At 66.3% G+C, this 112072-nt stretch carries 110 protein-coding genes and 3 tRNA genes (1 of these 113 cut by a window edge); 48 read left to right on the forward strand and 65 right to left on the reverse strand.

The annotated features are described in order from the left end of the window. A partial coding sequence (locus tag EGY25_RS00005) for a TonB-dependent receptor plug domain-containing protein (RefSeq protein ID WP_135193019.1) occupies positions 1 to 2457 on the reverse strand: 2457 nt, incomplete at its 3' end. 254 nt (positions 2458 to 2711) lie between these two features. Between EGY25_RS00005 and EGY25_RS00010 the strand changes: the two genes are divergently transcribed. Beyond that, positions 2712 to 3251 carry a hypothetical protein gene (locus EGY25_RS00010; RefSeq protein WP_135193020.1) on the forward strand — a complete coding sequence of 180 codons (540 nt, stop codon included), beginning with the start codon at positions 2712 to 2714 and terminating at the stop codon, positions 3249 to 3251. Positions 3252 to 3257: 6 nt separating this feature from the next. Here EGY25_RS00010 and EGY25_RS16375 read toward each other — a convergent pair whose 3' ends face one another. After that, positions 3258 to 3404 (reverse strand): hypothetical protein, encoded by a 147-nt coding sequence (locus tag EGY25_RS16375; protein ID WP_167762427.1) that lies wholly within the window; start codon positions 3402 to 3404, stop codon positions 3258 to 3260. Positions 3405 to 3470: 66 nt separating this feature from the next. Between EGY25_RS16375 and EGY25_RS00015 the strand changes: the two genes are divergently transcribed. Continuing rightward, complete coding sequence (locus EGY25_RS00015; protein WP_135193021.1) at positions 3471 to 4373, forward strand: MBL fold metallo-hydrolase; 903 nt, start codon at positions 3471 to 3473, stop codon at positions 4371 to 4373. Here the strand turns inward: EGY25_RS00015 and EGY25_RS00020 are convergent. Then, entirely contained in the window at positions 4370 to 5041 is a 672-nt protein-coding gene (locus EGY25_RS00020; protein WP_135193022.1) for a DUF1499 domain-containing protein, read from the reverse strand. The genes EGY25_RS00015 and EGY25_RS00020 overlap by 4 nt on opposite strands. A gap of 17 nt (positions 5042 to 5058) precedes the next feature. Continuing rightward, positions 5059 to 6687, reverse strand: coding sequence for a long-chain-fatty-acid--CoA ligase (locus EGY25_RS00025; protein WP_135193023.1), 1629 nt, complete (start codon positions 6685 to 6687; stop codon positions 5059 to 5061). Positions 6688 to 6845: 158 nt separating this feature from the next. Here EGY25_RS00025 and udk point away from each other — a divergent pair, with 158 nt between their 5' ends. Then, the gene (gene udk, locus EGY25_RS00030) at positions 6846 to 7493 is read left to right on the forward strand and encodes a uridine kinase (protein WP_135193024.1); all 648 of its coding nucleotides are present in this window, start codon (positions 6846 to 6848) and stop codon (positions 7491 to 7493) included. Here the strand turns inward: udk and EGY25_RS00035 are convergent. From EGY25_RS00035 to thiS, 3 genes are all read right to left on the reverse strand, one after another. After that, positions 7490 to 7750 (reverse strand): hypothetical protein, encoded by a 261-nt coding sequence (locus EGY25_RS00035; protein ID WP_135193025.1) that lies wholly within the window; start codon positions 7748 to 7750, stop codon positions 7490 to 7492. The genes udk and EGY25_RS00035 overlap by 4 nt on opposite strands. A gap of 669 nt (positions 7751 to 8419) precedes the next feature. Beyond that, the gene (locus EGY25_RS00040; protein ID WP_135193026.1) at positions 8420 to 9202 is read right to left on the reverse strand and encodes a thiazole synthase; all 783 of its coding nucleotides are present in this window, start codon (positions 9200 to 9202) and stop codon (positions 8420 to 8422) included. 61 nt (positions 9203 to 9263) lie between these two features. Then, positions 9264 to 9464, reverse strand: a complete 201-nt coding sequence (gene thiS, locus EGY25_RS16690; RefSeq protein ID WP_135193027.1) for a sulfur carrier protein ThiS — start codon at positions 9462 to 9464, stop codon at positions 9264 to 9266. 341 nt (positions 9465 to 9805) lie between these two features. Between thiS and aroQ the strand changes: the two genes are divergently transcribed. The 5 genes from aroQ to lepB all read left to right on the forward strand — a co-directional run bounded on the left by aroQ (position 9806) and on the right by lepB (position 13708). Next, positions 9806 to 10264 (forward strand): type II 3-dehydroquinate dehydratase, encoded by a 459-nt coding sequence (gene aroQ, locus EGY25_RS00050; protein ID WP_135193028.1) that lies wholly within the window; start codon positions 9806 to 9808, stop codon positions 10262 to 10264. 47 nt (positions 10265 to 10311) lie between these two features. Then, the gene (accB, locus tag EGY25_RS00055; RefSeq protein WP_135193029.1) at positions 10312 to 10803 is read left to right on the forward strand and encodes an acetyl-CoA carboxylase biotin carboxyl carrier protein; all 492 of its coding nucleotides are present in this window, start codon (positions 10312 to 10314) and stop codon (positions 10801 to 10803) included. A 9-nt stretch (positions 10804 to 10812) separates the two neighbouring features. Next, on the forward strand, positions 10813 to 12165 hold the full coding sequence (gene accC / locus EGY25_RS00060; protein WP_135193030.1) for an acetyl-CoA carboxylase biotin carboxylase subunit: 1353 nt from the start codon (positions 10813 to 10815) through the stop codon (positions 12163 to 12165). After that, complete coding sequence (gene aat, locus EGY25_RS00065) at positions 12162 to 12842, forward strand: leucyl/phenylalanyl-tRNA--protein transferase (protein WP_135193333.1); 681 nt, start codon at positions 12162 to 12164, stop codon at positions 12840 to 12842. Before accC ends, aat begins: the two co-directional genes overlap by 4 nt. Before the next feature lie 92 nt (positions 12843 to 12934). Next, complete coding sequence (lepB, locus tag EGY25_RS00070; protein ID WP_135193334.1) at positions 12935 to 13708, forward strand: signal peptidase I; 774 nt, start codon at positions 12935 to 12937, stop codon at positions 13706 to 13708. 192 nt (positions 13709 to 13900) lie between these two features. On the opposite strand, the gene EGY25_RS00075 is transcribed toward lepB, so the two are convergent. From EGY25_RS00075 to EGY25_RS00085, 3 genes are read right to left on the reverse strand one after another with little or no spacing between them, the layout of a single operon-like run. Further along, entirely contained in the window at positions 13901 to 14269 is a 369-nt protein-coding gene (locus EGY25_RS00075) for an EF-hand domain-containing protein (RefSeq protein WP_348521819.1), read from the reverse strand. A gap of 23 nt (positions 14270 to 14292) precedes the next feature. Beyond that, positions 14293 to 14934, reverse strand: coding sequence for a DUF2155 domain-containing protein (locus tag EGY25_RS00080; protein ID WP_245159293.1), 642 nt, complete (start codon positions 14932 to 14934; stop codon positions 14293 to 14295). A gap of 2 nt (positions 14935 to 14936) precedes the next feature. Next, a complete protein-coding gene (locus tag EGY25_RS00085; protein ID WP_135193032.1) occupies positions 14937 to 15329 on the reverse strand; it encodes an NADH:ubiquinone oxidoreductase subunit NDUFA12 in 393 nt (130 codons plus the stop codon). A 207-nt stretch (positions 15330 to 15536) separates the two neighbouring features. Here EGY25_RS00085 and EGY25_RS00090 point away from each other — a divergent pair, with 207 nt between their 5' ends. The 3 genes from EGY25_RS00090 to EGY25_RS00100 all read left to right on the forward strand — a co-directional run bounded on the left by EGY25_RS00090 (position 15537) and on the right by EGY25_RS00100 (position 19694). Continuing rightward, entirely contained in the window at positions 15537 to 18164 is a 2628-nt protein-coding gene (locus EGY25_RS00090) for a TSCPD domain-containing protein (protein WP_135193033.1), read from the forward strand. A gap of 57 nt (positions 18165 to 18221) precedes the next feature. Further along, the gene (locus EGY25_RS00095) at positions 18222 to 18713 is read left to right on the forward strand and encodes a pentapeptide repeat-containing protein (RefSeq protein ID WP_135193034.1); all 492 of its coding nucleotides are present in this window, start codon (positions 18222 to 18224) and stop codon (positions 18711 to 18713) included. 81 nt (positions 18714 to 18794) lie between these two features. Beyond that, the gene (locus EGY25_RS00100; protein WP_135193035.1) at positions 18795 to 19694 is read left to right on the forward strand and encodes a pentapeptide repeat-containing protein; all 900 of its coding nucleotides are present in this window, start codon (positions 18795 to 18797) and stop codon (positions 19692 to 19694) included. A 202-nt stretch (positions 19695 to 19896) separates the two neighbouring features. On the opposite strand, the gene aspS is transcribed toward EGY25_RS00100, so the two are convergent. Further along, positions 19897 to 21729, reverse strand: coding sequence for an aspartate--tRNA ligase (aspS, locus tag EGY25_RS00105; protein WP_135193036.1), 1833 nt, complete (start codon positions 21727 to 21729; stop codon positions 19897 to 19899). 165 nt (positions 21730 to 21894) lie between these two features. Between aspS and EGY25_RS00110 the strand changes: the two genes are divergently transcribed. The 6 genes from EGY25_RS00110 (at position 21895) to EGY25_RS00135 (ending at position 29484) form a co-directional block, all read left to right on the forward strand. Then, a complete protein-coding gene (locus EGY25_RS00110) occupies positions 21895 to 22182 on the forward strand; it encodes a YciI family protein (protein WP_135193037.1) in 288 nt (95 codons plus the stop codon). An 85-nt stretch (positions 22183 to 22267) separates the two neighbouring features. Next, complete coding sequence (locus EGY25_RS00115) at positions 22268 to 22957, forward strand: chromosomal replication initiator DnaA (protein WP_135193038.1); 690 nt, start codon at positions 22268 to 22270, stop codon at positions 22955 to 22957. 132 nt (positions 22958 to 23089) lie between these two features. Continuing rightward, positions 23090 to 23593: a DUF3617 domain-containing protein gene (locus EGY25_RS00120; RefSeq protein ID WP_135193039.1), complete on the forward strand. Its 504-nt coding sequence runs from the start codon at positions 23090 to 23092 to the stop codon at positions 23591 to 23593. A gap of 98 nt (positions 23594 to 23691) precedes the next feature. Then, the gene (locus EGY25_RS00125) at positions 23692 to 25908 is read left to right on the forward strand and encodes an RNA degradosome polyphosphate kinase (protein ID WP_135193040.1); all 2217 of its coding nucleotides are present in this window, start codon (positions 23692 to 23694) and stop codon (positions 25906 to 25908) included. Continuing rightward, on the forward strand, positions 25908 to 27395 hold the full coding sequence (locus tag EGY25_RS00130; RefSeq protein WP_135193041.1) for a Ppx/GppA phosphatase family protein: 1488 nt from the start codon (positions 25908 to 25910) through the stop codon (positions 27393 to 27395). Before EGY25_RS00125 ends, EGY25_RS00130 begins: the two co-directional genes overlap by 1 nt. A 112-nt stretch (positions 27396 to 27507) precedes the next feature. Next, on the forward strand, positions 27508 to 29484 hold the full coding sequence (locus tag EGY25_RS00135; protein WP_135193042.1) for a M61 family metallopeptidase: 1977 nt from the start codon (positions 27508 to 27510) through the stop codon (positions 29482 to 29484). Between the two features lie 161 nt (positions 29485 to 29645). Here the strand turns inward: EGY25_RS00135 and EGY25_RS00140 are convergent, their stop codons facing one another. Then, positions 29646 to 30326, reverse strand: coding sequence for a type 1 glutamine amidotransferase domain-containing protein (locus tag EGY25_RS00140; protein WP_135193043.1), 681 nt, complete (start codon positions 30324 to 30326; stop codon positions 29646 to 29648). Between the two features lie 120 nt (positions 30327 to 30446). Here EGY25_RS00140 and EGY25_RS00145 point away from each other — a divergent pair, with 120 nt between their 5' ends. Further along, a complete protein-coding gene (locus tag EGY25_RS00145) occupies positions 30447 to 31364 on the forward strand; it encodes an alpha/beta hydrolase family esterase (RefSeq protein WP_135193044.1) in 918 nt (305 codons plus the stop codon). 174 nt (positions 31365 to 31538) lie between these two features. Here EGY25_RS00145 and rplL read toward each other — a convergent pair whose 3' ends face one another. Continuing rightward, positions 31539 to 31922: a 50S ribosomal protein L7/L12 gene (rplL, locus tag EGY25_RS00150; protein WP_135193045.1), complete on the reverse strand. Its 384-nt coding sequence runs from the start codon at positions 31920 to 31922 to the stop codon at positions 31539 to 31541. Positions 31923 to 31984: 62 nt separating this feature from the next. Next, positions 31985 to 32500: a 50S ribosomal protein L10 gene (gene rplJ, locus EGY25_RS00155; protein ID WP_135193046.1), complete on the reverse strand. Its 516-nt coding sequence runs from the start codon at positions 32498 to 32500 to the stop codon at positions 31985 to 31987. A 318-nt stretch (positions 32501 to 32818) separates the two neighbouring features. Between rplJ and EGY25_RS00160 the strand changes: the two genes are divergently transcribed. Beyond that, the gene (locus EGY25_RS00160; RefSeq protein ID WP_135193047.1) at positions 32819 to 33526 is read left to right on the forward strand and encodes a glutathione S-transferase; all 708 of its coding nucleotides are present in this window, start codon (positions 32819 to 32821) and stop codon (positions 33524 to 33526) included. Between the two features lie 6 nt (positions 33527 to 33532). Here EGY25_RS00160 and EGY25_RS00165 read toward each other — a convergent pair whose 3' ends face one another. From EGY25_RS00165 to EGY25_RS00175, 3 genes are all read right to left on the reverse strand, one after another. Continuing rightward, on the reverse strand, positions 33533 to 33982 hold the full coding sequence (locus EGY25_RS00165; RefSeq protein WP_135193048.1) for an NUDIX hydrolase: 450 nt from the start codon (positions 33980 to 33982) through the stop codon (positions 33533 to 33535). Positions 33983 to 34105: 123 nt separating this feature from the next. Beyond that, complete coding sequence (locus EGY25_RS00170) at positions 34106 to 35167, reverse strand: AI-2E family transporter (protein ID WP_209307911.1); 1062 nt, start codon at positions 35165 to 35167, stop codon at positions 34106 to 34108. Positions 35168 to 35257: 90 nt separating this feature from the next. Next, entirely contained in the window at positions 35258 to 35674 is a 417-nt protein-coding gene (locus EGY25_RS00175) for a winged helix-turn-helix transcriptional regulator (protein ID WP_135193050.1), read from the reverse strand. Positions 35675 to 35727: 53 nt separating this feature from the next. On the opposite strand from EGY25_RS00175, the gene EGY25_RS00180 reads away from it, so the two are divergent. Next, positions 35728 to 36336, forward strand: a complete 609-nt coding sequence (locus EGY25_RS00180) for an NAD(P)-dependent oxidoreductase (protein ID WP_135193051.1) — start codon at positions 35728 to 35730, stop codon at positions 36334 to 36336. A gap of 108 nt (positions 36337 to 36444) precedes the next feature. Here EGY25_RS00180 and rplA read toward each other — a convergent pair whose 3' ends face one another. The 10 genes from rplA to EGY25_RS00225 form a co-directional block, all read right to left on the reverse strand. Continuing rightward, the gene (gene rplA, locus EGY25_RS00185; protein ID WP_135193052.1) at positions 36445 to 37134 is read right to left on the reverse strand and encodes a 50S ribosomal protein L1; all 690 of its coding nucleotides are present in this window, start codon (positions 37132 to 37134) and stop codon (positions 36445 to 36447) included. Between the two features lie 3 nt (positions 37135 to 37137). Beyond that, positions 37138 to 37569: a 50S ribosomal protein L11 gene (rplK, locus tag EGY25_RS00190; protein WP_135193053.1), complete on the reverse strand. Its 432-nt coding sequence runs from the start codon at positions 37567 to 37569 to the stop codon at positions 37138 to 37140. Positions 37570 to 37800: 231 nt separating this feature from the next. Beyond that, the gene (nusG, locus tag EGY25_RS00195) at positions 37801 to 38376 is read right to left on the reverse strand and encodes a transcription termination/antitermination protein NusG (protein WP_135193054.1); all 576 of its coding nucleotides are present in this window, start codon (positions 38374 to 38376) and stop codon (positions 37801 to 37803) included. A gap of 13 nt (positions 38377 to 38389) precedes the next feature. Next, entirely contained in the window at positions 38390 to 38704 is a 315-nt protein-coding gene (gene secE / locus EGY25_RS00200; protein ID WP_135193055.1) for a preprotein translocase subunit SecE, read from the reverse strand. 70 nt (positions 38705 to 38774) lie between these two features. Further along, positions 38775 to 38850, reverse strand: a tRNA-Trp gene (locus EGY25_RS00205). 95 nt (positions 38851 to 38945) lie between these two features. Next, a complete protein-coding gene (locus tag EGY25_RS00210) occupies positions 38946 to 40280 on the reverse strand; it encodes a hemolysin family protein (RefSeq protein ID WP_209307912.1) in 1335 nt (444 codons plus the stop codon). A 96-nt stretch (positions 40281 to 40376) separates the two neighbouring features. Beyond that, positions 40377 to 40511 (reverse strand): hypothetical protein, encoded by a 135-nt coding sequence (locus tag EGY25_RS16820; protein WP_280643891.1) that lies wholly within the window; start codon positions 40509 to 40511, stop codon positions 40377 to 40379. A gap of 250 nt (positions 40512 to 40761) precedes the next feature. After that, complete coding sequence (gene tuf, locus EGY25_RS00215; RefSeq protein ID WP_135193056.1) at positions 40762 to 41952, reverse strand: elongation factor Tu; 1191 nt, start codon at positions 41950 to 41952, stop codon at positions 40762 to 40764. Positions 41953 to 42004: 52 nt separating this feature from the next. After that, positions 42005 to 42078 (reverse strand) — tRNA-Gly (locus EGY25_RS00220). An 80-nt stretch (positions 42079 to 42158) separates the two neighbouring features. After that, positions 42159 to 42242: transfer RNA gene (locus EGY25_RS00225), tRNA-Tyr, on the reverse strand. 148 nt (positions 42243 to 42390) lie between these two features. Between EGY25_RS00225 and rlmB the strand changes: the two genes are divergently transcribed. Genes rlmB through EGY25_RS00240 form a run of 3 tightly spaced genes read left to right on the forward strand, consistent with a single transcriptional unit; the run spans position 42391 to position 44478 of the window. Next, entirely contained in the window at positions 42391 to 43290 is a 900-nt protein-coding gene (rlmB, locus tag EGY25_RS00230; protein WP_135193057.1) for a 23S rRNA (guanosine(2251)-2'-O)-methyltransferase RlmB, read from the forward strand. 31 nt (positions 43291 to 43321) lie between these two features. After that, positions 43322 to 44143 (forward strand): YjbE family putative metal transport protein, encoded by an 822-nt coding sequence (locus tag EGY25_RS00235; RefSeq protein ID WP_135193058.1) that lies wholly within the window; start codon positions 43322 to 43324, stop codon positions 44141 to 44143. Beyond that, positions 44140 to 44478 (forward strand): rhodanese-like domain-containing protein, encoded by a 339-nt coding sequence (locus tag EGY25_RS00240; RefSeq protein ID WP_135193059.1) that lies wholly within the window; start codon positions 44140 to 44142, stop codon positions 44476 to 44478. Before EGY25_RS00235 ends, EGY25_RS00240 begins: the two co-directional genes overlap by 4 nt. On the opposite strand, the gene EGY25_RS00245 is transcribed toward EGY25_RS00240, so the two are convergent. The 4 genes from EGY25_RS00245 to EGY25_RS00260 form a co-directional block, all read right to left on the reverse strand. Further along, positions 44479 to 45192 carry a 2OG-Fe(II) oxygenase gene (locus tag EGY25_RS00245; protein WP_135193060.1) on the reverse strand — a complete coding sequence of 238 codons (714 nt, stop codon included), beginning with the start codon at positions 45190 to 45192 and terminating at the stop codon, positions 44479 to 44481. Positions 45193 to 45214: 22 nt separating this feature from the next. Continuing rightward, positions 45215 to 46918 (reverse strand): methionine--tRNA ligase, encoded by a 1704-nt coding sequence (gene metG / locus EGY25_RS00250; RefSeq protein WP_135193061.1) that lies wholly within the window; start codon positions 46916 to 46918, stop codon positions 45215 to 45217. Between the two features lie 196 nt (positions 46919 to 47114). Beyond that, a complete protein-coding gene (locus EGY25_RS00255) occupies positions 47115 to 48452 on the reverse strand; it encodes an MATE family efflux transporter (protein WP_135193062.1) in 1338 nt (445 codons plus the stop codon). A gap of 63 nt (positions 48453 to 48515) precedes the next feature. Continuing rightward, positions 48516 to 48914 (reverse strand): DUF1489 family protein, encoded by a 399-nt coding sequence (locus EGY25_RS00260; RefSeq protein WP_209307913.1) that lies wholly within the window; start codon positions 48912 to 48914, stop codon positions 48516 to 48518. 107 nt (positions 48915 to 49021) lie between these two features. Between EGY25_RS00260 and EGY25_RS00265 the strand changes: the two genes are divergently transcribed. Then, positions 49022 to 49318: a putative quinol monooxygenase gene (locus tag EGY25_RS00265; RefSeq protein ID WP_135193064.1), complete on the forward strand. Its 297-nt coding sequence runs from the start codon at positions 49022 to 49024 to the stop codon at positions 49316 to 49318. Here the strand turns inward: EGY25_RS00265 and EGY25_RS00270 are convergent. Then, positions 49315 to 51276 (reverse strand): acetyl/propionyl/methylcrotonyl-CoA carboxylase subunit alpha, encoded by a 1962-nt coding sequence (locus EGY25_RS00270; protein WP_135193065.1) that lies wholly within the window; start codon positions 51274 to 51276, stop codon positions 49315 to 49317. The genes EGY25_RS00265 and EGY25_RS00270 overlap by 4 nt on opposite strands. 213 nt (positions 51277 to 51489) lie before the next feature. Here EGY25_RS00270 and EGY25_RS00275 point away from each other — a divergent pair, with 213 nt between their 5' ends. Further along, the gene (locus EGY25_RS00275; protein ID WP_135193066.1) at positions 51490 to 52101 is read left to right on the forward strand and encodes a TIGR02466 family protein; all 612 of its coding nucleotides are present in this window, start codon (positions 51490 to 51492) and stop codon (positions 52099 to 52101) included. A gap of 38 nt (positions 52102 to 52139) precedes the next feature. Here EGY25_RS00275 and EGY25_RS00280 read toward each other — a convergent pair whose 3' ends face one another. Genes EGY25_RS00280 through EGY25_RS00290 form a run of 3 tightly spaced genes read right to left on the reverse strand, consistent with a single transcriptional unit; the run spans position 52140 to position 55019 of the window. Beyond that, entirely contained in the window at positions 52140 to 53039 is a 900-nt protein-coding gene (locus tag EGY25_RS00280; protein ID WP_135193067.1) for an enoyl-CoA hydratase-related protein, read from the reverse strand. Next, entirely contained in the window at positions 53029 to 53427 is a 399-nt protein-coding gene (locus EGY25_RS00285; protein ID WP_135193068.1) for a hypothetical protein, read from the reverse strand. Before EGY25_RS00285 ends, EGY25_RS00280 begins: the two co-directional genes overlap by 11 nt. Next, positions 53427 to 55019 carry a carboxyl transferase domain-containing protein gene (locus EGY25_RS00290; RefSeq protein WP_135193069.1) on the reverse strand — a complete coding sequence of 531 codons (1593 nt, stop codon included), beginning with the start codon at positions 55017 to 55019 and terminating at the stop codon, positions 53427 to 53429. Before EGY25_RS00290 ends, EGY25_RS00285 begins: the two co-directional genes overlap by 1 nt. A gap of 219 nt (positions 55020 to 55238) precedes the next feature. On the opposite strand from EGY25_RS00290, the gene rpsF reads away from it, so the two are divergent. The 8 genes from rpsF to alr all read left to right on the forward strand — a co-directional run bounded on the left by rpsF (position 55239) and on the right by alr (position 65318). Beyond that, positions 55239 to 55625 carry a 30S ribosomal protein S6 gene (rpsF, locus tag EGY25_RS00295; protein ID WP_135193337.1) on the forward strand — a complete coding sequence of 129 codons (387 nt, stop codon included), beginning with the start codon at positions 55239 to 55241 and terminating at the stop codon, positions 55623 to 55625. Between the two features lie 12 nt (positions 55626 to 55637). Continuing rightward, positions 55638 to 55916 carry a 30S ribosomal protein S18 gene (rpsR, locus tag EGY25_RS00300; protein WP_008259463.1) on the forward strand — a complete coding sequence of 93 codons (279 nt, stop codon included), beginning with the start codon at positions 55638 to 55640 and terminating at the stop codon, positions 55914 to 55916. 1 nt (position 55917) lies between these two features. Beyond that, entirely contained in the window at positions 55918 to 56502 is a 585-nt protein-coding gene (gene rplI / locus EGY25_RS00305) for a 50S ribosomal protein L9 (protein WP_135193070.1), read from the forward strand. A gap of 321 nt (positions 56503 to 56823) precedes the next feature. Continuing rightward, positions 56824 to 59298 (forward strand): TonB-dependent receptor plug domain-containing protein, encoded by a 2475-nt coding sequence (locus EGY25_RS00310; protein WP_135193071.1) that lies wholly within the window; start codon positions 56824 to 56826, stop codon positions 59296 to 59298. Positions 59299 to 59638: 340 nt separating this feature from the next. Then, positions 59639 to 62062 carry a TonB-dependent receptor plug domain-containing protein gene (locus EGY25_RS00315; RefSeq protein ID WP_135193072.1) on the forward strand — a complete coding sequence of 808 codons (2424 nt, stop codon included), beginning with the start codon at positions 59639 to 59641 and terminating at the stop codon, positions 62060 to 62062. A 161-nt stretch (positions 62063 to 62223) separates the two neighbouring features. After that, positions 62224 to 62589, forward strand: a complete 366-nt coding sequence (locus tag EGY25_RS00320; protein WP_135193073.1) for a hypothetical protein — start codon at positions 62224 to 62226, stop codon at positions 62587 to 62589. A gap of 144 nt (positions 62590 to 62733) precedes the next feature. Continuing rightward, positions 62734 to 64224, forward strand: coding sequence for a replicative DNA helicase (locus EGY25_RS00325; RefSeq protein WP_135193074.1), 1491 nt, complete (start codon positions 62734 to 62736; stop codon positions 64222 to 64224). A gap of 41 nt (positions 64225 to 64265) precedes the next feature. Beyond that, positions 64266 to 65318: an alanine racemase gene (gene alr / locus EGY25_RS00330; RefSeq protein ID WP_135193075.1), complete on the forward strand. Its 1053-nt coding sequence runs from the start codon at positions 64266 to 64268 to the stop codon at positions 65316 to 65318. A 15-nt stretch (positions 65319 to 65333) separates the two neighbouring features. Here alr and EGY25_RS00335 read toward each other — a convergent pair whose 3' ends face one another. Next, entirely contained in the window at positions 65334 to 66623 is a 1290-nt protein-coding gene (locus EGY25_RS00335) for a metal-dependent hydrolase family protein (protein ID WP_135193076.1), read from the reverse strand. A 140-nt stretch (positions 66624 to 66763) separates the two neighbouring features. Continuing rightward, positions 66764 to 67393 carry a Yip1 family protein gene (locus tag EGY25_RS00340; RefSeq protein ID WP_135193077.1) on the reverse strand — a complete coding sequence of 210 codons (630 nt, stop codon included), beginning with the start codon at positions 67391 to 67393 and terminating at the stop codon, positions 66764 to 66766. Between the two features lie 183 nt (positions 67394 to 67576). Between EGY25_RS00340 and radA the strand changes: the two genes are divergently transcribed. From radA to purF, 3 genes are read left to right on the forward strand one after another with little or no spacing between them, the layout of a single operon-like run. After that, positions 67577 to 68947 (forward strand): DNA repair protein RadA, encoded by a 1371-nt coding sequence (gene radA / locus EGY25_RS00345; protein ID WP_135193078.1) that lies wholly within the window; start codon positions 67577 to 67579, stop codon positions 68945 to 68947. 31 nt (positions 68948 to 68978) lie between these two features. Then, positions 68979 to 69575 (forward strand): CvpA family protein, encoded by a 597-nt coding sequence (locus EGY25_RS00350; protein WP_135193079.1) that lies wholly within the window; start codon positions 68979 to 68981, stop codon positions 69573 to 69575. A gap of 26 nt (positions 69576 to 69601) precedes the next feature. After that, positions 69602 to 71107 carry an amidophosphoribosyltransferase gene (gene purF / locus EGY25_RS00355; protein WP_135193080.1) on the forward strand — a complete coding sequence of 502 codons (1506 nt, stop codon included), beginning with the start codon at positions 69602 to 69604 and terminating at the stop codon, positions 71105 to 71107. 6 nt (positions 71108 to 71113) lie between these two features. Here purF and EGY25_RS00360 read toward each other — a convergent pair whose 3' ends face one another. Next, the gene (locus EGY25_RS00360) at positions 71114 to 71401 is read right to left on the reverse strand and encodes a type II toxin-antitoxin system RelE/ParE family toxin (RefSeq protein WP_135193081.1); all 288 of its coding nucleotides are present in this window, start codon (positions 71399 to 71401) and stop codon (positions 71114 to 71116) included. Next, positions 71401 to 71652: a CopG family ribbon-helix-helix protein gene (locus EGY25_RS00365; protein ID WP_135193082.1), complete on the reverse strand. Its 252-nt coding sequence runs from the start codon at positions 71650 to 71652 to the stop codon at positions 71401 to 71403. The genes EGY25_RS00360 and EGY25_RS00365 overlap by 1 nt, the downstream gene beginning before the upstream one ends. A 76-nt stretch (positions 71653 to 71728) precedes the next feature. On the opposite strand from EGY25_RS00365, the gene EGY25_RS00370 reads away from it, so the two are divergent. After that, positions 71729 to 72484 carry an SDR family NAD(P)-dependent oxidoreductase gene (locus EGY25_RS00370; protein ID WP_135193083.1) on the forward strand — a complete coding sequence of 252 codons (756 nt, stop codon included), beginning with the start codon at positions 71729 to 71731 and terminating at the stop codon, positions 72482 to 72484. Between the two features lie 7 nt (positions 72485 to 72491). Here the strand turns inward: EGY25_RS00370 and EGY25_RS00375 are convergent, their stop codons facing one another. Next, positions 72492 to 73376, reverse strand: a complete 885-nt coding sequence (locus tag EGY25_RS00375) for an oxidoreductase (protein ID WP_135193084.1) — start codon at positions 73374 to 73376, stop codon at positions 72492 to 72494. 144 nt (positions 73377 to 73520) lie between these two features. Here EGY25_RS00375 and EGY25_RS00380 point away from each other — a divergent pair, with 144 nt between their 5' ends. Next, positions 73521 to 74423 (forward strand): AraC family transcriptional regulator, encoded by a 903-nt coding sequence (locus EGY25_RS00380; protein WP_209307914.1) that lies wholly within the window; start codon positions 73521 to 73523, stop codon positions 74421 to 74423. Here the strand turns inward: EGY25_RS00380 and EGY25_RS00385 are convergent. The 10 genes from EGY25_RS00385 to EGY25_RS00430 form a co-directional block, all read right to left on the reverse strand. Further along, complete coding sequence (locus EGY25_RS00385; protein ID WP_135193085.1) at positions 74420 to 75046, reverse strand: methyltransferase family protein; 627 nt, start codon at positions 75044 to 75046, stop codon at positions 74420 to 74422. The two genes, EGY25_RS00380 and EGY25_RS00385, sit on opposite strands and share 4 nt — an antisense overlap. A gap of 124 nt (positions 75047 to 75170) precedes the next feature. Next, entirely contained in the window at positions 75171 to 75635 is a 465-nt protein-coding gene (locus tag EGY25_RS00390) for a lysozyme inhibitor LprI family protein (RefSeq protein WP_167762428.1), read from the reverse strand. A 65-nt stretch (positions 75636 to 75700) separates the two neighbouring features. Then, the gene (locus tag EGY25_RS00395) at positions 75701 to 76165 is read right to left on the reverse strand and encodes an NUDIX hydrolase (RefSeq protein WP_135193087.1); all 465 of its coding nucleotides are present in this window, start codon (positions 76163 to 76165) and stop codon (positions 75701 to 75703) included. Positions 76166 to 76169: 4 nt separating this feature from the next. Then, positions 76170 to 77789: a ribosome biogenesis GTPase Der gene (der, locus tag EGY25_RS00400; RefSeq protein ID WP_135193088.1), complete on the reverse strand. Its 1620-nt coding sequence runs from the start codon at positions 77787 to 77789 to the stop codon at positions 76170 to 76172. 31 nt (positions 77790 to 77820) lie between these two features. Next, positions 77821 to 79200 (reverse strand): PQQ-binding-like beta-propeller repeat protein, encoded by a 1380-nt coding sequence (locus tag EGY25_RS00405; protein ID WP_135193089.1) that lies wholly within the window; start codon positions 79198 to 79200, stop codon positions 77821 to 77823. Between the two features lie 26 nt (positions 79201 to 79226). Beyond that, positions 79227 to 79997 carry a tetratricopeptide repeat protein gene (locus EGY25_RS00410; RefSeq protein WP_135193090.1) on the reverse strand — a complete coding sequence of 257 codons (771 nt, stop codon included), beginning with the start codon at positions 79995 to 79997 and terminating at the stop codon, positions 79227 to 79229. A gap of 79 nt (positions 79998 to 80076) precedes the next feature. Next, on the reverse strand, positions 80077 to 80913 hold the full coding sequence (gene panB, locus EGY25_RS00415; protein ID WP_135193091.1) for a 3-methyl-2-oxobutanoate hydroxymethyltransferase: 837 nt from the start codon (positions 80911 to 80913) through the stop codon (positions 80077 to 80079). Between the two features lie 59 nt (positions 80914 to 80972). Continuing rightward, a complete protein-coding gene (locus tag EGY25_RS00420) occupies positions 80973 to 81374 on the reverse strand; it encodes a hypothetical protein (RefSeq protein ID WP_135193092.1) in 402 nt (133 codons plus the stop codon). After that, complete coding sequence (locus EGY25_RS00425) at positions 81364 to 81918, reverse strand: RNA polymerase sigma factor (protein WP_135193093.1); 555 nt, start codon at positions 81916 to 81918, stop codon at positions 81364 to 81366. Before EGY25_RS00425 ends, EGY25_RS00420 begins: the two co-directional genes overlap by 11 nt. A gap of 24 nt (positions 81919 to 81942) precedes the next feature. Further along, positions 81943 to 82332, reverse strand: a complete 390-nt coding sequence (locus tag EGY25_RS00430) for a DUF6249 domain-containing protein (RefSeq protein WP_135193094.1) — start codon at positions 82330 to 82332, stop codon at positions 81943 to 81945. Between the two features lie 230 nt (positions 82333 to 82562). Between EGY25_RS00430 and EGY25_RS00435 the strand changes: the two genes are divergently transcribed. Genes EGY25_RS00435 through EGY25_RS00445 form a run of 3 tightly spaced genes read left to right on the forward strand, consistent with a single transcriptional unit; the run spans position 82563 to position 84136 of the window. Then, on the forward strand, positions 82563 to 83060 hold the full coding sequence (locus EGY25_RS00435) for a hypothetical protein (RefSeq protein WP_135193095.1): 498 nt from the start codon (positions 82563 to 82565) through the stop codon (positions 83058 to 83060). A gap of 19 nt (positions 83061 to 83079) precedes the next feature. Continuing rightward, entirely contained in the window at positions 83080 to 83319 is a 240-nt protein-coding gene (locus EGY25_RS00440; protein WP_135193096.1) for a hypothetical protein, read from the forward strand. Positions 83320 to 83326: 7 nt separating this feature from the next. Then, positions 83327 to 84136, forward strand: a complete 810-nt coding sequence (locus EGY25_RS00445) for an endonuclease/exonuclease/phosphatase family protein (RefSeq protein WP_167762429.1) — start codon at positions 83327 to 83329, stop codon at positions 84134 to 84136. Here EGY25_RS00445 and EGY25_RS00450 read toward each other — a convergent pair. Then, positions 84129 to 84476: an ArsC family reductase gene (locus tag EGY25_RS00450; protein ID WP_135193098.1), complete on the reverse strand. Its 348-nt coding sequence runs from the start codon at positions 84474 to 84476 to the stop codon at positions 84129 to 84131. The two genes, EGY25_RS00445 and EGY25_RS00450, sit on opposite strands and share 8 nt — an antisense overlap. A gap of 207 nt (positions 84477 to 84683) precedes the next feature. Here EGY25_RS00450 and EGY25_RS00455 point away from each other — a divergent pair, with 207 nt between their 5' ends. The 4 genes from EGY25_RS00455 (at position 84684) to EGY25_RS00470 (ending at position 86886) form a co-directional block, all read left to right on the forward strand. Beyond that, the gene (locus EGY25_RS00455; RefSeq protein WP_280643896.1) at positions 84684 to 85214 is read left to right on the forward strand and encodes a TetR/AcrR family transcriptional regulator; all 531 of its coding nucleotides are present in this window, start codon (positions 84684 to 84686) and stop codon (positions 85212 to 85214) included. A 63-nt stretch (positions 85215 to 85277) separates the two neighbouring features. Next, positions 85278 to 86048, forward strand: coding sequence for an MBL fold metallo-hydrolase (locus EGY25_RS00460; protein WP_135193100.1), 771 nt, complete (start codon positions 85278 to 85280; stop codon positions 86046 to 86048). Positions 86049 to 86082: 34 nt separating this feature from the next. Then, entirely contained in the window at positions 86083 to 86463 is a 381-nt protein-coding gene (locus EGY25_RS00465; protein ID WP_209307915.1) for an ester cyclase, read from the forward strand. Between the two features lie 162 nt (positions 86464 to 86625). Continuing rightward, the gene (locus tag EGY25_RS00470) at positions 86626 to 86886 is read left to right on the forward strand and encodes a hypothetical protein (protein ID WP_135193102.1); all 261 of its coding nucleotides are present in this window, start codon (positions 86626 to 86628) and stop codon (positions 86884 to 86886) included. A gap of 259 nt (positions 86887 to 87145) precedes the next feature. On the opposite strand, the gene EGY25_RS00475 is transcribed toward EGY25_RS00470, so the two are convergent. Next, the gene (locus EGY25_RS00475) at positions 87146 to 87862 is read right to left on the reverse strand and encodes a hypothetical protein (RefSeq protein WP_135193103.1); all 717 of its coding nucleotides are present in this window, start codon (positions 87860 to 87862) and stop codon (positions 87146 to 87148) included. 56 nt (positions 87863 to 87918) lie between these two features. Next, complete coding sequence (locus EGY25_RS00480) at positions 87919 to 90534, reverse strand: TonB-dependent receptor domain-containing protein (RefSeq protein WP_135193104.1); 2616 nt, start codon at positions 90532 to 90534, stop codon at positions 87919 to 87921. Positions 90535 to 90719: 185 nt separating this feature from the next. On the opposite strand from EGY25_RS00480, the gene EGY25_RS00485 reads away from it, so the two are divergent. Beyond that, positions 90720 to 91808 (forward strand): ABC transporter ATP-binding protein, encoded by a 1089-nt coding sequence (locus EGY25_RS00485; protein ID WP_135193105.1) that lies wholly within the window; start codon positions 90720 to 90722, stop codon positions 91806 to 91808. Between the two features lie 161 nt (positions 91809 to 91969). Here the strand turns inward: EGY25_RS00485 and EGY25_RS00490 are convergent, their stop codons facing one another. The 11 genes from EGY25_RS00490 to EGY25_RS00540 form a co-directional block, all read right to left on the reverse strand. Next, positions 91970 to 95185, reverse strand: coding sequence for a discoidin domain-containing protein (locus EGY25_RS00490; RefSeq protein ID WP_135193106.1), 3216 nt, complete (start codon positions 95183 to 95185; stop codon positions 91970 to 91972). 18 nt (positions 95186 to 95203) lie between these two features. Further along, a complete protein-coding gene (locus tag EGY25_RS00495) occupies positions 95204 to 96019 on the reverse strand; it encodes a carbohydrate ABC transporter permease (protein WP_135193107.1) in 816 nt (271 codons plus the stop codon). Continuing rightward, on the reverse strand, positions 96016 to 96948 hold the full coding sequence (locus tag EGY25_RS00500; protein ID WP_245159281.1) for a carbohydrate ABC transporter permease: 933 nt from the start codon (positions 96946 to 96948) through the stop codon (positions 96016 to 96018). The genes EGY25_RS00495 and EGY25_RS00500 overlap by 4 nt, the downstream gene beginning before the upstream one ends. Continuing rightward, complete coding sequence (locus tag EGY25_RS00505) at positions 96945 to 98213, reverse strand: sugar ABC transporter substrate-binding protein (protein ID WP_209307916.1); 1269 nt, start codon at positions 98211 to 98213, stop codon at positions 96945 to 96947. The genes EGY25_RS00500 and EGY25_RS00505 overlap by 4 nt, the downstream gene beginning before the upstream one ends. After that, positions 98210 to 99688, reverse strand: coding sequence for a glucoamylase family protein (locus tag EGY25_RS00510; protein ID WP_135193108.1), 1479 nt, complete (start codon positions 99686 to 99688; stop codon positions 98210 to 98212). Before EGY25_RS00510 ends, EGY25_RS00505 begins: the two co-directional genes overlap by 4 nt. A 79-nt stretch (positions 99689 to 99767) precedes the next feature. Next, positions 99768 to 102791, reverse strand: a complete 3024-nt coding sequence (locus EGY25_RS00515) for a TonB-dependent receptor (RefSeq protein WP_135193109.1) — start codon at positions 102789 to 102791, stop codon at positions 99768 to 99770. 50 nt (positions 102792 to 102841) lie between these two features. Further along, positions 102842 to 103849, reverse strand: coding sequence for a LacI family DNA-binding transcriptional regulator (locus EGY25_RS00520; RefSeq protein ID WP_135193110.1), 1008 nt, complete (start codon positions 103847 to 103849; stop codon positions 102842 to 102844). Between the two features lie 416 nt (positions 103850 to 104265). Then, the gene (gene mmsB / locus EGY25_RS00525; protein ID WP_209307918.1) at positions 104266 to 105222 is read right to left on the reverse strand and encodes a 3-hydroxyisobutyrate dehydrogenase; all 957 of its coding nucleotides are present in this window, start codon (positions 105220 to 105222) and stop codon (positions 104266 to 104268) included. Continuing rightward, on the reverse strand, positions 105197 to 106246 hold the full coding sequence (locus tag EGY25_RS00530) for an enoyl-CoA hydratase/isomerase family protein (RefSeq protein ID WP_135193112.1): 1050 nt from the start codon (positions 106244 to 106246) through the stop codon (positions 105197 to 105199). Before EGY25_RS00530 ends, mmsB begins: the two co-directional genes overlap by 26 nt. Beyond that, positions 106243 to 107379: an isobutyryl-CoA dehydrogenase gene (locus tag EGY25_RS00535; RefSeq protein WP_135193113.1), complete on the reverse strand. Its 1137-nt coding sequence runs from the start codon at positions 107377 to 107379 to the stop codon at positions 106243 to 106245. The genes EGY25_RS00530 and EGY25_RS00535 overlap by 4 nt, the downstream gene beginning before the upstream one ends. Positions 107380 to 107386: 7 nt before the next feature. Beyond that, positions 107387 to 108889, reverse strand: a complete 1503-nt coding sequence (locus EGY25_RS00540) for a CoA-acylating methylmalonate-semialdehyde dehydrogenase (RefSeq protein WP_135193114.1) — start codon at positions 108887 to 108889, stop codon at positions 107387 to 107389. 118 nt (positions 108890 to 109007) lie between these two features. Between EGY25_RS00540 and EGY25_RS00545 the strand changes: the two genes are divergently transcribed. Together EGY25_RS00545 and EGY25_RS00550 are read left to right on the forward strand one after the other, a co-directional pair. Then, positions 109008 to 109898, forward strand: coding sequence for a LysR family transcriptional regulator (locus EGY25_RS00545; protein WP_135193115.1), 891 nt, complete (start codon positions 109008 to 109010; stop codon positions 109896 to 109898). A 99-nt stretch (positions 109899 to 109997) separates the two neighbouring features. Continuing rightward, complete coding sequence (locus EGY25_RS00550) at positions 109998 to 110336, forward strand: energy transducer TonB family protein (protein WP_135193116.1); 339 nt, start codon at positions 109998 to 110000, stop codon at positions 110334 to 110336. A gap of 142 nt (positions 110337 to 110478) precedes the next feature. Here the strand turns inward: EGY25_RS00550 and EGY25_RS00555 are convergent, their stop codons facing one another. Beyond that, on the reverse strand, positions 110479 to 112072 hold the 3' portion of the coding sequence (locus tag EGY25_RS00555; RefSeq protein WP_135193117.1) for a TonB-dependent receptor. Its footprint extends 644 nt past the window's final position; 1594 of the gene's 2238 nt are visible here — the last part of the coding sequence; the start codon falls outside the window, past its right edge; its stop codon occupies positions 110479 to 110481.

The raw sequence follows: 112072 nt of genomic DNA on the forward strand, positions 1-112072 counted from the left end.
AGTCCGCAGAGCGCCCAGGTTGGCGTTGTTCTCGATCGTGTTGAACACGTTGCCCGACAGCGGATCCCGTTGGAACAGCTGGCAGTAGCTGTTGCCGGCATCGAAGTCCGGGTTTTCACCGGTCGCGTTGAAGCAGCCTTGCAGTTGCTGGTCCACCGTGATCGCACCGATGGCATCGATGATCTCGATGTTCCAGTAGTCGATCGAGGCCGACAGGCCCGACAGCCAAGGCGATTGGAACTGCGACTGGTAAACCAGGCCGGCAGACCAGCTGTCCGAGGTTTCTTCGGTCAGGTTGGGGTTGCCGCCGCTGACGCCCGGAACCTGATCGTTTCCGAACTCGTAGTTGTCGATCGCGGCGGCGGAGATGCCTTGCGCCAGGCAGAGCGCCCGCACAGCAGCCGCATCAGGCCCTTGACGATAGCTGCTGTTGATGTCGCAGGGATCGCCTTCCAGGCCGTCCGACGACGGATCGCCGATCGCCGGGAAGCCGACGTTTTGCGGCGCGAACAGTTCACCCACGGAAGGTGCCCGAACGGCGCGGTTGTAGCCGCCGCGAGCGCGAAGACCATCAACGATCGTCCAGTCGACATCCACGCGATAGGCATTGGTGCCGCCGATGGTTTCATAATCGGCGTAACGGTAGCCGAGCGTCAGATCGAGCTGTTGAATGAACGGCAGATCCGCCAGCACCGGGATCAAGGCTTCTGCGAACAGTTCCTTGGAGCTGGTGCCGCCCGAGAGGGGCTGGCTCGGGTTGAAGCCGGCGATTTCGTTGCCACCGGTGGTGCTGCCGTCCGGCAGCGTCACGATCGGGTTGATCTGGGCCAGCGACGTGTCGGGATCGAACGAGAAGTCGTTCTGACGATACTGAGCGCCCACAGCAACCCGAACCTCGCCAGCGGGCAGGTCAAACGCCTTGCCTTGCAAGGTGCCTTCGACCACCCGCTGTTCCGACTCGGTGATGTTCTTCGCAGCACGGCCGATATAGTTGATGCATTCCGCCGACAGAGCGTTGGCGCCGAACGGATTGAAACCGCCTGCGCAGAGGCTCACGCCGCCGTCCGGTGCGTTCAGCAGAGCTTGAACGGAAGAGCGAGAAACGTTGCCGGATTGGATCGAAGTGTTCGAAACGCGGCCGAACGTTGCATAGACGTCGTAGGTCCACGAGCTTTGCGGGACATTGCCTCGGATGCCGGTGGTCAACTGATAGACGTTGTATTCGCTTTGCTCATGCCGGCCGCCCAGATCCGTGAAGCGCTTGTCCAGACGGAATGTGGAGCCCGGAGTAGGACGAGACGCAAGGAAGACCGCCAGATCGTCCGGAATGAACGGGTTGGTTACCGGCACGCGGAAGCCGGTCGGCCCAGCGGCTGGGCTGGCCGCCAGTTCCGTGTCGGCGGTGTAGTTGGTGAACAGGGCGTTGGCGTAAACCTCGGCCGAGTCGTTGATCTTGTAACGTCCGCCCGTATAGACGTTCCAGCGATCCAGCGGCAACTGCAGATAGTTCAGCGGGCCGGTGTTGAAGGCGTAGTTGGCGGGGGGGTTGTTGAACCCGTCATAGGCAATGCCGCCGGGGCTCTCGAAACCGAGTGTTCGGCTGTAGCTAAACAGCGTGCCGCTGTTGTTGAAGCCGAAGGCCGCCGTGTTGTTCAGCGTGGGATCGTTGAAGTAGGCCCGAACCAGAGCGAGGTTCGGAAGGTTGGCGCCGTCGAAGACGGTCGAACCCAGCGGCGAGGTGCCGGATCCACCGGAGACGGACGAGAATTCGCGCGCGCCGTTGAAGATCTGCTCGCGAGTCGAACGGCCCAGCGACAGAACCATGTTGCCGCGGTCGTCGTCGAAGTTGCCGCCGACGGTCAGCGAATAGCTTTCGGTCTTGCCATCGCTGCGATCGGTTTCGCCGTACTGGGCGTCGAACTGCACGCCCGAGAAGTTCTCGTCGAGAATGAAGTTGGCCACGCCAGCGAGGGCGTCCGAACCATAGGCGGCCGAGGCGCCGCCCGAGATGACTTCAATGTTCTTGATCAGGGCGGTCGGGATCAGGTTGACGTCAACCGAGCCGTCCGAGTTCGACGGAACGATTCGGCGACCGTTCATCAGCACCAGGGTGCGAGCCGAGCCCAGGCTGCGCAGGTCGATGTTGGCCTGGCCACCGTTGGAAGGGTTGTTGGACGTTGACGAGATCGAAGGAGTGAACTGCGGCAGGTCGTTGATCAGGGTGTCGATGGTAACCGAACCCGTGGCTTGGAAGTCCTGCGTGTCGACCGTGACGATCGGGCTGCTGGAGCGATAGTCCTGACGCGCGATGCGCGAGCCGGTGACGACGATCTCGCCCACTTCGGTCGCCTGATCGTCGGCGGACTGTGCGAACGAGGGGGACGCGGCCATGACCAGGGCGGCGCCGCCGATCATCGTGCTCGCCAACAGGCTGCGGCGGTATCTGATATTGTTCAAGGCTGGTTCTCCCGGGAAGACGCTCGTTCGCCAAGAAGCGAACAGATCAATCATTGGCTATTCGCCGACCCCACGTCGGTTGGACGGCAGAGCATACCAACAGCAGCGTCAAGTCCAGCGGGAAGGTGCTAGCTTGACACATTGTAGACACGCCTGTCGCAAAGACGACACACCATGGTCGCGGGCGAGACATGCGACGCGGCGTCGTTTCTGATGATATACTTCCGCAAATCATGAACTTTTTTGAGAATAGAATGACCTCCATCGCCTTGCTGCGCCGGTCAGGAATGTCGATTCTGGCATTGCTGGCGGCAACTCTCGTCTCCGAAAGCGCTTCCGCGCAGCAGTCTCCCCCGCTATCCAATCGCGACTTGGTCGGCGAGGTCACACGCTGCCGGGATATCGGTTCAGATTCGGCACGACTGGCATGCTTCGACGCCGCCGCCACAAGCTTGGCCGCTGCAGGAGAGATCGCCGTGGTTAGCCGCGAGGATGTGGAACAGAATCAGCGACGATTGTTCGGGTTCAACGTCTCGACCCTCAATCCCTTCCAGACTTCCGGAAATCCCGAAAGTCTGAGCTCCATATCCGCCAACATGGCGTCGGTTCGGGATCTGGGCCGCGGCGAATGGCTGATCACCCTGGACGACGGGTCAATATGGCGAAAGACCGACAGTGTCGTTCCGTCGTTCTCGACGCGCCGCCAGTATCCAGTCACCGTGCGAAGGGCGGCGCTGGGAAGCTATATGATGAAGGTGGCGAACGATCCGCCCTTCCGTGTCCGCCGCGAATAATCGCGCTCAGCGCTGGATCGTCGCCCGCGCCGCATAGGGCGCCGGTTCGGGGGTGCAGGAGGCGGTGATCAGTTGCACCGCAGCGAGACAGACGAAGACGGTCGCGACGAGCGGGAGCCGATTTGATACAGCGAAGGCGATCGAACGGGCCATGGCGGGCGCTCCAAGCATGATTACCGAGACGTTAACGCAAGCTCTGCGCCAGATGGGGCCGAGGCGATGATCCCCTTCGTCCGGGCGTTCGACTTCGCCTATGGGCGGCGCGATCAGGTTTCGCCGTTGATCCAGCGCGTGATCGCCGACAATCCGGGGCCGTTCACCTTCACCGGAACGGGGACCTATATCATCGGACGGCCTGACGCGGGGGCCGAGGTGGCGGTGATCGATCCGGGGCCGCTGGATCCGGCGCACCTGGCGGCGTTGATGGCGGCGGTCGAGGGGCGGCGGGTCAGCCATGTGCTGGTGACGCATACGCATCGGGATCATGCGCCGCTGGCGAGGCCGTTTGCGGAGGCGACCGGCGCGCGGATTATGGCGGCCCGGCCTCCAGCGCGAGAGACGCATGCGTCGGGCGCCCTGGACGAGGATGAGGATGCGGACTTTGCGCCCGATGTCGTGCTGACGGGCGGCGGAAAGATCCAGGGCGACGGATGGACCATCGAGGCGATGTTCACGCCGGGTCATGCGTCCAATCACATGGCCTTAGTCCTGCCTGAGGAGAACGCCCTGTTCTGCGGGGATCATGTGATGGGGTGGTCCACGACGGTCGTGGCGCCGCCCGACGGGAACATGCACCAGTATATGACCAGCCTGGACGCGGTCATCGCGCGGGATTTCGACGTGCTGTGGCCGACGCATGGGGCGCCGGTGACGCAGGTGCGGCGGTTTCTGGAGGCGTACCGCGCCCACCGGCTGGAGCGGGAGGTGCAGATCGTCCAGAGGCTGGCAGCGGGGGATCGGACAGTCGCCGAGATGGTGCCGGTTCTATACGCCGCCGTCGATCAGCGGCTGTGGTCGGCGGCGTCGCTGTCGGTGCTGGCCCATCTGATCAAGCTGGTCGAGGATGGGACGGCCGTCAGCGATGCCGAACCCAGCCTGACGGCTCGCTTTCGTCTGGTCTAGCGTTCGGCCTCCAGATTCCGGGCGATCTTTGCGGCGAGGCGGCAGGTGGCGCCGCCATCGGGGCGTGCGTCGCGAGCGGCGACGCGGATGTCGGTGCGGCCGGGACGGATGCGCACGACGGCGTCGGTGACGAAGCCGAACCAGGCGCCTTCGTGGACGGCCTCCACCTGGAAGGTGGTGGCGCGGGTGATCACGAAACCGGCGTCGACCAGGGCCGAGGTCGCCTGCTGGGCCAGGACCTGGGTCGGGACGGCGCTCAGGTCGGGACAGGTCTGGGGCGTCGATCCGGCATGCAGGGCGGCGACGCGGGAGAAGGCCGGCGGTTCGTCGACATTGGTCGTCACGTCACGTGGGTTCGGCGCGGCATCCTGCCCCTGACGCCAGACGAAGCCGCCCACCGTCGCGCCGGCCAGAACTAGGGCGGCCAGCGCATAAGGTCCCCTGCCCTTCAGGTCGCGCAGCGCCAGCACCGCCGCCGCCAGCGCGCCGGCCAGACCGACCCAGGCCAGGATGCGCGCCACGGTCCAGGTCAGCAGGTCATAGCTGACCGACAGATCGACGCCGCCGAATCGCGTCGCCGCTATCGCCGCCACGATCAGCACCGCCGGCGCCGCCGCGAGCGCCGTCAGCCACGGCAGGAGTGCGGGGACAGGCTTTCTGATCGGCATTCAGGCTCCGGTTCGGTTCAGGCTGCGGTCGGCAGACGGTAGTCCTTCATCCGCTCGCGCAGAAGCTTCTTGTCGATCTTGCCAGTCGCGCCCAGCGGGATGTCCTCCACGGCGACCACGTCGTCAGGCATCCACCATTTGGCGATCTTGCCCTGCAGGAAGTCGAGATGCTCCTGCTTGTCCAGCGCATGGTCGGGCTTGAGCTTGAGGATCAGGACCGGCCGTTCGTCCCATTTGGCGTGGGCGGCGCCGATGACGGCGGCGATCTCGACCTTGGGATGGCCGACGGCGATGTTCTCGATCTCGATGGAGCTGATCCACTCGCCGCCCGACTTGATCACGTCCTTGGCGCGGTCGGTGATCTGCATGAAGCCCATCTCGTCCACCGTGGCCACGTCGCCGGTGTCGAAGAAGCCTTCGTCGTCCAGGATCGAGCCCTCTTCCTTGAAATAGGCGTTGCTGATGGTCGGTCCCTTGACCATCAGGCGGCCGAAGGTGGCGCCGTCATGCGGCAGCTCGGCCCCGGCCTCATCCTTCAGCTTCAGTTCGATGCCCAGCGGCGGCGTGCCCTGCTTCAGGCGGTATTTCATCTGCTCGTCATAGGGCAGACGCAGGATCTCGGGCGGCAGATTGGCGATGGTGCCGATGGGCGAGGTCTCGGTCATGCCCCAGGCATGGGTGACCTCGACGCCGAAATCGTCCTGGAAGCCCCGGATCAGGCTTTCGGGACAGGCCGAGCCGCCGATCAGCACCCGCTTCAGGGTCGTAAAGCCCAGGCCGTGCTGTTTCATATGGGCGAACAGCCCCTGCCAGACGGTGGGCACGGCGGCCGAGAAGGTGACGCCTTCCTGTTCGATCAGCTCATAGATCGACTGACCGTCCATTTTTGCGCCCGGCATGACCAGCTTGGTCCCGGCGGCGGGGCCGGCGAAGGCGATGCCCCAGGCGTTGGCATGGAACATCGGCACGACCGGCAGGATCACCTCCTTGGGCGTGGCGCCCATCACCGTGGCCTGAAGTCCCATGAAGGTGTGCAGGAAGTTGGAGCGGTGCGAATACAGCACGCCCTTGGGATGGCCCGTCGTGCCGGAGGTGTAGCAGAGGCCGCAGGCGGTGTTTTCCTCGAAGTCGCCCCAGACGACGTCGATCGACTGACCGGCGATGGCGTCCTCATAGGCCACGGCACCCGGCAGCTTGGTCTGCGGCATGTGGGCGGCGTCTGTCATGATGACGACGCGCTCGACCTTGGGGATGTGCGGCATGATGGCTTCCAGCAGCGGCACGAAGGTCAGGTCGACGAAGATGATCCGGTCTTCGGCGTGGTTGATGATGTAGATCAGTTGTTCGGGGAACAGGCGCGGGTTCAGGGTGTGGCAAACCGCGCCGATGCCCATGATGCCGTACCAGGCCTCGATATGGTTGGCGGTGTTCCAGGCCAGGGTGGCGACGCGGTCGCCCGGCTGGACGCCCCACGCTTTCAGCGCGCTGGACACGCGTTTGGCGCGTTCGTGGATCTGGGCGTAGGTCGTGCGGACGATGGGCCCCTCGACCGAGCGGGTCACCACCTCGCGGTCGCCATGCCAGTTCTTGGCGTGGTCGATGATCTTGTCGACCGTCAGCGGCCAGTCCTGCATCAAGCCCAGCATGTCGTATCCTTGTCCCTTGGTTGCGTCTGCTTTGATGCGACGCTTGAGCGGACGCTAACATCGGTGATCGGCGATAAGCAACGTGACGTAACGTCAGCCGCTGCGCGGCGGATCGTCCCCCGTGGCGTCGGCCGCGCGACCGCACTAGAAGACCGCCCATGACCATATTGATCGCGATCACGGGGGGCTCCGGCTCCGGCAAGAGCACCCTGGCGGAGGCTCTGGTTTCGGCCTTGCCGCAAGGGTCGGCGGTGCTGGTGCGCGAGGACAGCTATTACCGCGACGCCGCGTCCCTGCCCGGCTTCGACGCCGCGACCTTCGACTTCGACGACGTGGCGGCGCGCGATCACGACCTGATGATCGCGGATTTGAAAGAGCTGAAGGCTGGGCGCGCGGTGACGGCGCCGGTCTATTCCTTCATCCACCACGGGCGCGAGCCGGGCGGCGAACCGATCGCGGCGGCCGAGGTGGTGATCGTCGAGGGCACCCACGTGCTCTGCACCCCCGACCTGACCGCCCTGTTCGACATCCGGGTGTTCGTGGATACCCCGTCCGACATCCGCTTCATCCGCCGCCTGCTGCGCGACCAGACCGAGCGGGGGCGGTCGGCGGATTCGGTCGTGGCGCAATATCTCGCCACCGTGCGTCCGGGCCACGAGCGGCTGACCGAACCGTCGCGCACCCACGCCGACTTCATCGTCGCCGACGCCACGGCAGCCGTACGACTGGAAGACCCACAGGCGGTGGTGCGTCTCGCCGCACCGGTGCTGGCCCATCCGCTGCTGCAGGCCCTGCTGGACGACTAACGAAAGAGATCCCCGACCCGGAATTCTCCGGGTCGAAGCGCGGCACGCTCAACTGGCGGATGGCCATTGAGAGCCCTGATGCGCGCGCGTTCGGCGGCCTCGGCCCGTTTCTCGACCAAGATGGCGTCTAGTCGGATATATTCGATTTCCAGTTGGGCGCGAAGCCGTTCGTCCTCGGCCTCCTCCTCGGGTGTTTGTCTGTAGGGCGGCGGCAGGCCGCGACCGGGTTTGGGGCGGCGAGGTTTGGGGTGGGCCATGCGGGTCTCCGGACAGGGGTGATCAGCCTCGCGCTTTCGCAGCGAAGTTATTGGAGGGCTGGGCGGAGCGCCGGGCCTTCGCCCGGAGTGTGAGTTTGTAAGTACCGTTTCGACGAAGGGTATGACGCTCCGCGCGGGTGGTTGGCCTGCAAGCTCGGGGCGTCGAGCGGTGGCGGTCTTATCGCCTAACCCCATAAGCCTGCGACGGGTCGGCGGGGTCTGCGAACCCCGTCCCGAGTGCGATCGAGTATCCCCCTCGACCCTCCGACACCGCTCCATGAGTCGATGTCAGCGCGGGCCGTTTCAGACCCGCTCCCGTTCCATCCGCTCCCGCCGCCGCAAGGTCGCAGGCCAAGCGAGCCCTCCGATGCGACGGGACGGGTATAGAATACGCCGGTTTCGGAGGGGGGATGGGAGAACGGGGACATAAATCGGCAAGCGATTGAAATCGCTGCGAATGGACCAGCGTCATTGTGATGGTTGGCGTGCGTTTCTCCCTCCCCTTCATGGGGAGGGGCGGCGAAGCGGAGCGCAGCCGGGGTGGGGGTGTGTGAAGCGTCTCCGCTACCCTTACGCCCCCACCCGGATCGCTGCGCGATCATCCCTCCCCATGAAGGGGAGGGAGAGGCGTCTGTGGGACTTCAGAGCTTCTCCGCCGCTTCCCAGTCGTCAGATCAGCCCCGCCAGCGGCGACGACGGGTCCGCATACATCCGCTTGGGCATCCGGCCGGCCAGATAGGCGTCGCGGCCGGCGATGACGGCGTGTTTCATGGCGCGGGCCATGCGGATGGGGTCCTTGGCGCCGGCGATGGCGGTGTTCATCAGCACGGCGTCGCAGCCCAGTTCCATCGCCAGGGTCGCGTCCGAGGCCGTGCCGACGCCGGCGTCGACCAGGACCGGCACCTTGGCCTGTTCGACGATCAGGCGGACGTTGATGGGGTTCTGAATGCCGAGGCCCGAGCCGATGGGGGCGGCGGCGGGCATGATGGCGGCGGCGCCGGCGTCTTCCAGCCGCTTGGCCATCACGACATCGTCGGTGCAATAGACCATGACGTCGAACCCGTCCTTGATCAGCAGGTCCAGCGCCCGCAGCGTCTCGATCATGTCGGGATACAGGTGGGCCGTGTTGGACAGCACCTCCAGCTTGACCAGGCTCCATCCCCCCGCCTCGCGCGCCAGGCGCAGGGTGCGGACCGCGTCCTCGCCGGTGAAACAGCCGGCGGTGTTGGGCAGGAAGGTGAAGCGGTCGGGCTTCACATAATCCACCAGCATCGGCTGGTTCGGATCGGTCAGGTTCACGCGGCGCACGGCCACGGTGACGATTTCGGCGCCCGCCGCCTCGGCGGCGGCGGCGTTCTGAGCGTAGTCGGCGTATTTGCCGGTGCCCACGATCAGTCGCGAGTTGAAGGTGCGGCCGGCGACGGACCAGGTTTCGGAGGCTGTATCGGTCATGGAGCTGACCTAGTCCCCCCAAGGCGTCAGGGAAAGCCGTCGTAGCGGGATTTGATCGCGATCAACCGCCGCCGACGAACTGGACCAGTTCGATGCGGTCGCCCTGGGCGACGGGGGTGGCGGCGTGCAGGGATTTGGGGACGATCTCAAGATTGCGTTCGACGGCGACCTTGCGGGGGTCCAACGACAGTTCCTCGACCAGGGCCAGGATGGTGGCGGCCTGGACCTGGCGGGGTTCGCCGTTGAGATGGATCTGATGCACGCGTCTGGTCTCCGGGCGCTGGCGGCGTCGGGGCTGAGATAGACGCTGAAGGCCGGGTTCGCCAGACCGGGTCAGCCAGCCTCGAACAGGAAGGCGCCGATGGCGACCGCCACGGCCGCAAAGGCGGCGACGACCGTGCGAAGGATCAATTTGCCGTCCTGGCGCATCGTCTGCGCTCCCGCTGGCTGTCCCGGCCAGGGACGAATGAGGCCTTGGCTGCGAAATCCGCGCCATCGCGGCGTGACCCTGAGTAAAGTTCGATGCGGGGACCGTTTGACCCAGGCCCTGCGTCGGCTAAAAGGCCCCTCTTGTGCTGCGACGCAGCGCCGATTCCGGAAACCATGGCCGACACGCCCGTCATTCATGTGCTGAACGGCCCCAATCTGAACCTGCTCGGGGTTCGGGAGCCGGACATCTATGGCCGCGACACCCTGGCGGACATTGAGCAGAGCTGCATCAAGGCGGCTGCCAAGGTAGAGGGCGGCGCGACCGTCGTGTTTCGTCAGACCAACCACGAAGGCGTGTTGGTGGACTGGATTCAGGAAGCCCGTGAAGGCGCGGACGCCCTGATCATCAATCCGGCGGCCTATGGGCATACGTCGGTGGCGCTGCACGATGCGCTAAAGACGCTGTCGATCCCGGTGATCGAACTGCATCTGTCCAATCCGGCGGCGCGCGAAGCGTTTCGTCATCACTCCTATGTGTCTTCCGCGGCGACCGGCGTCATCGCCGGCTTCGGCGCGGCAGGCTATGAACTGGCCGTCCAGGCGGCTCTCATCAAGGTTCGGGAACGCGGCTGACGCCCGTCCCGTTTACTCAAGACCACGAAAGACAAGGCGCAAATCCAATGGCCGATGACAAGAAACACGCCGAAATCGACGCCGCCCTGGTTCGCCAGCTGGCCGACATCCTGAACGAGACCGACCTGACGGAAGTCGAAGTCGAGCGCGGCGACCTGCGCATTCGCGTCGCCCGCGAGATCACGGTCAACGCCGCCCCGGTGCAATACGCCGCCGCGCCCGCTCCGGTCGCCGCTGCCCCCACCGCCGCTGCCGCGCCGGCCGCCATGCCGTCGGATCCCGCCACCATCGTCGCTCGCGCCGGCGAAGAGGTGAAGTCGCCGATGGTCGGCACAGCCTATCTGCAGGCCTCGCCGGAGGCCCCGGCCTTCGTCCAGCCCGGCGACAAGGTCAAAAAGGGCCAGACCCTGCTGATCGTCGAGGCCATGAAGACCATGAACCCAATCCAGGCACCGCGCGACGGCGTGGTCCTCGACATCCTGGTCGGCGACGCCCAGCCGGTCGAGTTCGGCGAGCCGCTCGTCCTGCTGGAAGCCTAAGGCGCCCTGATGTTCACCAAGGTTCTGATCGCCAACCGCGGCGAGATCGCGCTGCGTATCCACCGCGCGTGCAAGGAGATGGGCATCTCCACCGTGGCCGTGCACTCCGAAGCCGACCGGGGCGCCATGTGGGTGCGGCTGGCCGATGAGAGCGTCTGCATCGGCCCCGCCTCGGCCGCCAAGTCGTATCTGAACATCCCCTCGATCATCGCGGCGGCCGAGATCACCGGCGCCCAGGCGATCCACCCCGGTTATGGCTTCCTGTCGGAAAACGCCCGTTTCGCCGAGATCGTTGAAGCCCACGGCATGACCTTCATCGGTCCCAAGCCCGAGCATATCCGAGTCATGGGCGACAAAATCAGCGCCAAGAAGACGGTGATGGAAGCCGGCATCCCCTGCGTTCCCGGCTCCGATGGCGAGGTCGAGACCGTTGAGGCCGCCATCGAGGCCTCAAAGACCATCGGCTTCCCCCTGATCGTCAAGGCGGCGGCGGGCGGCGGCGGGCGTGGCATGAAGGTGGCCCTGACGCCTGACGACCTGGTCGAAGCGGTGCAGACCGCCCAGTCCGAGGCCAAGGCCGCCTTCGGCAACGGCGCCGTCTATATGGAGCGCTATCTCCAGAAGCCGCGCCACATCGAAATCCAGGTCATCGCCGACAGCCACGGCAATGTCGTGCACCTGGGCGAGCGCGACTGCTCGCTGCAACGTCGTCACCAGAAGGTGCTGGAAGAGGCCCCCTCGCCCGCCCTGTCGGCCGAGGGTCGCAAGCAGATCGGCGAGACGGTCAACAAGGCCATCGCCGCCATCGGCTACCTCGGCGTCGGCACCATCGAGTTCCTGTGGGAAGACGGCGAGTTCTTCTTCATCGAGATGAACACCCGCCTGCAAGTCGAGCATCCGGTTACGGAAATGATCACCGGCGTCGACCTGGTCCGCGAACAGGTCCGTATCGCCGCCGGCCTGCCGCTGTCCTTCACGCAAGAGGACATCGAGTTCAAAGGCCACGCCATCGAGGTGCGGATCAACGCCGAGAACCCCGAGACCTTCACTCCGTCGCCGGGCAAGATCACCGACTTCCACGCGCCGGGCGGCCTGGGCGTGCGTCTGGATAGCGCCATCTACGCCGGCTATTCGATCCCGCCGTATTACGACAGCCTGATCGGCAAGCTGATCGTCCACGGCCGCGACCGCGAGGAGGCCATCGCCCGCCTGAAACGGTCGCTGAACGAGATCGTTATCGGCGGCGTCGACACCACCATCCCCCTGTTCCAGAAGCTGTTGCAGGAGCCCGACATCCTGTCCGGCGATTACGACATCCACTGGCTGGAGAAGTGGGCCGCCCGTCAGAAGGGCGACGCCTGACAGAGCCCGATTTCAGCGCCAGCGGGCCTTTCGGCGGCTTCGGCCCCGAGGACCTGCTGGCCTGTTACGCCCGGGGCGTGTTTCCGATGGCCGAGGCGCGCGACGATCCGCGCGTCTTCATCATCGAGCCGGAACAGCGCGGCGTTATACCGCTGGACGCCTTTCATATCCCCAGCCGTCTGCGTCGCACCGTGCGGGGCGAGCCGTTCGAGGTAAGGGTCGATACCGCCTTCGAGGCGGTGCTGGACGGTTGTGCGGCGGCGCAAGGGCCGGATCGCGAAGACACCTGGATCAACGGGCCGATCCGGCGGTTGTATGCGGCCCTGTTCGCCATGGGGTTCGTCCACTCCATCGAATGCTGGCGGGACGAGCGGCTGGTGGGCGGTCTGTACGGGGTGTCGCTGGGCGGGGCCTTCTTCGGCGAGAGCATGTTCAGCCGCGAGCGGGATGCGTCCAAGGTGGCGCTGGTGCATCTGGTCGCGCGGTTGCGAAAGGGCGGCTGGACCCTGTTGGACGCGCAGTTCCTGACCGACCATCTGAGCCAGTTCGGCGCGGTGGAGACGCCGCAGGCGGCCTATCTGGATCGACTGTCGCCGGCGCTGACGGTCAGGCCCGATCAGGCGGCGTTGCGTGCGCCCCTGACCGGCGCCGAGGCGGTGGCTCTGGCCACGGCATGATGGCGTCCGCCTGATCTGTCCGGACACGATATTGGGCCTGTCCCGACAGGTTCGGATTGGCGTTGGCGGTGGGTCTGGCGGTCAATGGCGGCATGACCCAGACCCCATCTTCCCTATCAGAGGCCCCGCCCCGCTCGACCATCCTGCGCGAGGTGCGAGAGATCGCCGTGACCTTGGTCGTCGCCCTGATCCTGGCGACCCTGCTCCGCGTCCTGCTGTTCCAGCCCTTCACCATTCCGTCGTCGTCGATGGAGCCGGGGCTGGTGACCGGCGACTATATCGTCGTGTCGAAATATCCGTATGGCTGGAGCACGGCGTCGCTGCCGTTCAACCCGCCCATGGCGACGGGGCGGGTGATGGGGCGCGAGCCTCGGCGTGGGGACGTGGTGGTCTTCCACCTGCCGCGCGATCCGAAACAGACGTGGATCAAGCGGGTCGTGGGCCTGCCCGGCGACACGGTTCAGGTGCGCGGCGGCGTGGTCTTCGTCAACGGCGACGCGGTGCGCCAGACAAGGCTGGATGTCGTCGCCGACCATGATGCGCCGCAGCGCCAAGTGCAGCAGGTGAGCGAGACCCTGACCGACGGTCGGACCTATGTGACCTATGACGGCGGGCCAGACCTGCCGGGTGACGACACGCCCCTGCGCCGTGTGCCGCCGGGCCACTATCTGATGATGGGCGACAATCGCGACAACTCTCTGGACAGCCGCTGGCCGCCCGAGGTCGGGGTCGGGCTGTTGCCGGCAGAGAACATCATGGGTCGGGCCGAGATCGTGCTAGCGTCATGGAAGCCGGGTGCGGGCCTGTTCAAACCCTGGACCTGGCTGAACCTTCAGTGGGACCGGTTTTTGGTCAGGATTAGGTAGGGTCGAGTATCGCCCTCTCCACAAAACCCGTCCCCCTCGGGCTCGTCCCGAGGGCCCACCGTTGACCCTAACTCGGGCGCTAGATGTTGAAACGCGCTGCCTGAATGCCGATCCACCGTATCTGCATCCGCCGTGGGCCCTCGGGACAGGCCCGAGGGTGACGGAAAATGGGGAGGTGTAATGGGGTGATGTTTAGCGCGCGCGGTATTCGTCGAAGCTGACGACGCCGTCGTGGTTGCGGTCCATCCGGTCGAAGGCGGCGCGGCTGGGCGGCGAAGACTGGGCCAGGGAGGGCGCAGCGACGGCGCCCAGGGCCAGGCCGGCGACGGCGGCGGCCAGCAGCGGACGCCAGCTCAGGCGGGGCGCCAGGCGGGGCGCCAGGCGGGGCGAACGTCGCGTCGAAGACGTCTGGCTCAGTTCGGCGTCGATGAAGCGGCGGATGGCGTCGCTGGCGGTGCGGCCCTCGGCGCGGCAGCGGGCCATGAAGGCGGTCTTGGTCGCATGGGGCAGTCGGATTTCGACCGTTTCGCTTTTCTTGAGCGGCTTATCGCGATCCATCATCAGCCTCCTCGCGGCGTGAAAGGTCAGTTCTTACAGCCCACGATCCAGGCGTCGTAATAGGGGTTCTGGATGCCGCTGACGGAGGGAGACGAGGCGAACATCCAGCCGCGGAAGATCTGGCGCGGCGAGGCTTGCTGGCCGCGCGGCTGAAGGGACACGTCGATATAGGCGATGGCGTCCTCGGTCAGCTCGTCCGGGGTCGTGACCTCACAGGCGCGGGCCGCGAAGATCAGGTTGCGGTTGAAGCGGACGGGCCGACCGCCGACCTCGACCTCGAACTTCATGGACTCGGCCGTGACCTTGTCGATGGCCTGGATGACCGCGAACGTGCGGCGCTGGCGGCGGGCCGGGGTGTCGGGCTGTTCGATAGCCTTGGTCGCGACGGGTTTCTCGGCGGCGACCTCCTGTTCGGCCTTTTCCTCGACCGCAGCGTCTTCGGCGATGATGACGGTCGGGGGCGGCGTCACGGCGACGGGCGAGCGCGGCGCCGGAGCGCCTGCAGGCGGGGTCTCCGTCGGCACGGACGGCGTGGTGCGCAGGATGTCGCCGATCGGATCCTGGACCGGGCGAGCGTCGCGCGGCGCGTCCTGCAGCACGCTGGCGGTCACCGCGCCTGCGCTCAAGACGCAGACGACAGCCGCCGCGCCCAACAGGATGCCGCGCATTTTCACTCGGGGGTCCAGGCCTGATAGTCGCCGGTCGCAGCCGGGCGTTTGGCCTCGTTGGCCAGCGAGCCGGGCGGACGCCAGGCCAGGGGCGTGCCGGTCATGTTCGGCAGGTGATCCTTTTCCCAGGCGCGCCGCGGCAGCGGCTGCTCGGTCGGGGGCAGGTCGAAGGTGTAGTGCAGCCAGCCGTGCCAGTCGGGCGTCACCTTGGACGCCTCGGCATAACCGTCATAGATGACCCAGCGACGCTTGCGGCCGTCGTAGCTGACGTTGTCGCGGCTCTCGTAATAGCGATTGCCGTTCTCGTCCTGGCCGACGAAGCGACCGCGCTTGGCGATGGTGAAGCGGGTGCCGATCGTGGCGCCCTCCCACCAGCCGAAAATCTTGCTCAACACGTCGTGGAATCCAACCGTAAGGGGTCGCCGAAAAGGGAGGCGGCGTCTGGCGCGGATCATAGAAAGCCGCGCGCGCTTCGTCCAGCGTTCAGGCGGGGGCAGTTGAATCGATATCTTGTGGGCAACATGGCCTGAGCACACCAGATGTATTGGCGGATGGGCGCGCGACCGCCTAAGCTGGACTGAACCATTCGGAGAGACGCCGCCATGCGCTTTCAATCCGGCTTCGCCGTTCGCGCCGAACGAGTCGCAATGGAGACCCGCGCCGTCGAACGCCCGGCCAGCGTGCAGCCCGTGCTGGCGCCCGCCGGCTGGTCCGATGCGCAGATCGAGGCCTGGCTGGACTGGGTCGAGGCGGCGGGATTCGCGACGCCGATGTCGGGCGACTGGCTGAACGGCGGCGTGGACGCCTGGGTCGAGCGATTGGCCGCGACCGGCGTGACGGAGGGCGTGTTCGACCGGGCCGAGTCCGCTGTGTTCGCCGCCGAACTGTCGGGGGCGTTCAAGCTGGGCCTTGCTGCGCCGACGGGATCGGGGCCGGTCGCGGCCGGCGTCGTCGATCTGAACGACCCCGGCTCGGGCGCGACTCTGAGGACGCACAGCGGCAAGCGAGCCGCCGCGCGGCTGGGCGCCCAGGCGGCGCAGGCCCTGGCCGAGGCCCTGGCGGGGGTGGCCGATGCGGTGGACCGTTGCGAGGGACCGCGCGGCGACTGCGGCGATCCCTCGCGCAATCCGGCCTTGGGTCGGGCGGCGGCGCTGGCGCGACGGTGCGGCGCGAGCGACGCCGACATCCTGAGAGCCGTAGACGGCGAACGACCGGCCATGGCGCTGGAGCCGACGGTCGAGGGCGCGCCTCTGGTCGCCATGGCGGATCGGACGCAAATCGCGGCGGGCGCGCCGGAGACGCTGCTGGCGGCGGAAGCGGCGCTGGACGGCGGGCTGATCGTCGCCTTCGACCCGCGCGATGCTGAAACCGCGACGGCGGCAATGGGTCGGGCCGTGATCGACCTGGGCGCCGTGCTGGCCCTGGGCGGCGACGCGGCGGCCGATCTGGCGGGCCTGACGCGGTTGTTGACGGTGGCTCTGGACCTTCAGGAGGCGTCGCCGGGCGTGATCGCCCTGGGGCTGGACGGGTTGCTGGAGGCCCTTGCGGCCGACGACGACCGCACGGCTCGGGCGCAGACGTTCGCGGGACTGGTCGCCGCGACGGCGGCGCAGACCTCGGCCGAGTTGGCGAGCGTGCGTGGTCTCTGCCCCGACTGGGACGACCTGAAGGGGGCCGCCGCCGTGACCCAGACCGCACGGCGCGATCTGCTGAAGGGTGAGACACACCCTATCGCCATGGCCGCATCCAAGGCTCTGGCGGTCGCGCCCAAGGCGCGGCGCCATTCGGCCATCGGCCTGTTCGTCGAGGATGCAGAGGCGCGGCTGCGGCTGGGGCTGGGCCGGATCGCGGCGGTCGACGTTTTCCAGACGGCGGACGGCGAGATCGGTCGTCGGCTGAACCCCGCCCTGGCGGCGGCGCTATCGGCAGCGGGCGGCGATATCGAGGCGGCGGAGCGGTGGACGTTCGGGCGCCGCACCCTGGTCGAAGCGCCGGGCATCGATCACACGGCCTTGCGCACCCTGGGCTTCACCGACATCGAGCTGGCCGCCATCGAGAACGCCCTGGCCTGGGCCGAGGATTTCGACACGGTCTTCGCCGCCCCTGTGCTGGACCCCGGCTTCATCCGCGATGTGCTGGGCGTTGAGGACGGCGACGGCCTGCTGCTGACCCTGCTGGGCGTGTCCGAAGAGGCCGAGACGGCGGCGACGCGCTGGGTCTTCGGTCATGGCGATCTGAGCGATTGGCCCGAGGCGCCGGCGTCGGTCGCCGCTTTACTGGCCGACCCGGCGGCGGCCGCAGCGAACCTGCGGCGCGCCATCGAACCGTTCAGCGACCTGGCCGACATCGCGGTCGAGCCGATGGACTGGCGCACGACCTCGGCCCAGGCGGCGCGGCTGCTGAGCCAGGGCGCGCTGGATGGCCGTCGCGCCATCCGCCTGTCCCGCACCGCGCCGCCGGCCGGTCCGCTGCTGTCATTGCCCAACATCGAGGCGGCGCGGGCCGAGCCTGTGCGCGAAGCCCCGCGCCCTGCGCCCACCGAACGGGTCGTCGAACGCGTAATCGAGCGGGAGCGCGCGCGCCGCAAACTGCCCGACCGGCGCAAGGGCTATATCCAGAAGGCCGCCGTCGGGGGCCACAAGGTCTATATCCACACCGGCGAATACGAAGACGGCGAGCTGGGCGAGATCTTCATCGACATGCACAAGGAAGGCGCCGCCTTCCGCAGCCTGATGAACAACTTCGCCATCGCCATCTCCATCGGCCTGCAATACGGCGTGCCGCTGGACGAGTTCGTGGACGCCTTCGTCTTCACCCGGTTCGAGCCGGCCGGGCGCGTCACCGGCAACGATTCCATCAAGTCCGCGACCTCGATCCTGGACTACATCTTCCGCGAACTGGGCGTCTCCTATCTGGACCGCAACGAACTGGCCAACGCCGGGACGGACGACCTGAATGCGGACGGCTTAGGAGACGGCAAGCCCGACGCCAACGCGGCCGTGCCCGCCGCCCGGTTCATCTCCAAGGGGTTCGCGCGTGGATCGGCGCCCGACAATCTGGTCGTCCTGCCCTTCGGCAAGAAGGCCGAGCCCGAACCGCGTCATGTCGCCAATAGCGAGGCCGTCGCCTGCCCCGCCTGCGGCGACTTCAGCTTGCAGCAACGCGGCGCCGCCTGGGTCTGCGACACCTGCGGGGCGGCGCCGGCGCTGAAGGGCGGCGATCAGGGGTAGGTTAAGGGTTATGGCCTAGGGTTTGCTGCAAGACGATCGAACGTCGGAGCCCAGTCCATGAAACGCACACTCTCTCTCGGCCTGATCGCCGCCCTGCTGGTCGTCGCCGCGCCCGCACTGGCCCAGAACGCGGGCCAGATCGCCAGCGTGAAGCGCGGGGCCTCCTGCGCCGGCTGCAACCTGTTCCAGGGGGACTTCTCGGGACTGGAGGCGCGGGGCCTGAACCTGTCGGGCGCGCGGCTGCGTCAGGCGGACCTGAGCCTGAGCGTCATGAACCGCACGCGGTTTTCCAACACCGACATGCGCGACGTGGAGGCCTACGGCGGCGTCTTCTCCGGCTCCAACTTCTCACGGGCCAACCTGACCAACGCCAGTTTCGTCGGCGCCTATCTGGAGGGCGCCAGCTTTGCCGGTGCGACCTTGTCGGGGACCAATCTATCGGGCGCCCAGCTGACGCGAGCCACCGGCCTGACCCAAGGCCAGTTGAACCAGGCGTGCGGCGACGAGTCGACCGTCCTGCCGCGCGGGCTACGCATTCCCGCCTGCTGAGGGTCTCCGACCTTGCCTGGATTTCATGAAGTTACCTCGATTTAAGTAGGTATGGCAGGGGTTTCGGGGCATTCAGGTCTCGTGAAACAGATCGCTGAACATATCCGGGTCAAACCCTCGCTGGCGCTTCTGGCGCTCTGCACGGCTTGGGGGGCGGCGCTCATCGCCTCGCCGGCCTTCGCCGGGGTGGAGATGTCGATGCAGGACCGCGACGTGGCCCGTTCGGTGTCGCTGGGCGGATCGTGCAACCGCTGCGAACTGTCGGGCCGCAATCTGACCGGCGCCACCTTCACCGGCGCCAGCTTCATGAACGCCACCCTGGTCGGGGCCAATCTGCGCGGCGCAGAGATGATGGGCTCCAACTTCACCGGCAGCGATTTCAGCCGCGCCAATCTGTCGGGCGTCGAGATCGTCGGCGCAAACTTCACCTCTGCGAACTTCACGGGCGCCCATTTGAACGGGGCAGAGGCGCAAGGGTCGTCCTTCGTCCGCGCCAATCTGACCCGCGCCGACCTTTCGGGCGGCGAGATGCACGGGGTGAACTTCAACGGCGCGACCCTGGCGGGGACCAACTTCTCCAACAGCGAACTGTTCGGGGCGACGATCACCAACGTGCGCGCGGCCGGCGCCAACTTCTCCAACGCCGAGGTCAACGCCTCCAACCTGTCGGGCGGCGACTTCTCGAACGCGGACTTCTCGAACGCCAGCCTGGATGGGGCGCGACTGAGCGGCGCGAGCTTCTCCCGCGCCGATTTCTCGGACGCCTCCCTGCGTCGCACCGACATTCGCGGCGCGGACCTGTCGAGCGCGCGCGGCCTGACCCAGGACCAGATCAGCGAAGCCTGCGGCGACGGCTCGACCCGCCTGCCCGGCCGCCTGACGGCACAGGCCTGCCGCAGCACCTCGATCCGCATCATCCGCTCGCCGCCCGCCCCTCCGGCGCCGCCGCGCGTGCGAAACTTCGTCAACGCCGGGAACTGACCCCCACTCCGCTTTCGTCATCCTCGCCCTCGTGGCGAGGATCCAGACTCTCGGTGCGTCCGCAGAGTGCGCAGACGTAGAAACCGGGAGTCTGGATCCTCGGGACAAGCCCGAGGATGACGGTATTGGGGGGTTTATCCCGCAGCAAAAAAGGGGACGCCTCGCGGCGTCCCCTTTGTCGTATCTGGCGATGCCCGCCCGATCAGACCTTGATCGGCAGGGCCGTGCGGATATGCACGTCCTTCAGCTGGCGTTCTTCCGCCTCGGTCGGGGCGTTCATCAGCAGGTCCTCGCCCTGCTGGTTCAGCGGGAAGGCGATGACCTCGCGGATGGCCGTCTCGCCCGCCAGCAGCATGACGATGCGGTCGATGCCGGGGGCCAGGCCGCCGTGCGGCGGCGCGCCATAGCGGAAGGCATTCAGCATGCCGCCGAACTGTTCCTCGACCACCGAGGCGTCGTAGCCGGCGATGGAAAAGGCCTTCAGCATGATCTCGGCCTTGTGGTTCCGGATGGCGCCCGAGCACAGCTCATAGCCGTTGCAGACGATGTCGTACTGGAAGGCGCGGATGGTCAGCGGATCCTGGGTCTCCAGGGCCTCCAGCCCGCCTTGCGGCATCGAGAAGGGGTTGTGGCTGAAGTCGACCTTCTTCTCGTCTTCCGACCATTCGAACATCGGGAAGTCGACGATCCAGCAGAATTTGAACTGGTTCTCGTCGATCAGCTTCAGCTCCGTGCCCACGCGAGTGCGGGCCAGGCCGGCGAACTTGGCGAAGACCGACGGCAGGCCGGCCACGAAGAAGGCGGCGTCGCCCTGGCCCAGGCCCAGCGAGGTCATCAGGGCCTGCGTCGGCTCCTGACCCAGGTTCTTGGCGATGGGGCCGCCCCAGGCGCCCTGGTCCTCGGACCAGAAGATATAGCCCAGGCCCGGCTGGCCTTCGCCTTGCGCCCAGCTGTTCATACGGTCGCAGAAGGCGCGCGATCCGCCGGTCGGCGCCGGGATGGCCCAGACGGCGTTCTTCTCGTCCGCGCCCAGGATCTTGGCGAACAGGCCGAAGCCTCCGTCGCGGAAATGCTCGGACACGTCCTGCATCTTGATCGGGTTGCGCAGGTCCGGCTTGTCCGAACCGTACCAAGCCATCGACTGGGCGTAGGTCAGGCGCTCGAAGCCCTTGTGCTCGAACGTCTCGCCGAAGTCGTTGGTGAACACATGGGCGCCGTCGATGGGCGACACCGGCTTGCCCTCGCCGAACTCCTCGAACACGCCGTGCATCAGCGGCTCGATGGCGGCGAAGACGTCTTCCTGGGTCACGAAGCTCATCTCGACATCGAGCTGGTAGAACTCCAGCGAACGGTCGGCGCGCAGGTCCTCGTCACGGAAGCAGGGGGCGATCTGGAAATAGCGGTCGAAGCCCGAGACCATCAGCAGCTGCTTGAACTGCTGCGGCGCCTGCGGCAGCGCATAGAATTTGCCGGGATGCAGACGCGACGGCACCAGGAAGTCGCGCGCGCCTTCGGGCGACGAGGCGGTCAGGATCGGGGTCTGGTACTCCAGGAAGCCCTGGGCGACCATGCGCTGGCGGATCGAGGAAATGACCCTGGAGCGCAGCACGATGTTCTTGTGCAGCCGCTCGCGACGCAGATCCAGGAAGCGGTTGGCGAGACGGATGTCTTCCGGATATTCCTGATCGCCGAAGACCGGCATCGGCAGTTCGGCGGCCTCCGACAGGACCTCGACGCCCTGGACGCGAACCTCGACCTCGCCGGTCGGCAGGTTGGGGTTCACCACCCCGGCCTCGCGAGCGACGACTTCGCCGTCGATCTTGATCACGCTCTCGGCGCGCAGGCGCTCGACGGCGGCGAAGCCCGGCGTCTCAGGGTGCAGCACCAGTTGGGTCAGGCCGTAGTGGTCACGCAGATCGATGAACAGCAGGCCGCCGTGGTCGCGCTTCCTGTGCACCCAGCCGGACAGGCGAACGGCGGAACCGGCGTCGGAGGCGCGCAAGGCGCCGCAGGTATGGGAGCGATAGGCGTGCATGAAACGAACCGTCTGGAGTCTCTGGGCGGTGGAATCCGACGCCGTCGGCGCCCGAAATCGAAGCGGCGTAGGGCGCATCATCGCCTCGGAAAGTCAAGGTTTCAGCCGTTGCAAAGCCTGTCGCCACACATGATATCTGACGCTCCTGTCCCACCCGAGGCCGCCATGTTCATCGTCACCATCACCTACACCCAGCCGATCGAAGCCATCGAGGCGCGGACGGTCGAGCATCGCGAGTGGCTGGATCAGCATGTGGCCAGCGGCCTGATCCTGTTGGCAGGGCCGATGGTTCCGCGCACCGGCGGCATCCTGGTGGTGCGCACCGGCGGCACGAAAGAGGAGCTGGAAGCCCTGCTGAAGGCCGATCCGTTCCAGATCCACGGCCTGGCCGACTATCAGGTCACCGAATTCAAGGCGGGCAAGTTGAACCCCGCCCTGGCCGAATTCGCCTGATTTCATCCACAGGGGCGAGGTTCGCTCCCCGGAACCAACAGAGCGGGCCTGACGCATTAACCCTGGCCTCTGCTAAGACGGGGTCATGACCGCGCTGAGCGCCCTGCCCCGTCCGACCGCCGAACAGCTGCGTCTGCCGCTGGAGCGTCATGTCGTGGGCGAGGCCTTCGTGACATCCGACAGCAACGCCGAGGCGGTGCGCGTGCTGGCGCGCTGGCCCGACGGCGCGGGGGCGGTGCTGGCCCTGCATGGGCCGGCGGGATCTGGCAAAAGCCGCCTCGCCGCCGACTGGGCCGAACGGGTCGGGGCCGTGCCGCTGAACGGCGCCGAAGCCGCCCTGATCGATCCGCTGGAGCTGGAAGGTCGGCCCGTGCTGCTGGATCGGGCGGCCGATGCGGACGACGAGAGCCTGTTTCACCTGATCAACCTGGCCAATTCCGGCGGAGGCGCGCTGCTCCTGGTGTCGCGGTCGGCGCCGCGTCAGTGGTCGGTGGATCTGCCCGACCTGCGTTCGCGCCTGGACGCCGTGCGCGCCGTCTCCATCGCGGCGCCCGACGACGCCATCCTGTCGGCCATCCTTCGCGCGCGCTTCGCCGAGCGCAGCATCACCCCGGCCGACGACGTGATCGACTATCTGGTACGCCGTCTGGATCGTTCGGCGGACACGGCCGCCGCCGTGGTGGAGCGGCTGGACGCCCTGCATCGCCCGGTCACCCGCGTCCTGGCCCGTCAGGTGCTGGATGCGATGCACGCTGCGCTAGACACCGACATCTGAGCCCTAAAAGCCCACATATCGGGATATGCACAGCTTTGCCGTGAAATCGCGCGTGGATTTTGAACACACAACTTGGCCTTGTCGTTGAGCCTGCGGAGCGGCGTTGCGCTCCATGAAACAGGAAACGACCGAATGCGTGCTCAGCTTGTTTTGATTTCCGCCGTCGCCCTGCTTGCGGCCTGTTCCAACTCCGAAGAAACCAAGACCGCCGCCAACGGTGAGCCTGCGGCCGCCGCGCCTGCCGCCTTGACCGCGCCTGAGCCGGGCCTGTGGCAACAGACGGTGTCCGGCGCCCAGATGCCGCAACCGATGACGGTGAAGATCTGCGTCGGCGAAACCGCGCCGGGATCAAACCCCTTCAACGCCCCGCAAGCCGGCGTGACCTGTAGCGAGAACACGGTCAAATCCACGCCTGGCGGCGCCGAATTCCACGCCGTCTGTAACGCCCAGGGCATGACCGTCACCTCGGACGGCAAGGTCACGGGCGACATGCGCACCGCCTACAAGGTGGACATCACCACCAAGACCAGCGGCCCCAACGTCCCGCCCACCATGGCTGAAATGAAGATGAGCGTCGACGCCAAACGTCTGGGTGATTGCCCCGCCGGCGTCGCGCCGAACACGGTCGTTCAGTAAGCAAACAGGGATCGGGGCGGCCAAGTGTCGCCCCGATCCCTTCACGATTTTATCCGCGCCCGCTTGCGGCCGTCACAGACGCGGGCGAGAACCGGGTCATGACCGACGCCGCCATCCACGACGACACCCGAGGCGAGGAAGTTCCCGCCTCTCGCGCCCCTCAACTGGCGCTGAGCGAAGAGCTGATGGCCTCGCCCACCCGGTTCTTCAATCGGGAGATCTCGTGGCTGGCGTTCAACGAGCGCGTGCTGGAAGAGGCGGCGAACCCCAATCACCCGCTGCTGGAGCGGCTGCGGTTCCTGTCCATTTCGGCCAATAACCTGGACGAGTTCTTCATGACCCGCGTCGCCGGCCTGAAGGGCCAGTTGCGCGAGCGCGTGCGCGTCCTGTCCGCCGACGGCCTGACGCCCGCCGAACAGCTGGAACAGATCAACATCGCCGCCGGCGAACTGATGGCCGAGCAGCAGCTGCGCTGGCGTCAGCTGAAGAAGGAACTGACCACGGCCGGCATCGAGGTGGTCGATCGCCAGAAGATCACCAAGACCGAGAAGGATCGGCTGGAGCCCGAGTTCCTGAACCAGCTGTTCGCGGTCCTGACCCCGCTGGCCATCGACCCGGCGCACCCCTTCCCCTTCCTGCCCAACCTGGGCTTCTCGCTGGCGCTGAAGCTGAAGCGCAAGGGCGAGACCAAGACCTTCTACGCGCTGGTGCCGGTGCCGACCCAGGTGCAGCGGTTCTGGCAACTGCCCACCGACGGCCGGTCCACGCCGGGGCACAAGCGGTTCATCACGCTGGAAAACGTGCTGCTGCTGTTCATCGACCATCTGTTCCCCGGCTGTGACGTCATGGAGAAGGGCGTGCTGCGCCTGATCCGCGATTCGGACATCGAGATCGAGGAAGAGGCCGAGGACCTGGTGCTGGAGTTCGAGGAGGCGCTGAAGCAGCGTCGTCTGGGCTCGGTCGTCCGGGTCAAGATCGAGGCGTCCATGCCGTCAGACCTGCGCGACTTCATCGTCGGCGAGCTGGAGGCCGCGCCTCAGGACGTGGTTCTGGTCGACGGCATGCTGGGTCTGGCCCAGCTGTCGGACCTGATCGGCGGCGGCCACCCGGACCTGAAGTTCAAGGGTTACGAGCCCCGCTATCCCGAGCGCGTGCGCGACAACGGCGGCGATGTCTTTGCCGCCATCCGCGAGAAGGATCTGCTGATCCACCACCCGTTCGAAAGCTTCGACGTGGTGGTGCAGTTCCTGCGTCAGGCGGCGCGCGATCCCAACGTCATCGCCATCAAACAGACGCTGTATCGCACCTCCAAGGACAGCCCCATCGTCGCGGCCCTGATCGAGGCGGCCGAGAACGGCAAGAACGTCACCGCCCTGGTCGAGCTGAAGGCGCGGTTCGACGAGGAGGCCAACCTGCGCTGGGCGCGGGCGATGGAGCGGGCCGGCGTCCACGTCGTCTTCGGCTTCGTCGAATACAAGACCCACGCCAAGCTGAGCGTCGTCGTGCGGCGCGAGGGCGAGGCGTTGAAGACATACTGCCACTTCGGCACCGGCAACTATCACCCGGTCACGGCCAAGGTTTACACCGACCTGTCGCTGTTCTCCTGCGATCCCGTGCTGGGGCGCGACGCGACCAAGGTGTTCAACTACATCACCGGATACGCCACGCCGGACCATCTGGAGACCGTGGTCGTCTCGCCGCTGAACATGAAATCCACGCTGATCGACCTGATCGGCAAGGAGATGTCGGCCGCCGCCATGGGCAAGCCCGCCGCCATCTGGGTCAAGCTGAACTCGCTGGTGGATGTCGAGATCATCGACGCCCTGTACCGCGCCAGCCAGTGGGGCGTGCGCATCGATCTGGTCGTGCGCGGTATCTGCTGCCTGCGGCCCGGTGTGACGGGCCTGTCGGAGAATATCCGGGTCAAGTCCATCGTCGGCCGCTTCCTGGAGCACAGCCGAATCGTCTGTTTCGCCAACGGCAAGGACCTGCCGCACGACAAGGCCAAGGTCTTCATCTCCTCGGCCGACTGGATGACGCGCAACCTGGATCGCCGGGTCGAGCTGATGACGCCGATCCGCAACGCCACCGTCCACGACCAGGTGCTGGACCAGATCATGGTCGCCAATCTGAAGGATGACGCGCAAAGCTGGGTTCTGGACGCGGAAGGGCGCTATACACGCGTCACCCCAGCGGACCCGGAGCGGCCTTTCTCGGCCCACAAATATTTCATGACCAATCCCAGCCTGTCGGGACGCGGCCGCAAGGCCAAGAGCCTGCCTGCCGTCCTGCGTTACGAGCGTCCCGGCCGCTGATGCCCGACATCACGCTTACCGACCGCGACATCGCCGCGATCGACATCGGTTCCAACTCGGTGCGGCTGGTGCTGTACCGGCTGGAGGGCCGGGCGATCTGGACCGTCTTCAACGAGAAGGTGCTGGCTGGCCTGGGCCGCGACCTGCCGACGACGCACAAGCTGTCGCCCGAGGGCGTGGTCATGGCGATGACGGCGCTGCGCCGCTTCGCCGCCGTGCTGGAAGGCGTGCGGCCTGATGCGACCCTGATCGCCGCCACCGCCGCCGTGCGCGAAGCCATCGACGGGCCGGAGTTCTGCCAGCGTGTCGCCGCCGAGACCGGTCTGAACATCCGCGTCCTCACCGGCGAGGAAGAGGCGAAATACGCGGCCATGGGCGTTCTGGCCGGCGCCCCCCTGGCGCACGGCGTCTCGGCCGACATGGGCGGGGCCAGCCTGGAGCTGACCCGACTGAACGGAAACGGCGTCGAGCACGGCCTGACCCTGCCGCTGGGGCCGTTCGCTTTAGCCGACGGCAAGGGGTTCGACGCCGATCGCATCAAGGCCCGGATCGACCAGGCGCTGAAACCCGTCGCGGCCCAGTTCCAGAGCGATCGCCTCTATGCCGTCGGCGGCGCCTGGCGCACCCTGGCCCAGGTGCAGATGACGCTGAAAGCCTATCCGCTGAGGGTGGTGCATCAGTATCAGATGTCGGCCGAAGACGCGCTGGAGACCGCGCGGTTGGTCGCCCAGCAGTCGGTCGCGAGCCTGGCGAAACTGCCCGGCGTGTCCAAGAAGCGGGCCGAGACCCTGCCATACGCCGGACTGGTGCTGGAGGGGCTGATCCAGCACCTGGGCCTGAAATCGATCGAGATGTCCGCGTGGGGCGTGCGCGAGGGCCTGTTGTTCGAGACGCTGGACGAGGCGACGCGCACGGCCGATCCGCTGCTGGCCGGCTGCAGGGCCTTGGGCGGACGACAGGGCGTGGCCCCGGCCCTGCCCGGCGCGCTGAACGGCTGGATTTCCGAGATCGTCGCCGCCCTGCCCGCCGTGTTCGGCGAGGAACGCGACGCGGTCCTGGTCGCCGCCGCCTGTCGCCTGGCGGACCTGGGCGCGCGGCTGCATCCGGATCACCGGCTGGAACTGGTGTTCGACCAGGTGCTGCGCGCGCCGGTCGCAGGCATCAGCCACGTCGAGCGCGCCTTCCTGGCCAGCGCCCTGAACGCCCGCTACGGCGGCGGCCCGGCTACGCCCCAGCCCGAGATCATCGAGCGGCTGCTGAGCGACGACGCCGCCAAACGCGCCCGCGCTATCGGTCTGGCCATCCGCCTGGCCTGCGACCTGTCGGGCCGCTCGCCGCAACTGCTGGCCAATGCGACCGCGCGGGTGAAAGGCGGCGACCTGCGCCTGACGGCGACCGAAGGCTATGCCGACGTTCTGCTGGGCGAACAGACCAAGAAGCGCGCCAAGGCCCTAGCCGAGGCGATGGATCTGGGACTGAAGATCTAGGCTTACCGCCCCGTCTCCTCCCCACTTCGTAGGGAGGAGACACAACGCCACGCTTGACGCATCGCGCCCCGCCCCCGACGGTGCGGCTTCCCCTGCCGACCCGGATGACCTGATGCCGCGTACCCGCCTGACCGCCGCCTGCCTCGCCGTTCTGATGACGGCCGCCGCCGCGCCAGCGATGGCCCAGACCTTCCAGTCCACGCCCGTCGTCACCGATGCGACCCAGGCGCCGTTGGCCCTGCCCCGCGCCCAGCCGGCCATCCCCGCGCCCCAGGACAAGCCCTATCCAGGCGTCATCCAGTACCGCGCCGACATCACCGATCTGGACCGCCGCATCATCAGCGTCAGCCAGACCATTCCCGTCGCCGGCCCCGGCCCGCTGACCCTGCTCTACCCGAAGTTCCTGCCCGGCAACCACGCCGCCACCGGCCCGATCCAGCTGATCTCCGGCCTGACCGTGACCGCCGACGGTCAGCGGATCGAATGGCTGCGCGACACGCTGGATCCCTACGCTTTCCATCTCGACATCCCGGCGGGCGTCACCAGCATCGACGTCGCCTTCCAGCAGCTGACCCAGCCCGACAGTTCCAACTGGCGCGTGCTGATGACCCCGGCCATGGTCAATCTGCAGTGGGAGAAGGCCATCCTCTATCCGGCAGGCTATTTCAGCCGCCAGATCCAGGTCGCCCCGAGCGTGGTCCTGCCCACCGGCTGGAAATACGGCACGGCCCTGAGCACGGCCTCGCAAGACGGCGACGTGGCGACCTTTGCGACGACCGACCTCTACACCCTGATCGACAGCCCCATCTTCGCCGGCGCCCACTATCGCCGCGTGGACATCGACCCCAGCGGCGACCGCGTCCACCTGAACCTGCTGGCTGACGAGGCCAAGGGCCTGGCCGCCACAGACGAGCAGCTGAAGCTGTACGAAAACATGGTCCAGCAGGCCGACCGCCTGTTCGGCGCCCGCCACTTCGACAACTACGAGTTCCTGTTCGCCCTGACCGACCAGATGGGCGGCATCGGGCTGGAGCATCACCGCAGTTCTGAGAACACCGGCGCCCCCGGCTTCTTCACCGACTGGACCAAGAGCGCCGGCGACCGGGGCCTGCTGCCGCACGAATACACCCACTCCTGGAACGGCAAGTTCATGCGCCCGGCGGACGAGCTGACCGCCAACCACAACGTCCCGACCCAGAACACGCTGCTGTGGGTCTATGAAGGTCAGACCGAATACTGGGGCGACGTGCTGGCCGCCCGCGCGGGCCTGCATTCCAAAGAGGTCGCGCTGGCCACCCTGGCCAATGTCGCGGCCTTCTATGACGAACAGCCGGGCCGCGAGTGGCGCGCGCTTCAGGACACCAACAACCACAATCTGCTGGGCTATCGCGTGCCGGGCCAGTTCACCTCGTGGATGCGCGGCACCGGCGACTATTACCGCGAAAGCCTGCTGGTCTGGCTGGACGCCGACACCCTGATCCGCGAGGGCACGAACGGGCGAAAGTCGCTCGACGACTTCGCCAAGGGCTTCTTCGGCCACGACGACGGCGAATGGGCGCCCCAGGGCTATCGGTTCGAGGATGTGGTCGCGGCCCTGAACGCCGTCTATCCGCACGACTGGGCCGAGTTTCTGCGCAGCCGCCTCGACGCCGTCGGGCCGGACGCCAAGGCGCCCCTGGCCGGGATCGAACGCGGCGGCTGGCGCCTGACCTACACCGACACGCCGTCGGCGGCGGAAAAGTCGGTTCAGACCGGCTGGGCCAACGACTTCCAGTATTCGCTGGGCTTCACCCTGGCGGCGGACAAGCTGACCAATATCCGCTGGGGCGGCCCGGCCTTCGAGCAAGGCATCGGCGCCGGCTGGAGCCTGGTCGCCGTCAACGGCAAGGCCGGCTCGGCCGAGGCTTTGCGCGACGCCGTGACCGCCGCGAAAGGGACCGACGCCCCCCTCGAACTGCTGCTGAAATCCGGCGACCGCTTCCGCACGGTGGCCTTCGCCTACCACGATGGCCTGCGTTACCCGCGCCTGGAGCGGATCGAAGGCGCGCCGGACCGCCTGTCGGACATCCTCGCGCCCAGGCGGCGCTAACACGTCTCCTCCCCACTCGTGGGGAGGGGGACCGCGTAGCGGTGGAGGGGCTCTTGAAGTCCCACAGACGGCCGTGGCGACTTAAAAGAGCCCCTCCGTCACGGCGCAAGAGGCGCCGCGCCACCTCCCCATCGCTTCGCGACGGGGAGGAGACGGTCGTTCTACGCCTTCAAAAGCCCCAGCAGCGCCTCGGCCGCTTCACGCGACGAGCCCGGGTTCTGGCCGGTCACCAGCTTGCCGTCGGTCTGCACATACGAGCCCCAGTCCGGGCCCTTGGAATAGTCGCCGCCATTGGCGATCAGCACGTTCTCGACCAGGAACGGGACCACGTCCGTCAGACCCACGGCATCCTCTTCGGAGTTGGTGAAGCCCGTCACCTTGCGCCCCTGGACCAGCGGCTTGCCGTCCGCGCCGGTCACGGATTTCAGCACACCCGGCGCATGACAGACGAAGCCGGTTGGCTTGTCGGCCTTGGCGAAAGCCTCGATCAGGGCGATGGAGTCCGCGTCATTGGCCAGGTCCCACAGCGGCCCGTGACCGCCGGGATAGAAGACGGCGTCGAAATCATCGGCCTTCACCGAGGACAGAACGACGGTCGAGGCCAGGGCAGCTTGCGCTTCGGCGTCGGCCTTGAAGCGGCGCGTGTCGTCGGTCTGGGCGTCGGCGTCGTCGCTCTTGGGGTCCAGCGGCGGCTGTCCGCCCTTGGGCGAGGCCAGCACGACCTCAGCGCCCGCATCCTTCAGCGCGTAATAGGGGGCCGCCAGCTCTTCCAGCCAGAAGCCGGTCTTCTTGCCCGTGTCGCCGAGTTGATCGTGCGACGTCAGCACCAGCAGGATGTTCATAGGAAAGGCTCCGTCTCTTGGGGTGTCCACAGATGGGAAGCCGCACGCCGCCCCTCAAGGCTGGCTTCCACGGCGAAATCCCCCCACCCTGCCGGCTGCATTCACGAGAGGCGAAATCGCATGAAGCGCTGGATCGGCCTGTTCGCCGCCCTGCTGGGCCTGATGACCTTCAGTCAAACCGCCCAGGCGTCGGCGCCCTGCGGCATCGGGCAAGCGGGCGCGACCCAGGCCGTCGCCATCGGCCGCACCGGCCGCACGATGCTGATCCACCTGCCCGCCGGTTTCGATCCGAGCAAACCCGCGCCCCTGGTCTTCCTGCTGCACGGCAGCGGCGGCACGGGCGATAAGATGCTGGCCTCGTCCGACCTTGCCGCGACGGCGGACCGACACGGCTTCATCGTCGCCGCGCCCGACGCCGGCATCCCGGTCGAGCGAGGCTTCGTCTGGAACATTCCCGGCGTCCCGACCATCACCGGCGCGGTTCCCGGCCCCAACGACGCCGACGATGTCGCCTATCTGACGACCGCCATCCGCTATCTGGCGGATCAGGGCTGCGTCGACGACAGCCGCGTCTATGCCACCGGCCTGTCGGGCGGCGGGCGGATGACGTCCTGGCTGGGATGCGTCGCCGCCGACCGGTTCGCCGCCATTGCGCCGGTCGTGGGCCTGCGCGCCGGCAATCCGAGGAAGGACCGCCCCGAGGAGCCCGATCCCGCCACCTGCCGCCCCTCGCGCCCCATGCCGGTCATCGCCTTCGCCGGCGACGCGGACACGACCAATCCGATCCAGGGCGGCGGCGCGGGCTATTGGCATTACACCATGCACGCCGCCGAACAGCGCTGGGCCCAGATCAACGGCTGCACCCAAATCCGCGACACCCGCTGGGTCGCCGACAAAGTCTACGAGGAAGGCTACGCCACCTGCCGCGACGGCGCGGACGTGGTGGGCCGCATCACCGCCGGCGGCGGCCACAGCTGGGTCGCCGACAACGACGCCCTCTGGGCCTTCTTGGCCGCGCGGACACGCCCGCAGAACTGAGGTGAAGCAAGGGCGGCGCCTCACTCCAGTCACCGATCGGCCTCAAGTCGCGCCGGGCCTCAAGTAGCGCGGAGCGCGATAGGCCCAGCAAAGACTTGCGATAGGCCAAACAAAAAGACCCGGCGGTTTCCCGCCGGGTCTTTCCGATATTCAGCAAATGCCGAAAGTCAGATCTTACTTGATCTGGACCTTGGCGCCGGCTTCGGTCAGCTTCTTGGCGACTTCGTCGGCGTTCTGCTTGGAGACGTTCTCGACGACGTTCTGCGGAGCGCCTTCGACCAGGTCCTTGGCTTCCTTCAGACCCAGGTCCGAACGCACGCCACGGACTTCCTTGATCACGTTGATCTTCTTGTCGCCACCGTCCAGCAGGACGACGGTGAATTCGGTTTGCTCTTCGGCAGCTTCAGCCGGAGCACCGCCACCGGCAGCCGGAGCAGCCATGGCGACGGGAGCAGCGGCGCTGACGCCCCACTTTTCTTCAAGCAGCTTCGACAGTTCAGCAGCTTCGAGAACGGTCAGAGCGGACAGGTCTTCGACGATCTTGGCGAGGTCAGCCATTGTCAGTTTTCCTTCGGAGGATTGGTTTTAGAGAGTGATGCAGAGATGAAAGGCTGGGCCGCTTACGCGGCTTCCTTGGTGGCGTAGGCGTTGAACACGCGAGCCAGCTGACCGGCGGGTGCTTGCAGCACGCCGGCGATACGAGTCGCAGGCGCGTTGAGCAGGCCGATGAGTTGGCTGCGGACTTCGTCGAGCGTCGGGAGCTTGGAAAGAACTTCCACGCCCTTCTGATCGACGACGGTGTCGCCCATGAAGCCGCCGATGATCTTGAAGCGATCATTGGCCTTGGCGAACTCGGTAGCGACCTTGGCGGCCGTACCGGGGTTCTCGGAATAGGCGATGCCCACGGGACCCTTGAACAGGCCGTGGAATTCGCTGCCTTCTTCGGCTTCGAGCGCCTTCAGCGCCAGGCGGTTCTTGACCACCTTGAACGCGCCGCCTTCTTTACGAAGACGACCACGCAGATCTTCCATTTCCGCAACGGTCAGACCCAGGTTTTGGGTCACGACCACGGAGCCGGCGTCGGCGAATACGCCCTTGAGCGTTTCGATCGACTCGGCTTTTTGAGCGCGGTCCATTGCGGTCTCCAGTCTTGGTATTCGCCGCCGGGCTTATTCCCGACGACGGATTGGCCAAAGCGCGCCGCGTCGCCGCGAAGCGTTAAAGCCGGTCGTATTGTCCGAAGGATGCGTCTGACGGCGTCCGTCCCGGAATGCGGGCTGACAGCGCAGGGTCGCGTCCCCATCTCCCCACGGCGTCAGAGGGCTCTCTGACAGTTATGGCCTGGGTGACCCCCACGCCCCGAAGTTCTCGGACAGGACCGTCAAAGGAATGAACCTGTGACGGGAAGCGGCGCTCTTACAGGGACGGATCACGGAAATCAAGGCAGGGATCGCATGGCGTATGAACTCTACTATTGGCCGACCATCCAGGGACGGGGCGAATTCGTCCGCCTGGCGCTGGAGGCGGCCGGCGCCGACTATGTCGATGTCTCGCGCCAGGACGACGGCAAGGCGATGATGAGGCTGATGAAGGACGCCGCCACGCCGCCCTTCGCCCCGCCCTTCGTGCGCCTGGGCGACCGCACCGTCGGACAGGTCGCGGCCATCCTGGCCTGGCTGGGTCCGCAACTGGGCCTCAGCCCGAACGGCGACAGCGATCGCGCCTGGCTGAACCAGATCCAGCTGACCCTGGCCGACCTGGTCGCCGAGGCGCACGACACCCACCACCCCGTCGATCTGATGGCCTATTACGACGACCAGAAGCCCGAAGCCGCCCGCCGCGCCGAGGGGTTCCGCAAGGATCGGATCGCCAAATTCCTGGGTTGGGCCGAACAGGTGCTGGACCGAAACCCGCAAGGCTCGGACTGGATGGTCGGCGACCGACTGACCTATGCCGACCTGTCGCTGTTCCAGGTGGTCGAAGGCCTGACCTACGCCTTTCCCAAGGCGTCGACGCGCGTCCTGAAGACGACGCCCCACGTGGTCGCCGTCCGCGACCGCGTCGCCGCCCTGCCCCGCCTCGCCGCCTATCTGGCCAGCCCGCGGCGCATCCCGTTCAACGAAGACGGCATCTTCCGCCGCTATCCCGAACTGGACGGCTGAGGTCGCTCAATCTTCCAGGGGCGTGGCGTCGAAGTCGCGGATCAGGGCAGCCAGGTCCGGTTCGTGCACCAGGTCCGCCGCCTCGCTCAGGCTCATCCAGCGGCGCTCGCGCTGGTGGGCCTCGGGCCAGGCGCCCAGCTGGACCAGCACTTCAAGCGGATAGACCGACACCACGCACTGGCGCACGCCGCCGTCCTTCAGACCCTTGGCATAGCGGAAGACGCCGATGGAGGTGGGGTCCATCTCGCCACGCACCCCGGCCTCTTCCATAGCTTCCTGCGCCGCCGCCTCGGGATCGGTCTTGCCGACCATACGCCCGCCTTTAGGGATGACCCAGCGGCGGGTCTCGCGCGACGTGATCATCAGGATCTGACGGCCGCCATCCGTCAGGCGCCACGGCAGGGCGGCCCCCTGACGGGTCTCTGATCGCGCGGTGCGTTTGACGCCCGACGCCATCAGGCGAGGTTCCGAGAGGGTCGGGTCTTGAGACAGGCCATGCGACGTTTTGCACCAGCGAAAGGATCAGCCCGTTCCAAAGGTGATCGCGTCGCCCGCGTCAAGCGAAGCGACGCATACGTCCTATTTTTCGCCAGGCGCCTTTGCATCGGGATCTCCCAGCACATCCTGCCGATAAAGCATGGTGATCAGGGTATGCAGCACCAGGGCCAGCGGCGTGGCGAACAGAACGCCCAGCGGCCCGAACAGGGTGCCGATCCCCACCACGGCGAAGATGCCCAGCACGACCGGCAGGTTGGCCACGTTCTTCTGAACCATCGGCGTGATGAAGTTGCTCTCCAGCTGGGACACCACGACATAGAGGGCCAGGGTCATCAGGGCGGTCTCCCACCCTTGGGTCGCCCCCACCAGAACCGCCGGAACGGTCGAGACGATGGGTCCGACGATGGGCACGAACTGCGCAAGGCCCGTCAGCAGCCCAAGGCCCAGGGCCGAGGGAACGCCGATGATGGCCAGACCTACGCCCGTCAGCGTGCCGACCAGCACCATCGAGAACAGTTGCGCCTTGAGCCAACCCTTCAAGGCCTTGCCGCAACTGTTCAGCACTTCGCGCAGGCGCGGCCGACGGTCCATCGGCACCATCGACAGCAAACCCTCGCGCGACTTTGCCGGTTCGATGGCCAGGAACACGCCGGCGACGATGACCAGAACCAGGGTGGTCACGCCAGAGGCGAAGCCCAGCGCAAACTTTTGCGCCACCTGCAACGCCTGGCCGGCCCGATCGCCCAAACCCTGTAGTTGCTCGAACAGTTGGGCGGCGTAGGGCTGGGCCTGGATCCAGGACTGCACCTTGTTCCAGCCTTGCGGCACCACGGCGGAAAGCGCCACGACCTGCTCGGTGATCTGGGCGCCGAAAAGGGTCAGTATACCCGCCAGCACACCGGCCACGATCAGCAGCGACAGAAACACCGCCAACGGATCCGGCGCCTTCAGCCAGCGCACGATGGGATCGGCCAGGGCGCGAAGAACCACCGCGACGACGATGGCTCCGAAAATCAGCAGCCACAGCGTCTGCAGGGTCACGATCAGCTGGACGGCGAAATAGGCCGAGACCAGCACAATGGCGCCGAACGCCAGTCGCCCTTTCCACGGGTCGCCGCCGCTCACGCCGGGCTTGTCGCCCATCAATTTTCCAAGTCCGAACATATCGCCCCCTTCAAGGTCGCGACAGGAACGCCGATCGAGCGTGGCCGTTCGCCGCACCCGATAATAAAGTCAGTGGGGGTCGGGCGACCGCGCGTCGTAGGCCGTTTGGGCCGCCGCGACCTGGGGCATTTGCGTCTCGGCCCAGTCGATCATGGACTGCATCGCCGCCATCAGGGTGCGGCCCAGCGGGGTCACCGCATAGGTCACCGACACCGGCACGGTCGCCACGACGCTGCGCGACACCAGGCCGTCGCGCTCCAGCGACTTCAGCGTCTGGCTCAGCATCTTCTGCGACACGCCATCGATCCGATGCTTCAGGGCGTTGAAGCGGATGGGCCCCTCGCCCAGCACGATCAGGATCAGGGTGCTCCACTTGTCCGCGATCCGGTCCAGCAACTGCCGCGTCGGACAGTTCGCCGCGAACACGTCGCCGCGCGTCCAGGTTTCCTGCAGGTGACCAAGTGTGTGAAAGGTGCCGTCTTGCATGGCCGCATCCCATAGCGCACCTGGTATCCATTGGATACCCAAAGGAGCCTTCCATGAAAGTCGCAGTCCTCGGCGCCAGCGGTCGCGCCGGCTCGGAAATCACCAAGGAACTGGACGCGCGCGGTCACGCCGTCACCGCCATCGCCCGCAAGCCCGAGGCCATCCCCGCCGCCGACGGCGTTACGCCTGTGGCAGGCGACGCCTCGGACGCCGCCGCACTGGCCGACCTGATCAAAGGATCGGACGCCGTCATCAGCGCCCTGCATTTCGATGTGCCCGCCGAAACCCTGCTGAACGCGCTCAAGACCGCCGGCGTGCCTCGCCTGCTGGTCACCGGCGGCGCCGCCAGCCTGGAGGTCGCGCCCGGCGTTCGCCTGATCGATACGCCCGAGTTCCCCGAGGAGTGGAAGACCTTCGCCCAGGGCGGCATCGTCTTCCTGGACGCCCTGCGCCACGAGACGGACATCGACTGGACCTTCTTCTCGCCCGCCGCCGTGATCGAGGAAACGCCCCGCCTAGGCCATTTCCGCACCGGAACTGACCAACTGGTCGTGGACGACAAGGGCGACAGCAAGATCGGCTTCTCGGACTACGCCGTCGCCATGGTCGATGAACTGGAAAACCCCCGGCACAGCCGCGCCCGCTTCACGGCCGCCTACTGATCCGCTTCTTGTCCAAAGAAAAAGGCCCCAGAGATCGCTCTCCGGGGCCTTCATTCTTTTTGGCCTATCGCGCTTGCGCGCTACATGAGGCCGTTTCGCGAGAGCCTATCAGGCGCCCAGCGAGGACGGGTCGACCTTGATGCCCGGGCCCATCGTCGAAGACAGGCTGATGCGCTTCACATAGGTGCCCTTGGCGCCCGACGGCTTGGAACGCACCAGGGCGTCCACGATGGCCTTCACGTTGGCTTCCAGGGCGTCTTGCGTGAACGAGACCTTGCCGATGCCGGCGTGGACGATGCCCGCCTTCTCGACGCGGAACTCGACGGCGCCGCCCTTGGCGTCCTTGACGGCCTGGGCCACGTTCGGGGTCACGGTGCCGACCTTGGGGTTCGGCATCAGGCCGCGCGGGCCCAGCACCTTACCCAGACGGCCGACCAGGGCCATCATGTCCGGCGACGCGATCACGCGGTCAAACTCCATGAAGCCGCCGGCGATCTTCTCGTACAGATCTTCGGCGCCGACGTGTTCGGCGCCCGCTGCGGTGGCTTCGGCGGCCTTGGCGTCCTTGGCGAAGACGGCGACGCGAACGTCACGGCCGGTGCCCGACGGCAGGTTCACCACGCCACGGACCTGTTGGTCGGCGTGACGGGGATCGACGCCCAGGTTGACGGCGATCTCAAGGGATTCGTCGAACTTCGACTTGGCGTTTTCCTTGGCCAGCTTGATGGCGTCGGAGAACGGCAGCAGGTCTTGGCTGACGCCGGTGCGGGCTTTTTGAGCCTTGGTTTGCTTGGCCATGGTTTAGCCCTCCACCACTTCGAGGCCCATCGCGCGGGCGGAGCCTTCGATGATCTTGGTCGCGGCGTCGAGGTCGTTCGCGTTCAGATCTTTCATCTTCTTTTCAGCGATCTCGCGCAGCTGCGAAACCTTGACCGTACCGGCCGTTTCACGGCCGACCAGCTTGGAGCCCGACTTCAGGCCCGTGGCCTGCTTCAGGTACCAGGTCGCCGGCGGCGTCTTGGTCAGGAAGGTGAACGACTTGTCCTGATAGACGGTGATCACGGTCGGAAGCGGGGTGCCCTTGGCTTCCTTCTCGGTGCGCGCATTGAACTCCTTGCAGAAGCCCATGATGTTCACGCCGCGTTGACCCAGAGCGGGGCCGATCGGGGGCGAAGGCGTGGCCGAACCGGCCGGCACTTGCAGCTTGATATAGCCGAGAATCTTCTTGGCCATTGGTCTCTCCTATGAATGACCCGACGAACGAACGCAGGGCCGGTGAGCCGTGGTGCGGCATGGCTGCCTCCCACGGATTTGACGCTCCACGAACCGAGGCCCGCCGAGCGAAGGCGCGCGTGTAACAGAGGGGGGCTGGAAAGGCAAACAGGCCGGCGTCCTTGCGACACCGAAAACGAAAAAGCCGCGCCCTTTCGGACGCGGCTCAAAATCGCGACAGGTGTAGGAGCCTCAGCCCGAAACCTTCTCCACCTGGGCGTATTCCAGCTCGACCGGCGTGGCGCGGCCGAAGATGGAAACGGCGACGCGCAGACGGGCGTGTTCTTCGTCCACGCTCTCGACCGAACCGTCGAAGCTGGCGAACGGGCCGTCGATGACCTTGACCTTCTCGCCGATGTCGAAGCGGATGGTGGGCTTGGGACGTTCGACGCCCTCTTCCACCTGGCCGATGATGTTCTGAACTTCACGTTCCGAGACCGGCAGGGGCTTCGTGCCGCCCGCGGCGCCCAGGAAGCCGGTGACCTTCGGGGTGTTCTTGACCAGGTGATAGGCCTGGTCGGTCATTTCCATCTTCACCAGCACATAGCCGGGGAAGAATTTGCGTTCCGAGTTCACCTTGCGGCCGCGACGGATCTCGACGACGTCCTCGGTCGGAACCAGGATTTCGGAGAAGGCGTCTTCCAGGCCCTGCTGCTTGGCCTGGTCACGCAGTTGCTCGGCGACCTTCTTCTCGAAGTTCGAGTAGGCGTTGACGATATACCACTTATGGCGCGGATTGGCGGGCTTTGCGGGCGCTGCATCGGTCATGGGCGCGTCTTTCTCAGGATCCGAGAGCGATGATGTAGCGGAAGGCGAAGCCCAGGCCGGTGTCCACGATCCAGAAGAAGATCGCGGCGATGATCACCATGATGAAGACCATCACCGAGGTGATCCAGGTCTCCTTGCGGCTGGGCCAGACGATCTTGCGGCCCTCGGCGCGAACCTGGCTGAAGAATTGGCCGGGGCTGGTGCGAGGCTTCTTGGGCTCGGGCGAATCGACCGTGATGGCGGCGGCGCCGGCCGCCTGGGGCTTGGCGCCCATCTGGGGCTTTGCGCTGCCCTGAGGCCGCTTGCCGGGAGTTTTGGCCTTGGCCATCAGTTGCTCTTCACACAATTGTTCCTGTCGCCCCAGATGGGAAGTCCCATCCGGAAGCGACAGGGGGGATTGGCAGGAGTTGGGGGACTCGAACCCACGACCCCCGGTTTTGGAGACCGGTGCTCTACCAGCTGAGCTAAACTCCTAGACAACCGCTCGAACCCTCAGGTCCGTGCGTTCGCCAGAGGGGGGCGTATGCCCCACACCGCCCTGCATTTCAAGGGCGATATGACACTTCCACCTAGTCTTCCTTGTGCGCGGCGATGGCGTCCCGCTCTTCCTGAGCGTGGATCAGTTCCTTGAAGATCAGCTTGTCGATGCGGCGGTCGTCCATGTCGACGACCTCGACCTCGAATCGGCCGACCTGGACCACTTCGCCCTCGTCCGGCACGCGCGACAGTTGGTGCAGAATCAGGCCCGCGACGGTGTGGTAGCCCTCGTGATCGCCGAAATCCTCGCCCAGCTTGTCAGCCAGTTCGTCCAGGTGCGTCTGACCATCGACCAGCCAGCTGCCGTCGGCGCGCTGATGGATCCAGGCCTGTTCCTCGTCGTGACCCTCGTTGAAGTCGCCGGCGATCATTTCCAGGATGTCGGTCGCCGTCACCACGCCTTCGAAGGCGCCGTATTCGTCGACGATGAAGGCCATATGGACCTTGGAGCCCTTCAGGATTTCCAAGGCCTTCAACACCGAGGTCGATTGCGGGATGAAGGCCGGTTCCGCAACCAGGGGCTCGATGTCGAACTTGCCGTGCGTCAGCAGGCTGTCCAGCAGGTCCTTCTTGTGGACCACGCCCAGCGGATTATCGACGTCGCTCTCGCGCGCCACCACGATCCGCGAATAGGGGCAGGTGCGTATCTCTTCGCGCAACACTTCCTCGGGATCGTCCAGCGCGATCCAGAAGACGTCGTGGCGCGGCGTCATGGCCACCCGCACAGGGCGGTCGCCCAAACGCAGGATTTCCTCGATCATCACCTGTTCTTCGGGCTCGATCAGGCCGGCCGAAGTGCCTTCCGCCAGGATGGTCGCCACCTCTTCCTGGGTCACGTCCGAACCGTCGCGGTCCTTGACGCCCAGAAGCTTGAGAATGCCCGAGGTCGAGGCGGTCAGCAGCAGCACGAACGGCTTCAGCACGATCGCCATCTTGGAGATCGGCCCCGCCATCTTGGACGCCACCGCTTCCGGAAAGATCAAGGCGATCCGTTTGGGCACCAGTTCGCCGACGATCAGCGAGACATAGGTGATGCACACGACCACCAGGGCCGTGGCGAAGAATTCGGTGTAGGCGATCAGCGCCGGAAAGGCGACTTCTAGAATACGATCCAGCTCGCCCGCGATGGTCGCCTGACCATAGGCGCCCGCCAGAATGCCGATAAGGGTGATGCCGACCTGGACGGCGGACAGGAACTGAGTCGGTTCTTCGGACAGCTTCAACGCCGCCCTGGCCCCCCGGTCTCCCCGTTCCGCCCTCGCCTGGAGTTTGGATTTCCGCGAGGAGACGACCGCCAATTCAGTCATGGCGAACAAGCCGTTAAGCACCACCAGGAGCAGAACGACGACAATAGCGATGAGTAACATCTAGGGGGGTGTGGGGACCGACGCGGCGCAACATCCGGCGTCCGCATCGCTACATTAGGGCAGGATCGCGTCCAGCGCTACGTTTTCCTTTGAGCCTCAGCCCGCCCGTCCCGCATCGACCGAACCATAGGCCCCCGATACCGGCCGACCGTCGGCGTCATACTGGGTCGCGCAGGCGCTCATGCCCAGAACGGTGCCGATGAAAAGACCCAGGCGGATGGCGCGTCGCATTTGGTTACCGAAAAGTTAACGTCCGTACCGAACGTAAACCCCGGTTCCCGGTCGCTGGCAAGACGGCTCGCCCAAATGGCGAACGACCACCTCCCTCCCCCTCTCCGATCGCGTGAACGCCGTCGCCGCCGTGATCCTGACCCGACAGCAAAACGGCTCCCGGATTTCGCCGGGGGCCGCTCTGTTACGCTTACTGTTTTGTTCGGCCTATGCTCGCCTCGCGGAGGCTCGCGACTTGAGGCCGCTCTGACTACTCGACGATCTTGGCCACGACGCCGGCGCCGACGGTGCGGCCGCCTTCACGGATGGCGAAGCGCAGGCCCTGATCCATGGCGATCGGGGTGATCAGTTCGACGTTCAGCTCAGCGTTGTCGCCGGGCATGATCATCTCGACGCCTTCCTTCAGGTGAACGATGCCCGTCACGTCCGTCGTGCGGAAGTAGAACTGCGGGCGATAGTTCGTGAAGAACGGGGTGTGACGACCGCCTTCTTCCTTGGTCAGGATGTAGGCTTCGGCCAGGAACTTGGTGTGCGGGGTGATGGAGCCCGGCTTGCACAGCACTTGGCCGCGCTCGACGTCTTCACGCTTGGTGCCGCGCAGCAGAACGCCGACGTTGTCACCGGCTTGACCCTGGTCCAGCAGCTTGCGGAACATTTCCACGCCCGTGCAGGTCGTCTTCTGGACCGGACGGATGCCGACGATTTCGACTTCTTCACCGACCTTGACGATACCCTTTTCGACGCGGCCCGTGACCACGGTGCCGCGGCCCGAGATCGAGAACACGTCTTCGACCGGCATCAGGAACGGCAGGTCGACCGGACGTTCCGGCTGCGGGATGTAGGCGTCGACGGTTTCCATCAGGGCCAGAACGCGCTGTTCGCCGATTTCCGGGTTTACGCCGTCGGTCGCGGCCTTGGCCGAGCCCTTGGTGATCGGAATATCGTCGCCGGGGAACTGGTACGACGAAAGCAGCTCGCGCACTTCCATCTCGACCAGCTCAAGCAGTTCTTCGTCGTCGACCAGGTCGACCTTGTTCATGAAGACCACCAGGGCCGGCACGCCGACCTGACGGGCCAGCAGGATGTGCTCGCGCGTTTGCGGCATCGGGCCGTCAGCGGCCGAAACCACCAGGATCGCGCCGTCCATCTGGGCGGCGCCGGTGATCATGTTCTTCACATAGTCGGCGTGGCCGGGGCAGTCGACGTGGGCGTAGTGACGGTTGGCCGTCTCATATTCCACGTGCGCGGTGTTGATGGTGATGCCGCGGGCCTTTTCTTCCGGCGCAGCGTCGATGTCGGCATAGGCCATAGCTTTCGCGCCACCGGCCTTCGCCAGCGTCATCGTGATCGCAGCCGTCAGCGTGGTCTTGCCGTGGTCAACGTGGCCGATCGTGCCGATGTTGCAGTGCGGCTTGTTCCGTTCGAACTTTTCCTTGGCCATGGCCAAACTCCTGATGGCCCGGGTTGAGGGGCGCGATGCTGATCAAAAAACCTGGAGCGGGTAGACGGGATCGAACCGACATCCTCAGCTTGGAAGGCTGCTGCACTACCATTGTGCTATACCCGCGCGGAGACTGCGGAAGTTCTTTGGAACGCCGCAGCCGGTTCCTCTCCGTCGTCCTGATCCGTCGTATCCGTCAAGGCGCGTGGTGGGGGAAGTAGGACTCGAACCTACGAAGCTTACGCAGGGGATTTACAGTCCCCCCCCTTTGCCACTCGGGACATTCCCCCAGCGCGCCTTGTCGAACCGTCGGACCCCTCGTTTCCGCTATAAAGAAGCGGGACGAAACAAAAGCCTTCGGCTTGTCGCCTCCTCTAGGATAGAGGGGGCGCCCAGACCCGAAAGCCCTTGGGGCTCCAAATCGGAGGGCGTCTTATAGTGTCGTCGAAAACAGAACGCAACGACCGTAAAAGCGGTAAAAAACCGGTCTTCGGAAACCGGCCCGAGGGGCCGCGCGACAAGGGTCAAAAGCCCGCTGCACAAGGCTTTTCCGGGCGCGACGATGCGCCCCGCCCGCCCCGTGCGCCGGATCGGAACAAGTCGGACGCCGATAATTTTCTGTGGGGCCGTCACCCGGTTCTGGCCGCTCTGGCGAATCCCGCGCGTCGCGGCACGGGTCGCCTGCTGGCCACGGCCGAGCGCGCCGCAGAGATCGAAGAGGGCAAACTGGCCCACGGCCACAAGATCGAGGTTGTCGAGGTCCAGGCCCTGACCCGGATGCTGCCCCCCGGCGCCGTTCACCAGGGTCTGGCCTTCAAGGTCCAGCCGCTGGAAGGCGTGTCGCTGGAAGAGCTGGCCGATCCGGCGCCCAAACCTGGAGAAGGGGGGATCATCGTCATGCTGGACCAGCTGACCGATCCGCAGAACGTCGGCGCCATCTTCCGCTCGGCCCTGGCCTTTGGCGCGCGGGGAATCATCGTTCAGGATCGCCATGCCCCCGCCCTGGCCGGCGCCCTGGCCAAGGCGGCTGTCGGCGCCACCGAACGCCTGCCCCATGCCCGGGTGACCAACCTGTCGCGCGCGCTGGAGCGGCTGGCCGACCTGGGCTGGCGTGCGGTGGGTCTGGACGGGACGGGCGAGCAGACTTTGGAAGAGGCGCTGGACCGTCAGCCGACCGTCCTGGTGATGGGGTCCGAGGGCGACGGCATCCGCCGCCTGGTCGCCGAGCACTGCGACGTGCTGGCCAAGATCCCCATGCCGGGCGGATTCGAGAGCCTGAACGTCTCCAATGCGGCCGCCGTCGCCCTTTATGAGGCGTCTCGCGCTCAACGCGGCTGACAGAAGGTCGCACCGGCGTTAGAGAGCGGAAATGGAATTTTTCTCGTCTCCCGAATTCGCCAGCCAGGCCGCCGCTCTGGGCCAGGTCCTTCTGATGGATCTGGTCCTGGCGGGCGACAACGCCGTCGCCGTGGGCCTAGCCGCCGCCGCCCTGCCCCAGGAACAGCGCAAGAAGGCCATTCTGATCGGCCTGGCCGCCGCCGTCGTGATGCGGATCGGCTTTGCGCTGATCACGGTCCAGCTTCTGGCCCTGGTCGGCCTGCTGCTGGCCGGCGGTCTTCTGCTGCTGTGGGTCTGCTGGAAGATGTGGCGCGAACTGCAGGAGCAGCGCACCCACGACCAGGCCGAGGCCGAGAGAGAACTCGAACTGGCCATGAGCATCGAGCACGGCTCCGGCCCGTCGCCCGAAGAGCTGGGCCTGAAGCGCAAGTCCTTCGGCGCCGCCCTGCTGCAGATCATGATCGCCGACCTGACCATGTCGCTGGACAATGTGCTGGCCGTCGCCGGCGCCGCCCATGACCATCCGTGGATCATGGTCTTCGGCCTGATTATGTCGATCGCCCTGATGGGTCTGGCCGCCACCTTCATCGCCAAGCTGCTGCATCGCTATCGCTGGATCGGTTACGTCGGCCTGGTCGTAGTTCTGTATGTCGCCGTGCACATGATCTGGGACGGCGCCCGTCAGGTGGTGGTCCGCACCGGCCATATGGACGAGTTCAACGCCTCGGCCCCGGCCTTCATCGAGATCAGTCCCGAGGAAGCCGCCAAACACCTGGGCCAGAGGCGCACCGAAGACAGCCCGACCCCGGCGCCTGCCGAACCGACGGCCCCGGCTGCGGCGCCCGCGGCATGACGGTCGCAACGGTCACGGTCGATGAGGCCGCCGCTTGGCTGCAATCCGGCGAGGCGATCCTGATCGATGTGCGCGAGCCGGACGAGTTCGCCGCCGCGCGCATCGACGGCGCCATCCTGGCCCCGCTCAGCCAGATGCCCGCCGCCTGGGAGGCGCTGGACCTGCCGGCCGACAAGAAGATCGTCGTCCAGTGCTTGAAGGGCGGCCGCAGCCACCAGGTCTGCGCCTTCGTCGGCCCGACCGGCCCCGACGGCCAGCCTCTGTTCAACCTGACCGGCGGTATCCAGGCCTGGCACGCCGCCGGCCTGCCTGTGATCGTCGCGGAACAGGCCTGATCAGAGGCCCCTCAACCACCCCGTAACCGATATCCGGTCCGCCGCCGCCGACAGGGCGACTTGCGTCACCGAATGGGGCGTCGGCACCTTCAACAGGTTCAGGGTGTTGAAGCGCGGGGTGAAGGCCTCCGCCACATTGCCGTCGGCGCTGTGGAAGGCCAGCAGGCCGCCCCACTCGATCCGCCAGGCGGGCGTCAGGTTCAGCACATAGGCGAAGAAGCGGCTCTTGCCGTCCGCATGGTCGTCATGCTCGGTCAGGAAATGGCCCGCGCGATAGCGGGTCAGTTGCGCGTCGGCCAGGGCGATGCGCGGCTCGCCGGTCACGTCTCGCATCAGGTCCAGGAAGGCCTCGCCGTTCAGGAAGGCCAGCAGGTCGGACCACACCGGCGCCGCCTGCCCCGCCTCGACCAGATCGTAGATGGGATGGTTGTCGTACAGATACTGAAAGTCGGTCTGGGCCGAGACCTGCACCGCCTGCCCCAGGCCCTGCTTTTGATCCGGCGTCAGAGACGCCAGCCAGGCTCCGGGCAGATCGACATGCCCCGTCCCGCGCCGCGTCACGACATTGTAGTCGGCGGTCGTCGCCGCCTCATAAAGTCCCTGAGCGTCGTTCGGGGCCAGGACGCCGTCGATCTGCGCCCGGCCGGTGCGCGCCAACCGCTCACGAATCGCGGCGCGCCGTTCGTCGGTCAGGGGCGTGAGGGTCGGCGTCATCGCATATCCCCTACCCGCCCGATCAGGCGTCCGCGCCGCCGAAGCGTTCGGACCACTCCGCCACCTGGGCGTCCTCGATCTTGGCGAACAGCACGCCTTGCGCCGCCACAGGCTGACCGACGGTCAGGACGTTCAGTACATCCTCGTCCGCACCGGGCCAGCTCAGGTCGCTGACACCCACCGAAGCGGCGATCTTCTCGGCCGAGAACGGCAGGATCGGCGCCGCCAGACGGGCGAACAGGGCCACCAGGTTCAAGCCGGTGCGCACGCCCACAGCCGCGCGGTCGCGGTCGGTCTTCAGCGCTGTCCAGGGCGCGGCGACCTGCAGGTATTCGTTGCCCAGCACCCAGACGGCGCGCAGGGCCTGGGCCGCCTTCCTGAACTCCATGGCCTCGAACTGTTCGGTCGCCTCGGCGATCCCCGCCTTGATGTCGGCTTCCAGCTGAACCTCGACCGGCCCGGGCTCGCCGCCATCCGGCACGACGCCGTCGAACTTCGACTCAGCGAATTTGACGATCCGGTTGACGAAATTGCCCAGCACATCGGCCAGATCCTTGTTGGTCGAGGCCTGGAAATCCTCCCAGGTGAAGGCCGAATCCGCGTGCTCCGGCCCATAGGCCGTCAGGCGCCAGCGCCAGTAGTCGGCCGGCAGCAACTCCAGCGCCTGGTCCATGAAGACGCCGCGCTTCTGGCTGGTCGAGAATTTGCCGCCGTACCAGTTCAGCCAGTTGAAGGCCTTCAGCTGGTCCACCGTCTTCCAAGGCTCGCCCGAGCCGATGATGGTGGCCGGGAACGACACAGTATGGAAGGCGACATTGTCCTTGCCCATGAACTGGACGTAGCGAACGTCCTCGGCCCCCTCGTCCAGACGCCACCAGTCACGCCATGATCCACCCGTCGCCTCAGCCCATTCCTCGGTCGCGGCGATATATTCGATGGGGGCGTCGAACCAGACATAGAAGACCTTGTCCTCCATGCCCGGACGGGGGAAGCCGTCCTTCAACACCGGCACGCCCCAGGCCAGGTCGCGGGTGATGCCCCGGTCGATCAGCCCCTCGTCCAGATGCTTGTAGGCGATGGACTTGGCCAGCACCTGCCAGCCGCTCTTGCCGTCGACCCAGGCGCGGATCTGGGGCTCGATCTTGGTCTGCAACAGATAGAGGTGACGCGTGTCGCGAACCTCCAGGTTCTTGGACCCCGACACCGACGAATAGGGATCGATCAGATCGGTTGGGTCCAGCAGGCGTCCACAGTTGTCGCACTGGTCGCCGCGCGCGCCGACATGGCCGCAATGGGGACAGGTCCCCTCGACATAACGGTCGGGCAGGAAGCGCGCGTCATCGATCGAATAGATCATCCGATCCACCCGCTCCTCGATCAGGCCGTTCTTCTCCAGCGCCTCGGCGAAATGCTGGGTCAGGCGATGGTTCTGCGGGTTCGACGACCGGCCGAACCAGTCATAGCTCAGGCCGAAAGCCTGACCAGCGGCCTTCTGGATCTCGTGCTGTTCGTCGCAATAGGTGCGCACGTCCTGGCCGGCGGCGGCGGCGGCCAGCTCGGCCGGGGTGCCGTGCTCGTCGGTGGCGCAGATATAAAGCACCTCATGACCCTGGGCTCGCTTGAACCGCGCCCAGACGTCGGCCGGCAACATCGAGCCCGCCAGATTCCCCAGGTGCTTGATGCCGTTGATGTAGGGCAGCGCCGAGGTGATGAGGATGCGGGCCATGATCGTCCAGGAGTTCGGGGAAGCGCAGGGATATAGAGAGCGGAAGCGGCGACGTCACCTCTCCCTCCCCTTCATGGGGAGGGACGATCGCGCAGCGATCAGGGTGGGGCCCGAATGGGCTTGGGCGGAGTTCTAACTTCCCCACCCCGGCTGCGCTACGCTTCGCCGCCCCTCCCCATGAAGGGGAGGGAGAATTCTAAGGCAGCCGCCGCGCCACCCGGACGAACCGCCCGGTCAGCAGGACAGACGACGCCAGGCTGGCGATCACGATCGCCCAGACCAGACCGTCGACGCCCATCCGGTGCGCCAGCACCCAGCCCAGCGGCATCATCACCGCCCCATAGGCCACGAAATGCATGATCGTGGGCCACCAGACGTCGCCCGCCGCGCGGTTCGCCTGGGCCGCCACCACCTGGATTCCGTCCGCGACGAAGAACAGGGTCGCCAGCACCAGAGCCGGCGCGGCGATGGCCAGCAGGACCGGATCGCGATTGTAGGCGCCCACGATCAGATGCGCGCTGGGCCACACCAGCAGGGCGACGATGAAGGTCATTGCCGTCACGACGCTCAAGCCCACCAGACCGGCCCTCAACACCCCTCGCCCGTCGCCGGCGCCATAGCTGCGGCCCACCAGCACCGCCGTCGCCGACGACAGGCCCATGGGCAACATGAAGACGATGGCCGAGACGTTCAGCACCACGGCCCAGGCCGCCGTCTCCGCCGTTCCGATCTGGCCGGCGAAGAAGGTGAAGCCGGAAAAGGCCCCGACCTCGATGAAATAGGATGCGCCCGCGCCCAGGCCGACCTTGACCTGTTCTCGCGCCGCCTCGGGATCGCGCTCGGGCTTGTCGAAGATGCCCAGCGACCGCGCTTCGGGCAGGCGCAGGATATAGACCACCAGGAAGATCGCCAGCGCCGCCCGCGCCCCGAACGTCGCCCAGGCCGAGGCGAAGGCGCCGTCGAAGCCGATGCCCAACAGGTCCGGCACCAGCACGATATTGAGCGCCAGATTGACCCCGTTCGCCACCCACATGACGACCATGCCGGGCTTGGGCCGCCCCAGGGCCTCCAGGAAGAACTGCCCCGTCACGGAGATCAGATAGAAGGGCATGGACAGGGCGAAGACGACCAGGGCCGGTCCCGCCCCCTCGGCCAGACCGTCCTCCAACCCCATCTGACCCAGGCCCCAGGGACCGACGGCGATCAGGGCGATCATGGAAACCACGCCGATCTGCAGCGAATAGGTCAAGCCTCGGCGCAGCACCGAGCCGACGGCGTGCCGACGCCCCTCGCCCAGCATCCGCGCCGTCATCACCTGCACGCCCAGCATCAGCCCGACCGCCGTCGTCACCACGATCGACGTCGGCGCCCAGGCCAGGGAGTGGAAGGCCAACTCCTGGCTCGAAAACCGCCCGACCACGATGGCGTCGGTCAGGCCCATGGTCATGATTCCCAGGCGCGACAGGATCACCGGCCAGGCCAGGTTGAGCAGGTCGCGGAAGGCGGTACGGGTCTGGGGGCTGAGCGCGATCATCGGAGGCGGCACAGGCCACGCGGACCCGTCGCGGTCAACACCCAAAAACTCTATGGGTTCAGCCTACCAAGCGCCCAGTTCGCGCAGTTGCCGCACCAACTCCTCCGGCGCCTCGCCCGCATCCAGCTCTGTCAGATCGACCGGAGCATCCTTGGGCTCGAAATACCGCCAACCCTGGAACGGGCGTCGCGCCATCGGCGCCGTGCGGATGACCCTGGGCTCCAGCGTGATCTCGCAGCGACTCTGCTTGCCCTCGCCCAGGGTGGCGATGTCCAGCACGGGCTGGCGGCAGACGATGGTCCCCTTCACCACCCAATACAGCGACCCGCCGTCCTCGATCTCGGGCGCCCGTTTGGGCGTCATCCGGGTGTGGACCACCAACGGCCCGCCCCTGGCCGCGCGGGCCTCCAGCCATTCGACGTCGGGGACCCCGACGCCCAGTTTGATCATGTGAAGCGGCATGGCGCCCACGTAGTCGCCCTTAGGCGCATTGGCCAGATTCTTAATCTACAGGGCGCTAAGGATGATCGCACGCCGCCTGCCAGCGTCAGGCGCGACACAGGACCAGTATGTACGGATTGATTACCCACCTGACGGCCCATCCCGGTCGTCGCGACGAACTGGGCCTGTGCCTGCTCGACCCCAATGTGAAACGCCCCGGCTGCCACAGCTATGTCGTGGCCCACGACTTGGACGACGCCGACGCCGACGCCCTATGGGTCACCGAGGTCTGGATGAGCAAGGCCGCCCACGACGCCTGGTCCGCCGACATCCGCGAAAGCGGCGTCATGCGCTCAGCCCTGGCCCTGATCGCCACATGGGGCGACACCGTCTTCACCCGCCCCATCGGCGGCGTGGGGCTTTAGTCGGCCTTCACCACCGCCAGCACGGCCGCCTCGACCACCTGATCGCCCAGCATCGCCACGCTCTCGACCACCCCGTCGAACGGGGCCGTCAGAGCATGCTCCATCTTCATGGCCTCCAGCACGACGACCGGCTGGCCCTTGGTCACCGCGTCTCCGGCCTTGACCGGCGTGGCGACGATCTTGCCCGGCATGGGCGCGCGGAGGGAGCCGTCGGAAACGGCGCCGGCGCCTGACCCCACGGCCGCGCGATAGGGCGTCACGCGACGCGCCTCGCCATCCACGAACAGGACGAAGCCGTCATCGACGGCCTGATAGCCGAACAGCCGATCCCCGGCCTGGACCTGATCGAAGCCGACATGGGCCAGTTCGCCCAGCGGACCGAGCCAGCCCGTTTCGACCGGCGTCACAGCCGCAGACACGCCCTGTCCATCGACTTGGGCCCAGACCGTCGTCTGCGCCGGCGCATTGAGGCGCACGCCATAGGACAAGCCCAGTTGCCCGCCCCACGGGCTGAACCGATCCGAACGCACCTCGACGGCATCCGCCGCCGCTTCCGCGATCAAGGTCAGGGCCGCCAGCGTCGCTTCGTCGGACGGTTGCGGCTGCAACGCCGCCTCCTCAGCCGCGATGAAGCCCGTGTCCACATCCCCCGCCACGAAGCGCGGATGGTTCAGACAGCGTTTCAGGAAGCCGGCGTTTGCCTTGACCGGCCAGACCTCGACCTCGCCGGCCGCCTCGGCCAGCCGCGCCGCAGCTTCCTCGCGAGTGTCCTCGTGCACGATCAGCTTGGCGATCATCGGGTCGTAGAACTGGCTGACCTCGCCGCCCTGCTCCACGCCAGTATCGACCCGAATCCCGTCCGGCATGACGAAATGCTCCAGCCGACCGATCGAGGGCAGGAAGCCGTTCGCCGGATCCTCGGCATAGAGGCGCGCCTCCATGGCCCAGCCTTTCAGCTGGATCTGATCCTGCTTCAGCGGCAGGGGCTCGCCCGCCGCGACGCGGAACTGCCATTCGACCAGATCGACGCCGGTCACGCTCTCGGTCACAGGGTGTTCGACCTGCAGCCGGGTGTTCATTTCCATGAACCAGATGCCGTCGGCCTTCAGCCCGTCAGAGGCGTCGGCGATGAATTCGATGGTGCCGGCGCCGACATAGTTCACCGCCTTGGCCGCCTTGATCGCCGCGCCGGTCACGGCGGCGCGCACGGCCTCGCTCATGCCCGGCGCCGGCGCCTCTTCGATCACCTTCTGGTGGCGGCGTTGCAGCGAGCAATCGCGCTCATACAGGTGGACGACATCGCCGTGCCTGTCCCCGAACACCTGCACCTCGATATGGCGCGGCCGGGTGATGTAGCGTTCGATCAGCACCCGGTCGTCGCCAAAGGCCGCAGCGCCCTCGCGCTTGGCGCTGGCCAGACCCGCGGCGAAATCGGCCGGATCGTCGACCCGCTTCATCCCCTTGCCGCCCCCGCCCGCAACCGCCTTGATCAGCACCGGATAGCCGATCCGCGCGGCCTCGGCCGTCAGGGTCGCCTCCGACTGGTCCGCGCCCTGATAGCCCGGCGTCACCGGCACCCCGGCCTGGATCATCAGTTCCTTGGCCGCATCCTTCATACCCATGGCCCGAATCGAGGACGGGTCCGGCCCGATCCAGATCAGGCCCGCCGCCGCCACGGCCTCGGCGAAGTCGGCGTTCTCGCTCAGGAAGCCATAGCCGGGGTGGATCGCCTCCGCCCCGGTCGCCTTGGCCGCCGCCAGCACCTTGGCGCCGTCCAGATAGCTCTCTCGCGCCGCCGCCGGTCCGATCAACACCGCCTCGTCGGCCTCACGCACATGCAGGGCGTCGGCGTCAGCCTCGGAATAGACGGCGATGGTGCGTATTCCCATCCGCTTGGCGGTGCGGAAGACTCGGCAGGCGATTTCGCCGCGATTGGCGACAAGGACGGACTTGAACATGAAGCGTTCTTAGCCGGATCGTGCGCGCCTGCACAGGCGTTCTCCCTCCCCTTCATGGGGAGGGACGGCGAAGCGCAGCGTAGCCAGGGTGGGGCCGTCATGACCATTTCGCTCACGCCCCTTCGACCCCCACCCCGATCGCTCCGCGATCGCCCCTCCCCAAAATGGGGAGGGAGAGTATTCAACCGCTCCCGCAGCGGCTAAGCCAATCCCATGTCCCTGCGCCCCCTCTTCATCACCCAGGTCTATGAAGCCAGCCTCGCCGACGGCCGAGGCTGGCCCGAGTTCAACGAACAGCTGATCGACGTCATCCGCATGATGGCCGAGGAGGATGCGGCCGGCCGCCATTGGTGCAAGGCCAACGCCTATCGGGGCTACACCTCCTACGGCTCGCTGAACGACCTGCCCCAGCGGTTCCCCGAGTTCGCGGAGCTGAAGCGCCACCTGGATCGGCACGCCGTCGCCTACGCCAAGGCGCTGAACTTCGACCTGGCGAGGAAGCCGCGCCTGGACAATCTGTGGGTCAATATCCTCAAGCCCGGCGGCGGCCATACCGGCCATATCCACCCGCACGCCTTCCTGTCGGGCACCGTCTATATCGACATCCCGGACGGCGCCTCGTCGCTGAAGCTGGAAGACCCCCGCCTGCCCTTCATGATGGCTCGCCCCTCGGTGACCGAAGAGGCGTCGGAGGCCGAACGGCCGTTCGTCTATCTGAAGGCCCAGGCGGGCACGGTGTTGATGTGGGAAAGCTGGCTGCGGCACGAGGTGCCGACCAACCTGGCCAAGGCCGACCGGATTTCGATCAGCTTCAACTACGCCTGAACGGCCGCCGCTGACGACGACCGTTCAGATCTAGGCAATCAGATCGTCCAGCTGGCCTTGCGCTTTTCCAGGAAGGCCAGCACGCCCTCGCGGCCTTCGTCCGACACGCGGGCGCGCGCGATGCGTTTGGCGGTCTCGTCCAGCAGGCCCGAGTCGATCTTGTGGTGGGCGATGTCGTTGACCAGGCGCTTGGCCTCGCCCATCGCGCCCGGCGCATTGCCGGTCAGGCTGTCGGTGAGCATCGAGATGAACTCGTCCACCGAACCTTCGGGCAGGACCAGGTCGATCAGGCCGGCGTGGGCGGCGTAATCGGCGTCGAAGCTGTTTCCGGTCAGGAACAGCTGGCGGGCGCGGCGGGCCCCAATGGCCTCGACGACATAGGGGGCGATGGTCGCCGGGATCAGGCCCAGCTTGACCTCGGAGAAGGCGAAGCGCGCGCCCTCGACCGCCACGGCCATGTCGCAGGCGGCGACGATGCCGGCCCCGCCGCCCATGGCGTTACCCTCGACCACAGCCACCGTCAGGGCCGGAATATCGTGCAGCGCCTTGAGCATTTTCGCCAGGCCCATGGCGTCGTCGCGATTGTCGCTCTCGGACCAGCCGGCGGCGTCGCGCATCCAGTTCAGGTCGGCCCCGGCGCTGAAGGTGCCGCCCGCACCGCGAATGAAGACGGCGCGCACGCGGTCGGCGCCGTGCAGGGTCTCGAACGTCTCGTGCAGCGCGGCGATGGTCGCGGCGTCGAAGGCGTTCTTCTTCTCAGGCCGATTGATGGTGATGAAGACGATGCCGTCGGTGGTCGAATCGATCTGCACCAGATCGTCGTTCGCGTCAGGCGCGGCATCAGGGACCAGCGGCTGGGCGATGGAATTGATCTCGGCCGCCTCCGCATCGGTCACGTCCAGGGCGTCGATATCCGCCGGGGTGTTTTCATTCGCCATGGGGGTCTCCTTGGGGGCAGCGGCGGCTCACGTTCTCGGGGCCATCGCCATAATAGAAGCTGAGCGTCTGTCGGTCGTCGGAAAGGATGAGCGTGCGATAGAGCCGTTCGATCCCATCATAATCCTCGTAATCGACGACGAGGTGGATCGAGTTCGGGTCGATACGGGTCACTTCGACGACGCTGTCGCCCTCCTCGAAATAGGAGATTGAGGTCTCGTCGATCACGAAACGCTCGCCGCTTTCGCGGTTACCGCACGCTTCCGGCACACTGCTCCATTCCCCCTGATATTCGGTGGGAATGGTCTTCAGCGCGGTTTCGGCGATAGCAGGCGCCGCGAACGGGGCCGCCAGCATCAGGGCGGCGATGACGTAAACAGGCTTCATCATCACATCCGGAACAGGCCGAAGGTCGTCTCGGGGATCGGGGCGTTCAGGCTGGCGCTGATGGCCAGGCCCAGGACGTCGCGAGTCTGGGCCGGGTCGATGACGCCGTCGTCCCACAGGCGGGCGGTGGCGTAATAGGGATTGCCCTCGTCCTCGTACTTCTGACGGATCGGGGCCTTGAAGGCCTCGGCGTCGTCCGCGCTCCAGGTGTCGGCGTCGCGGTGGACGGTGGCCAGGACCGAAGCCGCCTGCTCTCCGCCCATGACGCCGATCCGGCTGTTGGGCCAGGTAAAGAGGAAGCGCGGGGAATAGGCGCGGCCGCACATGCCATAGTTCCCGGCGCCGAAGCTGCCGCCGATCAGGACGGTGAACTTGGGCACCTCGGCCGAGGCCACGGCCGTGACCAGCTTGGCCCCGTCCTTGGCGATGCCGCCCGCCTCGTATTTGCCGCCGACCATGAAGCCACTGATGTTCTGCAGGAACAGCAGCGGGATCTTGCGCTTGCAGGCCAGCTCGATGAAGTGCGCGCCCTTCTGGGCGCTCTCGGAGAAGATGACGCCGTTATTGGCCAGGATGGCGACCGGATAGCCCCAGATGCGGGCGAAGCCGCACACCAGGGTCGAGCCGTACAGGGTCTTGAACTCGTCGAACTCTGAGCCGTCCACCAGGCGGGCGATGACCTCGCGCACATCATAGGGGGCGCGAACGTCGTCGGGGATCAGGCCGTACAGTTCTTCGGCCGCGAAGGCCGGCGCGCGGGGCTCGCGCACATCCATGTCCACGGACTTGGTGGTGTTCAGATTGGCGACGATGGACCGCACGATCTCCAGCGCATGTTCGTCGTTCTCGGCGACATGATCGACCACGCCCGAGCGGCGGCCGTGGGTCTCGGCCCCGCCCAGTTCTTCGGCGGAGATGACCTCGCCGGTGGCGGCCTTCACTAGCGGCGGGCCGGCCAGGAAGATGGCGCCTTGGTTCCTGACGATGATCGTCTCGTCCGACATGGCCGGCACATAGGCGCCGCCGGCGGTGGACAGGCCCATGACGCAGGCGATCTGGGCGATGCCCTTGGCGCTCATCCGGGCCTGGTTGAAGAAGATGCGGCCGAAATGGTCGCGGTCGGGAAAAACCTCAGCCTGGTGTGGCAGATTGGCTCCGCCGGAATCGACCAGATAGACGCACGGCAGGCGGTTCTGTTCGGCGATCTCCTGGGCGCGCAGGTGCTTCTTCACCGTCATGGGGAAGTAGGCGCCGCCCTTCACCGTGGGGTCGTTGCAGACGATCATGACCTCGCGGCCCGACACCCGACCGATCCCGGCGATGACGCCCGCCGCCGGGGCTTCGCCGTCATACATGCCGTGAGCAGCCAGCTGACCGACCTCCAGGAAGGGCGATCCGGGATCCAGCAAGCGCTCGACCCGGTCGCGCGGCAACAGCTTGCCACGGGCCACATGGCGCTCGCGCGACTTGTCGGACCCACCGCGCGCGGCCTTGGCCACATGGTCGCGCAGTTCGGCGACCAGGGCGCTGTTGTGCGCGTGCAGGGACTTGTATCTGGGGCTTTGCGGATCGACCGCTGACGTCAGCTTCGGCATGGGGCTGGTTTAGGCGGGGTCGCGAGGCGTCACAAGCGCCTGCCGTCATCCTTGCCTCCCCGCCCCTTTTCCCCTATAGGCCCCGCCTTTCCAGGGCTTCGGTCCTGTCGCGGAGCACCAAAGGGTTGGACGTTCGGTCCGGCCGCCGCGCCAGGAGCCATCGTGGGGATCGACTTACCCGGTCGTTTCCACGCCGACGCCCACAAGGGAGAATACCGCATGGCTCTTTACGAGCACACGGTCATGTCGCGCCAGGATATCTCGGCGCAACAGGCCGAAGCGCTGAACGACACCATCAAGGGCTTGATCGAACAAGGCGGCGGTTCCGTCGCCAAGATCGAGTACTGGGGTCTGCGCAACCTGACGTACCGCGTGAAGAAGAACCGCAAGGCTCACTATTCGCTGCTCGCCGTCGATTGCCCCCCGGCCGCCATGGCCGAGGTCGAGCGTCAGCTGTCGATCAACGAAGACGTGCTGCGTTGGCTGACCGTCCGCGTCGAGGAACTCGACCTGGAACTGTCGCCTCTGCTGGCCCGCCGCGAGCGTGAACGCGAGCGCGAGCGCGAGCGCACCCCGCGTGAAGACGCCGCCGCCGACGCCGAATAAGGAACCCGGAACATGACCGATACAACCGCCCCGACCCCGGGCGCACCGGCGGGCTCCGGCGCCGCCGGCCGCCGCCCCTTCTATCGTCGCCGCAAAGTCTGCCCGTTCTCGGGCGCCAATGCGCCGAAGATCGACTACAAGGACGTGAAGCTGCTTCAGCGTTACGTTTCCGAACGCGGCAAGATCGTGCCTTCGCGCATCACCGCCGTTTCCCAGAAGAAGCAACGCGAACTGGCCAAGGCCATCAAGCGCGCTCGCTATCTGGCCCTCCTGCCTTACGTGGTGAAGTGAGATGAAGGTCGTTCTGCTTGAACGCGTCGAGAATCTCGGCGCCATCGGCGACGTCGTGTCCGTCAAGGACGGCTTCGCCCGTAACTTCCTTCTGCCGCGCGACAAGGCCCGTCGGGCCACCGCCGCGAACCTGAAGGCGTTCGAACTCGACCGCGTCGCCATCGAGCAACGCAACGACAAGAACAAGGCCGATGCACAGAAGGTCGCCGACAAGATCGACGGCCAGACGTACATCATGATCCGTCAGGCCGGTGAAACCGGTCACCTGTACGGTTCGGTCGCAGGCCGCGACGTCGCCGAGGCCATCCAGGCCGAAGGCGGCAAGGTCGAGCGTTCGCAAGTCGTCCTGAACACGGCGATCAAGAACCTGGGCGTCCACGAAGTGCCGGTCCGCCTGCACGCCGAGGTCCGAGCCACGGTCAAGATCAACATCGCCCGTTCGATGGACGAAGCCGAGCGTCAGGCCAAGGGCGAGGACGTGATCCGCAGCCAGTTCGACGATGAGCGCCAGGCCGCCGAGCAATCGGCCCAGGAACTGATCGAAGGCGGCGCCGGTCAACAAGAAGGCTTCGGCGACGAAGCCTGATCGACCCCGGCCTTCGGGTCGGATCGCCAAGACATCGAGGGCGCGTTCCGCAAGGGACGCGCCCTTTTTGCTGCGCGACGCCCGCCGCCCTGTCTATGACAAGTTTACAACAAGCAGCGATCGTTGTTCGTCTAGGATGCGACCTAGACAAAGACCTTGCTTGACGCCGGCGATTTGCGGTCACAGCCTCCAATCACGACCGATTTCGACCCGAACGGCGAAAGATTATTGCGCCCGACGACGAACAGGCCGAGGGGCGACGGCATGGCGGCCTGTCGAACGTCCGCGCACATGGCCGTCGTGCTTCGTCGGGGATCATCAATGCAAATCGGACACGGCCGTCGGGCCCTGCTGGCCTTCGCTTCCACCAGCGCGCTTTTCATGGCGTCGTCAGCCTTCGCCCAAACGACCCCGCCGCCCGTCGACACGACCGAAGTGGGCGAGATCATCGTCACCGGCACGCGCACCATAGGCCGCAGCCGCCTGGACAGTATCGCGCCCGTTGATGTGATCACCGGCGAGACCTTGACGCGCAGCGGCACGGGCACAGAGACGGCCACCGCCCTCGCCGCCACCGCTCCATCGATCAACTTTCCTCGCCCCTCGATCTCCGACGGCTCGGATCACGTTCGCCCCGCGACCCTGCGCGGCCTCGCGCCCGATCAGACCCTTGTCCTGATCAATGGTCAGCGCGGCCATGTCAGCGCTCTGGTCAACGTCAACGGCAATCTGGGACGTGGCTCGACCGCTTTCGATCTGAACACCATCCCGTCCGTGACCTTGGGTTCGGTCGAGGTGCTGCGAGACGGCGCGTCCGCTCAATACGGATCGGACGCCATTGCCGGCGTCATCAACCTCCGCCTGCGCGAAGCTCGCGAAGGCGGCGGCCTGACATTCAACTATGGGCGATACGACACCAGCTTCGACACCGCGCGCGGCTCTCAGGACCGCAAGGACGGCACACAGAAGTCGGTTGCGGGCTGGGTGGGTCTGCCGCTTGGCGACGACGGTTTCCTGACCGTGTCGGGCGAGTTGCAAAGTCGTGATCGCACGAACCGCGCCGATTTCGCTGATCCTCGCGCCGTATCCAACGGCGCGGCCGATCAGGTGATCGGCCACTATGGCGATCCCGAAGTGGACGCTCAGTCGATTTGGTTCAACGCCGGCAAACCGCTGGGCGGCGGCTGGGAAGCCTATGGCTTCGCAGGGATCCAGCACAAGGAAACCGTATCAGCGGCGACCGCGCGTGCTTTCAACAACCCTAACAACGTCCTCGCCGTCTATCCGAACGGCTTCATCCCGAAGATCGGCACAGATATCGTCGACTACAATCTATACGGCGGCGTGAAAGGCTCGGCGGCAGGCATCGACTGGGATATATCGACCAGCTACGGGCGGAACACCATCGACTACCGCGTATTCGACAGCATCAACGCCTCGTATGGAAACCAGGGCGGCATGACCCAGAAAGAGTTTGCTGCGGGCGGGCTGGAATACGATCAGTTCACTCTCGGCGTCGATGGGGTGAAGCCGATTTCGCTGGGTCTTTACGAGCCCGTCAACCTCGCCTTCGGTGTGGAATACCGCACTGAAAGCTTTGGCCAATCCGCAGGCGAGCCCAAGTCCTACGACAAGCTGGCCGGCAGCACTCAGGGCGGCGGCGCACAAGGCTTTCCCGGCTTCTCGCCTGCCAATGTCATCGACGTCGATCGCAACAATTGGAGCGCCTACGTCGATCTGGAAGGCAAGTTGACCGAGGCCCTCTCGGTCGGGCTGGCCGGGCGCTACGAGGATTACTCCGACTTTGGCGATCAGCTGACCGGCAAATTGTCGGCGCGCTATGACTTTTCGCACAGTTTCGCTGTGCGCGGGGCCGTCTCGACCGGCTTCCACGCTCCGGCCTTGCAACAGCAGTATTTCAGCTACGTTGCGACCAACCTGGTCACCACCGGAAATCCGCCGGTGACCAACCTGATCCAGTCCGGCACCTTCCGAGTCGACGATCCAGTGTCGCTGGCGCTCGGTTCCAAACCCCTGGAGCCGGAAACCTCCACCAACTACTCGCTGGGCGCCATATTCCGTTCGGGCGGGTTTGAGCTGACGGTCGACGCCTATCAGATCGAGATCAAGGACCGCATCATCCTCTCCGAGAACCTCGGCCCGTCACGACCCAGCCAGTCCGCACAGACCACCAATGCCGTCCTGGCCATCATTCAGCCGTTGGGCGTCTCGTCCGCTCGGTTCTGGACCAACGGTCTGGACACGACGACCAAGGGCATCGACGTGGTCGGTCGTTATCGAGTGCCGACCGACACCATCGGCCGCTTCGACTTCACTGTGGCGGGAAATTACAACGAGACGACAGTGGACAAGGTGCCGGGCATTCCGACCGGACTGGCCATTCCGGTGTCGCCGAACTTCCTCTTCGACACGGCAAACATTCTGTCTTTCGAGAAGGGAACTCCCAAATACAAGGTCGTCGGCAGCGCCGATTGGACATTGGGCGGGTTCGGCGTCACAGCGAAGGCGACGTACTATGACTCCGTCCTGGTGCCGAACAACACGACATCCAATAATTACCAGACAGGATCGGGCACTCTGTTCGATCTGGAAGGGCGCTATGCCTTCCCAGGCGGCGTAGGTCTGGCGGTCGGCGTCAACAATCTGACTGACGAATATCCGAACTACACCCCGGCGGCTCTCAACGCGCTGACGGGATCGGTCGGTTTCCCGCAATACTCGCCCTACGGCTTCAACGGCCGGTTCTTCTATGGTCGTCTGAGCTACAGCTTCTAAGCCGACCGACACATCCAAGGAACGGGGCGCTCGTCGGAGCGCCCCGTTTTGCGTTGCGATAGATTTTCTACTGGCTTGCCGCAGAAAACATGGACTTCTGCGCTGATTGACCCGCCGCACCTTCGCCCTGATATGGCCATGACCGCCGGGATCTCCCCGACCGTGCGGTTGGAGACGGCGATGACGACTTTCACACATTTCTCGGCGACGCCGCCCGCCCGTGGGCGATGTTGCGGCTGAGGCCGAACGACATCTAACCGCCAGACCGACTTCAAAGCCCGCCGCCATAAGCGGCGGCGATGCGCGCTCGCGCCAAAAACAAGCCTTAGGAAATCTCTCAATGCGCAATACCCTGCAACGGGCCGCCGCCCCGGCCCTGTTCGCGACCGTCTCGACGCTCGCCCTGCTGACCGCCGCTCCCGTGTTCGCCCAGACCGCTGAGCCGACCGCCGATGAGGCGGCCCAGGTGGACGACATCGTGGTCACCGGCACGCGGGTCCAGAACCGCTCTCGTCTCGACACCCTGGCCCCCGTGGACGTGGTGACGGCGCAGGCGCTGCAAACACGCGGCACCACCGAGTTCGCCACCGCCCTGGCCCAGGCCGTGCCGTCGCTGACCTTCCAGCGCCCGTCGGCCAACGACGGGACGGACTCGATCCGCCCGATCACCCTGCGTGGCCTGTCGCCGGATCAGACGCTGGTGCTGGTCAACGGCACGCGTCGCCACGCCTCGGCCCTGGTCAACGTCAACGGCGTCGTGGGTCGCGGCTCGGCCGCCGTCGATCTGAACACCATCCCGACCGGCGCCCTGGACCGGGTCGAGGTGCTGCGCGACGGCGCCTCGGCCCAGTACGGCTCCGACGCCATCGCCGGCGTGGTGAACCTGCGCCTGAAGGAAGCCTCCAGCGGCGGCGGCGCCAGCGTGACCTACGGCCAGTATTTCACCACGGTGAAGACCGCGCGCGGCGAACGCGACGAACAGGACGGCGGCACGGTGACGGCCTCAGCCTGGCAAGGTTTCTCTCTTGGCGACGACGGCTTCCTGACCCTGTCGGCCGAATATCTGAACCGCGAATCGACCAACCGCTCGGACTATGACCCCCGCGCAGCCGCGAACGGCGGCATCACCGCCCGCTTCGGCGACCCGGATGTGGAGCAATGGACGGTCTTCGCCAACGCCGGCAAGGGCCTGGGCAACGGCTGGGAGGCTTATGGCTGGGCCGGCTATCAGGATCGCGACAGCGAAGGCGCCGCCTTCCCTCGCCTGTCCGACAACGCAAACAATGTCGCCGTCATCTATCCGAGCGGCTTCCTGCCCAAGGTGGCCATCAACTCGAAAGACGCTTCGCTGGCCGGCGGCCTGCGCGGCGAACTGGCGGGTTGGAACACGGACGTCAGCCTGACCTACGGCCGCAACGCGCTGGACTTCCGCACCGAGGATTCGCTGAACGCGACCTATGGCGCCGCTTCGCCGACCAGCTTCGATTCCGGCAGCCTGATCTATGACCAGCTGGTGCTGGGCGCCGACTTCAGCCGCGCGTTCGAGGTCGGCCTGTCGGGCGGCCCGCTGAACTTCGCCTGGGGCCTGGAGCAGCGTTGGGAAGGCTACCAGATCGAAGCCGGTCAGCCCGAAAGCTATAACCGCGGCCCGCTGGGCGCCAACACGGCCCTGACCGGGGGCGCGCAAGGCTTCGTCGGCTTCCAGCCCTCGAACGTGGTCGATGTCGATCGCGACAACTTCGCCGCATATGCCGACGTGGAAATCCCCCTAACCGACAAGCTGCGCGTCGAAGGCGCCGTTCGGTTCGAAGACTATTCCGATTTCGGCGACACCCAGACGGGCAAGCTGTCGGCCCGCTATGACTTCACGCCCAGCTTCGCCCTGCGGGGATCGGTCTCGACCGGCTTCCGCGCCCCATCGCTGCAGCAATCCTTCTTCACCTCGACCGCTTCGGTGATCCAGAACGGCACCGTGGTCGAAACCGGCACCTTCCCCGCCACCAGCGCCGTCGCGGCGGCCCTGGGCGCCCGTCCACTGAAGGCCGAGACCTCGACCAACTATTCGCTGGGAGCCGTCATCCGCCTGGGCCGATTCGACCTGACGGTGGACGCCTACAAGATCGACATCGAGGACCAGATCGTGCTGTCGGAGCTGATCAACCGCTCCTTCTCGCCTCAGGTCGCCAGCCTGCTGGACCCGCAAGGCATCCAGGCGGCGCGTTTCTTCCTTAACGGGGTCTCGACCTCGACGGAGGGTGTGGACATCGTCGGGCGCTATCGTCTGCCGACGGATACGCTCGGCGACTTCGACTTCACCGTGGCGGCCAACTTCAACGATGTGTCGGTCAACAGCCTGCCGACCTCGTCGTCGGTGCTGAACCCGGTCCCGACCCTGTTCGCCCGCCAGCGCATCCTGACCATTGAAGACGGCACGCCGGCTGCCAAGGTCTCGGCGGCGGCGGACTGGAGCCGGGACAAGTGGGGCGCCACCGTGCGCGCCACCTACTATGGCGACGTGCTCCAGGCGGGATCGACGCCGGCCAACGACTACAGTACGGGTGCCAAGACCGTGGTCGATCTGGAAGGCCGTTTCCAGCTGACAGAACGCGTCGGCGTGGCGATCGGCGTGGACAATGTGTTCGACGAATACCCGGATTTCGTGCCGGGAACGCTGAACTCCAACGGCGTGCTGGGCTTCCCCTACTATTCGCCCTTCGGGTTCAATGGGCGTTACGGCTATGCGCGCGTCAGCCTGAAATGGTGAGGTCGAGCTGACGAGCTATGAGGCAAGGGCGCTCTGCGGAGCGCCCTTTTCCTTGATGGGATTACGAAAGCTTCAGCTTAACCCCTCCACCGCGCCGCAGTTGCGACACATATCAGCGTTCAACCTTGGCCTTGCCAGAGGGGGTTCTGGAGGGGACTAACATGAAGACCATGACCATCGCGGCAGGCATCCTGGCGCTGTCGCTCATCGCCGGCGCAGCCCAGGCCATGACGGTGCAGGAGTTTCTGACCACCGCCAACGCCATCCCTCAGAACCCGACGGCCCTGCTGCGCTCGGACACGCGCCGGCTGATGGCCGAGTTCCGTGGCGCCGCCCGCACGGTTCGCACAGAACAGGTCGCCGCCACGACGGCCGGACGGCCGGCCGCGACCTGCATGCCGGAAAAGGTCGGCTTCTCGCCGGACCAGATTCTGACCCGCTTCAACACCATCCCCGCCGCGCGTCGCAACATCAGCGTGACCCAGGCGATGCGTGAATGGATGGCGGCGGAGTATCCCTGCCGATAAGGCCAGACGGATCGACGATCCTTCGCAGGACAGACGAAATCCGATTGAGGAATTCCGGTTCGTCCCCAGCCCCAACGATCTGTCCACGGCGCAGGCGGCGTCCCCGTCTGACGCAGTCGTGTGAGACGGCTAAAGCGTTAATCGATGAACGCCTTCGCCCCCATGCCCTTCTCGTCCTCGCCCATGGAAAACGGCGGCGTCAGTTCGATGCCGCACAATCTGGAAGCCGAGCAGGCGCTGCTGGGCTCGCTGATGTTCGACAACGCCGTGTTCGAGCGGCTGAACGACCGGCTGCGCGGGGTGCATTTCTACGAACCCTTCCATCAGCGCCTGTTCGATGCGGTCGAGGATCATATCCGCCAGGGCATGCTGGCCGAGCCCACCATCCTGATGGAGCGGTTCAAGCAGGATCCGGCCTTTCAGGAGTTCGGCGGCCTGCGCTACCTCGCCGATCTGGTGGACCGCGCGCCCCCTGCCGCCAACGCGCCCGACTATGCCCGCGTCGTCTATGACCTGGCCCTGCGCCGCGACCTGATCCGCATCGGCGGCGAGATCATCAAGGAGGCGCCGAACCCCGAGACGCCCGCCGACGAACAGATCGAACAGGCCGAGCAGACCCTGTATTCGCTTGCCGAGACGGGCAAGCCGTCGTCCGGTTTCGTCAGCTTTTCCCACGCCTTGTCGGGTGCCGTTCAGATGGCGGCCGAAGCCTATCAGCGCGAGGGCAAGCTGGCCGGCCTGGCCACGGGCCTGAACGATCTGGACCGTAAACTGGGCGGCCTGCACCCCTCCGACCTTCTGATCCTCGCCGGCCGTCCGTCGATGGGCAAGACCGCCCTGGCCACCAACATGGCCTTCAACGTGGCCCGCGCCTATCAGTGGGAACCGACGCCGGAGGGCCGCAAGACGGTCAACGGCGGCGTGGTCGCCTTCTATTCGCTGGAAATGAGCGCCGAACAGCTAGCCATGCGTATCCTGGCCGATGCGTCCGGCGTGTCGTCGGACAAGCTGCGCAAGGGCGAGATCGACGCCACCGACTTCGGCAAGCTGCGCGACGCAGCGGTCGAGATCGGCGAGAGCCCCCTCTACATCGACGACACCGGCGGCCTGTCCATGTCCAAGCTGGCCGCGCGGGCGCGCCGCCTGAAGCGGACGGAACACGGGCTGGACCTGATCATCGTCGACTATCTGCAACTGATTACGACCGGCAACACAGGCGGGCAAAAGAACCGGGTGCAGGAAGTGTCCGAGATCACCGGCGGGCTGAAGGCCCTGGCCAAGGAGCTGTCGGTGCCGATCATCGCCCTGTCGCAGCTGTCGCGTCAGGTCGAGCAACGCGAGGATAAACGCCCCCAACTGTCCGACCTGCGCGAATCCGGCTCGATCGAGCAGGACGCCGACTGCGTGATGTTTGTCTATCGCGAGAGCTACTACCTGGGCCGCGCCGAACCGCGGGAAGGCACCGAAGAACATCTGCAATGGCAGCAGGACATGGACCGCCTGCAAGGCCAGGCCGAAGTGGTCATCGGCAAGCAACGCCACGGCCCCATCGGCATCGTCAAATTGGCCTTCGACGCCGACACCGTCCGCTTCGGCAACCTGGCGCACGGCTATGAAGAGGTCAGCTACGAATAGGCGGCTGTTCCATCGGCCGGAACTTGGCGCATAAGAGCACAATGACTGTCTCTGTCCCCGCCCCCGCGGTCCTCTCCGTCGACCTCAGCGCCCTGGCGCGGAACTACCACACGCTGGGTGCCATCAGCGGCCAGCCGGTGCATCCGGTGGTCAAGGCGGACGGCTATGGGCTGGGGGCGCAGGCGGTGGCGACGCGGCTGATGGCCGAGGGGGCGCGGACCTTCTTCGTTGCGCGGGCGGCGGAGGGGGTTCGGCTGCGCGCGGCCTTGGGCGCCGATGGTCCCGTCATCTATGTGCTCGACGGCTGCCATGGCGACGACGCCGAGAGACTGAAGACGGCGGACCTGCGGCCGGTGCTGAACCATCCGGCGCAGATGCAGGCCTGGGCGGCGGCGGGCGGCGGGACGTGCGGCCTGCAGATCGACACCGGCATGAACCGGCTGGGCGTCCGGCCAGAGGATGCGCCCGAGGCCTTCGACGGCCTGGCCCTGGTCCTGACCCACCTGGCCTGCGCCGACGAACCGGCCAATCCCATGAACCGGCGCCAGCGCGACGCCTTTGCGGGCGTGGTGGATCGCTATCCGGGCGTGATCCGGTCCTTCGCCAACTCCAGCGGTTGTTTCTTGGGCCCCGATTTCGCCTTCGACGCCGTGCGGCCGGGCATCTGCCTGTATGGCGGCGGACCGGAGGGTCGCCCCGATCCCCGGATCGCGCCCGTGGCTGCGCTCACGGCCCAGGTGCTTCAGGTGCGTGACGTGTCGGCGGGCGAGAGCGTCGGATATTCACGCGGCTTCATCGCCGAGCGCCCGATGCGGGTCGCCACGGTGGCGGCGGGCTATGCGGACGGACTGCTGCGATCCTATTCGCCCCAGGGCGCGGTCTGGATCGTGGGCGAGACCCGACCGTTGCTGGGCCGGGTCTCGATGGACGTCTGTGCGGTAGATATCACTGGACTAGACGTCGCGGTCGGCGATCCGGTCGAGCTGTTCGGCCCGAACCGCTTCATCGACGACGCGGCGGCGGCTGCGGGGACCATCAGCTACGAGCTGCTGACCTCGATCACCACGCGCGTGCCCCGTCGCTACGTGGATTAGACGGCGCGTCGGACTTTAGCGCGCATCCTTGACCACCTCGCCGCCCTTGACGACCACGGGCACGGTCTGGAGCGTGGTCACGTCGGCCAGCGGATCGCCCGCCACCGCGATCAGGTCGCCATAACGGCCCACCGACACCGCGCCCACGTCGGCCTCGCGTCCCAGGGCCTGGGACGCGTTCCAGGTGGCGGCGCGAATGGCCTCGGCCGGGCTCATCCCATAGCGAACCATGACGGCGAACTGTTCGGCGTTGCGGCCGTGCGGATAGATGGCGGCGTCGGAACCGAACACCATGCGCGCCCCGGCGTCGTGGGCGCGACGGAAGTTGTCGCGCTGGGCCTGGGCGATCTCGCGGTCCTTGCGCAGATTGTCCTCGGTGACGCCGAACTCCGTGCCGGTCGCCTGGGTGAAGTCGGTGTTGTAGATGTCCATCGACAGCCACGTCCCGTGCTCGCGCGCCAGGCGGATGCCTTCGTCGTCGATCAGCGAGGCGTGTTCGATGGTGTCGATGCCGGCGCGAATAGCGGCCTTGATGCCTTCGGTCCCGTGGGCGTGGGCGGCGACCTTCAGACCCCACATATGCGCCTCGTCCGCGACGGCGCGCAGCTCGGCCTCGGTCATCTGCTGCTGGCCGGGTTCGGTGTTGTGGGAGAAGACGCCGCCGGTGGCGCACACCTTGATGACCTGGGCGCCGTATTTACGCACTTCACGCACGCTGTGGCGGGCGGCGTCGGGGCTATCGGCGTTGTATTCGTTCCGCATTTCCATCGCATGCGGCATGCCGGTGTGGTCGCAATGACCGCCTGTAGCGCCGAAGGAGACCCCTGCGGGGATGACACGCGGTCCCTCGACGAAGCCCCCGTCGATGGCCTGGCGCAGCGCGACGTCGGCGAAGGGCGGGCCGCCCAGGTTCCGCACCGTGGTGAATCCCGCCATCAGCGTCGCGCGGGCATGCGGAACCTGAAGGATCGGCTCGAAGTCGTCGGCGAACCGCAGGGCCTCAAAACCGGCGACATACGGAGTGCCGCCCAGGTGGACGTGCATATCGATCAGGCCGGGCAGCAGGGTCAGACCCGGCAGATCCAGACGCTTCGCATCCGTCGGCAGATCAGCGGGAACGCGGTCGCCGACGGAGACGATCCGGCCATCGGTGATCACCACCACAGGCGCGGTGACATAGACGCCGCGCTCGACGTCGACCATGCGGTCGGCGGTGACGACCAGCGTCTCGGCCCAGGCGGCGCTTGCCATCAAGGTCATCGCCAGCGTCGCTGCGCCGGCAATGGCGCGTTTGCAGAGTGTCATGAAAATCCCCATCCCCGTGATCCGCCGATCCTGCCACGGAATCGGCGGAGGGGAATGGAGAAAGCGATCAGAGGCCGGTAGCGGCGGGGACCATCAGCTCGGAGCGCTGACTTTGCCCCCCACCGCGTGCCGGGTCAATCTCAGTAGCCTGCGCCCATGGCGGCCAGACCAGCCGTCGAGGCGACGAAGGTCAAGGCGATGGCGCCGACGATGGCGGCCATGATGAAGCCCAGGATGAGACCGGCGATCAGGATGACGATGAAATAGACGATCTTCTTGTCTTCCGGCACCTTCATCAGGATCGGCAGGCCCAGGAACAGCAGGACCAGGCTGTAGATGCCGCCGATGATCGACACCCAGCCCAACAGCGGGATCAGGTTGAACACCCCGGCGATCCATGAGGCAGTCGAGGCATAGACCGCCAGCTTCATCGCCTGCACCGGATTGGGCGCGCCGCCGAAGCTGGACGCCAGGGCGTTGATGATCAGGCCGAGAATAAACACGCTGGCCAGCGACAGGCCATACGACACGATGGCCAGCACCAGGGCGCTGACGATCGAGGCGTGGCCGAACACCAGACTGCCGACCAGGGTCGCGACCGGACCGATGGCGGCCAGGATCATCGCATAGCGCGTGAACAGGCTCTTGTTGGTGGCGAACTCGCCGTCGATGCGCAGCCATTCGATCTTGGGCTGAAGCAGGATGCCCTTGACCCGGGCGACAAGCGCCGGATCGACGGCGGGTTGGGATTGGGACGTCGGATCGGTCATGGGCGCCTCGGCGATGGATAAGGTCGGATGTTGACGTTGCGTCGCCTCAAGTAGCAAGGGCGTGCGACAGATTCTCAATACCTTGTTATGGCAAAGGTTGCACGTGCGACCGAAACTGTCGTGGATACGCTCCATGCGTTGTCGAACAGGCGGCCCAAACCGTTCGATCTGCTAAGGAAGCCCATGGCTCGCGATTCCGCCCTCTATGTCTGTCAGTCCTGCGGCACGGTTCACGGCAAATGGTCGGGCCAGTGCAGTTCCTGCGGCCAGTGGAACACCCTGAGCGAGGAGAGCCGTTCGGCCCCGCCCGGCGCGATCAAACCCACGGCCGCGACCTCGGCCCGATCGCGCGGCATTCAGTTCGAGACCCTGCAGTCCGACACCCCCGAACCGCCGCGCATCACCACAGGCGTCGCCGAGTTCGACCGCGTCTGCGGCGGCGGCGTGGTGCCGGGTTCAGCCATCCTGCTCAGCGGCGACCCCGGCGTCGGCAAATCGACCCTGTTGCTGGAGGTCGCGGCCAAGGCGGCGCTGAAGGGATCGCGCGTCGCCTATATCTCGGGCGAAGAAGCGGTCGAACAGATCAGGGCGCGCGCCAAGCGGATGGGCCTGGCGGACGCGCCGGTCAATCTGGCGGCGGCGACGGCGCTGCGTGAAATCCTGGGCACGCTGAAGCGCGAGCATTTCGATATCGTCATCGTCGATTCGATCCAGACCCTGTGGTCAGACGTGCATGAGAGCGGCCCCGGCTCGATCACCCAGGTCCGGGCCTGCGCCGGCGAAATGGTGCGGTTAGCCAAGTCGCAAGGCGTCGCCGTCATCCTGGTCGGCCACGTCACCAAGGACGGCCAGGTCGCCGGTCCTCGCGTGGTCGAACACCTGGTCGACGCCGTCATGACCTTCGAGGGCGAGCGCGGCTATCCGTTCCGCATCCTGCGCGCCGGCAAGAACCGGTTCGGCGCCACCGACGAGATCGGCGTGTTCGAAATGGGCGACAGCGGCCTGCGCGAGGTCGCCAATCCATCCGCCCTCTTCCTGGGCGAGGGCAAGGAGCGCGCGCCCGGCGCCGCCGTCTTCGCCGGGATCGAAGGCTCGCGCCCCGTGCTGGTCGAGATGCAGGCCCTGGTGTCCAAATCCGCCTATGGCACCCCGCGTCGCGCCGTGATCGGCTGGGAAACGGGACGCCTGGCCATGGTGCTGGCCGTGCTGGAGGCCCGCTGCGGTTTCGGCTTCGGCGATCAGGACGTCTATCTGAATGTTGCGGGCGGCTTGCGCATTAACGAACCCGCTGCGGACCTCGCGGCGGCGGCGGCCCTGATCAGCTCGGCGACCGGCGTCTCCCTGCCCCAGGGCTGCGTCGTCTTCGGCGAGATCGGCCTGTCGGGCGAGGTCCGCAGCGTCGGCCGCGCCGAGGCCCGCCTGCGCGAGGCGCAGAAACTGGGCTTCGACCAGGTGCTCAGCCCCACCCTTACGGCCAAGACCAAGGGCGTGAAGGTGACATCCGTGACGCGTCTGACGGATGTGGTCGAACGAATCTCCCAGAACCGCTATTAGACCCACGTAGCAACCGCAGGATCCCGAACGCGTGACCGGATACGACGTCTTCGCCATTGTGGTGATCCTGTTTTCCGTCGCCGCCGGCTGGGTGCGCGGCGGGGTGCGCGAGATCATCACCCTGCTCAGCGCGACCCTGGCGGCCCTGGTGGCGCTGATCAGCCTGCCGTGGACCGCAAGCATCGGCCGGTCGTTCGTGGATCCCGAATGGGCGGGATCGATCCTGGCGGCCGTCCTGACCTTCTTCGTCGTCTATTTCGGCCTGCGCCTCGTCGGCTCGATGATCTCCAAGAGCGCCAAGGACAATCCGCACCTGGGCGGCGTCGATCGCGTGTTCGGCCTGCTGATCGGCGGCATCCGCGCCCTGGTCCTGATCGGGGCGGTGCATCTGGTCGTGGTGGCGGCCCTGCCGGGCGAGCGGACGCCGCGCTGGCTGACCAATGCGGCCCTCTATCCGGTCAGCGCAATGGGCGCCCGCGCTATCCAGATCGTCCTGCCCAGCCTCGGGCGCGGCGCCGACGCGATCACGCCGGTGGTGGATTCGTCCGTACGCAGGGGGTTTTCGGACGACGAAGCCTTGCCCCGGACGCAATCAGAGCCTAACTCGCCGCGCGAAGCCGCCCCTTAAGTTTCCCCGGTCATCGGAGCCCCACGATGCGCCACCATATCGCCGATCCCGTCGTCCACCGCGAACACTGGCGCGAGCCGGAGGACGACCAGCTTCGTCTGGAATGCGGTGTCTGCGGCGTCTGGGGCGCAGACGAGGACGAAGGCTCGGCCATCGTCGCCCTAGGCCTGCACGCCCTTCAGCATCGCGGCCAGGAAGCCTGCGGCATCGCCAGCGTCAAGGACGAGCGGTTCCACACCGAACGCCACCAGGGCCTTGTGGGCGAGGCCTTCGGCGGCGCCGACCTGATGACACGTATGCCCGGCCGCGCGGCCGTGGGCCACACCCGCTATTCGACCGCCGGCGGCAGCTTCCTTCGCAACATCCAGCCCATGTTCGCCGACCTCGACCAGGGCGGCATCGCCATCGCCCACAACGGCAACCTGACCAACTTCAAGTTCCTGCACAGCCAGTTGGTCAGCGAAGGCGCCATCTTCCAGTCGACCTCGGATTCCGAAGTCATCCTTCACCTGATCGCACGCAGCCGCAAAGCCAAGATCGTCGACCGCTTCATCGACGCCCTGGCGCGGATCGAGGGCGGCTACGCCCTGGTCGCTCAGACGCGCACCAAGATGATCGGCGCGCGCGACCCGCTGGGAATCCGGCCGCTGGTTCTGGGCCAGGTCGGCGAGGCCTGGGTGCTGGCGTCCGAGACCTGCGCCCTGGACATGATGGGCGCCACCTTCGTGCGCGACATCGAGCACGGCGAGATCGTGGTCATCGACGACAGCGGCCTGCGTTCGCTCAAGCCCTTCCCGGCCCGTGTCGCCCGCCCCTGCCTGTTCGAATACGTCTATTTCTCGCGCCCGGATTCGGTCGTGAACGGCTGCTCGGTCTATGAGGTCCGCAAGGAGATGGGTCGGGGCCTGGCCCGCGAGCTGGGCGTCGACGCCGATATCGTCGTGCCGGTGCCCGATTCTGGCGTGCCGGCGGCCCTGGGCTATGCCCAGGAAAGCGGCATTCCCTACGAAATGGGCATCATCCGCAGCCACTATCTGGGCCGCACCTTCATACAGCCCAGCCAAGGCGCCCGGCAGAAGGGCGTGCGCATGAAGCACAGCCCCAACAAGTCGGCCCTCGCCGGCAAGCGCGTCGTTCTGATCGACGACTCCATCGTGCGCGGCACCACCTCGCTGAAGTTGGTTCGCGCCGTGCGCGCCGCCGGCGCGACCGAGGTCCACCTGCGCTCGGCCAGCCCCCAGATTCTCTTCCCCGACTTCTACGGCATCGACATGCCGGAGCGCGCCCAGCTGCTGGCCGCCAACAAGACGCTGGAAGAGATGCGCGACCTGCTGGAAGTCGATTCGCTCGGCTTCCTGTCCATCGACGGCCTGTATCAGGCGATGGGGGAGACCGGTCGCAACAACGCCGCGCCCCAATTCACCGACCACTATTTCACCGGCGACTACCCCACCCGCCTGCTGGATCGCGAGATCGAGGAAGGCGGCCGCGAGTTCGGCGCCAAACAACTGTCCCTGCTGGTCAGCGCCTGACGGACGTCAACCCTGATCCTGGGCCGTGTGGAACAGGCGGATGATCTGAACTTGGCCGCCGCCAGCGCCGTCGGTCAGGGCGTAGACGATCAGGTATGGCGCGCCGGTGACCAGCTTCTCATACGTCCCTGGCTGCTTGCCCGGTCGCCCGATGGGCCGCTTGGCCAGCTTGTCCGTCGTCTCCAGGATTCTCAACTCGATCCGCTGGGCGGCGGCGAGATTTCGCTGCGCCAGATAGTCGATGGCATGGGTCAGTTCCAGCAAGGCCCGCCGCGACCAGACGACGGCGCGCATCAGGATTCGTATTTGGCGATGGTCTCGCGAATCTGACGCTTGGCCTCATCGTGCGAAACGACATCGCCGTTGCGAAAATCTTCCAGCCCCTGCTCGACGGCCGCCATCATTTCCAGCTCGCGATCGACGTAGCCCGAGATGGCGCGTTCAGCGAGAAAGGACTGCGTTCGCTGGGTCTTCTCGGCAAGCAGCCCTAGTCGCTCCTTGAGCGTCCCGCTCATGCGGACAGTGACGGTCGTGCTGGCGGCCATGGCGGAATGCTCCTGTGCACATCTGAACACAGGATAACACATTGACCCGTCGCATCGCCACTCCTACCACCCCGTCATGACTGAAGCCCTGCCCCTGAACGACCGTATCGCCCTCGTCGTCGGCGCCTCGCGCGGCATCGGCTATGAGAGCGCGCTGGCCCTGGCCAAGGCGGGCGCGCACGTCATTGCAACCGCTCGCACCCAGGGCGGGCTGGAAGAGCTGGACGACGCCATCTTCGCCGCCACCGGCCGCCACGCGACCCTGATCCCGTTCGATCTGGTGGACGGCGGCGCCATCGACCGGCTGGGCGGCGCCATTTTCGAACGATTCAAGAAGCTGGACATCTGGGTCCACGCCGCGGCCACCATGGGGCCGTCGGGCCTGACGCCGGTGTCCCACGCCGATCCGCGCGAGTTCGCCAAGATCGAGAAGACCAACTTCACCGCCGTCTATCGCCTGATCCGCTCGCTGGAGCCGCTGTTGCGCGCCTCGGACGCCGGTCGCGCCATCCACTTCACCACCAGCGTCGCCAGCGCGCCCAAGGCCTTCTGGGGCATGTACGCCGCGACCAAGGCCGGCGCCGAGGCTCTGGTGAAGGCCTGGGCCGACGAGATCGAGAGCACGCCCGTCCGCGTCAGCATCGTCGATCCCGGCCGCATGCGCACCGCCATGCGCGCCCAGGCCTATCCGGGCGAGGACCCGTCCGGCCTGCCTCACCCGTCCGAGATCGGACCCCTTGTCGTCGATTTGGCTAGAGGCGACGCCACGCCCCCGCAGACGATCCGCTTCCGCGACTGGAAGGCCGGACCGACGACGGAGGCGCTGGTCTAGGCCGGGGTCAGCCCCAGGCGCTGGCGCCCGGCTCCTCACGGAAAGAGAAGTCGCCGTCGGTCGACTGCGACAGGTCACGCCAGGCCTCCAGCTCCGTCGTCAGCCCGGCGATCTTGCCCTCGATCATGCCGATAGCGTCCGTTCCGGCCGCCCATCGCACGGGCGGGTTTTCCGCATTGGCCAGGACCACCAGCGCCTGTCCCAGCTTGGCCGGATCGCCCGCCTGGTTATGGCTGCGGGCCTCATAGAAGTCGCGTAGCGCAGCCGAGGCCTGGGCGTAGTCGGCGATGGGGTTGCCGGCATAGACGACCGATGTCGCATCCAGGAAGTCGGTGCGGAAGAAGCCCGGCTCGACGATGGTGACGTGGACGCCGAAGGGGCCGACCTCCTGGGCGACCGACTCGCTGAAGCCCTCGATGGCGAACTTTGAGGCGCAATAGATCGAGCCGGACGCCCCGCCGACCATGCCTCCCACGGACGAGACGTTGAATACACGGCCCGAGCGCTGGGCGCGCATGACCGGCAGCACGGCGCGAGTCATGTCGAACAGGCCGAAGACATTGGTGTCGAACTGGCTGCGCGCGTCCTGGGCGGTCGTCTCCTCGAAGATGCCGAGGTGGCCGTAACCGGCGTTGTTGACCAACACGTCGATGCGGCCGAAGCGGGCCATAGCGGCCTCGACGGCGGCGGCGATGGCGGCCGCATCCGTGACGTCCAGCGCCACGGACAGGACGGTGTCGCTATCGGGGCCGAAGGCCTTGATCAGGGCGTCGCGGTTGCGACCGGCGACGACGACGCGGTCGCCGGCGTCCAGGGCGGCGCGAGCGATGCCCGCGCCCAGGCCACGGGCCGCGCCGGTCACGAGCCAGGTCTTTTGAAGGGTCGTTGTCATGGGAAGTCTCCTCGGTCTGACCAGACGGAGAAGACGCTGTTTCAACTTCCTAGCGTTAGGGCGATCCGGGCGAAGTCTTGCACGATCCTGTCAAACCGCCCTCGCCTGCTTGCGCGCACGCGAAGACAGGCGTTGGATGCATGCATGAGCCTCTTGCCCGAAATGACCGACATCGTCGCGCGCCATGCGCCACCGGATCTGTCGCGATCCGCCGTGCCGGGCCTGCGCCTGTATGGCAGCGACGCGCAGACGCGGATGATCGCCGTCGCCTATGATCCCATGCTGTGCCTGGTGGTGTGCGGCGCCAAACAGACCATCCTGGGCGAGACGGTCTATTCCTATCGGGCCGGCGACTGTCTGGTGGTGTCGGCCGAACTGCCGGTGTGCGGCAGCATCGTCGAGGCGCCGTATCGCGCCCTCAGTTTCGACCTGAACCCCGCGACCATCGCCGGCCTAATGCTGGAGATCGACGCCCCTACCCCCTCGGATCAGCCGCCGCCGACCGGCATTCAGGTGACCCGACTGGAGGACGAACTGCTGGAGCCCATGGCGCGCCTGCTTCGCCTTCTGGACCGACCCGGAGAGATCGCCGTGATGACGCCGATGATCGAGCGCGAACTGGTCTGGCGCCTGCTCCACAGCCGGCACGCCGCCACCGTGCGTCAGATCGGCTCGGCCGAAAGCCGCCTGTCGGGCGTCAACCGCGCCATCAGCTGGATCCGCGCCCACTACGCCGAACCGATGCGGCTGGAGACTCTGGCGGACATGGCGGGCATGAGCCTATCGACCTTTCACCGGCATTTCCGTACCGTGACGACCATGAGCCCGCTGCAGTTCCACAAACAGGTGCGGCTACGAGAAGCGCGCGCCCGACTGCTGACCGGCCTGGATGGCGCGGCCGAGACCGGCTTCGCCGTCGGCTACGACAGCCTCTCCCAGTTCAGCCGCGAATACGCCCGCCAGTTCGGCCTGCCGCCCGGTCGCGATGCAGCGCGCATGCGCGAAAGCCTGATGGTCTACGGGCCAGCCGGGAGCCGAGCCGCTTAGGGCAGGTGCGCCAGAACCCGCAGCCAGCCCTCGGCCTGGGCCAGGTCGATGGCCTCGAACAGCGGGATCGCCACCAGGAAGACCAGACCGTCGCGGATGGTGGTCAGAAAGAACGACGGCCGCACCGACAGTTCCGCCTCGTCGCGCCACAGCGCGAACTTGGGCCAGAAACGCGGCGTCAGGGCCTTGTAGGCCGCATAGTCGGCGCCGAAAGTCGCGCCCAGCCAGGCCTCTTCACGGCGCACCGTCAGGTAGAAGACCGCCAGCGACGCCAGGGTGAACAGCACCGCCAGGGTCAGGCTGCCGCTCTGGGCGCCGATCCCGAAGGCGCCGAAGAAGCTGAAGATATAGAGAGGGTTACGGCTGATAGAATAGGGACCGCGCGAGACGATCTCGGCCTTCTTGCGCCCGCCGATATAGAGCGAGCACCAGGCACGTCCCACGATGGCGAAGACGATGGCGGCCAGGCCCACTGCCTCGACGCCTTCATGCAGCGGACTGTCCACGCCCGTCACGGACTGGGACACCATGGTCAGACCGACCAGGGCGAGCAGCGCGACGAGGACGGCGCCCTTGCGGATTTTCTGCACCGCCTGAAGGTCGAACACCTGGGTCGTGGTCATGAATCGCTCCGGATTGATTCCAAATCCAAGCGCCGCTTTCAACTGACGAGCAAGCGGTATGTTTGCGAGCGAAAATCGGTCTCGCAAAGTATGCGGATCAGGTTCGACCGCGGCGACGTCGGCCTCAGTCTTCGTAAGACAGCTCCTCGGACGCTGGCCGGATCGGCTCAGGGAGTTCGGGCGGGGTCGAGTCGGCGTAGGTGAGATAGTTGCGCCACACGACGTGGGTGCGCTCTCGCGTCATGTCGATACGGCAACGCAGCGCTGCCACGTTGCGGATCGAGCCGCCGTTCCACTTGTCGTACACACCCTTGCAGACCAGATCGGCATAGGCGGCCCAGGCCTCCTGGGCCTGATCCAGATAGGCGCGCTGCGACAACGAAAAAGTCGCGTTCCCCGCCCCCTGATCCGCCGCGTCCGCATTTCGGCGGGCAGCGACCAGATAGTGATCCATCCGCTCGACCTCGCGCGACAGGTCACGTGATGCGCAAGCATTGATGGCCAGCGTGTCCTCCGCCTTCGCGCAGTCCGCGGGCAGATGATCGGGGGACTGGCTGACCAAAAGGAGCGAAACGATTGCAAAGAGCATACCGGGTTCCCGAGAATGAAGCGCCGCGCCAGCTTCACACGCATCGCCCCATCTCGAAAGGCGGTTCACAGCCCGTCTAGAATATCCGCCAACTCCGCCGGCCAGATCGTCTCGGTCGAGGCCCGGATGTCGGCGACGCTCCACCAGCGATGCGCCACAAGGACATCCCGCTCCTCCTCCGTCCATCCGGCGGACGACAGGTCGAACGCCTCGGTGCGCAGCAGGAAGAACCGCTGATCCACATCGGCCATGCGACCGTCAGGCAGGCGGAAACTGACGCGGACCTGGGCGACCTGAGGGCCGGGATCGGCGACGACCAGCCCAGTCTCCTCCAACAGTTCGCGACGGGCGGCGTCCTCATAGGTCTCGCCCGGTTCGCAGCCGCCGCCCGGCGTGGCCCAGAAGGCCGTGCCGGCCAGAGCCCCCTGGGAAAAGACGAAGTGCAACAGCAGCACCCGCCCCTGCCCGTCCAGGATCAGCCAGCGCGAGGTCGGCCGGTCTGGAAGGACGGGGGCGACCGCGTTGGTCACGCCGTCACTTCTTGGCGCCGCCCTTTTGGCCCGTACGAATCCGGCCGGAACGCGAGACCTGACGCGCGCCGCCACGGGCGCCCTTCTGGACCGCCACCGACGAACCGGCCTTCTTGGACGCGCTGGACTTCAGGCCGCCCAAGACCTTGGGCTGGGCCTTGCGGGTCTTCTTCTGCTCCAGCGCCTTGCCGGGCAGCTTGGACAGGGCCTCTTCCTTCTCTGCCTTCTTGATGCGGCGCGGTGCGGTCTTGGCGTCGCCCTTGTAGCGTTCCGGCCCCGACTTGGCGCCGCCCTCGGCATAGGGGTTCACGCCGCTGGACTTGACGTTCAGGCGGATCGGCGTGCCCGGCAGGTCGAAGCTCTCGCGGATCGAGTTGACCAGATAGCGCTTGTAATGCTCGGGCATCGACTCGGCGCGGTTGGCCATCAGCACGAAGGTCGGCGGACGGGCCTTGGTCTGGGCGATGTATTTCGGCTTGATGCGCTTGCCGTCCACTGCGGGGGGCGGGTGCCGCTGCGTCGCCATGGCCAGCCAGGTATTCAGGTCCTTGGTCTTCACCTTGACCGACCAGGTGTCATAGGCCTGAAGCACGGCCGGCATCAGGCGTTCGACGCCACGGCCCGAGTGCGAGGACAGGACCACGAAGGGCGAACCCTTCAGCTGGGGCAGCTTGTCCTCAGCCATGCCCTTGAGCTTGGCCATGCGCGCCTGGGGCTCTTCTTCCAAGTCCCATTTGGACGCGACATAGACCAGGGCGCGGCCTTCGCGCTCGACCAGGTCGGCCAGTTGCAGGTCCTGGGTGTCGAAGGCGTCGTCCTTGTCCATCATCAGGATGACGACTTCGGCGAAGGTGATGGCCCGGATGGTGTCGGCGACCGACAGCTTCTCCAGCTTCTCCTGCACCCGCGCCTTGCGACGCATCCCGGCCGTATCGACCAAACGGATGTTCTTGCCCTCGAACACCCAATCGACCGAGATGGAGTCGCGCGTGATCCCCGCTTCCGGCCCGGTCAGCAGGCGGTCGTCGCCGATCAGGCGATTGATCAGGGTCGACTTGCCCGCGTTGGGCCGGCCGATGACGGCGATACGGATCGGCTTGTCCGGCTCGTCGATCTCTTCGATGAAGATGTCTTCGGACGCTGCGCGGATGGCCTTGTAGAGGTCAGCCATGCCCTCGCCATGCTCGGCGGAGATGGCGACCGGCTCGCCGAAGCCCAGGGCGTGCGCCTCGCCAACGCCGCCACCGCTCTCGCGGCTCTCGGACTTGTTGGCCAGCAGGATGATCGGCTTGTGAACCTTGCGCAGGCGTTCGGCGAAGATCCGGTCCAGAGCGGTGACGCCTTCGCGGGCGTCCATCATGAACATGACCAGTTCGGCGTCATCCAGCGCGGCCTCCGTCTGCTCGCGCATCCGGGCTTCCAGGCTGTCGTCGGTGACATCCTCGTAGCCGGCCGTGTCGATCAGCGTCAGATCCATGTCGCCGATGTTGCCGTCGGCATAGCGCCGGTCACGAGTCACGCCGGGGCGATCGTCGACCAGCGCGAGGCGCTTGCCGACGAGGCGGTTGAACAGTGTCGATTTGCCCACATTGGGGCGGCCGACGATGGCGACCTTCAGAGCCATGTCGGCTTTCTAGCTTAGTTCGGGCTGAAAATCAGCGGATGCAGATCAGCTGACCGTTATCGGTCAGCACGTACAGGGCGCCGTTGTAGGCGGCAGGCGCGATATAGGCGGGCGCGCCCAGCTTCAGGGTCGTCTGCGCCACGCCGGTCTTGGGATCGAAGGCCACAGCCTCGCCGAACGAATTGACCATCACCAGGCGGTTGGAGGCCAGCAGCGGACCCGACCATTGCGGCGTCAGTTCGCGGTCGAAGAAGCCGAAGAAGCCGCCTTCCTTGCGGATGCGTCCTTCGTTCAGCTCGCGCGTCCAATAAATCTGACCCGTATCGCGGTTGACGGTGATCAGCTGACCCGACTTGGACACCACGAAGACGGCATCACCGACTGGCAGCGGCGCGTTCACACCCGTCACCGGCAGCTGCCACTTGGGTTGGCCCGAACGCAGGTCCAGCGCCGACAGCACGCCGGAGTGGCTGACGCCATAGACCATGCCGCGGCTGATGACCGGACGGCCCGCGACGTCGCGAACTTCCGACAGGGCGCTGGTGCGGCTGGTGCGCGACAGGGTTTCTTCCCACACGGCCTGACCGTTCAGGGCGCTGAGGGCGACCAGTTGGCCCGAGGCGAAGGGCGCGACGACGGTGTTGCCGCTGACGGCCGGGCTGGAGGCGCGCATGACGCGCGCCGGCTCGGCGATGCCGCGATAGGTCCAGTCCTGGGCGCCCGTCGCAGCGTCGAAGGCGAACAACTGGCTGTCCACATCGACCACGAAGACGCGGTTGCCCGACACGGTCGGGGCGCCGTGGATCGGGGCATCCACCTGCTGGGTCCAGACCACCGCGCCGGTGTTGGCGTCCAGCGCCGACATCGAACGATAGCCCGAGGAGACGAACACCTTGCCGCCGCCCACGGCGACGCCGCCGCCGAAGCCGCCGTTGCGGTCACGCTCGTCGTTCTTGACGTTGGCCTTCCACAGGACTTCGCCGGTGTCGGCCGACACGGCCGAAACGGTTGATTCGCCGTCCAGCACGAAGATCTTGCCGTCGGCGGCCACGATGGGCGCCATGACGTTGCCGACGTGGGCCGAGCCCTCGCCGATGTTGCGCTTCCAGGCGATCTGGAAGTTCGGGGCGGCGATGACGTGTTCGACCAGGTTTTCGGAGGTTCCGCCCGGCTGGGTCCAGGCCGTGATCGCCTGGGGTCCGGGCAGGAAGAAGTCTCGGCCTGACAGGGCGGCCGACGGGGTCAGCGTCTGTTCGAACTCCAGCACCGAAATCCGCTGGCCGGCCGATGCGGTCGCCCCCGCCTCCTCCTCGCCGCCCAGGCCAAACGGCAGGTTGCGGCGCACGGTGCCGCAGGACGCGACCGTCGCGGCGACGCCGCAGATCAGCGCGACTTTCAGAACTCGGTTCATCTGGGGCGTCCTGTAAGGGGTCGTCACTATTGGGCGGCCGGGGCGGCGGCAGGAGCCGCTGCGGGCGCCGAAGGGGTCATCGCATTCGCGGCGCCGGCGGCGGGCGGCGTGGCCTTGGCGGCGGCGTCGATGATAGGCTTGATCGCGCCTGCGGTGCCGGCGTCGATGGATTCCACCGCGATCTGGGCGCGCTGACGCACCGTATCCGGCACGTCCTGACCGAGTTGCAGCAGGACGAAGGCCTCGCGGGCCTCCTTGGTCTTGCCGTGCTGGAGGCGCGCCAGGGCCAGGGCTTCCTGGGCGAAGGCGTGCAGCGGACGGTCGTCTTCGGCCAGCGGCGTCAGGCGGGCCTCGATATCGGCCAGGGGCGCGGTGTCCATGATCAGGAAGGCGGCCTTGAGCGCGGGCGGATCCGACAGCAGCGGATCGCTGGAGGCCTTGGCGGCTTCGTCGAACAGGCGGACGGCGTCGGGGAACTTGTTGGCGCTGACGGCCAGGCCGGCCTGCTGTTGCAAGGCCATGACCTTGTAGGCGCCATTGCCTTCCTTGACCGCTTCCTCGAAGGCGGCGCGGGCGTCCATCGGCTTGTCGGCCCGCAGGGCCTCCATGCCGCGATCATAGGCCTCTGCGCCCTTGCCGGCCTTGTTCGTGTTGAGGCTGTCCCAGCCCCACCAGCCCAATGCGCCGATCAGGGCGACCACCAGCACCACGCCGAAAACGGGCAGCCAGGTCTTGGCCAGGCGCTTCACCTTTTCGGAGCGAAGCTCCTCCTCGACCTGCTCGAAGACATCAACCACTGAAACGTCGCCCCAAAATCGCGAAATGCAAACCGGCGCGGACCCTAGAAGGTCGGCTCCCCGCCCGCAACGTCGTCCGTTACTGCGAAGCCGGCTTTTTCGAGAAGTAGGTCTCGACTTCGGCAGGAAAACGGCGGGTTTTCACATCGGCGGCGAAAGCGGCGGCCGCGCGGTCGATCTCTGTGCGCAGATCGGCGTATTTGCGCACGAACCGCGGGGTCCAGTCGAACATGCCCAGCATGTCGTTGATCACCAGCACCTGACCGTCGCAGGCGGCCGATGCGCCGATGCCGATGGTCGGCGTGTCGATGGTCTCGGTGATTTCGCGCGCCAGCGATTCGGCGACGCCCTCGATGACGATGCAGAAGGCGCCCGCCTCTGCCGTGGCCTTGGCCTCGGCCATCACCCGTTCACGCTCGTAATCGGTGCGCCCCTTGGCCTTGAACCCGCCCTCGGCCAGGATCGCCTGGGGACGCAGGCCCACGTGGCCCATGACCGGTATGCCGCGCTTGACCAGGAACTCGACGATCTCGGCCAGTTCGATGCTGGTCTCCAGCTTCACCGCCTGGGCGCCCGTTTCCTGCATCACCCGCACACAGTTGGCGTAGGCGACCTCCTTGCCGCCCTCGTACGAGCCGAACGGCATGTCCACGACCACCATGGCCCGCTTGGCGCCCCGCATGACCGCCTGCCCGTGCAGGATCATCATCTCCAGGGTGACGCCCACCGTATTGGGCAGGCCGTGAACCGCCATCCCCAGGCTGTCGCCAACCAGCAGCACATCGCAGTGCGGGTCCAGCAACGCCGCCATCGGCGCATCATAGGCGGTCAGGCAGACGATCGGCTCGCCGCCCTTGCGACCGGCGATATCGGGAACGGAGATCCGCTTCACGGTCTCCTGCGTTTGAATGGACATCCGGCGAGCCTCCTGTCTGAACGCGGTTCAGATAGGCTTGCCCGCCGGCGAAGTCACCTTCAGACGTCCTGCGACAACCGCGCCGCCCCCGCCGCCAACACCGCAGCCATGGCCCCGGCCACGATCCAGAAGGCCAGAACGCCCGTGCCGCTGGACAGATCGACCGAGCCGACACCCAGGCTGTCCAGTCCCGACTGGGCCGCGCCCTGCGCCGTCGCCGCCGCCGCGCGAATTCCCTGGTCCAGGGTCGTCTCGCCGCCAGGGGCGAAGTTCACGCTCAGACCCTCGCGAATCGCCAGCGCGCCGCCGACCAGCCCGGCCGCCGTCAGGGCCAGCACGCGCCAGCGCGACTGCTTCTCCATCCGCGCCTGCAGCGTCGCCAAAAACAGGGCCTCGTCGGCCAGTCGCGGACTTTGCGCGAACAGCCGCTCGATCATCGGATCGAATTCATCAGCCGACATGGATCGACCTCCCGTCGCCCTGCGCCGGTTGAAGCCGCGCGCGAAGTTTATCCAGACCACGTTTGACATGGGATTTCACCGTTCCGAGCGGCAAATTCATGGCCGCCGCGATTTCGGGATGGGACATCCCCGCGCCGTGGCACAGGGACACGCACACCCGCTCGGTTTCGTTGAGCGTCTTCAGCGCATCGTCCAGATCCATCAGGCCCCCGCGATCGACCACGACATCCGCCTGATCCGTCTCGACCTCGGCGACATAGCGGGCCTCCTTGGCGACCCGCTTCAGATACAGCCGCGCGGCGATCTTCTTGATCCAGCCCGCAAAAGTCCCCTGCCCGCGAAACTCCGAGCAACGCTGGAACCCTTGCAGGAAGGCGTCCTGCGCCACATCGTCGGACAGGGACGGCGTGGCCCCCATCCGGCGCAGCAGCCCCCGCACCGCCGACCCGTGCCGACGGACCAGTTCGCCATACTCGCGCCGTCCGCCGGCCGCCGCCTGGGCGGCCAGCTCGACATCGTGAAAGTCTCTGAGTGTCTTGACCATGACGTTTCCCCCTTCCGGCGGACGTCAGTCTTTGTTCGGGTTGAAGAAGCCCAGGATGATGAAAGCGATGCCGATGGCGATGGGGATGCAGGCGATGCCCAGCAAGGGATTGGCCATGCCGCCGTTCCATTGGTTGCCGCCCAGATCGCTCAGCACCCCGAAGGCGCCGACGCCGATCCCGCCCGCCAGGCTTAGGACGCCCTTTCGCATATCCTTGGTCCGCGACGGCAGTCCCTTCTGCACGTCCTTGGTCATGGCGTCGATCAGTTCGGCCGGCAGAGTCTGACCCTTGTCCACGGCGTGACGAACGGTCAGCTGCATCTCGCGACGCTCTCGGTTCTTAAGGAACGACGGGCCGATAACGACGGCGACGATGGAGGCGAAAACGATGAAAACGACGAAGACGGGGGTCATGGGGTAATCTCTTCTGTGATCCTGCAGCAGCCTGATGCGGCGGCCTTCTGATCACAAGAGGCTGCAGGGTGCGCCCACGGATGCGCCGCCTTACGTGAAATCTTCGTAAGGTCGCCGGATCAAGATTTCCGGAGATCGGCCGACGCCGCTGGACAAGCTGAGCCTTTAGGCGGACCGTCGAGATCAGTTCGCTGGCGTATCTGGTTCAATCCCGTTCACGCGAGGTCGCGATGCTGCTTCCCCAACTCTCCGCCCTGGGCTGGTTTCACACCCTGGGCAGCCTGCCCGCCGTGCCGTTGGCCCTCTATCTCCTCATCCGATACGGCCGCATCCCGCCCGAGAAGATGATCTCCAAGATCTTCCTCGGCTTCATGTTCATCGGGGCCTTGTCCGGTGTTCTGGTGATCAAGAGCCTGCCCGGCGTCGCCATCTCTATCCTCAGCCTGGGCTCGCTGGTCGTCGGCTCGACCATCGGCTTCGTCACGCCGCTGGCCCGGCATCGCTGGTGGATTCAGACGGTATCGCTCAGCGTCGCGGTCTTCACCCTGTTCCTGCCCAGCGTGACGGAGGTCATGACACGACTGCCGGCCGGCCAACCGATCGCCGACAGTCCCGAGGATCCTCTGGTCGTGGCGTTCCAGCTATCGCTCGTCGTCATTCTGATCGTGGGGGTGACGCTGCAACTGCTGTTCCTGCGGCGGCCGGTTCGGGCTACGGTTGCTGCCTGAACTTCAACGGAGAGACCCCATGGCCCATGTCACCTATCGCATCGTCGAACACGACGGCGGCTGGGCCTATATGTCCGGCGGGACCTATTCCGAGACCTTCGCCACCCATGACGACGCCAAGGCCGCCGCCGTCCGCGTCTCGCGCGAGCAGCGCGTGCCGGACGAGACCGCCTCCATCGAATATGCGACAGCAGACGGTACGTGGGTGACCGAGCGCGCCGACGGCCATGACCGCCCCATCACGGACGTCGAGGGCTGAACACGGCGTGATTGGGCGTCGCACCCTTCTGGCCGCCGCAGCGTTCGCGCCGCTGGCGGCCTGTGCTGCCATCCCGGCGGCGCGCCCGGCCGCCGGGCTCCGGCTCGTCACCTTCAACATCTGGCACAATCTCGGCGACTGGACCGCCCGTCGGCCGCTGCTGATCGCGGCGCTCAAGGCCCAGGACGCCGACGTCATCGCCCTACAGGAAGTGCTGGAGGATGCGAACGTCGGGCTGGGGAACCAGGCCCGAATGCTGGCGCGCGAGCTGGGCGGCTATCACGTCGCCTTCGTCTCGACCGATCCCGAGGGGGCGCCGCGCCGATACGGCAACGCCCTGCTCACCCGCCTCCCGGTTCTGGCCGAAGACTCCATCAAGCTGGAGCCGCTGGATGATTTCCGCACTGCGCTCCGTCTCCGCGTTTCGGTTCAAGGACGCCCGGTGGATGTGGTCGTCACCCATCTGGCCTGGCAGCCCGACGCCGGCCCGGTGCGCGCGCGTCAGATCTCGTCCCTGCTCAGCTGGCTGCCGCAGGAGGGCGTACCCCTGATCGTCATGGGCGACTTCAATGCGCCCTTGGAGGTCACAGGCCTGGCGACCCTGACCGGCCCGCGCTTCCTGAGCGCCCTGCCCCGTGGTTCGGTCGCCACCACCCTGAACCCGGCCAAGGGTCACCCGAACCGCGTCATCGACCACATCTTCGTCGAGCCGGAGTTCTTCGCCCCCGTCGAGGCCCACATCTTCGGCGACACGCCCACGAACGGCGAATACCCCTCCGACCACTTCGGCGTCGCCGCGACCGTCCGGCTCAGGTAAGCGCGGCGGCGTAAACCTCGGGCTTGAACCCCACCAGCCGCCGATCCCCCAGGTCCAGCACCGGCCGCTTGATCATCGACGGCTGCGCCAGCATCAGCGCGATCGCCTTGGTCTTGTCGATGTCCGCCTTGTCCGCATCCGGCAGTTTCTTGAACGTCGTCCCGGTCCGGTTCAGCACCGTCTCCCACCCATGCTCGTCGATCCACAGCCCCAACTGCCCCGCATCGACCCCGGCCTTCTTGTAGTCATGGAAGACATACTCGACCCCGTTATGCTCCAGCCAGACCCGCGCCTTCTTGACCGTGTCGCAGTTGGGAATGCCGTAGAGGGTGTAGGTCATGGGTGTCTCGTCTGTCGGTTTGGGCGGGAAGGTTCATAACCGATTTCGACCCTAAGCAGTCTTGCCCTGCGCCGTGTCTGTGCAAGAATTTTATTCTGGACCAAACGGTCCGTAACGACTACAAGAGGTCATTACTCCTCTCCGGCAAACATTCAGACGATGGCTCGCCCTCAAGAATTCACAACAGACGCTGTTCTTCACGCCGCGATGCGCCTGTTCTGGCGCAAGGGGTATGAGGCGACATCGATGTCGGACCTTCTGGACGCCACCGGACTGAGCAAGAGCAGTCTCTACAGCGCGTTCGGCAGCAAACACGACCTGATGCTAGCGGCCTTTGACGCCTACCGTCTCAAACGGAGGCAGGACATGAGCCGGATGCTAGCGCAGGGCACAGGGCGCCAGGGCGTCGAGGCCTTCTTTCATACGATCGTCGATGACGCAGCCGATCCTGAGCACGGCAGCGGCTGCATGAGCATCAATCAGGCCGTCGAACTGGCGCCTTACGATGAAGGTGTCCGCCGTCGCGTCGAGGAGGATCTTCAACTCATCGAAGACGGACTGGCCCAGGCGCTGGCGCGCGGTCAGGCCGACGGCTCGATAGGCCGTGCACGACCTGCTCGTGAACTCGCGCAGCTTCTCGTACTGGGATTCCCCGGCCTTCAGGTGATGAGCCGAGCCGGACTATCTTCGTCCAGGACCAGCGACTCGCTTCGCCTCTTGCTGGCCTTGCTCGACTGAGTTTCGCCCCCCTTTTTTAGCCATTTTGGACCGAATGGTTCAAAATTATCACGGAGACAAACCATGCAGATCAAACAAGTTCGGAACGCCACCCTGCTGATCGAATTCGGCGGATCGAGGTTTCTGATCGACCCCTATCTGGCCGACAAAGACGCCAACCCGGGCTTCGAAGGCACGGTGAACAGCCACATCCGCAATCCGCGCGTCGAACTGAAGACGCCGATGGATGAAATCCTGAACGTGGACGCTGTGATCGTGACCCACACCCACCCGGACCACTGGGACGAGGCGGCCATCCGTCTGGTGCCGAAGGATGTGCCGCTGTTCGCACAGCATGAAAAGGATGCGGACCTCATCCGCTCGCAGGGGTTTACCGATGTCCGCATCCTTCAGGACGGCGCCCGGTTCGGCGCGGTCGAGCTGATCAAGACGCCCGGCCTGCACGGCAGCCCCGAGACCGTCGCCGTCGCCTATGAAGTCCTCGGCGATGTCTGCGGCGTCGTCTTCAAAAGTCCTGGCGAAAAGACGCTCTACGTCGCGGGGGACACCATCTGGAACGATGACGTCGCGACGACCCTGAAAACCCACGCTCCTGAAGTGGTCGTCCTGAACGCGGGCGACGCTCAGATCCCGGGTCTCGGCTCGATCATTATGGGAACCGAGGACATCAAGCAGGTCCACGAGGCCGCCCCGTCGGCGACGCTCATCGCCAGCCACCTCGAAACCGTCAATCACTCCGTACTCAGCCGTGCAGAGCTTCGGGCCTTCGTGCGCGAGCACCGCCTGGAGACGCAGGTTCTGGTGCCGGACGACAACCAGTCCTACACTTTTTGAAGGCGCGAGAATGTCCAGTGGAACCAATCAGCAGTTGGTCGGGGCCTTCTATGGCGAGATCAACCGGGGCGGTTTCAACGAACTCGCGCGGTACTGCCATGACGATTTCAGGTTCTATCATCAGGTCGATACGCCTCACTTCGGCGTGGCGGGTTTTGTCGCGTCGGAGACGAAGAACTTCGACGCCTTCAGCAACTGGCGCATGTCCCTTCAAGACATGATCGCGACCGACGACAAGGTGGCGGCCTACATGATCTTCGAAGGCGACCACACGGGCGATTGGAAGGGCATCGCCCCCACCGGACGACGACTGCGCTTCTCACTGCTCATGTGGTTGACAATCCAGGACGACAAGATCGTCGAGAAGCGGGCTCACTTCGACCAGGCGGACATAAAGGCCCAACTGACTCGTTAGTCCGAAAACCAAGAGGAGCGCCCTTTCGTCACTCGGGAGAGCGCTCTTTGCCTTTCGGCCACACCGCCTGGCGACCGACGACATTCACTGGGTCAACATCGTAGGCATGCACTGGCAGGGTAAGGCGCAGGCCGAACTGCGCACCGGGTTTATCTGGAGACGATGTTCCGCGGCGTGCCGCTTACCCTCGAAGAGGTCGAGAGCATCGTGCCCCTGGGCGACGACGCGCTCATCGTCGCCGCGCGCTGTAACATGGGCGCCTTCACGCCGCCGGATGAACAGCCGGTCCCGCCGTCAAAGGACCGGATGTCGCTGGTCCTGCACCGGACAAGCGCGGGGCTTCGGATCGCCCATGGCGCGAACGTGCAGATCAACCCGGCCGTTCAGCAGTTCGATCCGGCAAAGGGAAAACCGCCCGCCTGAGGGGTTCATAAAGCCGCTTCCCATCCCAAGCCCGCGACCAATCCGATGCGTTTCCAGTTACTTCTCATCCAGCAGCGTCAATCGACCTGACGTCCCTTCAAACCGCGCTATGATCCCGGCCGGTCTTTGAAAGCATCAGCGCACCAGCAAATTGCACTGTCTTGCACTTTGCACTCGTTTTCGGGGTGCAGTGCAATTTCGTCCGCCGGCGATTTCAGACGAAGTGCACAGATTGCACCCTGTTTTCGGCGTGGTCCGCCTAGGCAGCCAACCCGGCGAACACGCCGATCACGGTCACGATGGCCGTCCCCAACGCCCCCGACAGGCCTATGGCCGCGAACAGGATCAGGGCCTTGCCCACGCCCGGCAGGACGCCGCGATACCACCGTCCCCGTCCCATGCGCAGGAAGGCGGCGAAGCCCAGCACGGCCATCAGCAGACTGGCGATCAGGGCGGCCGGCCCCGTTCCGAACACGAACCAGGACAGCGGCAGCATCGGCACGGTCCAGGCGTTCAGATAGGCGAATGACGCCCGAAACCCCCGCCGCACGCCCAGGTCTTCCGCGTCCCACAGCCGAAACAGCGGCATCGCCGCCAGGGCATAAAGGGGCGCCATCACCGGTATGGTCAAGAACGACATCCACCCGTCGGCGTCCGCCATGAAGGCGTCGCGCGACTTGCCGGCCTGCGCCAACAGGGGGTTCAGCATCTCCGCCGGCATGCCCTCCAGATAGCCGCTCAACCCGCCCTTCAGAAAGACGATCAGCATGATGATCGCGTTCAGCGTCAGATACAGCTTCAGCGGCTTGGCGTAGCGCCCGCCCCCGGTCGGCCCCTCGATCATCCAGGCCTGCAGCACCAGGCGCGGCCGCACCAGAAGGTCGCGCGCCGTGCGCACCTCGGCCGCGCCGAAGCCCAGCGTATCCTCCGACAGGTCCCGGATCGCCTGTTTGCGCGTCGTCTCGCCGTCGGTCATCGGATTCTCCCCAGAGGGGATGCATACACCGCCCGGTTGACCGTGCAAGGCGAGGATCAGAACCGCTTGGTCAGGCCGACACTGAACACCCGCCCGCGTGGATCGGCTACGACCGGATCGTAACCCAGGGCGAACTGCGCCAGCGGCGGCGCCTTGTCGGCGACATTGACCACTCCGACCGCCAGATCGAGATCGGCGCCGAGGGTGCGGCTGTAGAGCAGATCGACCGTCGTCTGGCTGGCGATGCTGGCGTCCGTGATCCCGCTACGGTCGTTGGCGTAGCCGTCGGTATAGTGGACCAGGGCCGTCACGGCGTGCGCGCGCCCGCTCCAGCCCACGGCGAACTCGCCGCGATTGCGCGACAAGGACCGGCCGATGTTGTTCAGATTGGTCGATCCCACGCCAGACACCTGGGCCGCCGAGGCGTTCAGCCGGATGTCGTAGGCGTCCACATAGGTCCAGGTCGCAGCGGCCGAGGCCTCCCCGCCCCACAGGCCGTGGCGATAGCGGGCCGACAGGTCGATCCCTTGCGTCTCGATGGATGAGGCGTTGATGAAATACAGCTGGACGAAGGTCAGGGCGCCGCTGGGCGAGCGGGTGATGCGGCCCTGCGCCTCCGTGCCGCTCAGCCCCCCGGCCGTATCCGCCGCCGCCTGATCGATGATGGCCTGCGCCGATTCCTTGACCACCTGGTCCGTATAGTCGAACCGCCAGGCGTCCAGGCCCAGCTCCAGCCCTTCTATCGGCTTCCATAGCGCGCCCAGGCTGAGATTCTCGGACTTCTCGGGCTTAAGGTCGGCCCGACCCGAGGTCAGGGTGTTGACGAAGACGAAGGCGCCCCGGTCGAACACCGACGGCTGCGACGCCTGGGCGCCGGACTGGGCGTAGACCGACGGCGCGCGGAACCCCTGCCCCCAGGACGCGCGCAGGGCCAGGGCGTCGGTGACGTCCCAGCGGATGGCCACCTTGGGGCTGAACCGGCCCTTGTCGCCGTCATAGGATTCGTAGCGGCCGGCCAGTTGCGCCTCGATCCGTTCGCCCAGATGGAGGCGCGCCTCGGCGAAGGCGGCCAGAGCTTCCTGATCGCCCTCGAAGTCGGGCGACACGCCCGCCGTCAGCAGGTCGCCCGCATTGACCAGATCGCTCCAGTCGTGGCGGAAGGCGCTGCGGCGATACTGGGCGCCGACCGCGACATCGACCGATCCGCCGTTCCAGGCGAAGGCCTCGCCGCTGGTCGAGGCGTCCGCCGTTGTCAGGGTCGAGGCGCCGCGCAGGCCGGTCGAACCGATCAAACTGTCGATCAACGCTGCGCTGTTCGCCGTGCCGGTCCCCAGATAGGCGCTGCCAAACGGATTGAAATACTGACAGGCCCCAAAGCCGGGTGCCCCGGTCGCCGGGTTGCAGCCCGCTCCGCCCAGGCCGTTCAGGGCGTTCTGCAGGGCGCTGCCGATGGTGTCGGGCTTGTCGTAGGCGACGTGCTGACGGCTGCTGGTCGCGCTCAAGTTCCAGCTCCAGCCGTTGGAAAACCGCCCGTCCAGGCCACCGGCGATGCGCCAGGTGCGATAGTCGAACTCGGCCTGCGACGCCCCTGCCTCCGCGCCCAGCAGACGCCCCCGGAACAGCACCGCTTCGCCGAACGGATTGTCGGGATGCGACGCCGGAACCGTCAGCGACTGCGCCAGGATCGGCAGCGACGGCGACTGGCGCGCGATGGTGTTCGTCGCCGACCAGGCCGCTTGCAGCGACAGGGTCATGTCGCCCACCGGCCGACGATAGTCGGCGAACGCTTGCGTCCGCGTCTCCTCCGGAGTCAGGTCGAAGAAGTCGGAATAGTCCAGCCGGCAGAACGCATCCGTCGGCGCGTTCAGATAGGCGCTGGCGAAGGCCGGATTGCCGCACGCCGGATCCGGCGAGAACCCGTTGCGGCTGGGCCGGAAATAGGAACCCGGCTGGCCGTAGCTGGTCACGGCGGTCCAGGCCGCGCGGCCATAGCGTTCGGCCTGGGTGAAGTCTCGCTCGTCCGATCCCAGGGCCGACCGATGGAAATGCGAGACCGCCAGCGTCAGGTCGCCGCCCAGCAGTTTCAGCCCGCCAATGGCCTCGATCACGCTCTCTTCCGACCCGTCGGCGACGGCGTATTTGGCGCTGATCTCGGGCCGGGCGACATCGCGACGCGTGATGAAGTTGACCACGCCCGCCACCGCGTCCGAGCCATAGACGGCCGAGGAGCCGTCCTTGACCACCTCGACCCTTTGCAGAGCGATCATCGGCACGAGCGAGTTGATATCGACGAAGCCCGAACCGTCCGTCGCGACCATGGCGCTGTTGGTCCAGCGCTGACCATCGACCAGCACCAGTGTCGAACCGAGACCCAGATTGCGTAGGTTGAACTGGGCCGTGCCAGAGCTCTGCGGCTGGTTCAGTTGATCCACCTGGGCTTCCGAGCCCGAGTTGGCGGTGACCAGGCGGACCAGTTGCGACGCGTCTGCGATCCCGGCAGCGGTGATCGCCTGGCGTTCCACCGTCTCGACCGGCGCGATCCGGTCCCCGCCCGCAATCCGCGAGCCAGTGACGACGATGTCCTCGACCTGTGACGCGTCCTGCGCCTGGACGACCGAGGCCGCCAGCCACGCGACCGAAGCCGTCGCCATCAGAAATTTGCGCTGCGTCATCTCATGCTCCCCGCGATCAGTGGCGGGCTTCTAGCCAGCGTCAAGGCTTTGCGAAAGAGCAATTTTGCAGTTTTGCAAATTCGATTTCGACTGAGACGTCTCGCGCCATTGATCCCGCGATGTAACCGGTTACGGTGCAGCAAAACAGAAACGGCCCAACGAAGGGTCCAAGGAAAGCAGGAAGCATGGCGAACGTCCGTCTGGTCGACGTGAAGAAGGCGTTCGGCGCCGTCGAGGTGCTGAAGGGCGTCGATCTGGAGATCGCCGACGGCGAGTTCATCGTCTTCGTCGGCCCCTCGGGCTGCGGCAAGTCCACCCTGCTGCGCACTATCGCCGGGCTGGAAGAGGCGACGACGGGCCAGGTCTCCATCGGCGACCGCGTGGTCAACGACCTGTCGCCGTCGGACCGGGGCATCGCCATGGTGTTCCAGTCCTATGCGCTTTACCCGCACATGACGGCCTATGAGAACATGGCTTTCGGCCTGAAGCTGGCCAAGACGGAAAAGGGCGAGATCGACCGCCGCGTCCGCGCCGCCGCCGAGGCGCTCAGCATCACCGATTATCTTGATCGCAAGCCCAAGGCCATGTCGGGCGGCCAGCGCCAGCGCGTCGCCATCGGCCGCGCCATCGTGCGCGAACCCGAGGTCTTCCTGTTCGACGAACCCCTGTCCAACCTGGACGCCGCCCTGCGGGTGCGGATGCGCTACGAGTTCGCGCGGCTGCATGCCGAACTGAAGACCACCATGATCTACGTCACCCACGACCAGGTCGAGGCCATGACCCTGGCCGACCGGATCGTGGTGCTGAACGGCGGGCGGATCGAACAGGTCGGGGCGCCGATGGATCTGTACGACCACCCCGCCAACCTGTTCGTCGCCGGCTTCATCGGCAGCCCCAAGATGAACCTGCTGGCCGCTGAAATCGTCGAGGCTTCGGCGACGGGTGCGACGCTGAAGACATCCGCTGGCGAGACGATCCACGTCTCCGTGGACGCCGCGACCGCCAAGGCCGGCGACGCCGTGACCCTGGGCGTCCGCCCCGAACACCTGAGCACGACCGGCGACGGCGACGCAGTGAAAGCCGAGGTCATGTTCGTGGAAACCCTGGGCGCCACGACCATGGCGCACCTGACACATCCGGCGTCGCAAGACACGCTGACGGTTCAGTTGGCAGGCGAACTCAGGGCCAAAGCCGGCGAGGGATTGACGCTTCACGTCCCCGGCCGACAGGCGCATCTGTTCGCCGCGAGCGGCAAGGCGTTTACCCGACTCTGACCACCCTCTCCCATAGGGAGAGGGCTTGAGCACACGGCGGCGCTAGCCGTCGTCCTTGTGCGAAAGGGTGAGGGGTTACGTTGTGCGACGCGATTGACACCGTAACCCCTCATCCGGCCCTGCGGGCCACCTTCTCCCAATGGGAGAAGGGAGATCGATAGTCAGCGCAACTCCACCCGCCGCGCCCCTGCCGGAATGACCAGTTCGTCGCCCGTCCACGTCGCCGCGCGGCCGTCGATCCGCACCCGTTCCGGCCGCTCCTGCCCCGCCGGCCATTGCAGGACGAACCCGCCCGGCGGCGTCGCTCCGTCGCCCAGGGTCAGCACATACCCCTGCCGTTCCTTGCGGTAGCCATAGGTCAACGGCCCATAGGCGGTGCGCAAATCCCGCACCCCGACGCCCTCGGCCGTATCCAGCCAGGCCTCCGGCACGCCCGCCGCCAGCACCAGGGCGTGGTCGCGGTCCCGTTCGTAGGCGAACAGGTCCAGCGCCGAGCGGATATAGTCGGAGCTGATCCAGGCGTGCGGCATGTCGCCGATGAAGCGGGGCTCGCGCTTGTCGCGCCCCACGACTTCGGCCCAGCCGTTCCAGGCCTCGGGCCGGCGGTCGGCCATCAGGAAGTCCAGCACCTCCAGGGCCCGATCCTTCTGACCAAGTCGCACATAGGCGCCGACCAGCCGCCATTCGTAGGGGGTATAGTCCTTCCACGCCGTGCGATTGGTCAGCCGGTTTTGGAAGTTTTCCCAATAACGGTCGAAGGTTCGCGCCATCAACTCGGGCGGAAGATTATCCTGCTCGCCCGCCGGCGACAGGGCGATGGTGGTCGAGGTGGCGTCGAAATCGCCCCGGTCGGCGGCGCCGGCGATCCAGTCGATCCCATGATGCTGCGCCGTCGCCGTGATCGACGCGCGGATATCGGCGGCGAACTGGTCGCGCGCCTGGGCGTAGCGAGCGGCGGCGTCTGCATCGCCCAAGGTCTGCGCGATGAAGACCGCGTCCTTGTAGCCCAGCAGGCCCCAGAAATCGTCCCAGTAGGAATAGGCCGCCTTGTCCGAATACCCCTCGTGGCTGATCGTCGGCGGCAGCAGACCGTACAGATGCCGCTGGTCCGGCGCCTGGAACGCCACCGTCCGGGTCGAGGCGCGAAGGTCGTCCATATAGGCGATGGCCTTCTGCACCTGGGGCCAGACCTGACGCAGCAGAGCCTCGTCGCGGGTGTAGCGATAGGTCTCGGCGGCCAGGAAGACGAACTCGCCATGGCTGTCGTTCTCGGGCACGGGGTCGGCGCCCCTCGCATCGACGCAGCACGGCACCTTGCCGTTCTCGAACACATAGGGGGCGTACCAGCGCAGATAGTCGGCGGAATGCTCGGCCATGCCCAGTCGGTTCAGCCCCTCGGCCATCATCGCCCCGTCGCGGATCCAGGAGCGGTTGTAGCTGCGGGTGCCGGGCTGAAGAATCGGCCCCTGACGCGACATCAGCATATGGGCCAGCGAAGACTTCAACGCGTCCTCGATCCGCTGGGCGGCGGGCGGCAGGGTCAGTTCGACCCGGTCCAGCTTCTCGCGCCATTCGGCGGCCAGCCGTGTCTCGACCGTATCCAGAACCGCGGCCGCCTGCCCCACCGGCTCGGGCGCCAGATCCTCGCCGGACAATTGCGACACCCAACCGACCGTGCGCGTCTCGCCCGGTTGCAAGGTCAGATCATAGGTCAAGGCGCCGGCAGCCAGGCCGGTCGCGTCCATCGTCGTCAGGGCTTCGACGGCCGGTCGCCGCGCGGACGGCAGGATCAGGGACTGAGGATCGCTGCCTGCATCGAAAGTCGCGAGCGCGACCTGATCCGGCGTCGCCAGCGGCTGCACCCGAACCGGGTCGTTCAACGCCAGTTCGGCGCCGTCCCAAGCGATTTTCTCGACCGGGCTGACGCCGCCGGGGATGGCCAGGAACTGGCGTGGCGCATTCACCTGCATCGGCCGGGCGGCAAGGGCCAGGGTCAGGGTGCGCGGTCGGGTGGAGGTGTTGGTCAGGTCGTAACGCCCCCACAGCTGCGCCTGATCGGCCTGACCGTCGGCGAAGCTGGTGATCTTCAGCGTCCAGTCATCGGCGGTCCAGGTCACCGACGGGATCGGCAGGTCGTCGTCCTTCAGCCCCTGTTCGATACTGACGTCGGCCCAGGTGATCAGACGCCCGTTGTCGACGATAAAGGGCTCGATGCTGGGTCCGGCTCGCCGCAATTCGATGGCGCCGTCCTCGCCGATCAGGCCGCTCTCCCCGCCCCCATCGACCCCGACCAGGGTCCAGTAGGATTGCTCGCCGGAGAACCCACGCGGATAGAGGCCACGCCGGTTCTCCTTGGCCACCGCCTCTAGGAACACCGTGGCGTCGGCGCCGAAGGCCAGGGGTTCGACCTCGATCTCGTTCAGCGCATAGGTCGCCGCCTGGGTCGCGCCCAGCCGCTGGCCAGCGCCGGACGAACCGACCACGTCCGGCGTCGGAACGGGCTTCAACGGCTCCAGCTTCAGCCAGCGCGCCGTCGCCTCGGGCGTGCGCAACCAGTCGACGCCGCCATTGCCGCCCTGGACCGTGGCCAGTTCGCGCCAGTCCCGCCCATCGGTCGACGCCGAGACCCGATAGTCCGCCGCCGCACCCCGCTCGCCCCAGCGCAGGGTCAGCCCCCCGAACTCGCGCTCATACCCCAGGTCCAGCGTCAGGGCCGAGGCCTGGCCCACCGGCGGGGTCCAGGCGGTCTTGGGATCCAGATCGACGGCGTTAGCGGCGGTCGTCTCAGACCGTCCATCGCTGGCAACCGGCTGGGGCGGCACCGGGGGATCGACCGGCAGGGCGCGCAGGGTCAGTTGGTCGATCTCGATCGCCCCCTTGCCGCCTTCGGCCGCGACCACGACGAACTCGACGCGCTCGGCGCGACGCAGGATCGTCTCGGGACTGGGCCCCCAGGCCTTGGAGACCTGACGACGTTTGATCACGAACCGGCTCCAGCCGTCGGGGAAGTCGTAACGCGCCGTCTGCTTCCACCAGACATTGTCCGCAGAGGCGTCCGTCAACTTGACCTCGAAGGTGTTGGTCGGCCCGGCGCCGCGCACCCAGAAACTGATCTCGTAGTTGTCGGGCAGGTCGAACGGCAGCGGCCGGCTGAGCACCGCATAACCGGCCTTGCCGTCGAAGTCGTAGTCGAGCCGCACCGCCCGCCCGTCATGTCCCGCGACGGCGGAGACGGCGGCGTGAACGTCGGTCGAGGCGCTGGCCTCCCACCGCGCCGCGTCGTCCATGCTGTCGAGCACGCGCGCCTCCTGCGCGACGGCAGGCGCGGCGAAGGCGAGGGTCAGGACCGAGGCGGCGGCCAGCAGGAGGTTACGCATACGAACTCGCAGTTCTGGTCAGCCCTTCACGCTGCCCGCGAGCATGCCGCGGATGTAGTAGCGTTGCAGGGCGAGGAAGAGGATCAGCACGGGCGCGACCGTGACGACGGCGCCGGCCATCATCAGTTCGATGTCCTGCACATGTTCGCGCGACAGGGCGGCCAGCGCGACCGGCAATGTGTAGTTCGACTGATCCGTCAGGATGATCAGCGGCCACAGGAAGTCGTTCCAGCTGCCCAGGAAGACGAACAGACCCAGGGTGACGATGATCGGTTGCAGCGTCGGCAGGACGATGCGGCGGAAGATCTGGCCCTCGCTGGCGCCGTCGATCCGGGCGGCCTCCAGCATCTCGTCGGGAATGCTCAGCGCATACTGGCGCACCAAAAACAGGCCGAAGATCGAGGCCAGCCAGGGCACCAGCGCCCCGGCATAGGTGTTCACCAGCCCCATCCCCTTCAGCATCAGGAACAGCGGCAGGGTGCCGATCTGGGCCGGCACCACCAGGGCGGCGACCAGGAACTGGAACAGCCGCTCGCGCCCGGCGAACTTCAGCTTTGCGAAGGCGTAGCCGGCCGGGACGGTGAAGCTGAGCGCCAGGATGGTCGCCAGTGTCGCCAAGGCGAAGCTGTTCCAAAGATACCGCCCCATGCCCTGGTTCAGGAAAAGGTCGCGGTAATGCTCCAGCGTCCAATGTGACGGCAGCAGCGGCGGCGGGAAGACGGCCGCCTCGCCGGTCGCCATGAAGCTGACTGACACCATCCAGACCAGCGGGAACAGAACGACCAGCGCGATGAGGGCGACGGCAAGGTTCAGCAGGATGGCGCGGATTTTCATTGATACGCCCCTACGCGCTTCGCCACCGCCAACTGGACCAGGGTGATGGCCAGGATGCACAGGAACAGGACGAAGGCCACGGCGCTGGCCGAGCCCAAGTTCCACCATTTGAAGCCCTCTTCATACATGAAGTAGAGCACCGTCACCGTGCTCTGGGCCGGCCCCCCTTGGGTCATCACATAGGGTTCGGCGAACAGCTGGAAGAAGCTGGCGACCGAGATGATCGAGACCAGCAGCATGGTGGGCGCAATGGCCGGCAGGGTGACATGGCGGAACTGTTTCCACGGCCCGGCGCCGTCGATGCGGGCGGCCTCGTACAGGTCGTCCGGCACGGTCTGCAGCACGGCCAGGAAGATCAGCATATTATAGCCGAAGATCTTCCAGACCACGAACATCAGGATGGCGGGGATCGAGGTCGACGGGTCGCCCAGCCAATCCACGGCGGGCAGGCCGATGCTTTCCAGGCCCCAGTTGATGACGCCGTAGCGGGTGTGCAGCAGATAGCGCCACACCACGGCCGTCGCGACCAGGGTGGTGACATAGGGGGCGAAGAACATGACCCGCCAGATCGGCCGCCACTTCACCACCCGCGCATTCAGGATCACCGCCGCCGCCAGGGAGGCCGCAATGGACAGGGGCACGCCCAGGACCGCGAAGGTCAGGGTGTTCTTCATCGCTCCCCAGAACAGCGGATTGGTCATCAGCCGCTCGTAGTTTTGCAGGCCGACGAAACGCAGATTATCGAGGTTCGCCAAGGCGTAGATGTCGAAGTCAGTCAGGCTGAGCAGCAGGGCCGCGATCACCGGAAGGGCGAAGAACAGACCGATGGCGATCATCGCCGGGGCGACGAAGGCCCAGGCCGCGCGCTCTCTCGCCGCGCGTCCCCGCGACGGCTTCACGCGGGCCAATGTCGGATCAACGACGGTCATACGGCCCTGCCCTGTTCGATCATCCAGCGGCGCTTCTCCAGCAGCCGGTCGGCGCGGCGGTCGATCTCTGCGGCGGCGGTTTCGGGCGTGTATTCGCCACGCACCATCCGTTCGGCGACGATCTGCATCTCCGTCACGATCCGCTCCCATTCCGGCACCTTGGGCACGGCCTTGGCCCGTTCCAGCTGGCCCCGGAAGGGCGCCAGCATCGGGTCACGCTCGACCTGGGCGATGTCCCAGGCGCTCTGGCGCGCCGGCAGGTCGCCGACGATGGTGTTGAACCGGGCCTGGACCGCCGGTTCTGACAGATAGCGGACCAGGGCCCAGGCCGCGTCCTGATGCGGCGAGGACTTGAACACCGCCAGGCTGGACCCGCCGGGCGCCGAGGCCCCCAGGCCGTTCGGTCCCGGCACGCCCGCCGTGGCCCAGTTCGGCTGAAACGACGCCGGCAGACGGCTGCGGAAATCACCCACGCTCCACGGGCCGGAGAAATAGAAGCTGAAATAGCCGCGCGCGAACTCGGTCCAGACGTTCGAGATCTGCGCCGAAGACGCCAGGGGGGCCAGCCCTTCTGCGAACAGGCTGCGATAGAAGGCCAGGGCAGCGATGAAGCCGGGGCTGGAGAAGTTGCCCCGCGTGTCGCGGTCGCGCAGCAGCGGCTCGTCGATCTGAAGCCCGAACGTAAGCAGTTGCTCGAACTCGTTCAGCGGCAGCAGGATGGCGTAGTTGTCGCCGCCCGCCGCCCGCTTGACCCCGTGCATGGCCCGCTTCCATTCGGCCCAGTCCTGCGGCGGTGCGTCGAAGCCCCCGCGGGCCAGCAGATCCTTGCGATAGAACAGCAGCCGGGTGTCCACATACCAGGGGGTGGTCATGGCCAAGCCGGCGATCTGGTTGGTCTCCAGCACCGCCGGGAACTGGTCGGTCAGCAGGTCGGCGGCTTCGGGCGGGGTCGGCGACAGGGCGCCGATGGCGCTCAGCTCCGCGACCCAGGTATTGCCGATCTGGCTGACGTCCGGCAGCGAGGCGCCCGCATAGGCGGTCAGCAGCTTCTCGTGCGCGGCGGTCCACGGCAGGGGCTGGACCGAGACCCGGACGCCGGGATTGCGCCGCTCGAACTCGGGCATCAGCTCGCCGACGGTCCCGCCCTCGTTGCCCATGGCCCAGAAGCGCAGCACGGTCTCGCCGTCACGGCGCGGGGTGCAGGCCGCAGCCGCCCCTCCCGCCATCAGGGCCAGCGCGGCGCGCCTGTGGGCAGTCTGCATCATGCGTTCAGCCATCCGCCGGTGAAGCCCGCCATCTCCAGCGCCTTACGAATATGCGGCTCGCCGCGCATGTAACGCCAGATGAAGTCGGAGCGATGGTTCTCGGTCATGCCGACGATGGGCCCTTGATCGATGCCCAGGTAGTCGTCGGCGACCCAGCCCACCCCGTCCAAGATCTTGCCGTGCTGCAAGGAGCCGTCGCGCTGGGTCAGGGTCGGATTGAAGCTGTCGAGGAAGCCCCACTCGGTATAGATCCCCGGTCCGAACCGGCTCTTCATCGCCTTGATGCAGGGCACGACGATCTCGGGCGCGAAGGCGATGGAGCTTGCCGCCGCCGTGGGGGCGATGGTGCCATCGTCGCGGTCGCCGGGGCCGCGCGCCGAATAGCTGAAGAACTCGCGCTCGACGCCGTTGATCGTCTGTTTGAAATCGCCCGGCCCGTCGCAAGCCGTCAGCCCCCAGGTCTCGGACGAATAGCCTGCCCACTGGCCCGGATTGTCGTGGCCATATTTCTGCTGGGCGTAGACCGCGCGGCGGCTGTTTTCGAAATAGTCCAGATATTCGCCCAACTGGGCCGTCTGCCCCCGCATCCAGGCATCCTGGATGCCGCGGAAGTCGATATACATGTGGCTGTACTGGTGGCCGAAGATCGGCGCGAAATTCAGGTGCCAGCTGCCCCACTGATCGGTCCAGCTCTCATCATAGCTGGCGGCCCATTCGTGCCAGACATTGACCGAAACCGGATGGGTCGGGCTGCCGATGGCCAGCAACAGCACCAGCATGCCCTCGTTGTAGACGTGCCAGTCGGACGGGATGAAGCCGCTCTCCGGATGCCAGCCCATGGTGATCCGGTTGTCGCGCACGACGGCCCAATCCCACTCGACCCGCTCGTACAGGGCCTGGACCCGGCTGCGGATCTCGACCTCGTCGGGATGGTCGCGGTCGAAATAGCGGGCGGCGAACAGCATGCCCGCGATCAGCAGGGCCGTATCGACGGTCGACAGCTCATTGGTCCGGTAGCGATTACCGGTCTCCATATCGAGGAAATGATAGAAGAAGCCCTTGTGCCCCGCCGTGCCGGTCGGCTCCGGTCCCTGGGGCAGGCTGTGGAAATAGCGGACGGTGATCAGGGTACGCTCTCGCGCCTCGTCGCGGCTCATCCAGCGGCGCTCGACCCCGATGGGCCAGCAGGTCAGGGCGAACCCGACCGCCGCGATGGAGGAGAAGGACGGACTGGGCCAGCGATCCGGCGTCAGACCTGTGCGCCGATCCGTGACCTTTTCGAACCAGCGGAAGGTGCGTTCCTGAAGCTCGCTGATCTCGCGGTCCAGCCGCAGCGGCCGCCGCTGCGTGCCGTTCACCGCGCCTGTCCCCTGCTGAGCCGCTGCTGCTTCCAGCGCCACCGCCCCCACCGGAACCCCGACCGCCAAGGCGGCCGCTCCAGCCGTCGTTCGCATCAGAAAGTTTCGGCGGTTCATGGGCACGCTCACTGTTTTACTGAAATCAAAAAAGAAAGGCCGCCTTCCGACAAGCGGAAGACGGCCAAGGCTCAGGTTTTTAGAAGGAGTAACGCAGACCCACCTGGAAGCTGCGGGTCGGCAGGAAGACCCCGGTTCCCGCGCCGTAGCGTGGGCTGTTGAAGCCGGTGTCGTACGCGTTGAAGTTGGTGAAGTTGAAGATGTTGATCGCGTCGGCGATGAACTCGACCCGCTGTCCGCCGAAGACGTCGAAGCCCTTGGTGAGGCGCAGATCAACCTGACGGAATGCGAAGTTCAGACCCGGAAGGAAGGCGCGCTTCTCGGGGTTGCCCGCATTCCAGCAGATGTTGGGGCCGCCGGCCGGAGCATCCGGGCAGTCGTTGATGTTGTAAGGCAGGCCCGACCCCAGGGTGACGATGCCCGACAGCAGGAAGTCGGCGGGCAGGCCAAGCGTGCCGGACGCCACGATTCGGTGGCGTTCGTCCGAAGACGACCGGTACTCAGGCGACAGTTCCGGCGTGTTGTAGTCGAAGTCGAACGCGCCATAGCCGTTGTCCCGGCTGCCGTTCTGGGTCGCATCCATATAGGTGTAGGCGAGATTGAAGCCCCAGCGATCCTCGGCATTGTAGGGCTTGTCGGCGGTGAAGTAGATCGCCTTGTAGTCCCGTTCCTTGTCCGTGCTCTGGAAGAAGATGGAGTTACGGAACTGCGAGTAGCCGACCGACGTCGGGCTAGGTCCGGTGAAGCGGCCGTCCGTCTCCGTCAGGGCGTTGGCGATATACCAGGCCGATTCACCTTCGGTGTGACCCGCCGCAAGGGTCAGCGCCGTCTGCCAGCGACCGAACTTCTGGCGCACGCCGATGTTGAACTGATCCGTGCGGGGCGGTTCGAAATCGTTCTGGACAAGGAAGACCTCGCCAGCGCCGGGAGCGGCGGCCAGCAGGGGATCAAGCGCTTCCGCTGTCAGATAGGCCGGATCCCAAGCAATCGTGTTCTGTCCGCCAGCCGGACCGCCGGTATTGGAGAAGTAGATCGTCTTGTTCAGCTGGAAGGGCTTGAACCGCTCGTCGAAGGCGAAGTTGAAACCAACCCGATCATAATAGCGGCCGGCGCCGCCGAAGATCACCGTCCGCTCGTCTCCGTACACATCGTAAGAGAAGCCGAAGCGCGGCTGGAAGGCGCCCTTGAACGCTTTGCGGTCACCGTCCGAAATATAGTCCGACGGGTTGAAGTAGGACGGGAAATCGTAACCCGGCAGATCCTGGATCGCCGCCAGCATGTCCCGGATTGAGTCCGGGGTGCGGTAGTCGTTGTTGACTGCGTTGTCCTCGTAGTCCCAGCGGATACCGAGGTTGATTTCCAGCTTGTCGGTGATCTGCCAATCGTCTTGGATATAAAGGCCAAGGACGTTGTTATCGACATCGGCCGGCGGAACGGCGACGCCCAGGTTCACGGCGACGGGGATCGTCTGGCTGCCATTGATCTCGGACCGGCCTTCGATGTCGTAGATGAAGGTCGGGTTACGCCCGAAATCCTTCTGAACGAAATAGTTCTGCATCGAATATTTCGCACCGATCTTGATCGTGTGCGTGCCCATCCATTCCAAATCCGGAATGGTCAGGTCGTTGCGGATCGTCAGGCTCTTCTGCTCCAGGAATTGAGCATCGGCTCGGCCGCCCGCCGTGAAGACCGTCGAGTCGCGGTTGTTCACGTTGTATTGGAATCCGAGCGTGCTCGGGTCAGTCTCATCGTCAGCGACGTCATCGCGGAAGATGACGTACTCGCGGCCGTAATCGCCGCCGTTGATCACGGACTGTTCGTAGCTCGACTTCAGATAATCGATCGCGAACTCGTTCAGGAAGCGCTGCCCCTGGAACTGGTGACGCAGGTTGAAGGCCTGGGTTTCCCCGTTGTTTCGCGCCGCACGGCTAGGCGCGTTCTGACCACCCGCGCCTCGGATGTCCTCTTCCGTCTTGTATTCCGTGCTCAGTTCCACGCGCTGGCGGTCATCGACCTGCCATGACAGCTTGCCGAAGAAGACGTCCTGCTCGTAGGGCGTCGAGACAGTGCCCAGATCGCCGGCGAAGAAGTCGTTGTACTCGGTGCGGTTCAGGAAGGACTGAGACACGCGCTCCTCGTCCTTGCGCTCATAGGCGCCGAAGAAGTGGAGCCGATCCTGGATGATCGGGCCGCCCAGGCTGGCGCCGTACTGCAGACGACGCACCGGGGCCTTTTCGGCGCCGCGACGCTCGGAAATCTGATCCTGGGCGACCCAGTCAGGGTTCTGGTAGAAGACGAAGGCGTCGCCGTGGAACTCGTTGGTGCCCGAGCGGGTCACGGCCGTGACGATAGCCGATCCGGCCTGCTCATACTCTGCCTTGAAGTTCTGGCTGATAACGCGGAATTCCTGCACAGCGCCCTGCGGGAACGGCGTGCCGCGGCTGTCGTCCTGGCCGGCGACGCCGCCGTCGCTGATCAGAGACTTGCGGTTCTGGCCATCGATGAAGACGTTGATGGCCTGGGCGGTCTGGCCGCCTGCCGAGATGGTCCGTTCCGTGTCATCTTCGGTCACGCGCAGGCCCGGAGCCAGGGCGGCGAAGTTCAGGAAGTTGCGGCTGATCTGCGGCAGGTTGTTGATCTGCTGCTGCGTCACATTAGTGGCGACCTCGGGCGTGCGCACCTCGAAGACGCGGCGGCCGGTGACGACGATCTCGCCCAGCTCGGTTGCGCCGTCCGTCGCGGCGGCGGTCGTGGCTGCTGCGGCCACGTCCAGGTTCAGAGTGCCGACCTGCCCCAGCGACAGGGTGACGGTCTCTTCCGCCGTCTGGCCGTCGGCGCTGGTCACCTGCACGCGGTAGGTGCCGGGGCGCAGGCCCGAAAGGACATAGCGGCCGTCTGCGCCGACGCGCGAGCGGGTCGCATAACCGGTGGAGACTTCGGTGGCGACGACCGTCGCGCCGGCCTCGACCGTCTGACCGTCAAAGACGGCGCCACGCAGCGTGGTCGTTGCGTTCTGCGCCTGGGCGGCGCCGACGAACGCCATGCTTATGGCGATGGCCGATGCGGCGGCCAAGGCGGCCTTACGCGTGTTGAACTGGTTCATCCTGAGCTCTCCCCTCCTGATGGGATCGGTTTGCGGCGACATGGCTGGACCTACCCTTTGTTGAACCTGGCGGACGATGCCGCCGCGGTGGATTGGCGTTCGACCAGGATCGGCCGAACGATTTCGCAAGCGGTGTCCTGGGCGTCGGCGTGCTGGCCGGCCTGGACGAGGCCGATCAGGCGTTCGACGCCTCTGCGGCCGATTTCCGCGATATTGACGCGCATGGTGGTCAGCGCGGGCCGCATCAGGGCGGCGATGGGCACGTCGTCGAACCCGACGACGGCGATGTCCTCGGGGCAGCGCACGCCGGCTTCCTGGAAGGCCAGCAGGGCGCCGACGGCCATCATGTCGTTGGCGGCGAAGACGGCGTCGGGCCGCTCAGGCATGGCCAGCAACTGGGTCGCGGCGCGGTGGCCCGAGGCCTGGGAGAAGTCGCCCTCGACGATGATGGGGGCATGGCCGTCCAGCGCTGCGGCATAGCCCGCCGCACGCGTATCAGCCTCGATATTGCCGGCGGCGCCGCGGATGTGGGCGATGCGACGACGTCCCGTGGCGATCAGATGTTCGACAGCGCCGACGGCGCCGCCGTGGTTGTCGATCATGATGGCGGCGCGTCCCGCCTCGGCCGTGCCGCCGTTCATCAGCAGCACGGGCATGCGGCCGGCGAACTCGGACGCCAGGTTCGCGGCGCCCAGATGGGGCGACAGCACGATCATGCCGTCCACCCGGCCCCGCATCGACCGAACGGCCGCCAGGGTGTCGTCGGCCCCGTCATGCGAGCTGGAGACGATCAGGTGTTTGCCATGGGCGCGCGCGGCCAAGTCCATGCCCCGGATCAGCTCCGAGAAGAACTCGCCGAACAGGTCGGGCAGGATGACGCCGATCGTGTCATTCTTGCTGGTCGACAGGCTGCGGGCGCCGAAGTGCGGCACATAGCGAAGGTCCTCTACGGCATCGAGGACGCGCTGGCGTGTCGCGTCCGATGTCACGCCCAGTCCGTTCAGCACGCGGGAGACCGAGGCCACCGACACCTGGGCGCGTTCGGCTACGTCGCGCATGGTGGCGGCCTTGGCGAAAGGCGGTCCTTCCTGCCGTGCAGACGCAACGCTGGGCCCAGCCATGTCCAATCGGATTCTCCCTGCTCCCTATCGTCCCGGCCCCTTCTCGAAGATCCGTCGATAGATGATGTAATCGGTTACATGACACAGGAGCAATGTGAGCCGCAAGCCATGTTTGGCCGCATTTCGGGCTATTTTTCAGCGAAGCTTGGTCGTCGAAAACGCTGGGCGAAGACGGACATTCCGACAAACCGTTATGGAAGCTGGACTTTTCCGGCGGAGGGCATGACCGCCGCCCCCGCGGCCTCGCTGCGCCGCGCGGCTTGGTCGCACCGGCGATGCGCTGGTCGAATCAACCGACCGGACACGAAGACGCCCGCACATGGACGGGCGCGGGCTCCGTCATCGATCGACCTTCAGGCGGGATTCAGATCCGACAGCCGGCCGCGCAACATCTGCAGCATGGCCGAAAAGTCGCGACCGCCATGACCGATGCCGTCGAACAGGGCGTACATGGCCTCCGCCTGGGCGCCCAACGGCGTGGAGGCGCCAGACTTGGCCGCCGCATCCTGGGCCAGTTTCAGATCCTTCAGCATCATGGCCGTGGCGAAACCGCCCTGATAGTCGCGGTTCGACGGCGCGGTCGGCACCGGGCCGGGCCAAGGATAGTAGCTGGTGACGCTCCAGCATTGGCCCGAGGACTTGGACGCGATCTCGAAGAAGCGCTCGGGATCCAGGCCAAGCTTCTCGGCCAGGGCGATGGCCTCGCACGTGCCCAGCATGGAAATGCCCAGCAGCATATTGTTGCAGATCTTGGCCGCCTGCCCCGCCCCATGATCGCCCGCACGGATGGTGATCCGGCTCATGGCCTCCAGCGCCGCCTCGACGCGAGCGAAGTCGCCCTCGTCGCAACCGACCATGAAAGCCAGGGTGCCCGCATCCGCCGCCGCCGTGCCGCCCGACACCGGCGCGTCGGCGAAGGCGTAGCCCGCCGTCTTCGCAAGTCCGGCGACCTTGCGCGCCGTCTCCACGTCGATGGTCGAGCAGTCCAACAAGAGGGCCGACGACGGCGCCGCGCCGATGATCTGTTCCGAATAGACCTTCAGCACATGCGGCCCGGCCGGCAGCATGGTGATGACGACCTCGGCGTCCTTGACGGCCTCGGCGACCGAAGCGGCCGCAACGCAGCCGGCCGCGCTGGCCCGCTCCAGCGCCTGCGCCGACAGGTCGAAGGCGGCGACCGCGTGGCCCGCCTTGGCCTGGTTGGCGGCCATGCCGCCGCCCATGTTTCCCAGGCCGATGAAGGCGATCTTGGTCATGGTCTCTCTCCCTATGTCGGCGTCGCAGTCAGGCCAGCGGCGTCCATTTTTCATTGTCCGGCGGGGGCGCGAACAGCGCGTCCAGCGTCGCATCCGTAACGCCCAACAGGTCCGCCGGGGACCATTTGGGCGCATTGTCCTTGTCCACGATCACGGCCCGCACGCCTTCCTGGAAGTCGTGGGTCGCGCCGATACGGCCACTGACGGCGTATTCGACGGCCATATTGTCGCCGAACGACGCGGCCTTCGCCCCCTCGCGGATGTGGCGCAGCGTCACCTTCAATGAGGTCGGCGACTTGGTCTTCAGCGTCGCCAGTTGCGTAAGAGCCCAATCCGACCCGTCCGCCTCCAGCGCCGCGAAGATGTCCTCGACAGCGTCGAAGGCGAACAGACGGTCGATGGCCTCGCGATGGGCGGTCATAGGCGCAGGTCCGGCGTCCTTGGCGTGACGGGCGGCGACCGCAGCCGGATCGGCGGCCTCGGCCAGCAAGTCGGCCTTCAACGTCTCGACGCCGTCGCTCGGCACGAAATGGGTGTGGATGCCCAGGGCCACCGTATCCGCCGCCTTCAGCCGTGCGCCCGTCAGGCCGATCCAGACGCCGGTCTGGCCCGGCAGACGCGGCAGGAACCACCCGCCCCCGACCTCGGGATACAGGCCGATGCCCGTCTCCGGCATGGCGTAGGTGGTGCGTTCGGTGGCGATGCGGACATCCGCCGGCTCCGAAATCCCGACCCCGCCGCCCATGACGATGCCGTCAACGATCGCCGTGATCGGCTTGGGATAACCGAACATCAGGGCGTTGAGCCGGTATTCGGCCAGGAAGAAGGCCTTGGCGTCCACGCCGTCGCTCGCGCCCGAATCCGCGATCATGCGGATGTCGCCGCCCGCACAGAACCCGCGCTCGCCCGCATGGTCGATCAGGACGGACTTGACCGCCGCATCCTCGCGCCACTCCAAAAGCGCCGCAATCATCGCCTCGCACATCGACCGGTTCAGCGCATGGATCGCCTTGGGCCGGTTCAGGGTGATGCGGCCGACGCCGGCTTCGATGCGGGTGATGACCTCGGCTTCGCTCATCGCGCCATCTCCCGCGCGATGATCACGCGCATGATCTCGTTGGTGCCTTCCAGGATGCGGTGAACCCGCAGATCGCGCACGATCCGCTCCAGCGGATAGTCCTTCAGATAGCCATAGCCGCCGTGCAGTTGCAGCGCCTCATCCGCGATCTGGAAACAGGCGTCGGTGGCCAGCCGCTTGGCCATGGCGCACCATTTGGTCTTTTCCGGATGATCGTTGTCGATGGCCCAGGCGCCGCGCAGCACCATCAGCCGCGCCGCCTCCAGATCCGTCGCCATGTCGGCTAGGCGGAACTGCAGCGCCTGGAACTCGCCGATTGGACGGCTGAACTGTTTGCGGGTCGCGACGTAATCCTGGGCCGTCTCCAGCGCCAGCCGCGCCCCGCCCAGCGAACAGGCGGCGATGTTCAGCCGCCCGCCGTCCAGCCCGGCCATCGCATAGCGGAAGCCCGCGCCTTCTTCCCCCAGCAGGTTGGCGACAGGCACGCGGCAGTCATCGAACTGTACGATGGCGGTGGGCTGAGCGTTCCAGCCCATCTTGCGCTCCTGCGCCCCGAACGACAGGCCGGGCGTCCCGGCCTCGACGACGATGGCGGACACGCCCTTGGCCCCCTCCCCGCCCGTGCGGACCATGACGACATAGAGGTCGCTGGTCCCCGCGCCCGAGATGAAGGCCTTGGACCCGTTCAGCACATAGTGGTCGCCGTCACGCACCGCCGTGGTCCGCAGCGCCGCCGCGTCAGAGCCTGAGCCGGGCTCAGTGAGGCAGTAGCTGGCGATCTTCTCCATGCCGACCAGATCCGGCACGAACCGACCGCGTAGATCGTCCGACCCGAACCGGTCGATCATCCACGTCGCCATATTGTGGATCGAGATGAAGGCCGCTGTCGCCACGTCGCCGCGCGACAGCTCCTCGAAGATCAGCGCCGCCTCGACCCGGCCCAGCGCCATGCCGCCATGCTCCTCAGCCGTGTAGATGCCGCAGAAGCCCATCTCGGCCGCCTGTTTCATCACATCGACGGGGAAATACTTGTCCTCGTCCCAGCGGGCCGAGTGCGGCGCCAGCTCAGCGTCGGAAAAGGTGCGGGCCGCGTCCTGAATGGCGCGCTGGTCGTCGGTAAGGGCGAAATCCATGGCGACCTCAGCGCATCGTCGGAATGACGAACGAACTGTCCGAATGCTCCAGCGCACTGTCCGGCCAGCGGGCGGTGACGGTCTTGGTCTTGGTCCAGAAGCGGACGCCCTCCATGCCGTGCTGGTTGATGTCGCCGAAGGCCGACCGCTTCCAGCCACCGAATGTATGATAGGCGACCGGCACCGGGATCGGCACATTGATCCCGACCATGCCGACATTGACCCGGGCGGCGAAGTCGCGGGCCGCGCGGCCGTTCTGGGTGAAGATGGCGACGCCGTTGCCGTACTGGTGGTTCGACGGCAGGGCCAAGGCCTCCTCAAAGGTCTCGGCGCGGACGATCTGAAGCACCGGGCCGAAGATCTCTTCCTGATAGGACGACATCTCGGGCTTCACATGGTCGAACAGCGACGGGCCGATGAAGTATCCCTTCTCGTGCCCTTGCAGGCTGAAGTCGCGGCCATCGACGACCAGTTCAGCGCCTTCCTGCACGCCCTTCTCGATCCAGCCGGCGATCCTGTCGCGGTGCTGGGCCGTGACGACAGGCCCGTAATGCGCGCCCGCGTCGGTCGAGACGCCGACCCGCATGGACGGGATCTCCGCCACCATCCGTTCGCGCAGTTCGTCCGCCGTCTTCTTGCCGACCGGCACCACGACCGGCAGGGCCATGCAGCGTTCGCCGGCCGAACCATAGGCCGCGCCCGCCAAATCCTTAATCACCTGATCCATATCGGCGTCAGGTAGGACGATGCCGTGGTTCTTGGCCCCGCCCATGGCCTGGACCCGCTTATGGTTGGCGGCGCCGGTCTGATAGACATAGTGGGCGATGTCGGACGAGCCGACGAAGCTGACGGCGTGGACCAACGGATGGGTCAGGATGGCGTCGACCGCCGTCTTGTCGCCGTGCACCACGTTCAGCACGCCGTTGGGCGCGCCCGCTTCCAGCATCAGTTCGGCCAGGCGCACCGGCAGGGACGGATCCCGCTCGGACGGCTTCAGCACAAAGGTGTTGCCGACCGCGATGGCCACGCCGAACATCCACATCGGAATCATGCCGGGGAAGTTGAACGGGGTGATGCCGGCCACCACACCCAGCGGCTGGCGCATCGAATAGACGTCGATGCCGGGGCCGGCGCCTTGCGTATATTCGCCCTTCAGCGCGTGGGGGATGCCGCAGGCGAACTCGATCACTTCCAGACCGCGCTGGATGTCGCCCTTGGAGTCGGCGATGACTTTGCCGTGTTCGCTGCTGAGTAGCTCGGCCAGTTCATCCATCCGCGCCTCGACCAGGCGTTTGAAGTCGAACATGACGCGGGCCCGGCGCTGGGGATTGGTCGAGGCCCAGCCGTCGAAGGCGTTCTGCGCTGCCTGAACCGCACGATCGACCTCGCCGGTCGTCGCCAGTTGCACGCGCGCCTGGACCTCGCCGGTGTTGGGATCGAACACGTCGGCGAAACGCCCGGACGCGCCGTCGAAGGCCGCACCGTCGATGAAGTGGCGGATGTCGCGCATGGCCTGGATCTCCCTGATCGTTATTTTGTTCGCCTATGGCTATCACCCCGGCGCGCAGGTCGATAATGCAAAGTTGCAGCCAGCTTTCTGCATTTTTGCATGATAGGATGATCTGCCGATGTTCGACTGGGACGACCTTCGCATCTTCATCGCCGCCGCAAGGGCGGGATCGCTTGGCGGCGCGGCCGTGCGGCTGGGCGTCGATGCTGCCACCGTCGGGCGACGCGTGGCGCGGCTGGAAAGCACGCTGAAATCCACCCTCGTCGTCCGCTCCACCACCGGCCTTCAGCTGACGGCGGCCGGCGCACAGTTGCTTGACATGGGGCTGGAGGCCGAGAGCGCGATGGAGGCCGCCGCCCGCGTGACCCAGGCCGATACCCTGGCCGGCGTCGTGCGCATCAGCGCCTCGGAAGGGTTCGGCGTCAGCATCGTGGCCCCCGCCCTGCCCGCCTTGCGCCGCACCAGTCCCGGCCTGCGGATCGAACTGGCGGCGACCTCCGGCTTCCTGTCGCCGACCCGCCGAGAGGTGGACATGGCGATCACCCTTGCCGCGCCCGACGCCGCGCGCCTGATCGTCGAGCCGCTGACGCCCTATCAGCTGGCCCTCTATGCCTCCCCCGACCATCTGGCGCAGCACGGCGCGCCCCAGACCGTCGACGACCTGACCGCCTTCGACATCGTCGGCTATATCGACGACCTGATCTATGCGCCCGAGCTGCGATACCTGGACGAGGTGCGCCCCGGTCTGACGCCCCACGTCGCCTCGTCCTCGATCCGCGCCCAGAAGGAGATCATCGCGGGCGGCGGCGGCATCGGCGTCCTGCCCTGCTTCCTGGCGGAGGGCCTGGTGCGCGTCCTACCGTCCATCCTGATCGAGCGCCGCTTCTGGCTGGCCACCCACAGGGACGTTCACGACACAGCCCGCATGCGCACGGTGCGCACGTGGCTGAAGGCCTTGTGCGACGCCCGACAATCGAGCCTCAGACCCTTTGCGCCCATCGCGCGCTAAACGGTCCCGAACTCAGGCCAGTCCGCATCGCCAAGAATTCCATGCTCGAGGGAACAGAGGCCGCTCCCAAATCTTAATGTCAGGCAAGTGAGACCTGCCATGACCCTGATCCTCAGCCTGACCTTGATGACCACCCTGCTGGGCGCCTCCAACGCCCCGGTGCTGCGTGGCGCAGATCTCGCAGCGGCGGCCACGCCGGCCATCGAGCGCACATCCATTCAGCAGCCCGCTGCCGACCACTTCAGCGTCCGCCTGCGGTGCACGGCCTTGGCGTCGGGCCGCGTTACCGACTGCGTCGTGCTGGAAGAAACCCGCCCCGGCCTAGGCTTCGGAGAAGCCGCCCTCGCACTGATGAGCGACGCCGAAGTCACCCCGATCACCGAGCACGGCCGCCCCGTCGACGCACCTTTCGAACGCACGATCGACTTCACGCCCTGATACGGGCTGGGGTCACTCATATGCCTGGCCGACGCACTTGATCTGATTTCTGTTACAGCCGGACGCAAGTTATCGTCGCCGGGGACGATGCGAAAAGGCGTCGATCCGCTGTCCTGCGGCTCGACGCCTCATTGTGGATCGATCAGAACCGCTTGGTCAGTTGCACGCCGTAGGTGCGCGGTTCGTTGACGAAGGCGGTCAGGTTGTTGAAGTCGATGCCGCCGATCACATTCTCTTCGTCGGTGATGTTGCGGACATAGGCGGCGGCCTCGATGCCGCGGTTCAGGTCGCGCCAGCCCGCACGCAGCCCGCCTTCGAAGGCCGTGTCCTGCATGAACTCGACCGATTCATAGAGGAACAGGTTGAAGTCCTTCTGCATGACCCAGTCGGTCGAGGCGAACAGCTCGGTGTCGTTACCCAGTGACCGGACATAGTTCAGCGTCAGGTTGGCGGTGTATTCCGGCGCCTGGGGGAAGGGGTTGCCGTCGATGTTGGCGCGACGGGTCGTGCCCACGGTCACGATCGGATCGGTGACGGTGCAGTTGGCGCCGCAGATGGCCACCAGCAGATCGCTGTCCTTGATCTCGGTGTGGTTCCAGGCGGCGCCGGCCGACAGGCTGAAGCCCGCGCCCAGATAGATGTCGCCGTCCAGTTCCAGGCCGTAACCCTCGCCCTTGTCGGCGTTGATCAGGCGGTTGGAGTTGTCCGCGCCGCCGATGGCGGTGAACTGCATGTCGCTGACTTCATAGCCATAGGCCGTCGCGTTGAAACGCGCGCGGCCGTCCAGCAGCCGGGCCTTCAGCCCGGTCTCGTAGGACATGACCGTCTCGGAGTCGGCCGTCGTCAGAACCGGCAGGTTGCGACCCTGGATCGACGGACCGCGGTAACCCTTGGCCGCGCGGGCGAACAGGTTGAGGCTGTCGTTGACCTCATACAGGGCGCTGACGTCCCAGCTGACCTGTTCGTCGCCGACGGAGACGGCGCCCGTGCCGCCGGCGCCCGTGCCCAGCACGATGCGTCCGTTGTAGTCGCGGTTGTCGTCGGTGTAGCGGACGCCCGCCGTGACCTTCAGAGCGTCGGTCAACTTGTAGCTGCCCTGACCGAACACGGACCACGAGTCCGACTTCTGCACGATGTCGGTCACCCGCGTCGGCGCGGGGTTGCCCGTGCCGTTGAAGGTGCCGGAGACCAGATTGATCCGCTCGTCCCAATAGAAGGCCCCGACCTGCCAGCCGATGCGTCCGTCGCCGTTCGAGGCCAGGCGCAGCTCATAGGTGTTCTGCAACAGGTCGCTGGAGAGGGTGCCCGTCTCGGAGTTGAACGGCGTCTTGTAAGAGGCCGTCGCCGGGGCCGAAGCCACGCCGCCGTCGATGTCGCCGTCGCCCTGGGACCAGCCCTGGTACGAGCCGACGATGCCGGTCAGGGTGGCGGGGCCGAAATCATAGGCGACCTGCAGCGACTGCGAGGTCGTCTTCTGCTTCTGGAAGTTGTTGCGGCCGCCGTCGTAATAGACGGTGTCGCGGTCGAAATTGCCGTTCAGTTCGTTCGAACCCTTGGTCAGGGCGTTGGCGCGGTTCATCGTGCCCGTGCCGTCATAGTCACGAGCCTGAAGGGTCAGCAGGGTCGACAGACGATCGGTCGGGGTCCAGGCGACGTGGACGCGCGCGGCCAGATCGTTGAAGCCGCCCAGATCATCCTTGTCCGCATTGGCGAACGATGGGTTGAAGGCGTTGTTC

Source organism: Brevundimonas intermedia, assembly GCF_004614235.1.
GTDB lineage: Bacteria > Pseudomonadota > Alphaproteobacteria > Caulobacterales > Caulobacteraceae > Brevundimonas > Brevundimonas intermedia_A.

Bases quoted from the DNA above. Each gene is read 5' to 3' on its own strand.
- EGY25_RS00435 (WP_135193095.1), top strand. From the start codon at position 82,563: ATGCTGCTTCCCCAACTCTCCGCCCTGGGCTGGTTTCACACCCTGGGC.
- EGY25_RS00175 (WP_135193050.1), bottom strand. From the start codon at position 35,674: ATGCAAGACGGCACCTTTCACACACTTGGTCACCTGCAGGAAACCTGG.
- EGY25_RS00320 (WP_135193073.1), top strand. From the start codon at position 62,224: ATGAAGACCATGACCATCGCGGCAGGCATCCTGGCGCTGTCGCTCATC.
- EGY25_RS00485 (WP_135193105.1), top strand. From the start codon at position 90,720: ATGGCGAACGTCCGTCTGGTCGACGTGAAGAAGGCGTTCGGCGCCGTC.
- EGY25_RS00505 (WP_209307916.1), bottom strand. From the start codon at position 98,213: ATGATGCAGACTGCCCACAGGCGCGCCGCGCTGGCCCTGATGGCGGGA.
- EGY25_RS16375 (WP_167762427.1), bottom strand. From the start codon at position 3,404: ATGGCCCGTTCGATCGCCTTCGCTGTATCAAATCGGCTCCCGCTCGTC.
- EGY25_RS00265 (WP_135193064.1), top strand. From the start codon at position 49,022: ATGTACGGATTGATTACCCACCTGACGGCCCATCCCGGTCGTCGCGAC.
- rplJ (WP_135193046.1), bottom strand. From the start codon at position 32,500: ATGGACCGCGCTCAAAAAGCCGAGTCGATCGAAACGCTCAAGGGCGTA.
- lepB (WP_135193334.1), top strand. From the start codon at position 12,935: ATGACCCAGACCCCATCTTCCCTATCAGAGGCCCCGCCCCGCTCGACC.
- EGY25_RS00130 (WP_135193041.1), top strand. From the start codon at position 25,908: ATGCCCGACATCACGCTTACCGACCGCGACATCGCCGCGATCGACATC.
- EGY25_RS00240 (WP_135193059.1), top strand. From the start codon at position 44,140: ATGACGGTCGCAACGGTCACGGTCGATGAGGCCGCCGCTTGGCTGCAA.
- EGY25_RS00315 (WP_135193072.1), top strand. From the start codon at position 59,639: ATGCGCAATACCCTGCAACGGGCCGCCGCCCCGGCCCTGTTCGCGACC.
- EGY25_RS00125 (WP_135193040.1), top strand. From the start codon at position 23,692: ATGACCGACGCCGCCATCCACGACGACACCCGAGGCGAGGAAGTTCCC.
- EGY25_RS00135 (WP_135193042.1), top strand. From the start codon at position 27,508: ATGCCGCGTACCCGCCTGACCGCCGCCTGCCTCGCCGTTCTGATGACG.
- EGY25_RS00380 (WP_209307914.1), top strand. From the start codon at position 73,521: ATGAGCCTCTTGCCCGAAATGACCGACATCGTCGCGCGCCATGCGCCA.
- EGY25_RS00075 (WP_348521819.1), bottom strand. From the start codon at position 14,269: ATGATGGATCGCGATAAGCCGCTCAAGAAAAGCGAAACGGTCGAAATC.
- EGY25_RS00490 (WP_135193106.1), bottom strand. From the start codon at position 95,185: ATGCGTAACCTCCTGCTGGCCGCCGCCTCGGTCCTGACCCTCGCCTTC.
- EGY25_RS00210 (WP_209307912.1), bottom strand. From the start codon at position 40,280: ATGTTACTCATCGCTATTGTCGTCGTTCTGCTCCTGGTGGTGCTTAAC.
- EGY25_RS00510 (WP_135193108.1), bottom strand. From the start codon at position 99,688: ATGAACCGCCGAAACTTTCTGATGCGAACGACGGCTGGAGCGGCCGCC.
- EGY25_RS00495 (WP_135193107.1), bottom strand. From the start codon at position 96,019: ATGAAAATCCGCGCCATCCTGCTGAACCTTGCCGTCGCCCTCATCGCG.
- alr (WP_135193075.1), top strand. From the start codon at position 64,266: ATGACTGTCTCTGTCCCCGCCCCCGCGGTCCTCTCCGTCGACCTCAGC.
- EGY25_RS00420 (WP_135193092.1), bottom strand. From the start codon at position 81,374: ATGTCGGCTGATGAATTCGATCCGATGATCGAGCGGCTGTTCGCGCAA.
- nusG (WP_135193054.1), bottom strand. From the start codon at position 38,376: ATGACCGATGCAGCGCCCGCAAAGCCCGCCAATCCGCGCCATAAGTGG.
- EGY25_RS00235 (WP_135193058.1), top strand. From the start codon at position 43,322: ATGGAATTTTTCTCGTCTCCCGAATTCGCCAGCCAGGCCGCCGCTCTG.
- purF (WP_135193080.1), top strand. From the start codon at position 69,602: ATGCGCCACCATATCGCCGATCCCGTCGTCCACCGCGAACACTGGCGC.
- EGY25_RS00090 (WP_135193033.1), top strand. From the start codon at position 15,537: ATGCGCTTTCAATCCGGCTTCGCCGTTCGCGCCGAACGAGTCGCAATG.
- EGY25_RS00260 (WP_209307913.1), bottom strand. From the start codon at position 48,914: ATGCCGCTTCACATGATCAAACTGGGCGTCGGGGTCCCCGACGTCGAA.
- EGY25_RS00115 (WP_135193038.1), top strand. From the start codon at position 22,268: ATGACCGCGCTGAGCGCCCTGCCCCGTCCGACCGCCGAACAGCTGCGT.
- rplK (WP_135193053.1), bottom strand. From the start codon at position 37,569: ATGGCCAAGAAGATTCTCGGCTATATCAAGCTGCAAGTGCCGGCCGGT.
- tuf (WP_135193056.1), bottom strand. From the start codon at position 41,952: ATGGCCAAGGAAAAGTTCGAACGGAACAAGCCGCACTGCAACATCGGC.
- der (WP_135193088.1), bottom strand. From the start codon at position 77,789: ATGGCTCTGAAGGTCGCCATCGTCGGCCGCCCCAATGTGGGCAAATCG.
- EGY25_RS00290 (WP_135193069.1), bottom strand. From the start codon at position 55,019: ATGCCGAAGCTGACGTCAGCGGTCGATCCGCAAAGCCCCAGATACAAG.
- EGY25_RS00110 (WP_135193037.1), top strand. From the start codon at position 21,895: ATGTTCATCGTCACCATCACCTACACCCAGCCGATCGAAGCCATCGAG.
- aroQ (WP_135193028.1), top strand. From the start codon at position 9,806: ATGGCCGACACGCCCGTCATTCATGTGCTGAACGGCCCCAATCTGAAC.
- rplA (WP_135193052.1), bottom strand. From the start codon at position 37,134: ATGGCCAAGCAAACCAAGGCTCAAAAAGCCCGCACCGGCGTCAGCCAA.
- EGY25_RS00460 (WP_135193100.1), top strand. From the start codon at position 85,278: ATGCAGATCAAACAAGTTCGGAACGCCACCCTGCTGATCGAATTCGGC.
- EGY25_RS00145 (WP_135193044.1), top strand. From the start codon at position 30,447: ATGAAGCGCTGGATCGGCCTGTTCGCCGCCCTGCTGGGCCTGATGACC.
- EGY25_RS00275 (WP_135193066.1), top strand. From the start codon at position 51,490: ATGTCCCTGCGCCCCCTCTTCATCACCCAGGTCTATGAAGCCAGCCTC.
- EGY25_RS00360 (WP_135193081.1), bottom strand. From the start codon at position 71,401: ATGCGCGCCGTCGTCTGGTCGCGGCGGGCCTTGCTGGAACTGACCCAT.
- rpsR (WP_008259463.1), top strand. From the start codon at position 55,638: ATGACCGATACAACCGCCCCGACCCCGGGCGCACCGGCGGGCTCCGGC.
- radA (WP_135193078.1), top strand. From the start codon at position 67,577: ATGGCTCGCGATTCCGCCCTCTATGTCTGTCAGTCCTGCGGCACGGTT.
- EGY25_RS00370 (WP_135193083.1), top strand. From the start codon at position 71,729: ATGACTGAAGCCCTGCCCCTGAACGACCGTATCGCCCTCGTCGTCGGC.
- EGY25_RS00455 (WP_280643896.1), top strand. From the start codon at position 84,684: ATGCGCCTGTTCTGGCGCAAGGGGTATGAGGCGACATCGATGTCGGAC.
- EGY25_RS00255 (WP_135193062.1), bottom strand. From the start codon at position 48,452: ATGATCGCGCTCAGCCCCCAGACCCGTACCGCCTTCCGCGACCTGCTC.
- aspS (WP_135193036.1), bottom strand. From the start codon at position 21,729: ATGCACGCCTATCGCTCCCATACCTGCGGCGCCTTGCGCGCCTCCGAC.
- mmsB (WP_209307918.1), bottom strand. From the start codon at position 105,222: ATGAAAAATGGACGCCGCTGGCCTGACTGCGACGCCGACATAGGGAGA.
- metG (WP_135193061.1), bottom strand. From the start codon at position 46,918: ATGGCCCGCATCCTCATCACCTCGGCGCTGCCCTACATCAACGGCATC.
- EGY25_RS00140 (WP_135193043.1), bottom strand. From the start codon at position 30,326: ATGAACATCCTGCTGGTGCTGACGTCGCACGATCAACTCGGCGACACG.
- EGY25_RS00500 (WP_245159281.1), bottom strand. From the start codon at position 96,948: ATGACCGTCGTTGATCCGACATTGGCCCGCGTGAAGCCGTCGCGGGGA.
- accB (WP_135193029.1), top strand. From the start codon at position 10,312: ATGGCCGATGACAAGAAACACGCCGAAATCGACGCCGCCCTGGTTCGC.
- panB (WP_135193091.1), bottom strand. From the start codon at position 80,913: ATGTCCATTCAAACGCAGGAGACCGTGAAGCGGATCTCCGTTCCCGAT.
- EGY25_RS00545 (WP_135193115.1), top strand. From the start codon at position 109,008: ATGTTCGACTGGGACGACCTTCGCATCTTCATCGCCGCCGCAAGGGCG.
- secE (WP_135193055.1), bottom strand. From the start codon at position 38,704: ATGGCCAAGGCCAAAACTCCCGGCAAGCGGCCTCAGGGCAGCGCAAAG.
- EGY25_RS00015 (WP_135193021.1), top strand. From the start codon at position 3,471: ATGATCCCCTTCGTCCGGGCGTTCGACTTCGCCTATGGGCGGCGCGAT.
- EGY25_RS16820 (WP_280643891.1), bottom strand. From the start codon at position 40,511: ATGCGACGCGCCATCCGCCTGGGTCTTTTCATCGGCACCGTTCTGGGC.
- EGY25_RS00270 (WP_135193065.1), bottom strand. From the start codon at position 51,276: ATGTTCAAGTCCGTCCTTGTCGCCAATCGCGGCGAAATCGCCTGCCGA.
- EGY25_RS00340 (WP_135193077.1), bottom strand. From the start codon at position 67,393: ATGACCGATCCGACGTCCCAATCCCAACCCGCCGTCGATCCGGCGCTT.
- udk (WP_135193024.1), top strand. From the start codon at position 6,846: ATGACCATATTGATCGCGATCACGGGGGGCTCCGGCTCCGGCAAGAGC.
- EGY25_RS00035 (WP_135193025.1), bottom strand. From the start codon at position 7,750: ATGGCCCACCCCAAACCTCGCCGCCCCAAACCCGGTCGCGGCCTGCCG.
- rplL (WP_135193045.1), bottom strand. From the start codon at position 31,922: ATGGCTGACCTCGCCAAGATCGTCGAAGACCTGTCCGCTCTGACCGTT.
- EGY25_RS00245 (WP_135193060.1), bottom strand. From the start codon at position 45,192: ATGACGCCGACCCTCACGCCCCTGACCGACGAACGGCGCGCCGCGATT.
- EGY25_RS00515 (WP_135193109.1), bottom strand. From the start codon at position 102,791: ATGAACCAGTTCAACACGCGTAAGGCCGCCTTGGCCGCCGCATCGGCC.
- EGY25_RS00010 (WP_135193020.1), top strand. From the start codon at position 2,712: ATGACCTCCATCGCCTTGCTGCGCCGGTCAGGAATGTCGATTCTGGCA.
- EGY25_RS00160 (WP_135193047.1), top strand. From the start codon at position 32,819: ATGGCGTATGAACTCTACTATTGGCCGACCATCCAGGGACGGGGCGAA.
- EGY25_RS00040 (WP_135193026.1), bottom strand. From the start codon at position 9,202: ATGACCGATACAGCCTCCGAAACCTGGTCCGTCGCCGGCCGCACCTTC.
- rplI (WP_135193070.1), top strand. From the start codon at position 55,918: ATGAAGGTCGTTCTGCTTGAACGCGTCGAGAATCTCGGCGCCATCGGC.
- EGY25_RS00285 (WP_135193068.1), bottom strand. From the start codon at position 53,427: ATGATGAAGCCTGTTTACGTCATCGCCGCCCTGATGCTGGCGGCCCCG.
- EGY25_RS00520 (WP_135193110.1), bottom strand. From the start codon at position 103,849: ATGCGCGACGTAGCCGAACGCGCCCAGGTGTCGGTGGCCTCGGTCTCC.
- EGY25_RS00280 (WP_135193067.1), bottom strand. From the start codon at position 53,039: ATGGCGAATGAAAACACCCCGGCGGATATCGACGCCCTGGACGTGACC.
- EGY25_RS00535 (WP_135193113.1), bottom strand. From the start codon at position 107,379: ATGGATTTCGCCCTTACCGACGACCAGCGCGCCATTCAGGACGCGGCC.
- EGY25_RS00335 (WP_135193076.1), bottom strand. From the start codon at position 66,623: ATGACACTCTGCAAACGCGCCATTGCCGGCGCAGCGACGCTGGCGATG.
- EGY25_RS00440 (WP_135193096.1), top strand. From the start codon at position 83,080: ATGGCCCATGTCACCTATCGCATCGTCGAACACGACGGCGGCTGGGCC.
- EGY25_RS00480 (WP_135193104.1), bottom strand. From the start codon at position 90,534: ATGACGCAGCGCAAATTTCTGATGGCGACGGCTTCGGTCGCGTGGCTG.
- EGY25_RS00310 (WP_135193071.1), top strand. From the start codon at position 56,824: ATGCAAATCGGACACGGCCGTCGGGCCCTGCTGGCCTTCGCTTCCACC.
- EGY25_RS00120 (WP_135193039.1), top strand. From the start codon at position 23,090: ATGCGTGCTCAGCTTGTTTTGATTTCCGCCGTCGCCCTGCTTGCGGCC.
- accC (WP_135193030.1), top strand. From the start codon at position 10,813: ATGTTCACCAAGGTTCTGATCGCCAACCGCGGCGAGATCGCGCTGCGT.
- EGY25_RS00025 (WP_135193023.1), bottom strand. From the start codon at position 6,687: ATGCTGGGCTTGATGCAGGACTGGCCGCTGACGGTCGACAAGATCATC.
- EGY25_RS00470 (WP_135193102.1), top strand. From the start codon at position 86,626: ATGTTCCGCGGCGTGCCGCTTACCCTCGAAGAGGTCGAGAGCATCGTG.
- EGY25_RS00365 (WP_135193082.1), bottom strand. From the start codon at position 71,652: ATGGCCGCCAGCACGACCGTCACTGTCCGCATGAGCGGGACGCTCAAG.
- EGY25_RS00530 (WP_135193112.1), bottom strand. From the start codon at position 106,246: ATGAGCGAAGCCGAGGTCATCACCCGCATCGAAGCCGGCGTCGGCCGC.
- EGY25_RS00430 (WP_135193094.1), bottom strand. From the start codon at position 82,332: ATGACCCCCGTCTTCGTCGTTTTCATCGTTTTCGCCTCCATCGTCGCC.
- EGY25_RS00450 (WP_135193098.1), bottom strand. From the start codon at position 84,476: ATGACCTACACCCTCTACGGCATTCCCAACTGCGACACGGTCAAGAAG.
- EGY25_RS00095 (WP_135193034.1), top strand. From the start codon at position 18,222: ATGAAACGCACACTCTCTCTCGGCCTGATCGCCGCCCTGCTGGTCGTC.
- EGY25_RS00475 (WP_135193103.1), bottom strand. From the start codon at position 87,862: ATGACCGACGGCGAGACGACGCGCAAACAGGCGATCCGGGACCTGTCG.
- EGY25_RS00165 (WP_135193048.1), bottom strand. From the start codon at position 33,982: ATGGCGTCGGGCGTCAAACGCACCGCGCGATCAGAGACCCGTCAGGGG.
- EGY25_RS00180 (WP_135193051.1), top strand. From the start codon at position 35,728: ATGAAAGTCGCAGTCCTCGGCGCCAGCGGTCGCGCCGGCTCGGAAATC.
- EGY25_RS00405 (WP_135193089.1), bottom strand. From the start codon at position 79,200: ATGAACCGAGTTCTGAAAGTCGCGCTGATCTGCGGCGTCGCCGCGACG.
- EGY25_RS00550 (WP_135193116.1), top strand. From the start codon at position 109,998: ATGACCCTGATCCTCAGCCTGACCTTGATGACCACCCTGCTGGGCGCC.
- EGY25_RS00540 (WP_135193114.1), bottom strand. From the start codon at position 108,889: ATGCGCGACATCCGCCACTTCATCGACGGTGCGGCCTTCGACGGCGCG.
- EGY25_RS00020 (WP_135193022.1), bottom strand. From the start codon at position 5,041: ATGCCGATCAGAAAGCCTGTCCCCGCACTCCTGCCGTGGCTGACGGCG.
- rpsF (WP_135193337.1), top strand. From the start codon at position 55,239: ATGGCTCTTTACGAGCACACGGTCATGTCGCGCCAGGATATCTCGGCG.
- EGY25_RS00080 (WP_245159293.1), bottom strand. From the start codon at position 14,934: ATGCGCGGCATCCTGTTGGGCGCGGCGGCTGTCGTCTGCGTCTTGAGC.
- EGY25_RS00170 (WP_209307911.1), bottom strand. From the start codon at position 35,167: ATGGGCGACAAGCCCGGCGTGAGCGGCGGCGACCCGTGGAAAGGGCGA.
- EGY25_RS00375 (WP_135193084.1), bottom strand. From the start codon at position 73,376: ATGACAACGACCCTTCAAAAGACCTGGCTCGTGACCGGCGCGGCCCGT.
- EGY25_RS00325 (WP_135193074.1), top strand. From the start codon at position 62,734: ATGAACGCCTTCGCCCCCATGCCCTTCTCGTCCTCGCCCATGGAAAAC.
- EGY25_RS00425 (WP_135193093.1), bottom strand. From the start codon at position 81,918: ATGGTCAAGACACTCAGAGACTTTCACGATGTCGAGCTGGCCGCCCAG.
- EGY25_RS00385 (WP_135193085.1), bottom strand. From the start codon at position 75,046: ATGACCACGACCCAGGTGTTCGACCTTCAGGCGGTGCAGAAAATCCGC.
- EGY25_RS00390 (WP_167762428.1), bottom strand. From the start codon at position 75,635: ATGCTCTTTGCAATCGTTTCGCTCCTTTTGGTCAGCCAGTCCCCCGAT.